This window comes from Rhodococcus sp. IEGM 1351 (assembly GCF_030056875.1).
In the GTDB taxonomy this organism is placed as follows: Bacteria; Actinomycetota; Actinomycetes; order Mycobacteriales; family Mycobacteriaceae; genus Rhodococcus_F; species Rhodococcus_F opacus.
The window spans coordinates 1-114,601 of the sequence record NZ_JASHKU010000004.1; the positions used below are offsets into that span (position 1 = coordinate 1).

Genomic DNA, 114,601 nt, shown 5'->3' on the forward strand with positions numbered 1-114,601 from the left:
TCGAGAAGGCCACGAAAACTCGAGCCGACACGCCGAGCTAACAAAGTACTACTAGGGCTCTGCGTCGGAAGATCACGTCGTCGCTCATGGCGACATCGTGCCCCACCCCGCAGAAGTGATTGGTTCGCTCACCTGGGCTTTCGCGGAGCCTGTGGATAGAGGTCGGCGTGTGGACAACAGCATCCGCGTGGATTTTGGCCAGACGCGCGGAAATTGCGGGCGCATCTGGCCAATGTCTCCGCAGACGGGCGAATCCGCTAGCCGAACCGCGATTCCAGTGCGCGCCGGTCGATCTTCCCCGGACCTCTGAGGGGGAGGGTGTCGACGAGGTGCAGTTCGCGTGGGGCGGCGGTGGGGTCGAGCGTGAATTCGACGAAGGAACGGAGTTCGGCGAGTGTCGGTTCGGTGCCGGGCTCGGCGACGACGACGGCGGTGACGCGGCGCCCCAGTCGCTCGTCGGGGAGGCCGATCACCGCGCATTCCCGGACGGCGGGGTGCGCGACGAGAGCCGCCTCGACCACCTGCGGGACGACGGTGAGACCGCCGGTGGAGATGGCTTCGTCGAGTCTGCCGGAGATGCCGAGGACGTCGTCGGTGACGGCGCCGGCGTCGTCGGTGCGGAACCAGCCGGGTTCGGCGAACGCCGGATGGTCGGGGAGTCCGCGGTAACCGGATGCGAGCATGGGCCCGCCGAGGAGGACACGGCCGTCACCGTCGATCCGTACTCGGGCACCGCCGAGGGGAACCCCGTCGTACACGCACCCGCCGCACGTCTCGCTCATTCCATACGTACGGACGACGGTGATGCCGGCGTCTACGGCGCGACGCAGGACGGGGGCGGGGGTCGCGGCTCCGCCGAGGAGCACGGCGTCGAGTGCGGCCAGCGACGCCACGGCTTCGGGGTGGTCGAGGGCCTTGACCAGCTGGGTCGGAACGAGCGAGGTGTAGCGGCGGGGACCGCTCATCGACGCGACAGCGGCAGGAAGCACACCGGGGTCGAAGCCGTCGGTCACGTCGATCACCACCGGCTCGGTGCCGGCGAGGACACTGCGCAGCAATACCTGCATACCCGCGATGTGGTGGGCGGGAAGGGCCAGCAGCCAGGAGCCCGGACCGCCGAGCCGCGCGTGCGTCGCGTCACCGCTGGCGCGGAGGGCGGCCGCGGACAGCATGGCCCCCTTCGGCACTCCCGTCGTGCCGGACGTCGCGACCACGAGGGCGACACCGTCGTCGATCGGCTCCCCGGGGTGCAACGCGTCCGTCAGTCGGCGGGTCTCCCGCTCGTCCGCGGCGGGGACGGGGAGCACGGCCGGGCCGGTTCCGTCGAGGATCGCCGACAGTTGCGGCAGGATGCCGAGAACCCCGACGCCCGACGGGACGGGCAGGACCTGCAGTTCGCTCACTGGGCAGGCCCGGCCAGCGGCCAGCCGCCTGCGGCGAGGTTGCTGCGCACCCGGTCTACGTCCGACTCCAGCGGCAACTCGTCGGTGACCTTGGTGATGAGCACCTGGATGTCGGTCTTCTCGATGGGCAGGTCGCCCTCCTCGACGAGGGCGTCGGCGACGGCGTCCACCTCGTCTTCCGACAGACGGCGGGTGAGCAGCGCGAACAACGGAATGTAGTCCTGCTCGGGCACGCCGTTCGGGTAGCCGGCTCGCAGCCAGCCGATGATGGAGGAGAGGAACGGTGGAAGGCTCATGGCTAGCCGGCGTCGCGGGTTTCTTCCGTGTCGCCGGAGCCGTCGCCGCATTCGGCGTCGGGTCCGACCGGCCACCCTCCGGCCTCGAGGTTCGCCGTCACCCGGGCAACGTCCTCCTCGGACGGTTCCTCGTGGGTGATCTCGCTGATGAGACGGCGGATGTTGTCGTAGTCGACGTGGCGTTCGGGTGTCTCGTGGGCCGTCTCGATGGACAGCGCAACGACCTGTTCGATCTCCTCGTCGGTGAGACGGCGACGCAGCACGGCCAGCAACGCGAAATGGTCCTTCGCCGGGATTCCCTCGGGGTACCCGGCGCGTAGCCAGTCGAGCACGGAGCGAAGTGAATTCTTGGGCACGCGTTCGGCCTCTTTCGTCGATGGAACGGGACTCGCGGTCGCCGCTCAGAAGATGTGGATACCGAAGCTGCTGGCCAAAAAGCCCTGCATCAAGAGAAGTATCCCAGTGATGATCGCGATCAGCACCACGGCGAAGCAGGCCCAGGCGCCGATCCGGCCTGCGAAGGTCGGCTGCGAGACTCCCTCACCGGTGTCCGTGCCGCCGAGCGACCGGAGTCCGAGCGCGAAGATCGCGGGGAGGCCCGCGCCGAACAGCAGTCCGACGAGGATGACCTGCCAGAGCGAGTGGATGGTGGTGGTCAGCAGTGTCATGGCGAGCCCCTCAGCGGTTCGTGGCGGGACCGGCGGAGTCCGCGGTCTCGGCCACGCCCGGTTCGATGGGTTCGGCGGGAACGTCGGTCTCGCCCGACTCCCATTCGGCGTTGACGTTGCCGGACGTCACCGGCTGCAGCCGGGAGCGCAAATACATGAACCCGGCGAGCACGATCAGGGCGGCGAACACGACGAGAACACCGGGCAGACCGCCGATCATGTGGGCGATGACCCAGCACACGGCTCCCACGATCGCCGCGGACGGCAGGGTGACCAGCCACGCGACGGCCATGCGTCCGGCGATGCCCCAGCGGACCTCGGCGCCCGTGCGGCCGAGGCCGGTGCCGAGGATGGAGCCGGTCGCGACGTGCGTGGTGGACAGCGGCAGTCCGAGGTGGCTGGACGTCAGGATGATGGCGGCGGACGAAGACTCCGCGGCCATGCCCTGGGGAGCGGCGATCTCGACGAGTCCCTTACCGAGCGTGCGGATGATGCGCCAGCCGCCGAGGTAGGTGCCGAGCGCGATGGCGATCGCACAGCTGAGCTTCACCCAGAACGGCATCTCGTCCTCGGCGGACAGGGACCCGTGCGCGACGAGTGCGAGGAAGATCACGCCCATCGTCTTCTGGGCGTCGTTGGTTCCGTGGGCCAGCGACACCAGGGACGCGGAACCGATCTGACCGATGCGGAACCCGTGTTCCTTGGTGTCCTCCGGCACGCCGGAGGTGATCCGGTAGACCAGCTTGGTGCCCGCGGTGGCGACCAGTGCTGCGACCACGGGGGCGAGGACGGCGGGCACGACGACCTTGCTGAGCACGCCGCCCCACTCGACACCGCTCATGCCGATGGATGCCATGGCCGCACCGATCAGTCCGCCGAACAGCGCGTGGGACGAGCTCGACGGCAGGCCCAGCAGCCACGTCGCCAGATTCCAGATGATGCCGCCGACCAGGCCGGCGAACACGATGAGCAGCAGATCCTCGCCGCCCACTTCTCCCAGATTCACCACGCCCTTGGCAACTGTCGCCGCAACCTCCACGGACAGGAACGCGCCGACCAGATTCAACGATGCGGAGAGCGCGACAGCGGCCTTGGGTCGCAGAGCTCCCGTCGCGATCGAGGTGGCCATTGCATTGCCGGTGTCGTGAAAGCCGTTCGTGAAATCGAAAGCGAGGGCGGTGACGACCACCACCAGGAGAACTACGAGCTCTGCGGTCACACCCAGATTGTGCGGATTTCAACCGAAAATGTACAGCTGACGTCCGGTGTCCAGGATCACTCCTGCGTATGGCTTCCCGTCAGTTCTCACCCTTCGGACGGGAGTCGCGGCGGATGGGGTGATCCTCCGGAATCTGCACCAGAACGATCGGGATTCCGTCGGGGTCCGCGATCCACATCTCGAACAGCCCCCACGGTTCCTGCCGGGCCTCGCGGTCGATCTTCACCCCGGCGAGAACAAGCTCGGTCTGGACCGCGGTGAGGTCGCGAACCTGCAGCCACAGGGCGCCGTCGAAGGAGGACGACTCACCGGTTCCGCCGTGCGCGGCAACCTCGATCAGACCCTGACCGGCGAAGAACACCGTGCCCCCGGGGTATTCGCGGGCGGTGGCGAGCCCGAGGATGTCACGGTAGAAGCCCAGTGTCGTCGTGTAGTCGCGCGGCCGCAGAATCGTCCTGCTGCTGAGGATCTCCACCCGTCACCCTCCTTCGCCGGGCCGGGCTTCGTGTCCCGTCCGGCCGTGTGTGCGTCGATCTTCCTTCATCTCCGCCTCGAACAGGTGCCGTCGTCCGTCGGCGAGTTCGTGACGTGCGCCCCGCTCGTGCTCGCGCAGCGGCGACCAGTAGTGATCGTCGAACTCTTCGACGAGCTGGAACGTCCACCGGCCCTCGACGACGTTGCGTCCCACGAGTTCGGTCTCCACCCGGTCCGCGACGGCCGCGTGTCCCGCGGCGCGGAGCGCGTCTACGGCTTCGCCGAGCTGAAGATCGGCGTGGCCGATCAGTTGATGGAACGAGTAGAGGTGCCCGCGGGCACGCTCGACCGTTTCGAGGGCCTCCGACAACTTCCCGAGCGCGGCGACGGTGTCGTCGCTCACTCCGGGCGGACGGCGGTGTTCCGGTGCGGGGACCTCGCGGTCGATGCTCATGTGGGTCAGTGTGCCCGAATCGGAGACGTCGCGTGCCCTCTCCTGCCGAGGCGACGAATCCGCCCGCGTATTTCACCCTCGGAGGGTCTACTCGTGCGTGACCGCCCGGTGCTGGACTGGATCGACAGCATCGGACGACGAGGGGACCGGGCCATGAAATCGAGCGTGACAGGCGAGCCGATAGCGGGCGGCGAATCGTTACCGTTCCCGCCGACGCCGTCGGGAAGCGTCGCCGGCCGGACCATGCAGGAGTCCGTGTACAGCCCACTTCCGAAGAAGCGGCGGCTTTCCGACGACGCCCCGAACATTCTGGTCGTCCTCATCGACGACGCCGGGCCCGGTCTGCCGAGTGGCCTCGGCGGTGAGGTGAACACCCCGACGCTCGACGCAATGTTGCAGGACGGTGTCGGGTACAACCGATTCCATACGACCGCGATGTGTTCGCCGACCCGCGCGTCGCTGCTGACCGGACGCAACCACCATCGCGTCGGCAACGGGCAGATCGCCGAGCTGGCCAACGACTGGGACGGCTACTCCGGCCACATCCCGAGGTCGAGTGCGACGGGGCCCGAGGTGCTGCGCCACTACGGGTATAGCACTGCCGCTTTCGGGAAATGGCACAACACGCCGGCCGAGGAGACCACCGCAGCCGGTCCGTTCGACAACTGGCCGACGGGTCTCGGGTTCGAGTACTTCTACGGCTTCCTCGCCGGCGAGGCGTCGCAGTACGAGCCGAACCTGGTGCGGAACACGACGGTGGTGCTGCCTCCGAAGACCCCGGAGCAGGGCTACCACCTCAGTGAGGATCTCGCGGACGACGCCATCGGCTGGCTGCGCAGGCACAAGGCGTTCGACGCCGACAAACCGTTCTTCATGTACTGGGCCAGCGGCTGTCTGCACGGACCGCACCACATCATGAAGCCGTGGGCCGACAAGTACGCCGGGAAGTTCGACCACGGCTGGGATGCCTACCGGGAGCGGGTTTTCACGAGGGCGAAGGAGAAGGGCTGGATTCCCCCCGAAGCGGAGCTGACCGACCGGGACCCGACGATGGCCGCATGGGACGACATTCCCGACGACGAGAAACCGTTCCAGCGCCGGCTGATGGAGGTCGCGGCCGGGTATGCCGAGCACTGCGACGTCCAGGTGGGCAGGCTGTTCGACGAGCTCGACCGTCTGGGGTACCGGGACGACACGCTGGTCCTGTACATCTGGGGCGACAACGGCTCGTCCGGTGAGGGGCAGAACGGCACGATCAGTGAACTGTTGGCGCAGAACGGTATTCCTACCACACCTGCCCAGCACATCGCGGCCCTCGAGGAACTCGGTGGCCTCGACGTCCTGGGGTCGCCGAAGACCGACAACATGTATCACGCGGGCTGGGCGTGGGCGGGCAGCGCACCGTACAAGGGGATGAAGCTGCTGGCCTCCCATCTCGGCGGCACCCGCAACCCGATGGTCGTCCGGTGGCCGGCGAAGGTGGCACCGGACCCGACGCCCCGTACGCATTTCCTGCACTGCAACGACGTGGTGCCGACGCTCTATGACATCGTCGGGATCACTCCGCCACGGACGGTGAACGGTGTTCCGCAGGATCCGGTGGACGGCGCCAGCTTCGCGCAGACGCTCGTCGAACGCGGCGCCACCGGGGGAAAGCTCACTCAGTACTTCGAGATCATGGGCAGCCGGGCGATCTACCACGACGGCTGGATGGCGTCCGCGTTCGGGCCACGCGCACCCTGGGCGGCGGGTGTGCCCGGTGGCATCCGCGACTGGAGCCCGGACGACGATGTGTGGGAGCTCTACAACCTGGACGAGGACTGGACCCAGAACCGGGACCTCTCCGAGCAGCATCCGCGGAAGCTGGCGCAATTGCGGGAACTGTTCGCGATCGAGGCCGCGAAGAACAACGTGCTCCCCGTCGGCGGCGGGCTGTGGGTCATCGCGCTGCATCCCGAGCAGCGGATCACGACGCCGTACACGAGCTGGGAGTTCTCCGGCGACACGATCCGTATGCCCGAGTTCTGCGCTCCCGCGCTGGGGAACAAGAACAACCGGGTCACCCTCGACCTCTCCGCTCCGGACAATCCGAGCGGAGTGCTCTACGCGCTGGGGAGTAACGCCGGCGGACTCACGTGTTTCGTCGACGACGGCTACCTCTGTTACGAGTACAACCTGTTCATCCTGATGCGCACCAAGATTCGTTCGACCGTGCCGATCCCGCCGGGCACCCGCACGGTGCAGGTGGTCACGGAGTTCGTCGAGACGCGGCCCGGTGGCCCGCTGAACGTGAAGCTCTGCGTCGACGGCAGTGTCGTCGGGGAGGGGCAGGTGCCGGTGAGCGTGCCGTTGCTGTTCACAGCCAACGACTGTCTCGACGTCGGCACCTGCCTCGGGTCCCCGGTGTCGCTGGACTACTACGACCGGGCGCCGTTCCCGTTCAACGGCACCATCGACCGCATGGCGGTCGAGTACACGTAGGGGATCTCAGAAATACCAGGGGTACGGCTTCCAGTCCGGTTCACGCTTTTCGAGGAACGAATCGCGGCCCTCGACGGCCTCGTCCGTCATGTACGCCATGCGGGTTGCCTCGCCGGCGAACAGTTGCTGACCGACGAGGCCGTCGTCCTGCAGGTTGAACGCGTACTTGAGCATGCGTTGGGCCTGCGGGGACTTGCCGTTGATCTTGGTGGCCCAGTCGATCGCGACGTCCTCGAGTTCGGCGTGGTCGACGACCCTGTTGACGGCGCCCATCTGGTGCATCTCCTCCGCGGTGTACGTCTCACCGAGGAAGAAGATCTCGCGGGCGAACTTCTGGCCGACCATCTTGGCGAGGTAGGCGCTGCCGTACCCGCCGTCGAAGCTGCCGACGTCGGCGTCGGTCTGCTTGAAACGGGCGTGTTCGCGGCTGGCGAGGGTCAGGTCGCAGACCACGTGCAGGCTGTGACCGCCGCCCGCGGCCCAGCCGTTGACGAGGCAGATGACGACCTTCGGCATGAACCGGATCAGCCGCTGGACCTCGAGGATGTGGAGACGTCCGGCGCGGGCCTTGTCGACGGTGTCCGCGGTTTCGCCTTCCGCATACTGGTATCCGCTGCGTCCGCGGATGCGCTGGTCGCCGCCGGAGCAGAACGCCCACCCCTCGTCCTTGGGGCTCGGACCGTTGCCGGTGAGCAGCACGGCGCCCACGTCGGACGTCATCCGGGCGTGGTCGAGCGCCTGGTACAACTCGTCGACGGTGTGCGGGCGGAAGGCGTTGCGCACTTCGGGACGGTCGAACGCCACCCGGACGATTCCCTGGGTGACATGCCGGTGGTAGGTGATGTCGGTCAGGTTCTCGAAACCGGGAACCGGTCGCCAGTGCTGCGGGTTGAAAGTCACGGCTCCGAGGTTATCGGGTGCGGTTGGCGGGTGTCCGCGCGCGCACGAGTTTGCCCGGGTTTACCGTGCAGGTATGAGCGAACAGGCTGCCGACGTCACCCGTCTCGACGGCAAGGGCGACGACGAGTACGAGCACCACGGCGGGTTCCCCAAGTACGAGCCGGTGACGCCCGGTCCGGACTGGCCGCGGTTCGTCGAGGGAATGCGCACGTTGCAGGACCTCGCGGTGTCGGTCGACGCCCCGGACGACGTGCTCGCGCAGGCCGCGGACCAGGTGGAGAAGCTGGCCGAACTGCTCGGACCGCACGTCGTTCCCGAGGGGCGGTCGCCGGCGGGCCGCACGATCGAGCTGCCGGGCCGGGGGAGTCTCCTCATGCCGCCGTGGAACATCGAGAAGTTCGGGCCCGAGGGCGTGCGCAGTGCGGGCATGTTCCGGCGCTACCACCTCGGGGGCAACGGTGCCGCGCACGGCGGCACGCTGCCGCTGCTGTTCGACGACCTGATGGGCATGATCGTCCACGCGTACGGGCGGCCCATCAGCCGCACCGCCTACCTGCATGTGAACTACCGCGCGATCACACCGCTCGACACGCGGCTGACCGTCGAGGGCAGCGTCGACCGCGTGGAGGGTCGCAAGACGTTCATCACCGCACGGTTGATGCAGGACGACACGTTGCTCGCCGACTGCGAGGCCCTCATGCTCCAGTTGCTGCCCGGGCAGCCCTGACGTCGTGACGTCCCTGCCCTCCCTGGAGGAGGTCCTGGCCGATGCCGTCGTGGTGAGTCTGCCCATGCGCGTGCGGTTCCGCGGCATCACGACGCGAGAAGCGTTACTGCTGCGCGGTCCCGCGGGGTGGGGCGAGTTCGCGCCGTTCCCCGAGTACGCGGACGACGAGGCGGCGCACTGGTTGCAGTCGGCGATCGAGGACGCCTGGCTCGGGCCGCCGCCCGCGGTACGAACGCGAGTGCCGATCAACGCCACCGTCCCCGCCGTCGACGCCGCCCGGGTGCCCGCCGTGCTCGAGCGTTACCCCGGTGCCCGAACCGCGAAAGTGAAAGTGGCCGAACGTGGTCAGACGCTCGACGACGACGTCGCGCGGGTGCGGGCGGTCCGCGCACTCGTTCCGAACGTGCGCGTCGACGCGAACGGGGGGTGGTCGGTCGACGAGGCCGAGACCGCGCTGCGGGCCCTGACCGTCGACGGTCCGCTCGAATACGCCGAGCAGCCGTGCGCGAGCGTGCCCGAGCTGGTGGAGGTCCGCAGGCGGATGCCCGACGTGCGGGTGGCCGCCGACGAGAGCATCCGGCGCGCCGAGGATCCGCTGAAGGTCGTGCGGGCCGGCGGTGCCGACGTGGCCGTCGTGAAGGTCGCCCCGCTCGGGGGAATGCGGCGGCTGCTGTCGCTCGCGGACGAGTTGTCTTCGTACGGTGTGCCGGTGGTCGTGTCGAGCGCCCTGGACACCGCTGTCGGTATCGCCGCCGGTGTCGCCGCTGCCGCCGCCCTCCCCGAATTGCAGTTCGCCTGCGGTCTGGGTACCGGGGGACTCTTCGAGGCGGACGTGGCCCGCCCCCGCGAACCGGTCGACGGCGAACTCACCGTCGACGCGGTGGCACCCGACGTCGAACGCGTCACGGCTCTCGCCGCGTCCGCGGAGCGTTCACGCTGGTGGATCGAGCGGGCCCGCCGGTGCCATGGCCTGCTCGAACAACGCGGAGTCCGGTTTTTCGTATAGTGTCTGCCGGACCTGATCGCTCAGTCAATACGGAGGCATTGAAAGTGGTTGCAGCTCTGAACGAAACCCTGCTCGACGAGTCGCGCGTTCCTGCGGTCATCGCAGACGTCCAGGCTCTCATCGACGCGGAGGTTTCGGACAAGTCGGGGGCCTCGGGACTGGCACTCAAGGGTGGATACGGCGCGGTCAAGAAGGTGGGACCGTCGATCGTGCCGGACGCCATCGAGGGCCTGCTGCCGGCATTCGTCACCAAGCTCGAGCCGTACTGGCAGGCCTTCACCGCCAGCGGTGAGGCGGGATTCTCCGAGTACCTGGTCGCGCGTGGCGAGGAGGTCGCGGACTCGCTCCTCGGTGTGACCGACGAGCGCATCGAGGGCAGCGACCGCGGTGCTGTCAAGAAGGTGTACTCGTCGCTGCGTCCGTCGGCGAAGAAGAATGTGATCGAGGCACTTCCGCGTCTGGGCGCCCTCGTTCAGAAGCACGCCAACTGAGAACCCAGGTGAGTGGCCCGGCGCGCCCCGGCGTGCTGTGCCACTCACCTGTGGTCAGTTGGCAGCGTGGCCGTGGCGCCAGTACCCGGTGAACGAGATGTCGGACTTCGGGATGCGGCGCTCGTTCACGAGGTGGCGTCGCAGCGCCGTCGTCAGCTCGCTCTCGCCGGCCACGAACGTGTAGGACGGCCCGGTCGGCAGCTCCGCCTGTTTCACGGTGTCGAGTGCGAGCACTCCCGGACGGGCATCGGCGTCCTCGCGCACCAGCCAGTGCACGTTCACGCCGTCACCCACCGAAACTTCTCGAGCGTCTTCGGCATCGGGAATCTCGACGAACACTTCGGCCCGCAGGTCCCGCGGTGCCGAACGCAGGATCCCGACGATGGCGGGAAGCGCGCTCTCGTCACCGACGAGCAGCTGCCACTCGGCGTCCGGCGTCGGGTTGTAGATCAGCCCCTCGTCGAGGATCGCCACCTCGTCACCGGCCGCGGCCGAGTTGGCCCACGCCGACGCGGGACCGAGGTCGCCGTGCGAGGCGAAGTCGATGTCGATCTCGGTGCTGTCGCCGAACGTTCCCGATCCCGCCAACCGGATCTCGCGGATCGTGTAGTTGCGCACGACCGGCCGGGTGTCCTTGGACATCAGCTTGTACTGCGCGTACCAGAGGTTGCTCGCGCTGGTCGGTAACCGCAGCGTGCTCTGTCCCCGCTGGGGGATGAACATCCGGAACCACTGGTCGAACCCCATCGGGCTGACGGAGTCGAGTTCCTCGCCCGCGATGGTGACGCGGACGAAGTTCGGGCTGATCTGCTTGCCCGCCACGACGCGTGCGGACGCGATCCGGCGACTCTGAGGTTTGACGAACTTGCTGCGTTGAGCCATGGCGTCGGTTACTCCCCCGGTAGCGGTGCGATTTGTCAGGTAAGCCTAACCAATCGATCCGTTAGGCGGGGCGATGCGGTCGGTCGAGCCTCACGACCTTCGGCGGCAGACCCCACTCGTTGCGGCCGAGCCGGCTGAGCGGGGCGAGTTCCGCGAAGTCCGGAAGTCCGTCGTCGGCGAGCGCCTCGGGCCGCACCGCGACCGTCACGACGTCGCCCATCACCACGAACGAATCACCGACAGGAATCACCTGGTGCAGGGTGCACTCGATGGCGACCGGCGAACCCGCGACCCGCACGGGACGGACCCGCTCACTGGGTTCGGTGTCGATGCCCAGCGCAGCGAACTCGTCGACCTCGCTGTCGAACGTGGCGGAACTGGCGTTGACCGTCGAGATCAGCGGCTCGGTCGCCACGTTGATCACGAACTCTCCCGTCGCCTCGATGTTGCGGAGGCTGTCCTTGCGGGTCACCGACGTGAACTGCACCACCGGCGGGTGGGTGCTGGACACAGAGAAGAAGCTGTACGGGGCCAGGTTGGCCACCCCGTCCGCCGAGACGGTGGACACCCACGCGATCGGCCGGGGCACGATCGAGGCGGTCAGCACCTGATACATGCGGTGTGGGGGAAGTTCGGCGGGATCGAAGACTGTGCGCATGCGTTCATGGTGTCAGCGCCTGCGATGTGGCCGTGAACTCACCCGGCGAGGTCGCCGGGCGGGGGTGCCGGAGGATCTGACACTCTTGATGTCGTGAACCCGTCCACTGCACAAGCCACCGCGGTCGTCGACGAACTGGTCCGCGGGGGAGTACGCGAGGTCGTGCTCTGCCCGGGTTCGCGCAACGCGCCGCTGGCGTTCGCCCTGCAGGCCGCCGACCTCGAGGGCAGGCTCCGTCTGCACATGCGCATCGACGAACGCACCGCGGGATTCCTCGCGCTCGGCCTGGCCGTGGCCGGCAAGCGTCCCGTCCCGATCGTCATGACGTCCGGCACCGCCGTCGCCAATCTCGGACCCGCGGTCCTCGAGGCGAACTACGCCCGGGTGCCGCTCGTGGTGCTCAGCGCCAACCGCCCGTACGAGATGCTCGGCACGGGCGCCAACCAGACCATCGAACAACTCGGTCTGTTCGGCAGCCAGGTGCGCGCGACCATCAGCCTGGGCCTGGCCGAGGACGATGCCCGGCAGAACAGCCAGTGGCGTTCGGCCGTGTGCCGGGTCCTCGCCGCAGCGCGCGGCACGAGGTCGGGCAACGCCGGTCCCGTGCACTTCGACATCCCGCTCCGGGAACCGCTCGTCCCCGACGTCCACGCGCAGGGTCCGGTCCCGCAGGGACGACCGGGCGGGGCGGCGTGGACCACCACCCAGCACGCGACGCTCGACGTGCCGATGGACCTCGACCTCACCCTCGACACCATCGTGATCTCCGGGCACGGGTCCGCCCTGCGGCCCGAACTCGCCGGACTGCCGACGGTCGCCGAGCCGACCGCGCCGCTGCACGGCATCCCGGTGCATCCGATGGCGTTGCCGCAGCTCAAACCGCGGCAGGCCGTCATCACCGGACGCCCCACCCTCCACCGGTCCGTGTCGAAGGTCCTCGCCGATCCGGCGGTGGCCGTCTACGCGCTCACCACCGGCCCCCGCTGGCCCGACGTGTCCGGCAACGTGCTGGCCACCGGAACCCGGGCGGTCGTGTCCGGTGAACCCGACCGGGCCTGGATCAATCGCTGCCGCACGCTGTCCGAACACACCGACAAGGCGGTGCGCGCACAGCTCGCCGCCCACCCGAAGGCGACGGGACTGCACGTGGCGGCCGCCGTCATGGACGCCCTGACAGACGGTGACCAGTTGCTGCTCGGGGCGTCCAACCCCGTGCGGGACGCCGCGCTCGTCAGCTATCCGGCGCCGAAGATCCGGGTGCTGTCCAACCGGGGTGTCGCCGGCATCGACGGCACCGTGTCCGCGGCCGTCGGGGCGGCGCTGGCCTACGAGGAGGGGCGGACGGTGGCCCTGCTCGGCGACCTGACGTTCCTGCACGACGCGTCCGGGCTGCTCATCGGCTCGGGCGAACCGCGGCCCCGGGACCTGACCATCGTGGTCGCCAACGACGACGGTGGCGGCATCTTCGAACTGCTCGAGCAGGGCGATCCGCAGTACGCCGGGGTGTTCGAGCGGGTCTTCGGTACTCCGCACGGGATGGATCTCGCCGCACTCTGTGCCGCCTACCGGGTGGAGCATCACCTGGTGGGTCTGGGTGAGCTGTCGACGCGGCTGAGCGCGCCCGACGCGCCCGGCGACCGCGGAATCCGGGTGCTCGAGGTGACCACCGAACGTTCCGGGCTGCGCGAACTGCACGCCGCGGTGCGGGCACAACTGTGAATGCGCGGGTGTCGCGGCGCGTCCGGCGGGGGGTGCTGGTGGCGGTGATCGGCATCTCGGTCCTGGCCGTGCTCCTCGTACTGGCCGCCTGGCGCAACGACCACACCATCCAATCCGACCGGGGCGTGGCCACGGCGGAGGTGCTGTCGGCGGGCTCGCTGCGGTCGGCTATCAGCTTCGTCACCCCTGACGGGGTGACGCACAACCCCGAACTGGGCGTGCTGTACCCGACGAAGCTCACGGTGGGGCAGCGCATCGACGTCGAGTACGCGCGCAGCGACCCCGACCTGGTGCGGGTGTCCGGGCGCGACGCCAGCGTCGCCGTCGTCCCCGCCGGTTCGCTGATCGTCGTGACCTGGCTGATCGCGGGACCGGTGATCTGGTACCTGCGGCGGCGGGAGAGTTCGGCGGAGGCCCAGCCGGCAGTGTCATCCTGAGTTTCCCGGAACTTCGCGCGACGGTCACGTCGATCTCGCTGCTGTGACCACGAGCACTGCCACGCTGAGCGCGTGAGAGTAGCCATCGTCGCGGAATCGTTTCTTCCCAACATGAACGGTGTGACCAACTCGGTGCTGCGGGTTCTCGACCATTTGCAGCGCACCGGACACCAGGCGATGGTCGTCGCCCCGGACACGGTCGGATCGCAGACGTCCGCGCCGACCGAACACGGCGGCGTACCCGTCTACCGGGTGCCTGCGGTGATGGTGCCGAAGGTCAGTTCGCTCCCGGTGGGTCTGCCGCAGCCCGGACTCACCGCCGCGCTGCGGGCGTTCGACCCCGACGTCGTGCATCTGGCGTCACCGTTCCTCCTCGGTGCGGGCGGGCTGGGTGCGGCGCACCGGCTCGACGTCCCCACGGTCGCGGTGTACCAGACGGACGTGGCGGGTTTCGCCGAGAGCTACGGCCTCGGCATCACCAGTCGCGCGGCGTGGGCCTGGACGCGTCGCATCCACCGGGGCTGCACGCGCACTCTCGCGCCGTCCACGTCGGCGGTCGAGGCGCTCGCCGAGCAGCGGATTCCGAGGGTCTATCGCTGGGCGCGCGGCGTGGAGACCACTCGATTCGCACCGTCGCGTCGCAGCACCGGTCTGCGGGACTCCTGGCTGGGCGGCTCGGATCGGCTGGTCGTCGGATTCGTGGGCAGGCTCGCGCCCGAGAAACACGTCGAGCGGCTCGCCGCACTCGCCGGCGACCAGCGGGTGCGGCTGGTGATCGTCGGCGACGGTCCGGAGCGGGCCCGCCTGCACCGGTTGATGCCCGACGCGGTGTTCACCGGGCAGCTCGGCGGTGTGGAGCTCGCGGAGGCCTACGCGAGCCTGGACGTCTTCGTCCACCCCGGCGAGCACGAGACGTTCTGCCAGGCGGTGCAGGAGGCGCTGTCCAGCGGGGTGCCGGTGATCGGACCGGATGCCGGGGGTCCGCGGGATCTGGTCGCGCACTGCCGCAACGGCTACCTGCTTCCGGTCGACCGGTTCGGCGAACTGCTGCCGAGCGCCGTCGACGCACTGCGCGACCGCCGCATGCGCGCCCGCTTCGGTGAGGCCGCCCGGCAGTCGGTGCTGCACCGCACGTGGCCTGCGATCTGCGACGAGTTGCTGGGTCACTACGCGGCGGTTGTGGGCGGGCAGGACTTTCGCGAGTCCCGGGCGGCCTGACCAGCGGATCGAAACCGGTGGGGAATTCGAGAGGCCGTCTCGTGGTTGCCCGGAGTATGGCGAAGTACAAGACTGTCAATCCCGCGACCGGTGAAACCGTCCGGGAATTCACGACCTTGGACGATGCAGGAGTGGAGTCGGCGCTCTCCCGCGCCCACAACGGATATCTCGACTGGCGGACGACCGCCGCCGAGGAACGCGCCCGGATTCTGGGCCGAACCGCCGATCTCTACGCGGAGCGCGAAGACGAACTGGCGCGGATGATCGCCCTCGAGATGGGCAAACCCGTCCGGGAGGCCAAGGGCGAAGTCAAGCTCTCGTCGGCGATCTACCGCTACTACGCGGACAACGGCCCCGCGCTGCTCGAGGCGGAACGGCTCGACGTGCCGGGTGCGGACGAATCGGTGGTCTACCGCAGGCCGATCGGTGCGCTCGTCGGCGTGATGCCGTGGAACTACCCGTACTACCAGGTCGCCCGCTTCGCGGCGCCGAACCTCATGCTCGGCAACACCGTGCTACTCAAGCACGCCCCGAACTGTCCGCAGTCGGCACTGCTGATGGAGGAGATCTTCCGGCAGGCCGGTCTCCCGGAGGACGCCTACATCAACGTGTTCGCCACCAACGAGCAGATCGCCGACATGATCGCGGATCCGCGTGTCCAGGGCGTCTCGCTCACCGGCAGCGAGCGGGCCGGGACCAGCGTCGCCGAGACGGCGGGCCGCAACCTCAAGAAAGTGGTGCTCGAACTCGGCGGGTCCGACGTGTTCGTCGTCCTCGACACCGACGATATGGACGCCACGGTCAAGACCGCGACCCGTGCCCGCCTGTCCAACGCGGGCCAGGCCTGCAACTCTCCCAAACGTTTCATCGTGACCGAGCCGAACTACGACGAGTTCGTCTCCAAGCTCGCCGAGTCCTTCAAGGCCACCCCGACCGGCGATCCGCTCGACGCGAAGACCGTCCTCGGGCCGCTGTCCTCGCAGAGTGCCGCGGATTCGCTGATCGAGCAGATCGAGGACGCCGTCGCCAAGGGCGCGACGCTCCTCGCCGGCGGGAAGAAGATCGACGGCCCCGGCTCGTACGTCGAACCGACCCTGCTCGTCGACGTGACCCCCGAGATGCGGGCGTACAGCGAGGAACTGTTCGGGCCCGTCGGCGTCGTCTACAAGGTCGCCACCGCCGACGAAGCCGTGGAACTCGCCAACTCCTCCTCCTACGGTCTCAGCGGTTCGGTGTGGAGCACCGACCTCGACGGGGCACGTGAGGTCGCCGACCGGCTCGACGTCGGCATGGCCTTCGTCAACGAGCACGGCACCACGCTTCCCGGGTTGCCGTTCGGCGGCGTCAAGCGCTCCGGCGTCGGGCGCGAACTCGGTCCGTGGGGAATGGACGAATTCGTCAACAAGAAGCTGGTGCGGGTCTCCAAGAAGTGACCGCCTCGCCGCCGCGCCCGGCGCCGACATCGGCGCCGGGCGCGGTTGGTAGCGTTTCGGGCGTGGCAACTACACACGGTTCGCGGGCGTCGCTCGAAAAGGATCCGCACGAGGTCGCGTCGATGTTCGACGGCGTCGCGAAGCGCTACGACCTCACCAACACGATCCTGTCGTTCGGTCAGGACCGCAGTTGGCGCAAGGCGACGCGCTCGGCCCTGGCACTGAAGCCGGGGGAGCGCGTTCTCGACCTCGCGGCGGGGACCGGGGTCTCTACCGTCGAGCTCGGACGGTCGGGTGCCTGGTGTGTGGCCACCGACTTCTCCAAGGGGATGCTGCAGGCCGGCAGTGGACGCCACGTCCCGATGGTCGCGGGCGACGCGATGCACCTGCCCTACGCCGACGCCGTGTTCGACGCCGCGACCATCTCCTTCGGGCTGCGCAACGTCTCCGACTTCGACGCCGGTCTCCGCGAGATCGCCCGCGTCACCAAACCCGGCGGGCGCCTCGTCGTGAGCGAGTTCTCGACCCCGGTGTTCGGGCCGTTCCGCACGGTCTACATGGAGTACCTGATGAGGGCGCTGCCGCGGGTCGCGCGCGCCGTCAGCAGCAACCCCGACGCCTACGTGTACCTCGCGGAGTCCATCCGCGCCTGGCCGACCCAGCAGGAACTCGCGCAGCGCATCGAGGCCGCCGGGTGGCGGAACGTGCAGTGGCGCAACCTCACCGGCGGTGTGGTTGCCCTGCACCGCGCCACCCGCTGAACGTCAGCCGAACAGCGGTCGTGAGTCGACCTTCGTCGACAGCAGACCGGACGCCCGCCACGCGCGGGCGGTGAGGTCGCTGTCCTCCTCGGTGACGAGGTTGCCCATGACCCGGACCGCGATGGTCATCAGCGCACGGGACCGCATGGCCACCGGACCGGACGCGGGCAGAACCCGGGGGACGGTCAGCAGCCCGGCGAGTCGCCGCGCCACGGAGAACGCCCGGCCGTACCGCTCCCGGAGGATCGCGGGCCACAGCTCCGTCAGGTCGTCGGCGTCGAGGATTTCCGCGACCAGGCGACCGCCTTCGAGCCCGTAATCGATGCCCTCGCCGTTCAGCGGATTCACGCACGCCGCCGCGTCGCCGATGATCGCCCAGTTCCGGCCCGCGATGTGGGACACCGCACCGCCCATCGGCAGCAACGCAGACGCCACCGCGCGCAGCTCGCCGTCCCAGTTCCATTCGTCGCGCCGCTGCGCCGTGTACAGGTCGAGCAGCGGTCGCAGCGCACCCGGGGCCGGACGTTTGGCTGTGGCCAGTGTGCCGACGCCGATGTTCACCTCACCGGTGCCGAGGGGGAATACCCAGCCGTAGCCCGACTGCAGCGTCCCCGCTCCGTCCCGCAGCTCGAGGTGCGAGGTGATCCACGGGTCGGCGCTGCGGTCGGTGGCGATGTAGGCGCGGGCGGCAACACCGTAGGCCGTGTCCCGGTGCCATTCACGGCCGAGCTGCTTGCCCAGTGTGGATCGGACGCCGTCCGCGACGATCAGCGTCCGGCAGCCGATCGTGTGGGTTCCGTCGGACGTCTTCAGCGTCACCGCCGTTACCCGGTCGCCGTCCCGTTCGACGCCGATTGCCTTGGCGCCCTGCACCATGACGGCCCCGGCGTCGACGGCGGTCGCACGGATCCTGTCGTCCAGCTCGGTGCGGGCGACGGCGCTGCCGACCGCCGGGAACGACCTGCCCGGCCACTCCAGTTCGAGCTCCTGACCGAACCCGCTGAGCCTCAGCCCGCGGTTGGTTCCTTTCGACCGCACCCAGTCGCCGAGACCGAGATGGTCGAGCTCGGCGACGGCACGCGGAGTGAGTCCGTCGCCACACGTCTTGTCGCGGGGAAACACCGCCGCGTCGGCGAGAACCACGTCACGACCCGCGCGGGCCGCCCACGCGGCAGCCGAGGAACCGGCCGGACCAGCACCGATGACCAGGACATCGGTGGCGGTGGGAAGCGGGGATCCCGCGGGCGACTGTTCTGCTGCGACCACACCTACATCCTGTCAGGCTTCGCTATGCGACCGCGGCGAGGCCGACGGGCAGCGGAACCGCTAGGTTCACTACCGTGGTAGCCGAGCCGCCACCGACGGCGCGGGAACCGAGCCGTCACTGACGACAGGATGGGTACTGAGAACGTGAGCACCGAGGGCGCAGCACACACCGCTGCCGACGCTGTAGTGGGCACCACGGTCGCCGGGATCGATCTCGGCGACCCGCAGCTCGCTGCCACGGTCCGTGAAGGACTGAAGCAGGTCGAGGAACTGCTGGTCAGTGAGCTCTCCGACGGGGAGGACTTCCTCACGGAGGCGGCGTTGCATCTCGCGAAGGCGGGAGGCAAGCGTTTCCGTCCGCTGTTCACGGTGCTCACCGCCCAGCTCGGGCCGAAGGCCTCCGACCCGTCGGTGGTCACGGCGGCCACCGTCGTCGAGCTGGTCCACCTCGCCACGCTGTACCACGACGACGTGATGGACGAGGCGTCGATGCGCCGCGGTGCACCCAGCGCGAACTCGCGGTGGGGCAACAGCGTTGCGATCCTCGCCGGCGACTATCTGTTCGCGCACGCGTCCCGTCTCGTCTCGACGCTGGGACCGGAGGCGGTGCGCATCATCGCCGAGACGTTCGCCGAACTCGTCACCGGCCAGATGCGCGAGACGATCGGGCTTCGCGGCGAGCAGGATCCGGTCGAGCACTACCTCAAGGTCGTGTGGGAGAAGACGGGCTCGCTCATCGCGGCGTGCGGACGCTTCGGCGGCACCTTCTCCGGCGCGGACGCCGACCACGTGAAGCGGCTCGAACGCCTCGGCGACGCCGTGGGCACCGCCTTCCAGATCTCCGACGACATCATCGACATCTCCTCGGTGTCCGCGCAGTCCGGCAAGACACCCGGAACCGACCTGCGTGAGGGCGTCCACACGCTGCCCGTCCTGTACGCGCTGCGCGACGAGGGCCCCGACGCCGATCGCCTCCGGGTGCTCCTCGACGGCCCCGTCACCAACGACGACGACGTCGCGGAGGCGCTCGCGCTCCTCGAACGGTCGCCCGGCATGGCCGCCGCCAAGGCGAAGCTGGAGGAGTTCGCGGTCCAGGCGCGCGCGCAGCTCGCCGAGCTGCCGCAGGGCCCCGCCAACGACGCCCTCGTGAAGCTCGTCGATTACACGATCGAGCGCGTCGGCTGAGCCGTATCGTCAGTATCTGAACTCGTCTTCACCCGATTTCTCGTCGTCCGTGCGGGAACCGTCCCACCACCGTGTTTCGTTGAATGATCAAGATCCCGAAACTCGTGCGACGTGATCGGGTGTCAACGACAAGGAAGGCGTGACGTGCGCTACGCAAACGGGGCGAAGACTCTGGTTCTGTTGGTCGGCATGTCGGCGCTGATCGTGTTCATCGGCGCGCTGTTCCGCAACCCCACCATCCTGCTGCTGGCGATCGTGTTCGCGGTCGGAATGAACGCGTACGTGTACTTCAACAGCGACAAGATGGCGCTCAAGGCCATGCACGCCCAGCCGATCACCGAAGTGCAGGCACCGGTCATCTACCGCATCGTCCGGGAACTGGCCACCACCGCGCACCAGCCGATGCCGCGGCTCTACATCAGCCCCACGTCCGCGCCCAACGCTTTCGCCACCGGGCGCAGTCCGCGCCACGCCGCGGTGTGCGTGACGAGCGGCATTCTGCAGATCCTCAACGAACGAGAGTTGCGGGCCGTGCTCGGACACGAGCTGTCGCACGTCTACAACCGCGACATCCTGATTTCCTCCGTCGCCGGCGCCATGGCCGCCGTCGTGTCGGGGCTCGCGAACTTCGCCATGTTCGCCAACATGTTCGGCGGGCGCGGCGGGGGACAGGGCGCCAACCCGATCGCGCTGCTCCTCGTATCACTGCTCGGGCCCATCGCCGCGACCGTCGTCAAACTCGCGGTGTCCCGGTCCCGGGAGTACCAGGCCGACCAGTCGGGCGCAGAGCTCACGGGCGACCCCCTGGCGCTGGCGTCCGCGCTGCGGAAGCTGGAGCAGGGCACTCAGGCAGCACCGCTGCCGCCGGAGCCTCAGCTCGCCGCGCAGTCGCACCTGATGATCGCCAACCCATTCCGCACCGGCGAGAAGATGAGCCGGATGTTCTCCACCCACCCGCCGATGGCCGACCGGATCGAGCGGCTCGAGCGCATGGCAGGCATGTAGGCGGCTTCGCCGCCCGTGCGCCTTTCTGGTCGTTCCTACAACCAGAAAGGCGCACGGGTGCGGAGCGCCTACCGGTAGTTCACGAACTGCAGCGCGATCCCGAAGTCCTCACCCTTCAGCAGGGAGATCACGGCCTGCAGGTCGTCGCGCTTCTTGCTGCTCACCCGCAGTTCCTCACCCTGGATCTGCGCCTTGACGCCCTTGGGGCCCTCGTCGCGGATCTTCTTGGTGATCTTCTTGGCGTTCTCCGTGGTGATGCCCTGGACGAGGCTGCCGGACAGCTTGTAGATCTTTCCGGACTGCGCCGGCTCGCCCGCGTCGAACGCCTTCAGGGAGATGTCACGCCGGATCAGTTTCTCCTTGAAGACGTCCAGGGCGGCGAGCAGTCGCTCCTCGGTGTCGGCCGTCAAGGTGATGGTTTCCTCGCCGGACCATTCGATCGATGCTCCCGTGTTCCGGAAGTCGAACCGGGTCGACAGCTCCTTGCCGGCCTGATGCAGGGCGTTGTCCACCTCCTGACGCTCCACCTTGCTCACCACATCGAAGGACGAATCAGCCACTTCACACTCCCGGTTTCGTCTAGTTCTCCCCGCCGCGACCCGGCAGGGGGCTCGCCGAATGCCGACGAGCAGATTCGACGCTATCGGTTCGCAACCGCCCGTATCCACCCGGTTTGCAAAACGGGGGGCCGTTCGTTGTATTCTTCTTTCCGCAGCGGAGAGCGATTTCGCATTGATTTCGCGCTCCTCGTGCAACCCGGCAGATTGCCCGAGCGGCCAATGGGAGCGGACTGTAAATCCGTCGGCTTATGCCTACGTAGGTTCGAATCCTACATCTGCCACACACAGAACCCCGGTGAGCGACAGCTCACCGGGGTTCTGTCGTTCGTGGACGAAACTGGGCGCCCACGCATGCGGCGATGCCGACCGGATCGTCGGCGACATGGCCCGACACGTCGCATGCACCTCTTCGGACGCGAACGCTGGGACCGGCCGAAGGTACGGCCGCCCGGCTGGACGGACTTCGGCGTGCTCCCCGAGCTCGATCGCAGGTCTCGAGCACGGCCACCAGCGGAACTGTCGGGTGCACCGACTTGTGAAAGCCGCTGACCAGGCAATTTGGTTCTGGACGCGAACTCTGTGTAATCTCGTCAAGGCTTCAGCGCGCAGCGATGTGCGAGCGAAGCACGCCCCCTTAGCTCAGTCGGCAGAGCGTTTCCATGGTAAGGAAAAGGTCAACGGTTCGATTCCGTTAGGGGGCTCGCTGGATTGAAGTGGAGCGCCTAGTGCGCGACACTCGACACCGAGGCGGTGTAGCTCAGTTGGTAGAGCAAACGACTCATAATCGTTGCGTCGCCGGTTCAAGTCCGGTCACCGCTACACAATATGCATGATCCACCCTGATTGTTCGTAATCAGATTCACCCGAAAGAAGGCATCCCGTGGCCTCCTCGACTGACGTTCGGCCCAAGATCACTTTGGCCTGCGAGGTATGCAAGCACCGCAACTACATCACCAAGAAGAATCGGCGCAACGACCCCGATCGCCTGGAGATCAAGAAGTTCTGCCCGAACTGCGGAACTCACCAGTCGCACCGCGAGTCCAAGTAACACGGTCCGGAACTAGGACTGCGTTCGCGAAGGGAGTCCTCTAGGCTGCCCTCACGCGCTGACGTCAAGGGTAGAAGAGGTTCTTTCGCGTGACTGACACTGTGACAGAGACAGAGGCCTACGTGCCCGCGGCTGTTCCTGCCGATCCTGCCGCGCACGCACTGGCGATGGTCGGGCACCACTACCGCGTCGACGACTTCTACGAGGTCGGACGCGAGAAGGTGCGCGAGTACGCGCGTGCCGTGCAGGACTGGCACCCCGCTCACCACGACGAAGAAGCCGCGAAGGGCCTCGGTTACGACGGTCTCCTCGCTCCTCTGACGTTCATCTCGCTTGTCGGCATCATCGCTCAGGGGCGCCTCTTCAAGGAGATCGTCACCGGTTACGATCCGAGCCAGATTCTCCAGACCGACCAGCGGCTCGAGTTTCACAAGCCGATCAAGGTCGGCGACCGTCTGGTCTGTGACGTGTACCTGGAGTCGTTCCGCCAGATGGGCGGCAGCGACATCATCGTCACCAAGAACATCGTCACCGATCAGCACGACGAACTGGTCCAGACCACTTGGACGACGCTCGTCGCGCGTACCGGCGGCGAGGTCGACGAGAACATCGCTCACGCAGTCAAGGACGTGATCATGCATGGCGCTTCGTAAGTTCGAGGACGTCTCGGTGGGTGAAGAACTCCCCGAGCGCATCGTGAAGCTCACGCGTGGCGACCTGGTCAACTACGCGGGCGTGTCCGGCGATCCCAACCCGATCCACTGGAGCGACGAGGTCGTCAAGCTCGCCGGTCTGGACAACGTGATCGCGCACGGAATGCTCACCATGGGTCTCGGCGGCGGATTCGTCACGTCGTGGCTCGGCGATCCGGGTGCGGTCAAGGAGTACAACGTTCGTTTCACGAGCTCGGTCTACGTCCGTGAGGACGAGGCCGCGCAGGTCGAGTACACCGGTAAGGTGAAGTCACTCGACGAGGAAAGCAAGACAGCAGTGGTCGCGATCGTGGCGCGTTCCGAGGGAAAGAAGATCTTCGGTCGCGCCACCGCAACGGTCCGTCTGGCCTGACAGCCGGGTGGATTGGGTTTGTTCCGGGGCTTTGAAGTACACTGAGATTTCTGGGATTACTCAGCGCTGCGCGCTGCCCTACGGTGCTGTACGGCCGGCAAGGGTGGCGCGCGTGTCATGTAATCACAGAGAGGTCGGTCAAGAATTGGTTCGAGGCTAGTTTCGGACCAGGTCTCCCGACCAAAGGGGCGTAGCTCAACTGGCAGAGCAGCGGTCTCCAAAACCGCAGGTTGCAGGTTCAAGTCCTGTCGCCCCTGCCCCCGGATGCCAGCGACTGAGAGGAACGACGTGAGCGAGGAGCGCGCCAAGCGCGACGGCGACACTTCAGGGTCGACGCGCCCGGACGGTGCCGACGACACCGCGGCCGACGCCACCACCACGCGTTCCGCCACGCCCTCGGGAAAGCCCAGCGGTAAGCGCCAGGGCCGTCGTTCACCGGCAGGTACCGAGGTCGCCGCGAGTTCTGTGAAGTCACCGGAACTCTCGAAGTCGGACACGACCACCAAGGTCAAGCCGGCGAAGAAGGATCGCGCCGACACGCCGCGCAAGGAAAACATCTTCAAGCGCCTGCGCCGGTTCCTCCGCGAGGTCATCGCCGAGCTGCGCAAGGTCATCTGGCCCAATCGCAAGCAGATGATCACCTACACCAGTGTCGTCCTGGTCTTCGTGGTGTTCATGGTGACGTTCATCGGCGTGTTGGATCTGGTGGTCATCAAGGGCGTCACCTGGTTGTTCGGTTGACGGAATCCGCCCCGGTGGATCCGAAGTATGTGAGTGACGAGAGGAAGCGAGTGCCCCAGTGAGCACCCCCGAGAACGACACGAATGAGGCTTTGGCCGAAGAGCGTGTTTCTGCCGAGGCGGCAGCCGAAGTGGATGTCGAGGCTGCCGAGGAGGGCACCGAAGCCGCGGAAATCGACGGTGACGACGTTGCCGAGGACGCCCCGGCTGACGAGATCGTCGCGGACGAGGCGCCCGTCGACGAGGCTGCGACCACCGACGAGGCTGCGACCACCGACGAGGCTGCGACCACCGACGAGGCAGCGATCACCGACGAGGCTGTGGCCGCCGAAGAGCCCGAGGATCCCGTTGCGGAACTCAAGGCCGCTCTGCGCCGCGCACCCGGTGACTGGTACGTCATTCACTCCTACGCGGGCTACGAGAACAAGGTCAAGGCCAACCTCGAGACCCGTGTCCAGAACCTCGACGTCGGCGACTACATCTTCCAGGTGGAAGTTCCCACCGAAGAGGTCACCGAGATCAAGAACGGCCAGCGTAAGCAGGTCAACCGCAAGGTTCTGCCCGGCTACATCCTGGTCCGCATGGATCTCAACGACGAGTCCTGGGGAGCCGTGCGCAACACGCCCGGCGTCACCGGATTCGTCGGTGCGACGTCGCGTCCGTCCCCGCTGACCCTCAACGAGGTGATCAAGTTCCTGCTCCCGCAGCAGGAGCAGAAGAAGCAGGCCGCCGCGGCAACCGTCTCGGCGGGGGAGACCGGCGGAGAGAGCTTCGCGAAGCCGCTCATCGAGGTCGACTTCGAGGTCGGCGAGTCGGTCACCGTCATGGACGGCCCGTTCGCCACGCTGCCCGCCAGCATCAGCGAGGTCAACGCCGAGCAGCAGAAGCTCAAGGTCCTGGTCTCGATCTTCGGTCGCGAGACCCCGGTCGAGTTGTCCTTCACGCAGGTCGCGAAGATCTAGCGCCACATACTTGCACTGCAGTAGCAAGAAACACACCCAGCAAGAAATAGGAAATCGAGATGCCCCCCAAGAAGAAGAAGCTCGCAGGGCTCATCAAGCTTCAGATCCAGGCCGGTCAGGCTAACCCTGCACCGCCCGTGGGTCCCGCGCTTGGTCAGCACGGCGTGAACATCATGGAGTTCTGCAAGGCCTACAACGCGGCGACTGAATCCCAGCGCGGCAACGTGGTGCCGGTCGAGATCTCGGTCTACGAAGACCGGACCTTCGATTTCAAGCTGAAGACCCCTCCGGCTGCCAAGCTGCTGCTCAAGGCTGCAGGCGTGCAGAAGGGCTCCGGCGAGCCGCACAAGACCAAGGTCGCTTCCGTGACCATGGATCAGGTGCGCGAAATCGCGAAGACCAAGCAGGAAGACCTCAACGCGAACGACATCGAGCAGGCCGCGAAGATCATCGCCGGCACCGCACGCTCGATGGGTATCACGGTCGACGGCTGAGTCAGCCCTGATCGATCGGCGGCGTCACCGTCGGCGATCGACTGACGGCACCGCCGTCGAAGAAAGCGTGGGAGGGCCGGCCAGGCCCAGACCACTACTGAACCATTCACCATCGCAGACGAGACACACACTGCGGTGAGAAGTTAGGACAGAAGAAATGGCAAAGCGCAGCAAGGCGTATCTCGCCGCCGCTGAGAAGATCGACTTCGACAAGCTGTACAGCCCGCTGCAGGCTGCGAAGCTGGCGAAGGAGACGTCGTCGAGCAAGATGGACGCGACCGTCGAGGTTGCAGTCCGTCTGGGCGTCGACCCCCGCAAGGCGGACCAGATGGTCCGCGGCACGGTCAACCTGCCGCACGGCACCGGTAAGACCGCCCGCGTCATCGTGTTCGCAGTCGGAGAGAAGGCCGCCGAGGCCGAGGCAGCTGGAGCCGACGCCGTCGGTGCCGAGGACCTCATCGAGCGGATCCAGGGTGGATGGCTCGATTTCGACGCCGCCATCGCGACTCCCGATCAGATGGCCAAGGTCGGCCGCATCGCCCGCGTCCTCGGACCGCGTGGCCTGATGCCGAACCCGAAGACCGGCACCGTGACGGCTGACGTCACGAAGGCTGTCGCGGACATCAAGGGCGGAAAGATCAACTTCCGCGTCGACAAGCAGGCCAACCTGCACTTCGTGATCGGCAAGGCATCGTTCGACGACGCCAAGCTGGTGGAGAACTACGGCGCCGCGCTGGACGAGATCCTGCGTGCGAAGCCGTCCTCCGCGAAGGGCCGCTACGTCAAGAAGGTCACCGTTTCGACCACCACCGGCCCGGGCATCCCGGTGGACCCGAACCGCACCCGCAACCTTCTCGAGGATGCCGACGCGTAAGTCACGCTTCACACAGTTCGGCCGGTACGGAAATCTTCCGTACCGGCCGAACTGCGTTTCCCGGGTTCAGTCTTCGTCGGCGGTTCCCGATTCGGACTTCTTTCGCCACGCCAGCATCACGGAGTCCGTGCGAGCCGGCGCCCAGGGCATGAAGATCGCGACGACGAGCGCGCAGACCACCACGGCGCCCGCGGCGACGAGCGACGCAGTGTGCGAGCCCTGCAGGACCGTCGTCTTCATGGTGAGGATGAGATTCTCACGTTGCTGTTCGAGGAACGGCGGGATCTCCCGTTTCCGGATCTCGAGCACACTCAGGACCGTCGCGCGTGCGAACCCCTTCTCGTCGTCGTTCATCAACGCGGCCGGAATACGGTCGAGCAGAGGACTCATCGTCGTCGCGTAATACGACGCGACGATCGATCCGAGCACGGCGACACCGAGCGTTCCGCCGATTTCCCTGGTCGTGTCGTTCACGGCCGAGCCTGCTCCCGCCTCGTCGAGGGGCAGCGACGCCATGATCGATTCGGTCGCGGGCCCCTGCACGATGGCCAAACCGAGCGCCATCGACACCATCGACGGGAGGACGTCCGTCAGGTAGCTGCTGTCGACGGCCACCTGACCGCCGAGGTACAGGCCGACACCGGTGAGGAGGAGGCCGAACACGATGACCGGGGTCGTCCCGATTCGCTGCGCCAGAAGTGTGGCGACGGGAGCGCCGACCGCCACCGACACCGCGAACGGCAGCGACGCGACACCGAACTCGAACGGCGTGTACTCCCGGACGCCCTGGAAGTACTGCGTGATGAGGAACAGGAAGCCGAACATCGAGAAGTAACCGATGGCGATCGCGAGGGCGGGCAGGGAGAACCTGCGGTTGCGGAACAGCCGCAGGTCGAGGATCGGGTATTCGGTGCGCAGCTCCCAGAGGACGAATCCGATCAGGACCGCGATCGAGAGGGCGACGGCGCCCAACGTGACGGACGACGTCCACCCGTGGTGAGGGGCTTCGATGATGGCCCACACGAGGACGGTGATTCCGGTGATCGAGGCGCCGATTCCGACGAGGTCCATCCGTCCGATGACGGAGGCGCGCGATTCCGGCACCAGGAGCAGCGTCGCCGCTGCCGCGCCCACGGCGATCGGCACGTTGATCCAGAAGACGGAGTGCCAGCTGAAATGCTCGAGCAGCCACCCGCCCGCCATCGGCCCGATGGCGATCGCGAATCCGGCCATCGCGGTCCAGGCGGCGATGGCCAGCGCCCGTTCCCGCACGTCGGTGAAGATGTTGATGACGAGGGCGAGGGTCGCGGGGAAGACGGCGGCCGCGAAGACACCCATCGCCGCGCGGGCCGCGATGACCTGCCCCAGACTCTCGGCGTTGGCGCCGGCGACCGACATGACGGCGACGCCGATCAGGCCGATGACCATGACGCGGCGACGACCGTAGCGGTCGCCGAGGTTGCCGAACGCCAGGAGCAGGCCTGCGAACGTCAGCGTGTAGGCGTCGACGACCCACTGCAGGCCGCTGACACTGGTGCGGAGTTCGACACCGATCGACGGGAGGGCGACGTTGACGATGGTGTTGTCGAGCACGACCAGCAGTTCGGCCAGGCAGATCACGGCAAGCGCGAGGAAGCGGCGCGTCCGGGACCCGGCCACGACGGTCCGGGCTTCGAGGATTGTCATGACCAAAAGTTAGCCCATACATGTAACGGTGCGTAACAGGTAATTGGACGCAGCTTCAGTCTGTTGAACCACACCGCAGCGATGAAGTGGCGCCGATCACTTCCGCGAGGCAGGTCGCGGCCACGATTTGGCGGTTGTGCAGGCCATGCCGTAATCTGTCCTGCGGAGTTCAATGCAGTATCTGAACTTCACCCCAAATCATGTTCTACCCAAGACCGTTGGTGATCGCGCCCGCAAGGGTGTGATTGAAAGTCCGGGAATGTCCGGCGGCCCACGCAGGAGGACGAGGTAGGGGGATGCGTATCGGTTGTGGGCTCGCGCCCTGACCGTATCGTTTCCTTTCACGCCCCGTGTGCCCTGCACCGGGGCGTTTTGCATGTCGTGGATTGTGTGCTCCGGGATTCCGGCGGTACGCAGCGGTTCCGAAGTGGGATAACGACTGTCATGAGAGGAGGCGAAGTATGGCAAAGCCTGAGAAGGTTTCCGCGGTTGCGGAGATCACCGAGCAGTTCAAGGGTTCGACCGCTGCTGTGATCACGGAATACCGTGGTCTGACGGTGGGCAACATCACGACACTGCGACGCGCTCTCGGAGAAGGTGCCACCTACTCCGTCGCCAAGAACACCCTGGTCAAGCGTGCCGCTGCTGAGGCGGGCGTCGAGGGCCTTGATGACCTTTTCGTCGGTCCGACCGCCATTGCATTCATCAAGGGCGAGCCCGTCGATGCTGCGAAGGCGCTGAAGAACTTCGCTAAGGACAACAAGGCGCTCATCATCAAGGGCGGCTACATGGACGGCGCTGCGCTGTCCGTGGACGAGGTCAACAAGATCGCGGACCTCGAGTCCCGCGAGATCCTGTTGGCCAAGCTTGCCGGCGCGATGAAGGGCAACTTGGCAAAGGCCGCAGGCCTGTTCAACGCTCCTGCTTCGCAGGTGGCCCGACTGGCTGCTGCTCTGCAGGAAAAGAAGGCCGCAGAAGGCGGAGCTGCCGAAGCTCCCGCCGAGGCTGCAGCCGAAAGCTGATCCGCACCCGCGCATCACTGCTATAACCCCGCCCGGTCGCGGATCAGCGACATGGGACTTACAGGAAGGACCGCCACAATGGCGAAGCTCAGCACCGAAGAGTTGTTGGACCAGTTCAAGGAGCTCACCCTCCTCGAGCTCTCGGAGTTCGTGAAGGCATTCGAGGAGACCTTCGAGGTCACCGCCGCTGCCCCGGTCGCCGTTGCCGCTGCAGGCGGAGCACCGGCTGCCGCCGAGGCTGCTGAGGAGCAGGACGAGTTCGACGTCGTCCTCGAGTCGGCCGGCGACAAGAAGATCCAGGTCATCAAGGTCGTCCGTGAGGTCGTTTCCGGCCTCGGCCTGAAGGAAGCCAAGGACCTCGTCGAGGGTGCTCCGAAGGCCATCCTGGAGAAGGTTGCCAAGGACGCGGCCGACGCCGCCAAGGAGAAGCTCGAGGCTGCCGGCGCGAAGATCACCGTCAAGTAAGACGGTCTCTCCCGCGCTGCTCGCCGAGCAGACGAAGAGGGCCACTCCCCATCCGTGGGGAGTGGCCCTCTTTTTGCGTCCGCAGACGGCTTCGGAGTGACGAGATTCCCGGCCGAAAGCTGGACGCGCGACCAGAAATTTCGCTACCGTTATCCCAGTTCAGACGCGTTGTTTTGCATAGTGGGACCCGCTGTTGGCATGCTTCCTTACTCATGAGTAGCATCCCTTGTCACAGGTAACACGTCGATGCGATAGAGTGACCCAACCCACACGGGGTGAGTGCATCGAACGGTCGCGGAGGTAATGGTGGGAGTCGAGGTATCCGTCGAGGGACTGACCAAGTCGTTCGGCTCGCAGAGGATCTGGCAGGACGTCACATTGACCCTCCCTGCTGGTGAGGTCAGTGCGTTGCTCGGACCGTCGGGTACGGGTAAGTCGGTGTTCCTGAAGTCGCTGATCGGTCTGCTCCGCCCGGAGCAGGGTTCGATCGTGATCGACGGCACCAACATTCTCGAGTGCTCGTCCAAGGAGCTGTACGAGATCCGGAAGCTGTTCGGGGTGCTGTTCCAGGACGGCGCGCTGTTCGGGTCGATGAACCTGTTCGACAACGTGGCGTTCCCGCTGCGCGAGCACACCAAGAAGTCCGAGTCCGAGATCCGCAAGATCGTGATGGAGAAGATGGAGCTCGTCGGCCTGCTCGGGGCCGAGGACAAGCTGCCCGGCGAGATCTCCGGCGGCATGCGCAAGCGCGCGGGTCTGGCCCGGGCCCTGGTGCTGGACCCGCAGATCATCCTCGTCGACGAGCCGGACTCCGGTCTGGATCCGGTGCGCACCACCTACATCTCGCAGACGTTGATCGACATCAACGCCGAGATCGACGCGACGATCCTGATCGTCTCGCACAACATCAATCTCGCCCGGACGGTGCCGGACAACATCGGCATGCTGTTCCGCCGGCATCTGGTGATGTTCGGTCCGCGGGAGGTGCTGCTCACCAGTGAGGAGCCGGTGGTCAAGCAGTTCCTCAACGGCACGATGATCGGTCCGATCGGGATGTCGGAGGAGAAGGACGAGGCCACCATGGCGCAGGAGCAGGCGATGGTCGATGCCGGCCACCATGCCGGTGGTGTCGACGACGTCGAGGGCATCGTCCCGCAGATGAAGGCGACGCCGGGGATGCCGTTCCGGCAGGCCGTGGCCCGCCGTCAGGAACGCGTCCGGCACATCATGCACACCCTGCCGGAGAATGCCCAGATCGCCATCCAGGAAAGCCTCGACGAGACTTCCGGCGGAAACGGCGGCGGGGGCTACGACTACGCATACAGCCAGGAAGACACACAGGTCATCCCCGCATACCGGGGCGAAGGATACGAAAACACCACTCACGGGCAAGGGTAGGCATATCGGATGGGGGTTACCCGCAGCTCGGTCTTGCGGCCGGTCAACGGTGCGCTGACGCAGGCCGGAAATATCGTCGAGCTCTTCGTCGACGTCGCACGAAACACGTTCAAGCGGCCGTTCCAGTTCCGCGAGTTCATCGAACAGGCCTGGTTCATTGCCAGCGTCACGATCCTGCCGACGGCCATGGTCGCGATTCCGTTCGGCGCAGTGGTGTCTCTGCAGACCGGATCGCTCATCAAGCAGCTCGGTGCGGAGTCGTTCACGGGAGCGGCCAGCGTGCTCGCCGTCATCCAGCAGGGTTCCCCGCTGGTGACGGCACTTCTGGTGGCCGGGGCTGCGGGCTCGGCCGTCACGGCGGATCTCGGTGCGCGGACGATCCGCGAAGAGATCGACGCCATGGAGGTTCTCGGTATCAACCCGATTCAGCGACTCGTCGTGCCTCGGGTGCTTGCCATGGTTCTCGTCGCGATCCTGCTCAACGGCCTCGTGTCCGTGGTCGGTATCGCGGGCGGGTACTTCTTCAACGTCATTCTCCAAGGGGGTAATCCCGGTGCGTACCTGGCATCGTTCTCGGCCTTCGCGCAGCTTCCCGACATCTGGGTCGGCGAGCTCAAGGCGGCCGTCTTCGGTGTCATCGCCGGTGTCATCGCCGCGTACAAAGGCCTCCACCCGAAGGGCGGACCCAAGGGCGTCGGTGACGCGGTGAACCAGTCTGTGGTGATCACGTTCCTGCTGCTGTTCTTCGCGAACCTGATCCTGACCATGGTGTACCTCCAAATCGTTCCGGCGAAGGGATCGTGACCCGATGACAATCGCCAAGGGACGCGGTGACCGGACGCTGATGGCGGCACGCCGAGTCGGTCGTGCGCCGCTCAACGTGCTCGACCGGGCCGGCGAGCAGATGTCGTTCTACGCCAGGGCAATCGCCTGGTCGCCCCACACTCTCGTGCACTACCGCAAGGAAGTGCTCCGGCTGCTCGCCGAGGTCACATTCGGCAGCGGCGCGCTCGCCGTCATCGGCGGCACCATCGGCGTCATCGCGATGATGTCCGGCTTCACCGGCGTCGTCGTCGGACTGCAGGGTTTCGCCGCGCTCGAACAGCTGGGCAGCTCGGTCCTCACCGGCTTCCTGTCCGCGTACGTCAACACCCGTGAGATCGCGCCGATCGTTGCGGCACTCGCGCTCTCGGCCACCGTCGGTTGTGGTTTCACCGCGCAGCTCGGCGCCATGCGCATCTCGGAGGAGATCGACGCGCTGGAGGTCATGGCGGTACCGAGTGTGCCGTTCCTTGTCACCACCCGCATGATCGCGGGATTCGTCGCCGTCATCCCGCTGTACATCGTCGGTCTGCTCGCGGCCTATCTGGCCTCCCGCGTCATCAGTACCGTGTTCAACGGCCAGTCGACCGGGTCCTACGACCACTACTTCAACTTGTTCCTGCCACCGCAGGACGTCCTGTATTCGTTCGCGAAAGTGCTGATCTTCGCGTTCGTGCTGATCCTGATCCATTGCTACTACGGCTATCACGCGTCGGGTGGTCCCGCCGGTGTGGGTGTGGCCGTGGGTCGGGCGGTCCGCACCGCGATCGTCACCATCGCCGTTCTCGACTTCTTCCTGAGCCTCGCCATCTGGGGCACGACGACCACAGTGAGGGTGGCCGGATGAGCAACACGACATCTGTTGTGGGCCGACGGGTGCTGGGGCTGGTGTTCTTCCTCGTCCTCGCGTTGTTCCTGGTCTTCACGATCGGCATGTTCAACAAGACGTTCACCAAGGTCGTCAAGATCGACCTGCTCACGGACACCGCCGGAAATGCCCTGCCGCCCAATGCGGACGTGAAGGTCCGTGGCCTCATCGTCGGCGAGGTGCGCTCGGCGTCCTCCCATGAGGGCGAGGTCACCCTGGATCTTGCGATCCAGCCCGACAAGGCGCAGCTGATTCCGTCCAACGCGACGGCGCGGTTGCTGCCCAAGACGCTGTTCGGTGAGCGCTATGTGTCGCTGATCGTTCCCGAGGGCGACACCGCTCCGCCGATCCAGGCCGGCGACACGCTGCGTCAGGACAAGAGTGGCAACGCCGTCGAGGTCGGCGAGGTTCTGGACGGTCTGCTGCCGCTGCTGCAGGCGATTCCGCCGCAGGACCTGGCGAACACGCTCGGCGCGCTGTCCCAGGGACTGAGCGGGCGCGGTGCCGAACTCGGACTGACGCTCGACCGTCTCGAGGAGATCTTCGGCGGGCTGAACACGGAACTTCCTGCCATCCAGGAGGATCTGCGCGGTCTGGCAGATTTCTCGCAGACGTACTCCGAGGCGGCGCCCGACCTGGTCAACGCCCTCGACAATCTCCGTACCACCGGAAATACCGTGGTGGAGAAGCAGGGCGAGATCTCCACGTTGCTCGCGTCGCTGACCGGAACCGCGTCCAGCACCGCGGATCTCCTGCAGACCAACGCCGAATCGATCGTCAGTATCGCCGCCGATTCGCGTGAGGCACTGCAGATCCTCGGCCGTTACTCGCCGAGTTTCGGCTGCACGTTCGCGGGCTTCGCCAAGTCCGCTCCCGTCGCCCGTGAACTGCTGGCACCGGACGATCCGTACCCGGGTGTGCGTGCCAGCGTGCAGTTCGTCAATCCGAAGGGTCGCTACGTGCCCAACCAGGACGAGCCGCGGCTGCTCGACAACCGCGGACCGGCTTGCTACGACAACGTCACCGCTCCGGGTGGGAAGTTCCCGCAGTACCCGGGCGGGTCGTCCTACAACGACGGTGCCTACCAGGTGCCTTCGCGGAATCCCGGCCCGTCGACCATCGACTTCCTCCCGGCGCCCGCCGGAGTCCCCGATCAGGTCCCGGGGTACGGAGCCGAGGTCACGCCCGCAAGTTACGCGGGTTCGAAGATGGAGCAGGACACGTTGGACGTCGTCTACGGCGAGGCCGGGGGCATGGCGCCGGAGGACGTGCCGAGCTGGACGACACTCGTCGGCGCGCCGACCATGAGGGGGACTGAGGTGAGCTTCAAGTGAGGGGCCTGGCCGCACCATTGGTCAAGCTGATCGTGTTCGCCGTGGTCACCATCCTCGCGACCGGTTTGCTGGCCGCCACCATCGCCAACCTCGGTGGCGGCGGTGGCACCAAGTTCAACGCGATCTTCTCGGACGTCACCTCGCTCAACGAGGGCGACGAGGTCCGCATCGCCGGTGTGCGTGTGGGTCAGGTCGAGAAGATCGCGATCCACGACGACCGCGAAGCCGAGGTTCAGTTCACGGTGTCGGAACGGGACTGGCTGCCCGCCAGCACCACCGCGACCATCCGCTTCCGGAACCTCGTGGGGCAGCGCTACATCGCGCTCGAACAGGGCGAGGGGCAGCAGGGAATGAAGATGAGCGGCGGCGACACCATTCCGATGGAGCGGACGAAGCCTGCCGTCAACCTCACCACGCTGTTCGACGGGTTCCGTCCGCTGTTCCAGACCCTCAGTGCCGACGACGTGAACAAGTTGTCCTACCAGATCATCCAGGTGTTCCAGGGCGAGTCGGGAACCATCACGGAACTGGTCGAGAACACGGCAAGCCTCACCAACACCGTCGCCGACAAGGATCGGGTGATCGGTGCGGTGATCAACAACCTCAACGACGTGCTGGCCACGGTGAATCAGCGTGACGATCAACTCGATTCGCTGATCGTCAACACCCAGCAACTCGTCACGGGCCTGGCGAACGAGCGGGGAACGGTCGGTTCGGCGGTGACGTCCCTCGCGGGACTGACCGACGCGACGGCCGACCTGCTCGAACCCACCCGACCGTCCATCCAGGAATCCATCACGTCACTGAACACGCTGGCGACGACGTTGAACCGTAACTCCGACACGGTCAACAGCGTTCTCCAGACGCTTCCGGTAAAGCTCGAGAAGCTCGGCCGGGCAGCCAGTTACGGATCCTGGTTCCAGTTCTACCTCTGTGGAGTCGACATCGTCGCAGGACCAGGTACCGCGCCCCAACTGAACCTGCCCACGGGCTTGCCCACCGTCAACCAGCCGCTCTATACCAACTCGGCGAAACGGTGCACGCAGGACGGCCTACAGGAGTTGCAGACACGATGAGCAGACGTCGCAGCCCGGCAGTGGCTGGTGCCCTCGGCATTCTCGTGGTGCTGTTGGCCACCCTGTCGGCTTTCTTCCTCGATTCGCTGCCGTTCATCGGCGCCGGATCGACCTATCACGCCGAATTCACCGAGGCGGCAGGGCTCAAGCCCTCCAACGAGGTCCGGATCGCCGGCGTCAAGGTCGGCAAGGTCACGTCCGTCGAGCTCGACGGGGACCATGTGGACGTCGCCTTCAAGGTGTCGGACGCGTGGGTCGGCAACGAGACGTCGGCGTCCATCCAGATCAAGACGATCCTGGGTCAGAAGTACCTGGCCCTCGACCCCCGTGGTTCGGACACCCTGAATCCGAGCGACGTGATCCCGTTGGACCGCACCACGTCTCCGTACGACGTGATCGAAGCGTTCTCGGCCGCCGCACAGACGGTGGGTGACATCGACTCCGATCAGCTCGCACAGAGCATGGTGACGCTGTCGCAGGCTTTCGAGGGAACTCCCACGGAGATCCGAGCCTCCCTGGACGGTGTGAGCAGGCTGTCGCAGACCATCGCCAGCCGCGATCAGGAACTGCAGAAGTTGTTCGACGCGACCGGCAAGACCACCAAGGTCCTCGCCGACCGCAACGCCGAATTCAACCGGTTGATCAGCGACGCCGGTCTGCTGCTCGGTGAGCTCAACAGCCGTCAGCAGTCGATCTCTCAGCTGCTCACCGGAACTCAGCGGCTGTCGCAGCAGTTGACCGGACTCGTGCGCGACAACGAGGCCGCCATCGGTCCCGCGCTCGAACAGCTCGACGGTGTCGTCGAGATCCTCAAGGCCAACAACGAGAACCTGGACAAGGCGATGAAACTGTACGAGCCGTTCGTCCGCCTGTACACGAACGTGGTCGGTAACGGTCGCTGGTTCGACCAGGTCGTGGTGAACCTCCTGCCGCCGGGTCTGCCCGACATTCCCGGTCCGCGCGATCCCGTCCGCACGTTGGGGGGTAACTGATGGCAGACGTCGAGAACGGCGCCGAGCGCGGCGGACGCGGCGGGGTCGCCCTCATCGCGGGAATCGTCATCGTCGCGCTCGTGATCGCCGGGGCCCTGTGGTGGTTGTTCACCCGCGCAGGAACCACGCAGATCACCGCGTACTTCGACAAGTCGGTGGGCATCTACGAGGGTTCCGACGTGCGGATCCTCGGTGTGAAGGTCGGATCAGTCGACGGTGTCGAACCGCAGGGCGACCAGGTGAAGGTCGACATGCGCGTCGATCGTGGCGTCGACATCCCCGCCGACGCGAAGGCAGCCCAGGTCACGCCGTCCGTGGTGTCCGACCGCTACATCCAGCTCGCGCCTGCCTACACGGGCGGCGACAAGATGCAGAGCGGTGCCGTCATCTCGCGTGACCGCACGGCCACTCCTGTCGAGGTGGATGAGCTGTACGCGAGCATCGAGAAGCTCTCCACCGCTCTGGGCCCGGACGGGGCGAACAAGGAAGGCGCGCTGTCCCAGTTCGTCGAGACCGGCGCGGCCAACCTCGACGGCAACGGAGAGGCGCTGGGGCAGAGCATCAATCAGCTGTCCGACGCCGCCCGCACGCTCAACGAGAGACGCGGCGACCTGTTCGACACCGTCAAGAACCTCCAGGTGTTCGTGGGTGCGCTGGCGGCCAACGATCAGCAGGTCCGCGACTTCAATTCGCAGCTCTCCGACTTGTCCGGATTCCTTGCGGGGGAGCGGGAGAACCTCGGTGCCGCCCTCAACCAGCTGGCGATCGCCCTCGGCGACGTCTCGAAGTTCGTGGCCGACAACCGGGAGATCCTCGCCGAGAACGTGGACGATCTGGTTCCGGTGACGCAGACCCTCGCGGACAACCGCGAGTCGCTCGTCAACTCGCTGACCCTGCTTCCGCTGGCGATCAGCAACCTGGCCAACTCCTACGACGCGGAGTCCGGCAACCTGGCATCGCGTCTGGCGTTCCCGGATCTGCAGGATCCGGCCGGCGTCGCGTGCAAGTTGATCGACCTCGGCAAGCTGGTTCCCGGCGATCCGCGGTTCGAGCAACTCGGGCGTCAGATGCAGCCGCTGATCGACAACTGCGCCAACATCACGTCGCAGATCACGCAATCGGCGAAGACGCCGTCGCTCGTGCTTCCCTTCGGGATCATGAGTGCCGACAACATTCAGCGGACGGTCACGCCCGGCACGGTGCCGGGTGTCGTGTCGCCGCGATTCGAAGGTGCAACGGGTGGTGAGGGCGAATGAAGCGGTCGGTAATCCTCGGCGCCGGTGCGTGCGCCGTCGCCATTGCAGTGACGTCATGCTCGTCGGAGGGAATCTACGGAGTTCCGCTGCCGGGCGGTCCGGATGTCGGTGACCACCCGATGCACCTGACGATCCAGTTCGACGACGTCCTCGACCTCGTCCCGCAGTCCGCAGTCAAGGTCGACGGTGTTCCGGTGGGCCGGGTCGAAACGATCAAGGTGGCGCCGGACGGCTGGACGGCGGATGTGGAGGTCGTCCTCGACTCGTCCGTCGATCTCGCGGCCAACGCGGTCGCCGCCATCGAGCAGACGAACCTGCTCGGCGAGAAGTTCGTCCAGTTGTCCGAACCGCCGGAGGACAAGGATCCCGCGCGGCTCGAGGACGGCGACACGATCTCCCTCGATCGCACCCGGCACGCCACCGAGATCGAGCAGGTACTCGGCGCGCTGTCGCTGCTGCTCAACGGTGGCGGCGTCGGCCAGTTGCAGCCGATCGTGCACGAACTGACCACCGCACTCGACGGGCGTGAGGATCGTGTCCGCGGACTTCTCGAGCAGGCGAACACGCTCATCGACGGTCTCAACCAGCAGCGCGACGACATCACCCGCGCCCTGGACGGACTCGACACCTTGACCACACGGGTGAACGAACAGAACGAGAAGATCGGGCTGATCCTCGATCAGCTCCCGATCGCCGCCGAAGTGCTCAACGAGCAGCGTCCGCAGCTCACCCAGATGCTGACGCAGCTGGACCGGCTCGGTACCGTCGGCACGGACGTGATCAACAGGTCGAAGAACGATCTGATCGCGGATCTCCTCGCACTGCGGCCGACGCTGAAGGCGCTCGCCGAGTCCGGCGACGACCTGCCCAATTCGCTCGCGTTCATCCCGACCGTCCCGTTCCCGGACGGTGTCGAGAAGATCGCGCTCGGCGGATCGGTCAACCTGTTCCTCACGGTCGACCTGCAGATCGGCGATGCGCTCAGCGCACTCGGCGTCGGTCAGGGCGACCCGGTGTACGTGCCGCCGAAGTTCGGTGAGCCCAAGCCGATCGTCGATCCCTCGAACCCGTACTACAACGGCAACGGACCGAAGCCGGGATGGCCGACGGTGTCGCTGCTGCCGATTCCGCCGATCATCCCCGCCCCGACGGGTCTGCGGATCCCGGGTCTCCCCGGAACCGCGCCTGCGGCCGGCAACGGTGCAGAGAACGGCACGACGGACGGCGCAGCGCCGTCGCCGCAGAACCCGCTCGGGGGACTGCTGGAGCAGTTCGGAATCGGGGGTGGACAGTGAGGTCACGACTGGTCAGGATCCAGCTCGTCGCGTTCGCCATCGTGGCGATGCTCGGGCTGGTCTACGTCGGCGCCAAATACGTCCGCCTCGACAACCTGCTCGGTTTCGGTGAATTCGACGTGAACGCGCAGTTCAAGGACTCCGGCGGCATCTTCACCAACGCCGAGGTCACGTACCGCGGAGTTCCCGTCGGCCGGGTCGGCGAGCTGTCCCTGACCGCGGACGGAATCAACGTCGAGTTGAAGATCTCCTCGGGTGGGCCCGACATCCCGGCGTCGGCCAAGGCCGTCGTCGCCAACCGATCCGCGATCGGTGAGCAGTACGTGGACCTGCAGCCCGACAGCGACCAGGGGCCGTTCCTCGAACAGGGCTCGGTGATCACCGAGGCCGACACGTCGACACCCGTTCCGGTCGAGCAGGTGCTGATGGCCACCGACGGTCTGGTCCGGTCGGTTCCGGTCGACTCGTTGCGCACGGTCGTCACCCAGCTGGGAACGGCATTCAACGGCAAGGGCGAGGATCTGCAGACACTCGCGGATTCGCTGTCGACGCTGACGAAGGACGGACTCGACGTCCTCCCGCAGACCCTGGCCCTCATCAGGGACAGCCAGACGGTGCTGGCGACGCAGTCCGATCAGTCCTCCGCGATCGCCCAGTTCAGTTCGGACCTCGACGCGGTTGCGGCGCAGCTGCGGACCAGCGACCCCGATCTCCGCGCGATCATCGACAAGGGAATTCCGGCGAGCGACGAGGTCGGTCTGCTGGTGAACCAGATCGGTCCGAGTCTCACCACCGACCTGACGAACCTCGCCGCTGTCGGCGACAAACTGGCTCCGCAGGCGATCGCGCTGCGGCCGATCCTGATGTTCCTGCCTGCCATCGCGGCGTCCGCGTCGACGGTGGCCCCCGGCGACGGCACGGTGCATCAGGGCATCGTCCTGGAAACCAACAATCCGCCGTCGTGCACACTCGGTTACGAAGGGACACAGGAAATCCTGGCCGAGATGAAGCGGCAGGACCCGAACTTCGACGACACCCAGCAGGACTTCCCGTACAACACGAAGGCCAACTGCGACGCTCCCCAGGGAAGCGTGACGGGTGTGCGAAGTGCAGACCGCATCGTGTTCGCCGATCCGGACACGATCCAGCCGTGGGATTTCAAGCCGAAGGTCATGCCTGACACTCTCAACTTGAATCCCATCGCAACGCAGCTCGCGCCGCTCCTCGGGGTTACTCCCAAGTAGCATTCGGTCCCGACCGAGGGCGAGTAGAAGAAAACAATCAGTAGGGTATTGGTGTGACGCGAATTACCACGCCCCCGGAGTCGGGACAATCGACTCCGGGGAAGGACAGAACTCTGAAGGCCTCGTTTGCTGCGGTGACCGCACTGGTGGTGATCGCGGTTGTCGCAGCCGGATGGTTTGGCTTCGGGTGGGCGCGCGCTCTCTTCGTGGACAAGCCGATCGCCGACGCACGCGATTCCGCGTTGACGGGCGCCCAGCAGGCCGCGATCAACCTCAACTCGGTCGATTCGAAAGACCTCGACGGATCGTTCGAGAATATGAAGTCGTCGATCACGGGCGACAAGATGAACCAGGACCTCCAGGCGACGATGGACGGGTTCACCGACCAGATGCGTCAGTCGGGTGCGGCGAGCAAGGCCGAGCTGATCCAGGGCACACTCACGGAACTGAACACCGACGACGGCACTGCGAAGGCGCTGGTCGTCGTGGCAGTCACCACCACGTGGCCCGACCGCTTCGACAAGGCCAAGGTGACGATGCGGATGGACGTCCAGGACGTGGACGGGGTCTGGAAGGCCTCGTCGGTCGAACCGGTGGGCGGGCGTATTCCGCTCGAGAGCGGTCCGGTGCCCGCCGACGGCGCGGCTCCCGCCCCGGCCCCCACCGAACCGGCTCCCGCCGAGCAGGCGCCGGCTGAACAGGTGCCCGAAGGCGACAGCGGCGGTCAGTAGTCCTGATGTGCCGCGGCGGCGTGTCGCTGCGGTGTCCACGTCGACGACAGCTCGTCGTGTAATGAGAAAGTGGTGAACTATGCCCCCCAAGCGCCGAAACAACGTGCCGGACAGCGCTGCAAAGGGCAGGCGTCCGCGCGTGGCGGGGACCCGTCAGACAACGCCGAAGCCGCCCCGATCGGAAACCCCGGCCACGGAGCCTGTGGCGAAGACGAAGAGCGAGCCGGTGACGAAGCCGGAACCGGCGAAGAAGCAAGAGCCGGTCGAGAAGTCGGCCCCGGTGGCGAAGGCCGAGGCCGCAACGACCGCAGCAGCAGCCGCGGCCTCCTCCGCCGCGTCCGACGGGGCGTCGAAGACCTCCGACACAAACGCGACCGTGTCGCTGGCCAAGTCGGTGTCGACCGCGAAGACCGCGTCCGCGGGAAAGACGAAGGTGCCCAACCTTCAACCGCGCATCAGCAAGCAGCAGGCCCCCACCGCCGCCGAGACCGCGGCCGATGGCAACGGGTCCGGCAGGATCACCTGGAAGCTCGTCGGGATCCTCGGAGCCGTGGCGGTGGTGCTCGGGGTGTTCGCGGTCGTCGCGGCGTTCAAGCCCGGCGCAGACATCACGAACACCGCCTGGGTCGACGAAGGCGCCACTGCCGAGGTGACCAAGGCGGGAACCGAGGCGATCGAGACGCTGTACACGTACAGCTACGAAACGATCGATCAGGACTTCGAGAAGGCGCGCGGCTACCTCAACGACGCCAAGCGTGACGAATTCGACTCGACCGCCGACACCACCAAGGAGGCCGCCATCCAGACCAAGACGGCCACCCAGGCCTCGGTCACCGACATCGGCGTCACGGTGCTCGACGGCGACCGCGCCGAGCTGCTCGCGCACATGAACGTCAGCGCCACCGGTGACGCCGTGGCTCAGGGCAGTGCCGCGACCCCGTTGTCGATCAAGATGGAGAAGATCGACGGCAAGTGGGTGCTGTCCGACATCTCCGACAGCGAGGGCTGATCCTGCCGCCCGGAAAGAATTGAGCCGGAACGGGATCCGCGCACGCTGCGCAGGTGCTCGCCGGATTGTCGTCTCCGGCAACGCGAACCGATTCCCATCCGATCGTCTTCACGATTGGATGGGAATCTGTTGCTGCGGTGTCGGTTTCGGATTCTCGGGTGAACCGGGGGTAGGTGCCTTCCGTGCCAGGAATCCCGGCGCCCACCAATTGGCCTCACCCATCAGTTTCACCAGGGCGGGCACCAGCATCATGCGGATCACGGTGGCGTCGATGAGCAGCGCGACGATCATGCCGAGTCCGATGAATCGCATCATCGTCAGCTCCGAGAGCGTGAACGCGCCGGTGACGACGATCAGCAACGCGGCGGCAGCAGTCACGATGCGCCCCGTATGTGCCGTGCCGATCCGCACGGCCTCTTCGGTCGATGCCCCCTTGTCGTGGGCCTCGACCATTCGCGACATCAGGAAGATCTCGTAGTCGGTGGAGAGCCCGAACACCACCGCGATGATGAGGACGACCATCGTCGCGGGCAGCGGCCCCGGCGTCACGCCGAGGAATCCGGCACCGTGGCCGTCGTCGAAGATCCACGTGAGCACGCCGAACGAGGCGGCGAGGCTCAGGGTGGCCATCGCGATCGCCTTCAGGGGCAGCACCACGGACCGGAACGCCAGCAGCATCAGCACGAAGGTGACGGCCACCATGATCCCGATCATCCACGGCAGCCGCGCCGCCATCGCGTCCAGTCCGTCGGCGGTCAGGGCGTTCAACCCGCCCAGCATCTTCTCGGTGCCATCCGGGGGCGGGAGGTCGCGCAGTGCGGCGGCCGTCGCCATGGCCCCCGTCGTGCGGTCGGCGTCGTCGAAGATGGCCCGGATGGCGACGAACGTGTCGGTGGCGCCGACCGGGACGACCCGCTGGACGCCGTCGACCGCGGCCGTCGCCCGGAAGAGCTCTGCCGTGGCGGCCGGGGGCGGGGCCTTGCCGTCGCTGCCCTGCAGGATCAGGGTCGCCCCGTTGTTGGCGAGCGGGAAGTCCGCGGCGAGATCGTCGACGGCTAGCCGGAGCGGGTGAGTCGCGGGCAGTCCGGTGTGATCGAGATCGCCCAAGGATGCGCCTGCGAGGGGCGCGGCGAGCACGAGCAGCCCCGCAACGATGGCTGTCGCGATCGGGACGGGCCGCCGCATGACCCGGGCGGCGACGCCGCCCCAGAACCGGTGCGCCCGGTCTTCGCCGCGTTCGACCACACCCGGTCGCCAGGTGAGCGAGTTGATGCGAGGCCCGAGCAGCGCGAGTGCCGCGGGCAGCGCCGACAGCGACAACACGGCGGCGATCCCGATGGCCGCCATCCCGCCGTAGGCGAACGACCGGACGATGGCCTGGGGGAACACGAGCATGCCCACGAAGCCGCACACCAGGAGGAGGGCGGAGAACCCCACGGTCCGGCCGGCCGTGGCGAGCGTCCGGCGGACGGCGTCGTCGGTGTGGGCGCCCGACCGCAGCTCCTCGCGGAACCGGGTCACGACGAACAATCCGTAGTCGATGGACATGCCGAGCCCGACGAGGCTCGCGATGTTCACCGAGAATGCGCTGACTTCGGTGAAGTAGGAGATCACGCGCAGGGCGCCGAGGGCGCCGAGGATCGCGAGCCCGCCGACGCACAGCGGGACGGCCGCGCCGACGAGGCCGCCGAAGATGACGAGCAGAAGGAGCAGCAGAAGCGGGAACGACACCGCCTCGGCGCGCAGTAGATCACTCTCGGACACCTCGTTGAAGGCGTTGGCGGCCGCGCTGAAGCCGCTGAACTCCGCATCCGTGCCGTCGATGACCAGCAGGGGTTCGAGATCGTGATACGCGGCGATCCGAGTGTTCTCGTCGCCGCTCAGCGACAGCACCACCAATCCCTCGGTGCCGTCGGTGGACCGCAGGAACTCCTTCGCCTGCGGCGGCGCCGACCAGTACGACAGGGGAGTGCTGGCGAGCATTCTGGGGTCGATCTGAGCGAGGTGCGCGGACACCTCGGGCCCGAGGTCGTCGATCGTCGAACCCGGACGTGCGTGGTAGGTGACCGCCAGATCGGGGGTCTGCCGTCCGAACGTCCCCTCGATCAGGCGCTCGACGCCCGCGGACTCGCTGCCCGGATCGGTGTACCCGCCGAGGCTCAGCCGGTCGAACACACCCGATCCCCACGCCCCACCGAGCAGCACCAGCAGCACCGTGGCGGCGAGGACCAGCTTCGGACGGGCGACGACGAACGAACTCCAGCGCGTCACGGCTCTGCTTCCCTCGCGAAATCGACGGCGATCGCGTGCGCATATTGTTCACCGCCCGTCAGCGGCTGGGAAGGGGCGGCGGGAACAACCCGGGCCTCGCGAAACGACGCGACACGCCCCCTAACTCTTGACGCCGCGATGATCACGCGTCACTCTGATGCGTGAACATGCGCAGTGACGCGTGGCCAAGCGCCCGGCTGGGTGCTGTTTCGGGTGCCCGACTCGACATCTACTGAGTTTGGGTGTACTTTTGGACGTTGCGCTGGCTGCCTCCTGTCCACCCCTCGTCCGCACCGCTGCGAAGTGATTCACTCTTCAGCAACTGTGACGAGTTTCGTTCGGGTTGTGACCAGCGAAATTCGAAGCAGATACAGCGGCGGTCGCAACAGCAAGAGCGGCCCGCGTGAGGTGCTGGAAGGACGCATCTTGGCAGTCTCTAGCCAGACCAAGGCAGTTTCCGGAATCCCCGGAGCCCCGAAGAGGGTTTCGTTCGCAAAGATTCGCGAACCCCTCGAAGTTCCCGGGCTTCTTGATGTACAAACCGATTCGTTCGAGTGGTTGATCGGTGCGCAGAGCTGGCGCGAACGCGCCGCCGCTCGTGGCGACAGCGCAATCTCCGGAGGTCTCGAGGACATTCTCGCGGAGCTTTCCCCGATCGAGGATTTCTCGGGCTCGATGTCTCTGTCCTTCTCGGACCCGCGTTTCGACGAGGTGAAGGCCTCGACGGACGAGTGCAAAGACAAAGACATGACCTACGCGGCGCCGTTGTTCGTCACCGCGGAGTTCATCAACAACAACACCGGTGAGATCAAGAGCCAGACGGTCTTCATGGGCGACTTCCCGATGATGACCGACAAGGGCACGTTCATCATCAACGGCACCGAGCGTGTCGTGGTCTCGCAGCTGGTGCGCTCCCCCGGCGTCTACTTCGACCACTCCGTCGACAAGGGCACCGAGAAGGACCTGCACAGCGTCAAGGTCATCCCGGGCCGTGGTGCATGGCTCGAGTTCGACGTGGACAAGCGCGACACGGTCGGCGTCCGCATCGACCGCAAGCGCCGCCAGCCCGTCACCGTGCTGCTGAAGGCCCTCGGCTGGACCACCGAGCAGATCACCGAGCGCTTCGGCTTCTCGGAGATCCTCATGGCGACGCTCGAGAAGGACAACACCGCCGGCACCGACGAGGCGCTGCTCGACATCTACCGCAAGCTGCGTCCGGGCGAGCCGCCGACCAAGGAGAGCGCGCAGACGCTCCTGGAGAACCTGTTCTTCAAGGACAAGCGCTACGACCTGGCTCGCGTGGGTCGCTACAAGATCAACAAGAAGCTGGGCCTGAACCTCGGACAGCCGATCGTCGCGTCGACCCTCACCGAGGAAGACATCGTCGCCACCATCGAGTACCTGGTGCGCCTGCACGCCGGTGACACCGAGATGACAGCCCCCGGCGGCAGTGCGGTGCCCGTCGAGGTCGACGACATCGACCACTTCGGTAACCGTCGTCTGCGCACGGTCGGCGAGCTCATCCAGAACCAGATCCGCGTGGGCCTGTCCCGCATGGAGCGCGTGGTTCGTGAGCGCATGACGACCCAGGACGTCGAGGCCATCACGCCGCAGACGCTGATCAACATCCGGCCGGTCGTGGCTGCGATCAAGGAGTTCTTCGGAACCTCCCAGCTGTCGCAGTTCATGGACCAGAACAACCCGCTGTCGGGGCTGACGCACAAGCGTCGTCTGTCCGCCCTCGGCCCGGGTGGTCTGTCCCGTGAGCGCGCCGGCCTCGAGGTGCGAGACGTTCACCCGTCGCACTACGGCCGCATGTGCCCGATCGAGACCCCTGAGGGTCCGAACATCGGTCTGATCGGTTCGCTGTCGGTGTACGCACGGGTCAACCCGTTCGGCTTCATCGAGACGCCGTACCGCAAGGTGGAGAACGGCCAGGTCACCGACCAGGTCGACTACCTGACCGCGGACGAAGAGGACCGCCACGTCGTCGCCCAGGCCAACTCGGCCCTCGACGCGAACGGTCACTTCACGGACGATCGCATTCTGGTCCGTCGTAAGGGTGGCGAGGTCGAGTTCGTCTCGTCCGCCGAGATCGACTACATGGATGTCTCGCCGCGGCAGATGGTGTCCGTCGCGACCGCGATGATTCCGTTCCTCGAGCACGACGACGCCAACCGTGCCCTGATGGGTGCGAACATGCAGCGTCAGGCGGTGCCCCTCGTTCGCAGCGAGGCTCCGCTGGTCGGTACGGGCATGGAACTGCGTGCCGCCGTCGATGCGGGCGACGTCATCGTCACCGAGAAGACCGGTGTCGTGGAAGAGGTCTCCGCCGACTACGTCACGGTCATGGCCGACGACGGCAGCCGCAAGACCTACCGGATGCGCAAGTTCGCACGTTCGAACCAGGGCACCTGCGCCAACCAGCGTCCGATCGTGGACGAGGGGCAGCGTGTCGAGGTCGGACAGGTCCTCGCCGACGGCCCCTGCACCGAGAACGGTGAGATGGCGCTCGGCAAGAACCTGCTCGTCGCGATCATGCCGTGGGAAGGCCACAACTACGAGGACGCGATCATTCTGTCGCAGCGCCTCGTGGAAGAGGACGTCCTGACCTCGATCCACATCGAGGAGCACGAGATCGATGCCCGCGACACCAAGCTCGGTGCCGAGGAGATCACTCGCGACATCCCGAACGTCTCCGACGAGGTCCTCGCCGACCTCGACGAGCGCGGCATCATCCGTATCGGTGCCGAGGTTCGTGACGGCGACGTGCTGGTCGGAAAGGTCACGCCGAAGGGTGAGACCGAGCTGACCCCCGAGGAGCGCCTGCTGCGCGCCATCTTCGGTGAGAAGGCCCGCGAGGTTCGCGACACGTCGCTGAAGGTTCCTCACGGTGAGACCGGTAAGGTCATCGGCATCCGCGTGTTCTCGCGCGACGACGACGACGATCTGCCCCCCGGTGTCAACGAGCTGGTCCGCGTCTACGTGGCACAGAAGCGCAAGATCCAGGACGGCGACAAGCTCGCCGGCCGCCACGGCAACAAGGGCGTCATCGGCAAGATCCTCCCGCAGGAGGACATGCCGTTCCTGCCCGACGGCACTCCGGTCGACATCATTCTGAACACCCACGGTGTTCCGCGTCGTATGAACATCGGTCAGATCTTGGAGACCCACCTCGGGTGGATCGGCAAGACCGGCTGGAACGTTCAGATCGCCGGCGACGGCTCCCGTCCCGATTGGGCGGAGCAGCTGCCGGAGGAGATGCTGTCTGCACCTGCCGACTCCAACATCGCCACCCCGGTGTTCGACGGCGCCAAGGAAGACGAGCTCACCGGTCTCCTCGGTTCGACGCTGCCGAACCGCGACGGCGAGGTCATGGTCGCGTCCGACGGAAAGGCCACGTTGTTCGACGGCCGTTCCGGCGAGCCGTTCCCGTACCCGGTCTCGGTCGGCTACATGTACATCATCAAGCTGCACCACCTGGTCGACGACAAGATCCACGCTCGTTCGACCGGTCCGTACTCGATGATCACCCAGCAGCCGCTCGGCGGTAAGGCCCAGTTCGGTGGCCAGCGCTTCGGTGAGATGGAGTGCTGGGCGATGCAGGCCTACGGCGCCGCATACACGCTGCAGGAGCTGCTCACCATCAAGTCGGACGACGTGGTGGGTCGAGTCAAGGTGTACGAGGCCATCGTCAAGGGCGAGAACATCCCCGAGCCGGGTATCCCCGAGTCGTTCAAGGTGCTCCTGAAGGAGCTCCAGTCGCTCTGCCTCAACGTGGAGGTGCTGTCCTCGGACGGCGCGGCCATCGCGATGGCCGACGGTGACGACGAGGACCTGGAGCGGGCCGCAGCGAACCTGGGCATCAACTTGTCCCGGAACGAAGCGGCGACGGTCGACGACCTCGCGAACTAGGTTTCGGTCCCCGGGTCCTGAGAAATCAGGGTCCGGGGGCGTAGTTCACATTTGAATTGGCAGTCAGGTATCGGCGGCCACCGCTGATCCACAATCCCTCTGGGGAAAGGAAGTTACGTGCTCGACGTCAACTTCTTCGATGAACTCCGCATTGGCCTCGCCAGTGCAGAGGACATCCGCAATTGGTCCTACGGCGAGGTCAAGAAGCCGGAGACCATCAACTACCGCACGCTCAAGCCCGAGAAGGACGGCCTCTTCTGCGAGAAGATCTTCGGCCCCACCCGGGACTGGGAGTGCTACTGCGGTAAGTACAAGCGTGTCCGCTTCAAGGGCATCATCTGTGAGCGCTGCGGTGTCGAGGTGACCCGCGCCAAGGTTCGGCGTGAGCGCATGGGCCACATCGAACTGGCTGCCCCGGTCACGCACATCTGGTACTTCAAGGGCGTGCCCAGCCGTCTCGGCTACCTGCTCGACCTGGCGCCGAAGGATCTCGAAAAGATCATCTACTTCGCCGCGTACGTCATCGTCGGTGTCGACGAGGAACTGCGTCACAACGAGCTGTCCACTCTCGAAGCCGAGATGCAGGTCGAGAAGAAGTCCGTCGCGGATCAGCGTGACGCCGACCTCGAGGCCCGCGCTCAGAAGCTCGAAGCCGACATCGCCGAGCTGGAGGCGGAGGGCGCGAAGTCCGACGTCCGCCGCAAGGTCAAGGACGGCGGCGAGCGCGAGATGCGTCAGCTCCGTGACCGCGCGCAGCGTGAGCTGGATCGTCTCGACGAGATCTGGACCACGTTCACCAAGCTGAGTGTCAAGCAGCTCATCGTCGACGAACTGCTGTACCGCGAGCTCGTCGACCGCTACGGCGAGTACTTCACGGGCGCGATGGGTGCCGAGTCGATCCAGAAGCTCATGGAGAGCTTCGACATCGACGCCGAGGCCGAGAACCTCCGCGAGACCATCCGCAGCGGCAAGGGGCAGAAGAAGCTCCGTGCGCTGAAGCGTCTCAAGGTCGTCGCAGCCTTCCAGGTCAACCAGAACTCGCCCATGGGCATGGTTCTGAACGCCGTCCCGGTGATCCCGCCGGAGCTGCGTCCGATGGTTCAGCTCGACGGTGGCCGCTTCGCCACCTCCGACCTGAACGACCTGTACCGCCGCGTGATCAACCGCAACAACCGCCTCAAGCGACTGATCGACCTCGGTGCCCCCGAGATCATCGTCAACAACGAGAAGCGGATGCTGCAGGAGTCCGTGGACGCGCTGTTCGACAACGGCCGTCGTGGCCGTCCGGTCACGGGTCCCGGTAACCGTCCGCTGAAGTCCCTGAGCGACCTGCTCAAGGGCAAGCAGGGTCGCTTCCGTCAGAACCTGCTCGGTAAGCGCGTCGACTACTCGGGTCGTTCCGTCATCGTCGTCGGCCCGCAGCTCAAGCTGCACCAGTGCGGTCTGCCGAAGCTGATGGCTCTCGAGCTGTTCAAGCCGTTCGTGATGAAGCGCCTGGTCGACCTGAACCACGCGCAGAACATCAAGTCCGCCAAGCGCATGGTGGAACGTCAGCGCGCACAGGTGTGGGACGTCCTCGAAGAGGTCATCGCCGAGCACCCCGTGCTGCTGAACCGTGCACCGACGCTGCACCGCCTGGGCATCCAGGCCTTCGAGCCGCAGCTGGTCGAGGGTAAGGCCATTCAGCTCCACCCGCTGGTGTGTGAGGCCTTCAACGCCGACTTCGACGGTGACCAGATGGCCGTGCACCTTCCGCTGTCCGCGGAGGCGCAGGCCGAGGCTCGCATCCTGATGCTGTCGTCGAACAACATCCTGTCGCCCGCGTCGGGTCGACCGCTCGCCATGCCCCGTCTGGACATGGTCACCGGTCTGTACCACCTGACCCGGTTGGACGAGGGTGCGATCGGTGAGCTCGCGGCGTCGACCAGCGACGAGGCGGAGCAGGGCGTGTACTCCTCGCCTGCCGAGGCTCAGATGGCCGTCGATCGTGGCGCGCTCGTCGTGCAGGCGAAGATCAAGGTGCGGCTCACGCAGCAGCGCCCGCCCCGCGACATCGAGTCGGAGCTGTTCCCCGAGGGCTGGAACTACGGTGACGGCTGGACCGCGGAGACGACGCTGGGTCGCGTGCTCTTCAACGAGCTGCTGCCCGCGGACTACCCGTTCGTCAACGAGCAGATGCCGAAGAAGCGTCAGGCGACGATCATCAACGATCTCGCCGAGCGCTACCCCATGATCGTGGTCGCGCAGACCGTCGACAAGCTGAAGGACGCCGGTTTCTACTGGGCCACGCGTTCGGGTGTCACGGTCTCGATCTCCGACGTCCTCGTGCCGCCGGAGAAGGCTCAGATCATGGAGTCCTTCGAGGCTCAGGCCGACCAGATCGAGAAGAAGTACCAGCGTGGTGCTCTGAACAAGACCGAGCGCAACAGCGCCCTGGTCAAGATCTGGTCCGAGGCCACCGACGAGGTCGGTAAGGCCATGGAGGCCCACTTCCCCGACGACAACCCGATCCCGATGATCGTGAAGTCCGGCGCCGCCGGCAACATGACCCAGGTTCGTTCGCTCGCCGGTATGAAGGGTCTGGTGACCAACCCGAAGGGTGAGTTCATCCCGCGTCCGATCAAGTCTTCCTTCAAGGAAGGCCTGACCGTTCTCGAGTACTTCATCAACACGCATGGTGCCCGTAAGGGTCTGGCCGACACCGCGCTCCGCACCGCCGACTCGGGTTACCTGACCCGTCGTCTGGTGGACGTCTCGCAGGACGTCATCGTCCGCGAGGTCGACTGTGGAACCGAGCGCGGCATCGTCACCACGATCGCCGAGAAGCAGGCCGACGGCACGCTGATCCGCGACGCTCACGTGGAGACGAGCACGTACGCCCGAACCCTGGCCGCCGACGCGGTCGACGAGAACGGCAACGTCATCGTCGAGCGTGGACACGACCTGGGCGACCCGGCTATCGACGCGCTGCTCGAGGCAGGCATCACGCAGGTCAAGGTCCGCTCGGTGCTCACCTGCACCACCGGCACCGGCGTCTGCGCCACCTGCTACGGCCGCTCCATGGCCACCGGCAAGCTCGTCGACATCGGTGAGGCCGTCGGTATCGTCGCCGCACAGTCCATCGGTGAGCCCGGTACCCAGCTGACCATGCGTACGTTCCACCAGGGTGGTGTCGCCGGAGACGACATCACCGGTGGTCTGCCGCGTGTTCAGGAGCTGTTCGAGGCCCGCGTCCCCAAGGGCAAGGCCCCGATCGCCGACGTCAGTGGCCGCGTGCAGCTCGAGGACGGCGACCGCTTCTACAAGATCACCATCGTCCCGGACGACGGTGGCGAAGAGGTTGTCTACGACAAGCTCTCGAAGCGTCAGCGTCTGCGTGTTTTCAAGCACGACGACGGCACCGAACGCCTTCTGGCCGACGGTGACCACGTCGAGGTCGGTCAGCAGCTGATGGAAGGTGCTGCCGATCCGCACGAGGTGCTGCGTGTCATGGGCCCCCGTCAGGTGCAGATCCACCTCGTCAACGAGGTCCAGGAGGTGTACCGGAGCCAGGGTGTGTCGATCCACGACAAGCACATCGAGGTCATCGTGCGCCAGATGCTGCGTCGCGTGACGATCATCGACTCGGGCGCCACGGAGTTCCTGCCCGGTTCGCTGACCGAGCGTGCGGACTTCGAAGCGGCCAACCGCCGTGTCGTCGCCGAGGGTGGCGAGCCGGCAGCCGGACGTCCGGTGCTGATGGGTATCACCAAGGCATCGCTGGCGACCGACTCGTGGCTGTCCGCGGCGTCGTTCCAGGAGACCACTCGCGTGCTGACCGATGCGGCGATCAACTGCCGCTCGGACAAGCTGATCGGTCTGAAGGAAAACGTGATCATCGGAAAGCTGATCCCCGCCGGTACCGGTATCAACCGTTACCGCAACATCCAGGTTCAGCCGACCGAAGAAGCCCGCGCTGCTGCGTACGCGGTTCCGTCCTACGACGACCAGTACTACAGCCCGGACGGCTTCGGCCAGAACACCGGTGCCGCGGTGCCGCTGGACGATTACGGTTTCAGCAACGATTACCGGTAGGCGCTCCGCGCCCGTGAGCGGTTGACGAGTCCCAGGACTCGCCGGGCACTCACCAAGGACGAAGGCCCCACCCCTCTCTCTTCGGGGGTGGGGCCTTCATCTGTTTCCTTGCCTTGTCGCCGGGTGTTCGCCGTTGCTAGCGTCGGATGATGGCCCGGTCGAGGTTCGCCATCGCGCTTCTTCTCGCCGTCGTCATGGGGGCAGCGACCTCCTGCACGGCCTCGGACACCCAGCAGAGCGAGGCGACGTCGTCGGCGGCGCCGGCCACGTCCGCCGGTCCCGCCGTGCTCACTCCGGTGGTCGCGGATGTGGTGGCCGCGCCTATCCCGGTGACGGGCAGCGACGGTCGCGTGCATCTCGCCTACGAACTGCGGCTGACGAATACCGGTTCGCAGCCGGCGACGATCACGTCGCTGCAGGTGAAGGGCGACGGCCGCACGCTGGTGGACCTGAGCGGCGAGGCGCTGACACCGTGGTTCCAGGCCCTCGGCGGTGGACCGAGGACCGGCACCGTTCTCACCCCCGGACAGCAGGGGCTGGTGTGGATCGACGCGACATTGAACAGTCCCGACGACGTGCCCCGTAGCCTCGGCCACGTCGTGAACGTCGACTTCCCGCAGGCGACGTCGCTCGTGCCGTCCCAGCTGGCCGAGAACGTGGCTGACACCGAAGTCGACACCCGCGACGCCGTCCGGATCCGCGCTCCCCTCGACGGGCCGCGGTGGCTCGACGGCACCGGCTGCTGCACGGTCACGTCCCACCGCGCGGCCGTGCTGCCGATCAACGGACGGATGCTCGCGGCCGAGCGCTTCGCGATCGACTTCGTCCAACTCGACGAGCAGGGACGCATCTACGTCGGCGACAAGACTCAATTGTCGAGCTACGAGTACTACGGCGCACCGGTCCGTGCGGTGTCGGACGGCAAGGTGATCGCCGTCGTGGGTGATCTGTCCGAACAGGTTCCGGGTGCCAGTCCGCAGGGACTGCCCCTCGACCAGTACGGCGGAAATCACGTCGTCCAGGACATCGGGAACGGGCGGTACGCGTTCTACGCGCATCTGCAGCCCGGCAGCGTGGACGACATCAGCGTCGGCCAGGACCTGCGGGCGGGCGACCAACTCGGGCTGCTGGGCAACAGCGGAAACACCGACGCACCGCATCTGCACTTCCATCTGATGGACGGGCCGGACTATCTGGCGTCGAACGGCATTCCGTTCGAGTTCGAGAACTTCGACCTCGACGGGCGGGTGACGGGGGAGAGCTTCGAGGCCGCTGCGACCGCCGGCGCCCCGGTGGTCGACGCGACGGGAACGCAGACCGGGTCGCGCACCGACGAAATGCCGCTGTACCTCGACGTCGTGACGTTCCCGGGCAGTTAGCCGAGGAGGCCGCGCTCGACGAACCGGGTGAGTGCGGCGATGCCCTCGTCGTCGCCGCCGTCCCGCAGGCCGACGAAGGCGGTCGCCACCGCGGCGATCAGCTGGGCACTGACGTCGGGGCTCGCGGGGAGGTGCGCGCCGTCCGCGGCGAGTGCCGTGAGGAGTTCGGCCTACGGCTTCATCTGTTCGATCCCGAAGTCGTGCATCCGCTGCGCGAACGCGGGATCGACGAGGGCTGCGTCACGGAGCGCGGCCATCACCGTGCGATGCCGCGACTGGAGTTGCCAGAACACGGCGAGATGCGGGCCGAGGTCCCGCAGATCGTCCGGGGACCTGGCGATGAGTGCATCCGCGTCGTCGCCGATGTCGCCCGCGAGCGCGAGGAGCAGCGCCTCCTTGCCGTCGAAATGGTTGTAGAACGAGCCCGCGGCCTTGCCGGCCTCGGTGGTGATGTCGGTGATGGTCGCGTTCAGATACCCCTTGCGTTCGAAGACCACTTGGGCGGCGTCGAGCAAGTCCCTGCGTGCCTGGGCGGCCTTCTCCTGTCGGGTGGTCACTGCGCTTTCCTCATCTCCTCGCCGCTCGTCTGCCCTCGCTCGGAGGCTGGTTCTCGTCCGGGAAGACTATCCTCGAGCACACCTGTCCGATATGCGTGGTTTAGCTGAACGGGGACGAGATGTCCGAGAAGAAGATCGATCGCGTCAAGACCGAGTCGGCACTCGAAGTGCTGCGGGAAAGCCCCACGATCGCACTCATCACCGTGGCCCCGGCACTGGTCGTCTTCGGGGTGGTGTGGTGGCTGTTCGGATTCTGGTCAGCCCTCGTGCTGGTCCTCATTCTGGGTGTCGTCGCCGTCGTCGGCCGGAAGCTGTTCTGAGACCGCTACCGCGGAACGTGGAACGCGGCGAGTGACGCCGCGCTCGACGTGAGTTCGTCCCAGTCGCACGGCACCGTGAGGACGGCGAGCGCGGACGTCGGGAACTTCTCCCGCATCAGGTTGGCCTCCCCGGTATCGGGGTTGCCCGCCAGATCCAGTGCCGTCGACGGCATGCCGGGAACGTGCCCGACCACGAGCAGGGTACGCACCGACGGTTCGACCCGAACGATCTCCATGAGCACCTCGGACGGGTACGCGCCGTACAGCTCCTCGGCGAACCGGGCGGGAGCGCCGACCCGGGTCGCCTCCAGCGTTTCCCGGGTGCGGCGCGCGGTCGAACACAGCACAGCGTCGATCGGCGGCTGAGTCGACCGCAGCCACTCACCGGCCAGACCCGCCTGCTTCCGGCCGCGCGGCGCCAACGGCCGCTCGTGATCCGCGACCCCCTCCGGGTACGCAGACTTGCCGTGGCGCATCAGGATCAGGGTGCGATTCCGCGACGAGCTGTGCGAGGCCATGGCTAGACGCTAGCGCCCCACGCCGACGCGTTCACTGTCGAGCTGGGCCATCTGCGCGGGCGCGTAGCGTTCCCCGGCGACAGCGGTGTCGGGAACCGCTGCCGCGATGGCCGCGAGGTCACCGGCGCCGAGGTGGACGTCGAGTGCGCCGAGCGTCTCCTCGAGCCGGGCGACGGTGCGCGCTCCGACGACGGGCACGATGTCGTCGCCCTGGGCGAGTACCCACGCGATCGCCAGCTGCGCGACGCTCACCCCGTGCTGCGCGGCCACGGCGGCGAGCGAGTCGACGAGGGTGAGGTTCTGCCGGAGGTTCTCGCCTTGGAATCGGGGGCTGTGTGCGCGGAAGTCGTCGGCCGCGAGGGTCTGATCGGTGCGTAGCGAGTCGCTGAGCAGGCCTCGGGAGAGTACGCCGTAGGCCGTCACGCCGATCCCGAGTTCCCGGCAGAGCGGGAGGATCTCGGCCTCGATACCCCGGGAGACGAGCGAGTACTCGATCTGCAGGTCCACGATCGGGTGCACCGCCGCCGCTCGGCGAAGGGTCTCGGGACCCATCTCGGACAGGCCGATGTGGCGCACGTAGCCGGCCTCGACGAGTTCACCGATCGTGCCGACGGTGTCCTCGATCGGCACGTCGGGGTCGAGACGGGCGGGGCGGTAGATGTCGATGTAGTCGACGCCGAGACGCTGCAGCGAGTACGCGAGGAAGTTCCGGATCGACTCGGGTCGCGTGTCGACTCCCGCCCATGTGCCGCCGGGGCCGCGCAGGCCGCCGAACTTGACGCTGAGGGTCACGTCCTCGCGTCGGCGGCCGGCGAGGGCCTTGCCGATCAGGGACTCGTTGTGGCCCGATCCGTAGAAGTCCCCGGTGTCGACGAGGTCGATCCCGGCGTCGAGCGCCGCGTGGATCGTGGCGACGGACTCCGCGTCGTCCGTCTTGCCGTACATCCCGGACATGCCCATGGCGCCGAGGCCGAGTCGGCTGACGTTGGGACCGGTGGTTCCGAGTGCGGTGGTGCTGATCATGTTCTGCTCCGATGGTCGGTGGCTGTTCCGGACTGTTACCAGCGTCGCCGTTGCCGGGAGCGGCAACCAGAGACCGCTCATCGGGGGACCGGCGATCCCTGTCAGCGGGCAGGCGGGTCCGGCACAGTTGATTCATGAACCGCTCCGAGTTGGCCGACTTCCTCCGCCGTCGCAGGGAACAGCTGGTTCCGGCCGACGTCGGACTGCCACCGGGAGTGCGGCGGCGGACGCCGGGGCTCCGGCGCGACGAGGTGGCGATGCTCGCGGGAATGTCGACGGACTACTACACGCGACTCGAGCAGGCACGCGGCCCGCATCCGTCGACGCAGGTCCTGGCGTCGATCGCGCGGGCGCTGCGGCTGACCGACGATCAGCGCGACCATCTCTACCTGTTGTCGGGTCAGGTTCCGCCGATGCGGGCCGCGGGCAACAAGCACGTCGGACCGGGACTGCTGCATCTGCTCGACAAGCTCGACGACACCCCGGGCTGCGTCATCTCGGACCTCGGGGAAGTGCTGGTCCAGAACCGCATGCACGTGATCCTGTTCGGCGACGCGTCCCGGTATTCGGGTCTCGATCGGTACGTGCCGTGGCGGTGGTTCGCGCACCCCGGCGAGCGCGGGATGTTCCCTGAAGACGATCACGAGCGGCTCGCCGGACGTCACGTCGCGGATCTGCGGGCGACAGCCGCCCGGCGGGCGGGTGACGCCGACGTGACGGAACTGGTGGACCGCCTCTACGAGAGCAGCACCGAGTTCGCGGCGCTCTGGGACAGGCACGATGTGGCCGTCCGCCGGTCCGACACGAAGACCGTCCTCCGCGCCGAGGTCGGACGTATCGACCTCGTCTGCGAGACGCTGCTGACCCCGAGCGCCTATCAGCACCTGCTCGTGTACATGCCGCAGCCGGGCTCCGATGCGCGGGCCAGACTCGACCTGTTGCGGGTGATCGGCACCCAGCAGATGGTCTGATCAGGTGGTGAGTGGCCCGACCCGGGCCACGGCGCGCAGGGCGTCGTCGACCAGGAACCACACGGTCAGCGACGTGTCGTCCCGCCGCGAACGCAGGACGATCCGGTCGGTCGACACGATGGGCGAGAGGTATTCGAGCACGGCGCGATGGGGGTTGTCGACGAGGCGGCCACCGCCCGGATGCTCGTGGTCGGCGAGCAGTTCTTCGACGGCCTGCCAGTAGACGGCGTTGTTGACGTGGTCGAACGGGTCGATGTCGGTGCGGCGCAGGACGAACTCGGTGTCCACGATGCCGTCCTCGTCGGCGGCCGGAGCATTCTCGACGAGCCACCGCTTCCACTTGAGCCGGTGTTCGTCCGCCGATTCCCCGAGGCGTTCGATGAACCCGTCGTCGATGCGGGTGGGCATTCCCGTTTCGCCGCTGATGTGGATCCAGAAACCTTCGGTCTCGATGAGCGCGCCCGCCTCACCCTCGATCTGGACCCGCATGTTCGTCCAACGGGTCGACAGTGCCGAGCACCAGCGCCGCAGGTGCACCCGCTCGGGCCACACCGCGGGCCGCACGACGTCGATGACGGTGCGCCGGACGATCCACAGCGGGTGGCTGTCGGCGGCGTCGACCGCGTCGAGGTTGTCCAGACCGGCGTCCTGCAGATAGCGCGCGATCCCGTCGAGACGGAGGCGCTTGGCGGCATCGATGTCGCCGGTGCGGACCGGCCAGGACGTCTCGAAGAAGCGGCCGCGTGCGGGGGGAGCGGCGAGGGGTAGGTCGAGTGCCAAGATGCGGTTCCTTCGCTCGTGGACGGAGCTTTGATTCTTCCATCCGGCGCCGGTGCTTGTTTGCGGACGCGATTCTCAGTACAGTTCATATAACTGTTACTACGTGTAACATAAACGAGTTCGATGGTCCGGACAGGTGTGAGGAAACCGCAATGGCATATGTCATCACCCAGGCGTGCTGCAACGACGCGAGCTGCGTCTCCGCATGCCCCGTGAACTGCATCCATCCGACACCGGAGGAGCGGGAATTCGCGCATACCGAGATGCTGCACATCGACCCGGAAACCTGCATCGACTGCGGGGCCTGCGTCGATGCCTGTCCGGTCGACGCGATCTTCCCGGAAGACAAGCTCATCGGTTCGCTCACCCGCTACAAGGAGATCAACGCCGAGTACTACACGACCAACCCGATGCCGACCGGGTGGATCCCCCTCACGCCGGCGACTCCGCCGCGCCGTGACCTCGGCACACTCCGGGTCGCCGTCGTCGGCGCCGGCCCCGCGGCCTGCTACGCGGCGGGTGAACTGCTCGAACGTTCGGACGTCGAGGTCGAGATGTTCGAGAAGCTCCCGACCCCGTGGGGACTCGTCCGCGCCGGTGTCGCACCCGACCATCCCGGCACCAAGGAGGTGACCCGGATGTTCGAATGGAGCCTCGACCGGCCGAACTTCGCGTTCCACCTCAACGTCGAGGTCGGCAAGCACGTCACCCACGACGAGCTGCTGGAGCATCACCACGCCGTCATCTACGCCGTCGGGGCGTCGAGCGACCGGCGTCTGGGAATCCCGGGTGAGGACCTTCCCGGCGTGCACGCTGCCACCGAGTTCGTGGCCTGGTACAACGGCCACCCGGACTACGCGGAGCGCACGTTCGACCTGTCCGCGAAGCGCGCGGTGATCGTCGGCAACGGCAACGTCGCGCTCGACGTGGCCCGCATCCTCACGATGAACGTCGAGGAGCTGGAGCGGACGGACATCGCCGATCACGCCCTCGCCGCGCTGCGGCGCAGCAACATCGAGGAGGTCGTGCTCCTCGGCCGCCGCGGGCCCGCGCAGGCCGCCTACAGCAACCCCGAGTTCCTGGCGCTCGGCGACCTCGAGAACGTGGACGTCGTCATCGACGACGCCGACCTCGACCTGGACCCGGCCAGTGAGGCACTGCTGGACGACCCGGCCACCGCGATGAAGGTCCGGCTGGCACGGGAGTTCGCGCAGCGTGCCCCGCGGCCCGGTCACAAGCGCATCGTGTTCCGCTACCTGGCGTCGCCGCTCGAGGTCACCGGATCCGGCAAGGCCGAGGCCCTGCGCTACGGACGCAACGAACTGGTGGTCGACGAGTCCGGCGCGTTGTCCGCCCGGGCTCGGGGCGAGGAGGGCTCGCTGGACACCTCGCTCGTGCTGCGTTCCATCGGGTACCGCGGCAATCCCGTCGGCGGTGTCGCGTTCGACGAGAAGCGCGGCGTGATCCCCAACGAGCACGGCCGGGTCACCGACCGGGTGTACGTGACCGGATGGATCAAGCGTGGTCCCAGCGGCGTCATCGGCACCAACAAGGCGTGCGCGAAGGAGACGGTGTCGTCGCTGCTCGCGGATTTCGAGGCCGGAAAGCTCCTCGGCACGGTCGGCACCCGCAAGGACGTGAAGAAGCTGATCGAGCGACGCCAGCCGGAGCAGATCGGCTTCCCCGGCTGGCGTGCGATCGACAAGGCGGAGACCGGCCGCGCGGCGGGGTCCGGCCGGCCCCGCGTCAAGATGACCGACACGGTCGAGCTGGTCTCCGTCGCCCGCAGGCGGAAGCGGCTGTTCGCTCGTTGACGCCTCTCGCCACCCCTGCGCGTCTAATGTTTCGAGCATGCGCGCAGTGGTGGTGACGGAGCTGTCGGGGCCGAGCGGCATGACGCTGCAGGACATCCCCGAACCAGCGGCCGACGGACTCGTCCTGATCGACGTCAAGGCCAGCGGTGTGTGCTTCCCCGACCTGCTGATCAGCTACGGCAAATATCAGCTGGGCCCCGAGTTGCCGTTCGTTCCCGGTGCCGAAGTCGCGGGTGTCGTGGTGTCCGCACCGGCAGGCAGTGGGTTCGAGCCCGGTCGCCGGGTGCTCGCGGCGTCGCAGGTCGGCGGTTACGCCGAACGGGTCGCGGTGCCGCCGGCGCAGGTGCTGCCCATCCCGTCGATCCTGGATTTCGACGAAGCGGCGTCGCTGATCATCAACTATCAGACGATGGAATTCGCGCTGGAGCGCCGGGCTCGGCTGCGGGCAGACGAAACCGTCGTCGTCCTCGGCGCGGCGGGTGGGGTGGGAACGTCCACCATCCAGTTGGCCAAGGCGCACGGCGCCCGCGTGATCGCGGTGGTGCGCCGGGACGGGGCCGACGACTTCCTGCGCGAACTGGGGGCCGACGAGGTCGTCCGCCTCGGCGACGGCTGGGGCGCCCGGGTCCGTGAGCTGACCGGCGGCCGGGGCGCGCAGATCGTGGTCGATCCGGTCGGCGGCGACGCGTTCGACGAGGCCGTCCGGGTGCTGGCCCCGGAAGGCCGGCTGGTCGTGATCGGTTTCGCGGGAGGGACGATCCCCGAGGTGAAGGTGAACCGGGTGCTGTTCCGCAACATCAGCATCGTGGGTGCGGCGTGGGGTGAGTTCATCCGGACCGAACCGACTGCGCTGGAAGAGGTGCATGCCGCGTTGATCCGGCATGTCGAACGCGGACTGCGTCCCGTGGTCACCTCGCGGTATCCCCTCGAGCGGGCCGCGGACGCACTGCGTGACCTCGAGGCAGGCCTCGTGCTGGGTAAAGCGGTGCTCGTCCAGGACTGAACCCGCAGGTCCAGGCTGCCGCCGGGGGATGTGATACCTGACACCATTTATTCGGTTGCGTCATAGTTGCCCTTGGGCAATAGTTGCATGAGCGCTAGCATTCGAGGGTGCCCGACAAATCTCCTGATCTTCTCTTCGAACTACTCAACGACTTCTTCACCCAACTGTTGAGTGCGGGGGAGTCGGAGTCGATGGACAACCTCATCGAACTGGACCTCACGTTTTCGCAGGTGCGCATGCTCTTTGCGCTGGTTCAGCACGGTGAGCCACTTCCGATCAACGAGGTGGCCGAGCGGTTGCGGCTCTCGGTGGCCGCAGCGGGTCGGAACGTCGATCAACTCGTGAAACTGGGTCTGGTCGTTCGCCGGGAGGACGAACGCGACCGGCGGGTCAAGCGGGTCTCCTTGTCGGAGGCCGGACATAAGGTCGCTACCCAGCACATCGAATGCAAGCGTGATCAGTTGCGACGGTTCGCATGGCGGGTTCCGGAGATCGAGCGGACTCGGCTGATCGAGGCACTACAACCGATCCTCGCGGGGGAGTCCCTGCGAGAACTCAACCAGGAGATACTCGGATGACATCGCCGACCGCCGCGAACGCGGCGCCCGACAAGCTCGACGGCACGGTCCTCAAGATCGCGTCCGTGGTGGTGCTCGGTGCCATCATGTCGATCCTCGACGTCACCGTCGTCAGCGTCGCGTTGCCGACGTTCGCCACGGAGTTCGACACCACGTACGCCACCGTCGCGTGGACGATGACCGCGTACACGCTCGCCCTGGCCACCGTCATCCCCGTCACCGGGTGGGCGGCCGACCGATTCGGCACCAAGCGCCTCTACATGACGGCGCTCGTGCTGTTCGTGCTCGGCTCGGTGCTGTGTAGCTTCGCGTGGGACATCACGTCGCTCATCGGCTTCCGCGTCCTGCAGGGCCTCGGCGGCGGCATGTTGATGCCGCTCGGCATGACGATCATGACGAAGGCGGCCGGCCCCGACCGTGTCGGCCGGGTCATGGCGGTTCTCGGAATCCCCATGCTGCTCGGCCCCATCGGTGGTCCGATCCTCGGTGGCTGGCTGATCGAGGCGGCGAGCTGGCACTGGATCTTCCTGATCAACCTGCCCATCGGCATCATCGCCCTGGCCGCCGCGTTCATCATCCTGCCGTCCGACAACGCGTCGCCGTCCGAGTCCTTCGACTTCCTCGGCATGCTGCTGCTGTCGCCGGGTCTGGCTCTGTTCCTGTTCGGTGTGTCGTCCATCCCGGAGGTGGGGACCGTTGCTTCGGCTCGCGTGCTCGTGCCCGGTGCGGTCGGCCTGGCGCTGATCGTCGCGTTCGTGTTCCACGCGCTCCGCAAGGATCACCCGCTGATCGACCTGCATCTGTTCAAGAACCGGCAGCTGTCGGTCGCGGTCATCACGACGTCGCTGTTCATCGTCGCGTTCATGGGCGCCGGTCTGCTGTTTCCCAGCTACTTCATCCAGGTCGGCGGGCACACCACGCTTGCCGCTGGTCTGCTGATGGCGCCGCAGGGTATCGGCGCGATGCTGACCATGCCGGTGGCCGGACGTCTCGTCGACAAGATCGGGCCCGGCAAGATCGTGCTGACGGGTCTGCCGCTGATCCTGATCGGTCTGGGCGTCTTCACGCAGGTGGCGTCGGACTCACCGACCTGGCTGCTGATGGGTGCGCTGTTCGTGATGGGCATGGGCATGGGCTGCACGATGATGCCGCTGATGACCGCAGCGATCGTCACGCTGTCCAACGAGCAGGTCGCGCGCGGTTCCACGCTGATGAACATCGTCCAGCAGACCGCGGGTTCGATCGGTACCGCCGTCATGTCGGTGGTCCTCACCAACCAATTGCTCGATCGCGGTCTCGACAGCCAGACGGTCGCGATGCAGCACGTGCCCGAGGTCGCCGCGCAGGAGCCTCCCGGGATGGTGGACCAGGTCCTGAGTCAGGCCGCCGATGCGTTCGGCAACACGTTCTTGGTCGCCACCGTGCTGATCGCGTTGACGCTCATCCCGGCGTTCCTGCTGCCGCGCAAGAAGTCGGTCAACCCGCAGCTCGAGGCGGAAGGTGCCCCCACGGTCATGATGCACTGATCGGGCTCGTTCGATCCGAGTGTCGCCGAGGGCGGCAAGCGTACTGCGCTTGCCGCCCTCGGTCGTTTCCGGAATAGGACAAAGTGGTTGAATGTTGCAATAGGTTCATGCAAACGCATGGAGTTCTGGCGCGAGAGGAACAGCTATGCAGTTCGGAATCTTCACCGTCGGCGACGTGACCCCCGATCCCACCACCGGCCGCACCCCCACCGAGCACGAACGCATCAAGGCGATGACGACCATCGCCAAGCATGCCGAGGACGTCGGGCTCGACGTGTTCGCCACCGGCGAGCATCACAACCCGCCGTTCGTGCCGTCCTCCCCGACCACGATGCTCGGCTACCTCGCAGCGCAGACCGAGAAGATCATCCTGTCGACGTCCACGACGCTGATCACCACCAACGACCCGGTGAAGATCGCCGAGGACTACGCGATGCTGCAGCACCTCGCGGACGGCCGGGTGGATCTCATGATGGGTCGCGGAAACACGGCCCCCGTCTACCCGTGGTTCGGACAGGACATCCGCCAGGGGATTCCGCTGGCGCTCGAGCACTACCGGCTGCTGCGCCGACTGTGGGACGAGGACGTCGTGGACTGGCAGGGACAGTTCCGCACCCCGCTGCAGGGCTTCACGTCGACCCCGCGTCCGCTCGACGGCATCCCGCCCTTCGTGTGGCACGGCTCGATCCGCAGCCCGGAGATCGCCGAGATCGCGGCGTTCCACGGTGACGGCTTCTTCGCCAACAACATCTTCTGGCCCAAGGAGCACTACATCGCCCTGATCAACCTCTACCGCGAACGGTACGAGCACTACGGTCACGGCCGCGCGGATCAGGCGATCGTCGGACTGGGCGGGCAGGTGTTCATGCGCAGGAACGCCAAGGACGCCGTCGACGAGTTCCGGCCCTACTTCGACAACGCACCCGTCTACGGCCACGGGCCGAGCCTCGAGGACTTCACCGATCAGACCCCGCTCACCGTCGGCACACCGGAACAGGTGATCGAGAAGACCCTGACGTTCGCCGACTTCTTCGGCGACTACCAGCGGCAGTTGTTCCTCGTCGACCATGCGGGGCTTCCCCTGAAGACGGTGCTGGAGCAGCTGGATCTGCTCGGCGGCGAGGTCGTGCCCATGTTGCGCAAGGAGTTCGCCGCCCGGCGACCTGCGGGCGTGCCGGACAACCCGCCGACGCACGCGTCGATGAAGGCCGATCGCGAGCCGGTCGATGCCGCCCGTCAGTAGGACCGAACGAGCGGCCGAGGCGTGGGAGGCTCTCTTCCGCGCCCAGGTCGCGGTGATGCGCAACCTCGCCGCCGACGACGTGTGGGACGAACTGAGCATGCGCGAATACGACGTGCTGTTCACCCTCGCCCGGGCACCCGGACACAGACTGCGCCTGCACGATCTCAACCGGGAGATCCTGCTCAGCCAACCGTCGCTGAGCCGGCTCGTCGAGCGGCTGTCCGGCTCTGGATTCGTCACGCGGGAGTGCGATCCCGGCGACCGCCGGGGAACCGTCGTCGCCCTGACGGACGAGGGTGCGCGCGTGCAGAAGTCCGTCGGACGCAGGCACGCGGCGAGCATCCGGCGGCACGTCGGCGCGGCACTGTCCGACGACGAACTCGACACACTCACCGAACTCTGCGCGAAACTGCGCGGCGCACAGGACTGACGGAAGGCACGATGGAGCAGTGAGCAATCTGGAGACGAATTCGGTGGAAGAGCGGTGCGAGTCGCACCCCGACGGCGGGGGCATCCAGGTGCTCGGCTCGCGCGAGGTCCCGCTCGGTGGTCCCCGCGCGATGCCGGTCCGGCGCACTCTCCCACAGCGCGAACGATCGCTGATCGGAGCCTGGTGCTTCGCCGACCACTACGGTCCGGACGACGTCGGGAACACGGGCGGGATGAACGTGCCACCACACCCGCACACGGGACTGCAGACGGTGAGCTGGCTGTTCACCGGCGAGATCGAACACCGCGACAGCATCGGTTCGCACGCGATGGTGCGTCCCGGCGAGCTCAACCTGATGACCGCGGGTCGGGGGATCGCGCACTCCGAGGTCTCGACACCGCAGACGCGCATCCTGCACGGTGCGCAGCTGTGGGTGGCGTTGCCGGCGTCGGCGCAGGACGCGGATCCGGCGTTCGAGACGTACGCACCCGACCCGGTCGAACTGGACGGCGCGACGGTGCGGGTGTTCCTCGGGAGCACGGCGGGCTCCACGTCACCGGTCCGCACGTTCACGCCGCTGCTCGGCGCCGAGATCCTCCTGGAGCCGGGTGCGGACGTCACCCTCGACATCCAGCGCGGCTTCGAGGTCGGGGTGCTCGTCGACGAGGGTGAGGTGCAGCTGCGCGGGACCACGCTGCGGTGGGCGGAACTCGGCTATCAGCCGCCCGGGGAATCGCTGGTGGCGTTGCGCAACACGGGCGGGACCCGGGCCCGGCTGCTGCTGCTCGGTGGTGAGCCGCTGGGCGAGCAGGTGATCATGTGGTGGAACTTCCTCGGCCGTAGCCACGAGGACATCGTCGGCTACCGCCGCGAGTGGCAGTCCGAGCTCCGGGGCGCGGCGCCCGCCAACCCCCGGTTCGGCACGGTCGAGGGTTACGACGGCGATCCGCTGCCCGCACCCGAACTGCCGAACAGCCGGCTGAAACCGCGCGGCTGACACGTCTGAGGATCAGTAGCTGGTCATCGACGTGTTGGCGCCGCAGAGCACCACACAGAGCGGCTTGTCGTCGGCGGGGGCGAGCTGTCCGGTGACGATCGCGGCGAGCGCCGCGGCAGTGCCGTGCTCGACGACGATCCGGAACTCCTCCCACAGCAGCGTTCGCGCGTCGATGAGGGCGTCGTCGTCGACGATCAGGCTGGACACGGGCCGCGACCGGACGGTGTCCCAGGCGATGGAACCGATCTTGGTGGCGCCGAGGGAATCGCCGGCGATGCTGTCGATGTCGATGTCCACGGGCTGCCGGGCGGCGACCGCGGAGTGCAGCGTCGCCGCTCCGCTCGGTTCCACGCCGTAGATGCTGTCGTCCTCGCCGCTGCCTGCGACGACACCGGAGAGCAGTCCGCCGCCGCCGACGGCAATCACGTAGGACAGCGGCTCGGCGACGTCGTCCTGGATCTCGAGTGCGATGGTGCCCGCCCCGGCGACGATGTCGGGGAGATCGTAGGCGTGCAGGGCGAGGGCGTTCGAGGACGTCGCGAGTTCGTCCGCGTACTCGGCCGCCTCGGCGTATCGAGCACCGACCTTGCGCACGTCTGCGCCGAGCGCGATCAGCTTGTCGATCTTGACGTCGGGTGCCGTGACGGGGACGACCACCGTGCACTTCACGCCCCGCAGCCGCGACGCCCAGGCCGCTCCGATGGCGGCGTTCCCGCCGGACGCGATGACGACGCCCGCATCGTCGAGCCGCCCGTCCTCCTCGGCGTGGAGCAGCGCGTTGAGGCTGCCCCGCACCTTGAACGAGCCACCGTACTGCAGGAACTCGAGTTTGAAGATCACCGGTACCGGGCCGTGCAGGGTGGGGACGGTGGCACGGAACGTGGGTGTCCTGCGGATCAGGCCGGTGATGCGCTCACGCGCCCTGTCCACGGATGCGCGATCGACGGAGTGAGCCATGGTCCCATCGTTCCATCCCGTGCGGCCGCGACTACCGCGGCTGCTTGACCGTCGCCGTGCCCTGGGCGGCGGCGCACAGTACCTCCGAGCCGTCGTCCTGCACCGCGTAGATGTCGCACCGGCACAACGCCTGGCGCCGGGTCGAGGCGTCGGCTCGGGCGTCCGCCCGCAGCAGCACGCCCTGTGCGGGGCGGAGGTAGGTGATCGTGAAGCCCGCGGTCATGATGTTCGCGCCGAGCACGGTGCCTGCGGCGAACGTCAGAGCGTTGTCGGCGGCGTACGACAGGACGCCGCCGTGCACGAAGCCGTTCTGTTGCCGGAGTTCGTCCCGGACGGGGATCTCGAGGGTGGCGCCGCCCTCCCCGAACTGCGTCATGCGGGCGCCGACGAGCATGCTGAACGGCTGGGCCGCCAGCACGGCCTGCGCGGTGTCGGCGGTGAGGGCGACGTCCACTGTCATGCCTCTACTCCTGGTTCCGTAGCGAGTTCCACGCGGCGCGCGCCAGTTCGGGCGCCACCGCGGTGGGGTCGGTGGTCATGGCGCCCGCGAGCCACTGGCGGGAGTACTCCTGAGCCGGGCCCAGCCACAACGCGTAGAGCACGTCGAAGTCGAACCGGCGGACCGTTCCGTAGTGTTCGTGGACCCGCCACCAGTGGGTGACGTCGCGGAAGAACGCCGCGTTGGTGGAATCGGCCCGCTCGTCGACGCCCGGGGGCCGGGGCGCGGCGAGGATGGTGGCCCGCTGCGGGTTGCCGGACACCCACTGCAGGTGGCGGACCACGGCGCCTTCCACCCCGGACCGGGCGTCGGCGCATTCCGAGAGCGCGGCCCGGAATCCGTCCTGATAGTCGGCGAGCGCGCGTAACCAGACCTGGAGATACAGCACTTCCTTGTTCGGGAAGTGGTGGTAGACGGCTCCCACACTGACACCGGCCTCGTGCCGGATGTCGGCGAGCCGAGTCGCGAGGACGCCGCGGCGGGCGAAATGTCCCTCCGCCGCGTCCAGCAACAGACTTTGAATCGGCACATACCGAATATAGTTCGGTCATGGCAACGGGGGAAGGCGAGTTCGCAGGATTACGGCGATGGGCGACGTCGTTCCTGGGACGATGAGGACGTGCGCATCCCGCGACAGCCCCGACGGATCACGCCCCGAACGGGTCGCCTGGTGTCCCCGCCGCCTCGCCCGCTCCGCCGCCCGGGTCCGGCACCCACGCAACTCCACGAGTTCGAGGCCGCCGGCCTCCTCGACGGACTCAGCGGATCGGATCGCTCTGCGCGCATGGGGGTGCTGAACACCCTGATCGAGGACGGGGTGTCGATCGACGAACTCCGCGTCGCGTCGCGGGACAATCGCCTCGCGCACCTGCTGCTCGAGCACGCGCTGGCGCCGAAGGGCCGGTACGGCATCGACGAGATCTCCCGGAAGACCGGCGTCACCGTGGAGGACACCCGGCGGTGGTTCCGGGCGATCGGCCGGGGTGCGTCGGAGGACGGGACGTTCTACGACGACGGCGACCTCGACCTCGCGCGCGGACTCAAGCAGTACCGGGACCTGGGGCTCGACGAGAGCGGAATCTTCGCGGCCGCGCGGGTCCTCGGCCGCAACCTCTGGACGGTCGCCGACGCCGCGGACGCGCTCCTGCAGGAGCGACTCGAGGCGACGCGCGATCACCCCGAGGTGGCCCTGCGGTACGCGGTGGAGGTGCGTCGCATCGCGGATTTCGAGGCGCAGATCCTGGCTCACCTCATCGCCACCACTCTGCGCCACCAGTTGCGGTCCGATGCGGTGGGCATCGCCAGGGACTCGAACATGCAGGTTCGCGGTGCGCAGGAGATCGGCGTCTGTTTCGCCGACCTCGTCGGATTCACGCTGCTCGGTGAGCAGGTGGCGCCCGCCGATCTGGGGCGGGTGGCCGAGCGGCTCGACGGGCTGGCCACCGATCTGGCGCTCGCGCCGGTGCGTCTGGTGAAGACGATCGGGGACGCCGTCATGTTGGTCTCGCCCGATCCCAACGCGCTGGCGTACTCCGCGCTCGACCTCGTGCAGGCCGCGCGCACCGAGGGGCTTCCGCCGTTGCGGGCCGGGATCGCCTGGGGCACGGCGGTGCCCAGTGCGGGCGACTGGTTCGGCAGGCCCGTCAACATGGCCAGTCGCGTCGTCGCGGTCGCACCGTCCCACGAGGTGGTCGTAACCGGTGAGTTCTACGACGAACTCGACACCGACGAGTTCTGGGGCGAACCGGCGGGCAGTCACCGGCTCAAGGGAATCGATGCGCCCCAGGAGCTCTTCGGGATCGGCCGCCGGTACGTCGCCTGAGCGGCGCGGCTTCGAAAACGTGTCGTACCCTCGCGATACCGTGATGGCACAGCTCACAGAAGTAGATCGAGTGAGGCGCATCATGACCGGCGATTCGGGTGCAGACTGGCATTTCTACGCGGTGGTCGAAACCGCGGTGGACGGTGGTCACACGCTCGCCGCGTTCGGGCCGCGACCGACGGCGCTCGACGCCCTCCGGCTGGCCGTGCATTCGGTCAACCACACCGCGTATTCGGTTCTGGAACAGGGGATCGCGGGCGATCCGCGTGCCGAGGCGAGTGTCGTCGAGCGGTTGCCGATCACGTCGTTCACCATCAGGCGGCACCGCCGCAGCACGAGCGAGCTCGATGCCCGCTGGATGCTGAACGGCGGCAGGCATCACCGGTAGGGCTACCGCGGTTCTGTCGTGAGGTAGTACTCGAGCACGGGCCCGACCCAGCGCATCAGCTGTTCGTGTGTCATGTCCGCCACGGGCGGGACCCGGAGTATGTAGCGGGAGAAGGCGAGTCCGAGGACCTGCGACCCGACGAGGGCCGCACGTTCGTCCGCGCGATCCGCCGCGACCACGGCGAGCGCGGGCGCCACCTGGCGGGCGAAGACCTGCAACATCGCCTCGGCGGCCCGCGGGCTGGTCGCCGCCGCGCGGAGGAGGGGGAGGAACGCACCGTCGTTCTCCCACACCGCGAAGAAGCGCGGCATCAGCACGCTCGCGAGGTCCTCGACGGGAATGTTGTGGAGGTCGGGCAGGTGCAGATCGAATTCGGCGGCCTCGGCGAACAGCGATTCCTTGGTGCTGAAGTACCGGACCACCAGTGCGGGGTCGACGCCCACATCCGACGCGACGGCGCGCATCGTCGTGCGTTCGTAGCCGTCGGTGCCGAACCGGGCGCGGGCGGCGTCGAGTATCGCGGCGCGGGTGGCGACGGCGGAGCGGGCGCGACGTTCGGGCATTCCACAAGTGTAAGTCAACAGCTGTTGACCTGGCGTGGGGATGCGCCTACCGTGGAAGTCAACAGATGTTGACTTGATGGACCATCTTTCGATCGGAGGCAGCGTCATGAAGCACATCGACGTGGTGGTGATCGGCGCGGGACCCACGGGATGCATGCTCGCGGGCGAGTTGGCGACGGCGGGCCGATCGGTGACGGTGCTGGACAAGCGCGCCGCGCCGTCCACCCTCAGTCGCGCATTCGGCGTCCACGCCCGCACCCTCGAACTGCTCGACGCCCGCGGCCTCGCCGACCGCCTCGTGGCCACCGGCGCCGCCTCACCCGGTCTGAAGTTGTGGCGCGGTGCGGCGCTGAATCTCGGGCGTCTGCGGTCCCGGTTCCCGTTCGTCCTCGTCACCCCGCAACGGAACGTCGACGCCCTTCTGGAGGAGCACGCTCGGGACTGCGGCGCCGACATCATCCGTGGGTTCACCGTGACCGGGGTGGAGCAGGACGGAAACGGCGTCCGCGTTCACGGCCGCGACGTTTCAGGACGCGAGAGTACGTTCCACGCGACATATGCGGTCGGTGCGGACGGCGCGCACAGCGCGGTCCGGACGATGATCGGGCAACCGTTCCCCGGCAAGGCCGTGCTGCGGTCGATCATGCTCGCCGACGTCGAACTCGAGAACCCACCGGACAATCTCGTGACCGTCAATGCCGTCCGAGACGGATTCGCGTTCATCGCGCCGTACGGCGACAACCTGTTTCGGGTGATCGCCTGGAACCGGCGCCATCAGGTGGACGACACCGCGCCCGTGGACCGGGAGGAACTGCGCAGCACCATCGAAGTCGCGATGGGCACGGACTACGGTCTCGGCGACGTGCGCTGGCAGTCGCGATTCCACAGCGACGAACGGCAGGTCCCGCAGTATCGGACGGGCCGGGTGTTTCTCGCCGGTGATGCAGCCCACGTGCATTCGCCCGCAGGTGGGCAGGGCATGAACACCGGCATCCAGGACGCCGTCAATCTCGGCTGGAAACTCGCGGCCGTCCTGGACGGCGCGGACGACGCGGTGCTCGCCACCTACCACGCCGAGCGGCACCCGGTCGGCCGGCTGGTTCTGCGGTCGAGCGGTGCCACGATGCGCATGATGATCATCCGGCCGTGGATCCTGCGGAAGCTCCGGAACGGGGCAGTGGCGGCGCTTCTCTCCTTCCCGCCGATCGGCGACGCGGTCGCCCGGATGTTCTCGGGCATCGGAATCGGGTACGGCCACGACGCCGGCGAGAGCACCCTGGTCGGCCGACGCGCCGAAGACCTGCCCACCGACGCCGGGCGGCTGTACGAGGTGATGCGCTCGGGCGGTTTCGTCCTGGTCACCGAGCCCGGGGCTCCTGTCCCCGGCGATGTCCACGCGGTGCCCCGGACCGACGGCGGACCCGCACTGCTCGTACGCCCCGACGGCTACATCGCCTGGGCGGGCGACAGTAGGTCCGGCCTGTGGCGGGGCGTCCTGGAACGGTGGACGGCCCGCACGTCGACCGGTGCCCGGCCGGTCAGCCGGTGACGTCCGAACGGCTGTTGAACGCCTGCGCTCGCAGATCCCGGGCGAGATGATCCCGTTGCTCGAGCACCAGCCGTCGTAGCGCGGCGGGCGCGTCGGCGTTGGTGGCGAGCCATCCGTCCGCCGCGTCGAGTGTCGTCTCGGACGGGAACAGCCCGACCACGATCCGCCGCGCGATTTCGATACTGCGCTCCTCCCACACCGGGCGGATCGAGGCGAAGTAGCCGGCGGCGTACCCCTCGACGAGGTCGTGCCGGGCGCCTGCGCGGAACCCGGCGATGACCGCGCCGAGATGTTCGTTGGACAGGGTGCGGTCGTGGAAGATCGATTCCCAGGCCTTCGCCTTCACGTCCGGGTCCGGTCGCGAGAACTTCGCTCGCAGGTACGCGGTGCGGCCGGAACCGGTGTCGTCGCGGCGCAGCTCACCGTCGAGGTCGGCGTCGTCGGCGTGTCCGGTGGCGGCGAGCGCGCCCCAGAACCCCCAGCGCAGATCCGGGTCGAGCGCCAGCCCGGTCGGCACCGGCCCGCCGGCCTCGAGGATCGACCGGATGTCGGCCGCGCGACTGCCGTCCATCGCAGCGGCGCCGGCAACCGCACGTGCCCAGGCGAGTTGGCTTCCCGAAGCCGGCGGGGCGTTCCACAACGCACGCCAGGTGTGCTCGAGCCAGTCGAGGCGAGCGGTGTCGCGCGAGGGCTCGGGGAGGAAGTGCTCGATCGCGTACGGGGCGTTGGCCAGCACGGAGGTGAGGAGGGTCAGGTGTGACTCCGCCGGTGAGAACCTCCGGGCCATCGACAGATAGCGCATGGCGCCCAGATCGCTGTCGCGGGTCGCATTCCACAGCGACGACCAGATCAGGCCCCGCGCCAGCGGGTCCCGCAGCCGGTCGAGCGAGGTCTCGACGGTGGTCAGCGATCGGTCGTCCAGCCGCACCTTCGCGTACGTCAGGTCGGCGTCGTTGAGCAACACGAGCGGCGCGTCGGCGAGATCGATCGGGGTGCGGGCGTCGGCGAGGTCGACCTCGACCCGCTGCACGCACACGAGGTCGCCGGTCCCGTCGAAGTCGTAGCGCCCGACGCCGAGCCGGTGCGGACGCGGATCGGTCTGCACGATCGCGGCACGCCCGTCGGCGTCCCGCTGCAGGCTCAGTGCGGACACGCCGGTGGTCTGCAACCAGGCGCGCGCCCAGCTCGTCAGGTCCCGGCCCGACGTGGCCGACAGTTCCGTCAGCAGATCCTTCAGGGTGGTGTTTCCGAAGGCGTGGGCGCGGAAGTAGCGGCGCGCCCCCTCGAAGAACGCGTCACGCCCGGCGTACGCGACGAGTTGCTTGAGGACGCTGGCGCCCTTCGCGTACGTGATGCCGTCGAAGTTCAGTTTCGCGGCCTCGAGGTCGACGATGTCCGCGACGATCGGATGCGTCGTCGGCAACTGGTCCTGCAGGTACGCCCACGCCTTGCGGCGGTTGGCGAACGCCACCCAGGCGTCGGTCCACCGGGTGGCCTCCGCGTTGGCCAGTGCGCCCATGTAGTCGGCGAACGATTCCTTGAGCCACAGGTCGTCCCACCACACCATCGTGACGAGGTCGCCGAACCACATGTGGGCCATCTCGTGCAGGATCGTGTTCGCCCGGCCCTCGTACTGGGAGTCGGTGGCGGCGCCGCGGAACACGTACGCCTCGGTGAACGTCACGCAGCCGGGGTTCTCCATGGCGCCGAGGTTGTACTCGGGGACGAACACCTGGTCGTACTTGCCGAACGGGTAGGGGTAGTCGAAACCGTCCGTGAAGAATCCCAGCCCCTGCCGGGTGATCTCGAAGATCGTGTCGGCGTCGAGGTATTGCGCGAGCGAGGCCCGGCAGAGGACGCCCAGCGGGATCGTGAGGTCGCCGCCGCACCACTCCGAGTCGGCCCGGTGGTAGGGCCCGGCCACGACCGCGGTGATGTAGGTGGAGATCGGCAGTGTCGGCGCGAACGTGACCACCTGGCCGCCGGTGGTGTCTTCCCGTTCGGCGATCTGCTGGTTGGAGACCACCTCCCACTGCCGCGGCGCGGTGACGACGAACGTGAACGGCGCCTTCAGGTCCGGCTGTTCGAAGCACGCGAACACCCGCCGCGCGTCCGCCGGTTCGTACTGCGTGTAGAGGTACGTCTGCCCGTCCGCCGGGTCGAGGAACCGGTGCAGACCCTCGCCGGAACGGCTGTACTCGCCCCGGGCGGCGACGATCACGACGTTGGATTCACGCAGCCCGGTCAACGCGATGCGGGCGCCGTCGTAGTCGACGGGGACGTCGTCGCCGTTGACCGTCACCGACTCCACATCGGCGCCGAGGAAGTCGAGCCAGGTCGTGGACGTGCGGGCGGTGAACTCGACGGTCGTGGTGGTCGCGAACGTCGCGACCTCCGGGTCGACGGCGCCGAGTACGTCCAGTTCCACCCGATAGCCGAGAACGTCGATCACACGGGAACGTTCGGCGGTTTCGGCTCGGGTCAGGTTGGCGGTGCTCACGCGTCGATCCTGCCAGCCCGGCCCACCGGCCGTGCCGCTACCGGTTGCTCAGGACGGAGCCGACTCCGGCCGCGACGACGAGCGCGATCGCGGCCAGCGACTGCAGTCCGAGGACCTGCCCGAGCACGATCACCCCGGCAAGGGTCGCGGCCGCCGGTTCCAGCGCGATGAGCACGGCGAACACCTTCTTGCTCATCACCTGCAGCGCCCGTAGCTCGAGCGAGTACGGAATCACCGAGGACAGCAGGGCCACCGCCGCACCGACGGCAAGGATTCGGGGGTCGAACAGTGCGGTGCCGCCGGACACCGCGCCGAGCGGAAGCGTCAGGGCCGCCGCGACGATGCTCGCCCCGGCGAGGCCGTCCGCGCTGGGAACCGTGGCCGCGAGGTTCGAGCCGGCGACGATGTAACCGGCCCATGCCGCACCTGCGGTGAGCGCGAAACACACCCCCACGAGGTCGAGGGACGCGGTGCCCGAGTTCTCGCGCAGGCCGAGCATGACCACGCCGGTCAGCGCCGCCAGTACCCACACACCGTCCCGCAGTCTTCGCGACAGCACGGCGGCGAGGGTGAGCGGACCCAGGAATTCGATGGTGACGGCGGTGCCGAGGGGCAGCCGCGCGAGGGCCTCGTAGAACGCCGAATTCATCACGGCGAGCGCCACTCCGAGTGCGAGGATGCCCTCGCGCTGCGTTCGTGTCCACCGTCGCCACCGCGGCCGCACGATCACCCCGAGGATGATCGCCGCGATCGTCAGTCGCAGCGACACCGCGCCACTGGCGCCCACCTCCTCGAACAGGGTGCTCGCGAAGGCGGCGCCGAACTGGACGGACAGCACCGATCCGAGGACCGAGACGACGGGAAGAAGCTGACTGCGCGGCTCCGCTGTCACCGGTGTGCGATGCCCGGGTTCACTGGCCGGTGAAGTTCGGGCTGCGGCGATCGAGCATCGCACCGACCGCCTCGTGATGGTCCGCGGTGTGATGGGCGAGCGACTGCATGGCGGCCGACAGTTCGAGGAGGCTCTCGAGGCTCTGGTGACGGCCTTCGCGGAGCAGCTTCTTGGTCATCCGCAGCACCTGCGGCGGGTTGACCGCCACCCGGTCGGCGAGGGCCCGTGCCGCGCCGAGGAGTTCCTCGGGTTCGGTGATCTGCGAGACGAGTCCCCACTCCAGGGCTTTCGCGGCGTCGATCGCGTCGCCGGTGAACGCCATCTCGCTGGCCCGCGCCATCCCGACGGCCTGCGGCAGGAACCAGGCGCCGCCGTCGCCGGGGACGAGTCCGACCTTGACGAAGCTCTCCGCGAACACGGCGGCCGTGGACGCGATCCGCATGTCGCACATCAGCGACAGGTCGCATCCGGCGCCGATCGCGGGTCCGTTGACGGCGGCGATGGTCGGCACCTCGCAGTGGTAGAGGGCGAGCGGGATGCGCTGGATGCCGTGCCGGTAACCCTGCCGCAGGTCGGCGGGGGAGCCGCCGAACATTCCGGCGCGGTCGCGCATGTGCTTGACGTTGCCGCCGGAGGAGAACGCCGAACCCGCACCCGTGACGATCGCGACGCGCACACTGGGATCACCGTTGACCTGGGCCACCGCATTCTCGAGCGCCTCGATCACGTCCGGCTCGGAGATCGGGTTGCGCGCCTCCGGACGGTTGAGCGTCCAGGTGACGATGTCGCCTTCGCGGGTGGTGAGCACGGCGTCGGTCATGGACGACTCCCTTGGGTGTGAGCGCGGATTCGAGACCGTCCCAGTCTGTCATTGCGCTCAGATGCCGGTGCGCCGTACCAGTGCGTCGGTGGCGGACGGCGCGAACGTGCCGAGCACCCGGAACAGTTCGGCGTAACTGGGGAGCAGTTCGATCGGGCGGGTACGCACGGCGGTCACGAACCATTCCGCCGCCTGCTCGGGCGTCAGGGCCGCCATCGCGTCGTAGTCCGTGGTGGGCGCGATCATCGGCGTCCGGACCAAGGGAAAGTCCAGGGTGGTCACGGAGATTCCGCGGTCGCGCACTTCGGCGCCGAGGCTTCGGCCGAACGCGCCGACGGCCGCCTTGGACGCGTGGTAGGCGGAGAACTTGGGCATGACGCCGGCGGGCACGCCCCACGTCGCGACGTTGATGATGTGGCCCTTGCGACGCTCGATCATCGACGGGAGCAACGCGAGGGTCAGTCGCGTCGAGCCGAAGTAGTTGACGGCCATGGTGCGTTCGAAGTCGTGGAAGCGGTCCAGCGAGTCCTCGACCGTCCGCCGGATCGACCGTCCGGCGTTGTTGACGAGAACGTCGACGGGGCCGATCTCCCCGAGCACCTGCGCGACGAGGGCGTCGACGGACTCCGGGTCCGTGAGGTCGCAGGGTACGGCGTGCGCGTCGCAACCGGACCGCAGGATGTCGTCGCGCACGGACTCGAGGGCGTCGGAGCCGCGGGCCACGAGGACGACCTCCGCGCCGAGGTCGGCGAGCCGGCGTGCGGCCGCTTCACCGACCCCCGAGGAACCGCCGGTGACGAGGATCCGCTTCCCGGCGATGCGGTGGCCGGTTCCCGGTACGACTCGGGCGGCCACTGCGCGCGGGGAGGGCAGTGGGTTGAGCGCGGCACGGGTGAGCAACTGTCGTATCACCTGACCAGCGTGGCAGCTCGCCGGACGATCCGCAGGCAAATAACAATCAATCGTGCTTGCTTTTTTATTGGGTCGGTGTGATGCTGGTCGCATGGCTGAACTGCAGAGGTTCATCGATGACTTGTGCGCCGAGAGCGATTCGCTGGATGCCCTGGTCGCCGACCTCCCCGACTCCCGCTGGGCCGATCCGACACCGGCCGAGGGCTGGACCATCGCCCACCAGATCGGACATCTGCTGTGGACCGACGAGGCCGCCCTCCTGGCGATCACCGACCCCGACGGCTTCACCGAGCAACTGACGGTGGCCGCCTCGAACCCCGCCGGCTTCGTCGACGCCGGCGCCGAGGAGCACGCCCGCAGGGAACCGACGGAACTGCTCGCCGCCTGGCGCTCGGCCCGGGCTCGACTCGCGGAGGCCCTCCTGGCGGTGCCGCCGGGACAGAAGATCCTCTGGTACGGCCCGCCGATGAAGGCGGCCTCGATGGCCACCGCCCGATTGATGGAGACGTGGGCGCACGGCCAGGACGTCGCCGACGCGCTCTCGGTGCCGCGCACACCCACCGAGCGGTTGAAGAGCATCGCCCACCTCGGTGTCCGCACCCGCGACTTCGCCTACGCCGTCAACGAACTCGCCCCACCCGCGGAGGAGTTCCGCGTCGAACTGAGCGCCCCCGACGGAGTGTCCCTCTGGACGTGGGGCCCCGAGGACGCCGCGCAGAAGGTCGCCGGACCCGCCGAGGACTTCTGCCTCCTCGTCACCCAGCGCGCGAACCGAGCCGATCTCGCCCTCGAGGCTACCGGCGCGGATGCGGACGCGTGGCTGAACATCGCTCAGGCCTTCGCCGGCCCCGCGGGCGGCGGCCGTGAGGCGGGAACCCGATGACCGTGCGGATCGGCAACTGCTCCGGCTTCTACGGCGACCGGCTGTCGGCGATGCGCGAGATGCTCGAGGGCGGCGAACTCGACTATCTGACCGGCGACTACCTCGCCGAACTCACCATGCTGATCCTCGGCCGCGACCGCATGAAGGACCCGAACCGCGGCTACGCGAAGACGTTCCTCCGTCAGGCGGAGGACTGCCTCGGGCTGGCCCTGGACAAGGGTGTCCGCATCGTCGCCAACGCCGGCGGGCTCAACCCGGCCGGTCTCGCGGACGCGTTGCGGGAGGTGAACGACAAGCTGGGGCTGCAGGCGACGGTCGCCCACGTCGAAGGCGACGACCTGATCGGCCGGGCCGCAGAACTGGGGCTGGGCAGCCCGCTGACCGCCAACGCCTACCTCGGCGCGTGGGGCATCGTCGACTGCCTGAACGCCGGCGCCGACGTCGTCGTCACCGGGCGTGTCACCGACGCGTCCGTGATCGTGGGCCCGGCGGCCGCACACTTCGGCTGGCGGCGAGACGCTTTCGACCAGCTCGCCGGCGCCGTGGTGGCCGGGCACGTCATCGAGTGCGGCACCCAGGCGACGGGCGGCAACTACGCGTTCTTCACCGAGATCGGCGACCTCGACCGTCCCGGATTCCCGATCGCCGAGATCGACTCGGACGGATCGTCCGTCATCACCAAGCACCCCGGGACCGGTGGCGCCGTGAACGTCGGCACCGTCACCGCGCAGTTGCTGTACGAGATCACCGGTGGCCGCTACGCCGGTCCCGACGTGACCGCGCGAATCGATTCCGCCGCACTGTCGCAGGACGGCCCCGACCGGGTGCGCATCAGTGGCGTCGTCGGCGAGGCGCCGCCGCCGCAGCTCAAGGTGTCGCTGAACACGCTCGCGGGTTTCCGCAACGAGGCCGTGTTCGTCCTCACCGGCCTCGACATCGAGGCCAAGGCGGCCCTGGTGAAGCGGCAGCTCGAGGGGTGGCTTCCCACCCGGCCGGCCGAACTCGACTGGTCACTCGCCCGCACCGATCACCCGGACGCCGACACCGAGGAGGCCGCGAGCGCGCTGCTGCGCTGCGTGGTCCGGGATTCGGACGCCAACGCAGTCGGGCGCGCATTCTCCTCCGTCGCAGTCGAAATGGCACTGGCGAGCTACCCCGGCTTCACGCTGACGGCGCCACCCGGGCAGGGTCAGCCCTACGGCGTGTTCACCCCGGGATACGTGTACGCCAAGGAGGTGCCGCACGTCGCGGTGCTGCCGGACGGAACGCGCGTCGACATCGAACCCGCCACCGACGTCCGGGAACTCGAGGACGTCGCCGAGCCCGCGCTCCCGGAGCCGCGGGGCACCGAACCCACAGTGCGGGTGGCGCTCGGGACCATCGCCGGAGCGCGCAGCGGTGACAAGGGCGGCAACGCGAACGTCGGTGTGTGGGTGCGCACCGACGAGCAGTGGCGGTGGCTGGCCCACGCGCTGACCGTCGACGAAGTGAAGCGCCTTCTCCCGGAGGCCGCCGACCTCACCGTCACGAGATATGTGCTGCCGAAACTGCGCGCCGTCAACTTCGTGATCGAGGGAATCCTCGGGCAGGGCGTCGCGTCCCAGGCCCGGTTCGACCCGCAGGCCAAGGGTCTCGGCGAATGGCTGAGATCCCGGCACGTCGACATACCGGAAGCACTCCTTCCCGAAGGGACAACGTTGTGAGCGTGTGGGATTCACCCGAGCGGCAGGAACTGCGCAAGACGGTGCGCAGCTTCGTCGAACGACAGATACTGCCGCACCTGGACGAGTGGGAACGCGACGGCGAACTGCCCCGCGCGCTGCACCGGGAGGCCGCCGAGCTGGGTCTGCTCGGCGCCGGCTTCCCCGAATCCGTCGGGGGCGAGGGCGGAGACCTCGTCGACGCGGTGCTGATCTGCGAGGAATTCCACCAGGCAGGTGCATCGGGTGGCGCGTTCGCTTCCCTGTTCACGTCGGGAATCGCGCTGCCGCACCTCGCGGCGGCCGGTGACCCGGAGCAGATCGAGAAGTGGGTCCGCCCCACCCTGCGCGGCGAGCTCATCGGCTCGCTCGCCATCACCGAACCCGGCGGCGGTTCCGACGTCGGGCATCTGCGGACCACGGCGGTCCGCGACGGCGACCACTTCGTCGTCAACGGGTCCAAGACGTTCATCACGTCCGCTGTCCGGGCCGACTTCGTGGTCACCGCAGTCCGCACCGGCGGTCCCGGCGCGTCCGGGGTCTCCCTGCTCGTGATCGAGAAGGGCACATCGGGATTCGAGGTGGCCCGCAAACTCGACAAGATGGGCTGGCGTGCGTCGGACACGGCCGAGTTGTCGTTCGTCGACGCCCGGGTGCCCGCCGCCAATCTTGTCGGCGAGGAGAACAGCGGGTTCGCGCAGATCGCCCAGGCGTTTCTCACCGAGCGCATCGCCCTCGCCGCGCAGGCCTATTCGAGCGCGCAACGGTGCCTCGACCTCACGCTGCAGTGGGTGCGCGACCGCGAGACGTTCGGCCGTCCGCTGATCAGCAGGCAGTCGGTGCAGAACACGGTCACGGAGATGGCGCGCAAGACCGACGTGGCCCGCGTCTACACCAGAGCGCTGGTGGAGCGTTCGCTCGTGTCGAACGAGGACTTCATCGCGGAGGTCTGCTTCGCGAAGAACACCGCCGTCGAGTCGGGCGAATGGGTGGCCAACCAGGCCGTCCAGCTGTTCGGCGGCCTCGGCTACATGCGGGAGAGCGAAGTGGAACGGCAGTACCGCGACATGCGCATCCTCGGGATCGGTGGCGGTACCACCGAGATCCTGACGGGGCTCGCGGCCAAGCGATTGGGGTATCAGTCATGACCACGTTGAAGTCCACGCTGGACACGAGTTCCGAAGAGTATGCCGCGGCGGCGAAGGCCATGACGGACAAGCTCGCCGAGATCGACACCGAGCACGCCAAGGCGCTCGCGGGCGGCGGCGAGAAGTACACCGAGCGGCACAAGAAGCGCGGCAAGCTGCTCGCCCGGGAGCGAATCGAACTGCTCCTCGACCCCGACTCGCCGTTCCTCGAACTGTGCCCGCTCGCGGCGTGGGGCAGCGACTTCCCGGTCGGCGCCAGCACCGTCGTCGGCATCGGTGTGGTGGAAGGCGTCGAGTGCCTGATCGTCGCCAACGACCCGACTGTCCGCGGCGGCACCAGCAATCCGTGGACGTTGCGGAAGGGATTCCGCGCCAACGACATCGCCCGGCAGAACCGGCTCCCCGTCATCTCCCTCGTGGAATCCGGCGGCGCGGACCTTCCCACTCAGAAGGAAGTGTTCATACCCGGTGGCCGCATGTTCCGCGACCTCACCCAGCTCTCCGCCGCGGGTATCCCGACCATCGCCCTCGTCTTCGGCAATTCGACGGCGGGCGGCGCGTACATCCCCGGCATGTCCGATCACGTCGTCATGATCAAGGAACGATCCAAGGTGTTCCTCGCCGGACCGCCCCTCGTGAAGATGGCCACCGGTGAGGAATCCGACGACGAAACCCTCGGCGGCGCCGAGATGCATGCCCGCAAGTCCGGCCTCGCCGACTACTTCGCGGTCGACGAGCAGGACGCCATCCGGATCGGCCGCAGCATCGTCAAGCGCCTGAACTGGAAGAAGCAGGGTCCCGCGCCCCGGGCCGAGGTCATCGAACCGCTCGCGGACCCCGAGGAACTGCTCGGCATCGTCCCCGCCGACCTCAAGATCCCGTTCGATCCCCGCGAGGTGATCGCCCGCATCGTCGACGGCTCCGATTTCGACGAGTTCAAGCCGATGTACGGATCGTCACTCGTCACGGGCTGGGCCGAGCTGCACGGATACCCGGTGGGCATCCTCGCCAACGCGCGCGGCGTGCTCTTCAGCGAGGAATCGCAGAAGGCGACCCAGTTCATCCAGCTGGCCAACCGCTCGCACACCCCACTGTTGTTCCTGCACAACACGACCGGATACATGGTGGGCAGGGAGTACGAGGAGGGCGGGATGATCAAGCACGGTTCGATGATGATCAACGCCGTCTCCAACTCCACCGTCCCGCACATCTCGATCCTGCTCGGCGCGTCCTACGGCGCCGGTCACTACGGCATGTGCGGACGCGCGTTCGACCCGCGATTCCTGTTCGCCTGGCCCAGTTCCAAATCCGCGGTCATGGGCGGGGCGCAGCTGGCCGGTGTCATCTCCATCGTCAGCCGCGCCTCCGCCGAGGCCCGCGGGCGGGCGTTCGACGAAGAGGCCGACGCAGGCATGCGCGCCATGATCGAGAACCAGATCGAGGCGGAATCCGTGCCGATGTTCCTGTCCGGTCGCCTCTACGACGACGGCGTGATCGACCCGCGCGACACCCGAACCGTGGTGGGAATGTGCCTGTCGGCCATTGCCAACGCCCCGATCGAAGGCGCCGAGAACTTCGGCGTCTTCCGGATGTGAGGCCCGACATGATCCAGTCCGTACTGGTTGCCAATCGTGGTGAGATCGCCCGCCGCATCTTCGCCACCTGCCGCCGCGCAGGCATCGGGACCGTCGCCGTGTTCTCGGATGCCGACGCCCTCAGCCCGCACGTCGCCGAGGCCGACACCGCGGTCCGGTTGCCGGGCAACAGTCCTGCCGACACGTACCTGCGCGGTGACCTCGTCATCGAGGCGGCACTGCTCGCCGGCGCCGATGCCATCCACCCCGGCTACGGGTTCCTCTCCGAGAATGCGGACTTCGCGCGCGCCGTCCACGACGCGGGGCTGACGTGGATCGGGCCGCCCGCGCCCGCCATCGAGATGATGGGTTCGAAGGTGGAGTCCAAGAAGATGATGGCCGCCGCCGGAGTCCCGGTGCTGGCCGAACTCGATCCGGGTGCCGTCACCGAAGCGGACCTGCCGGTACTCGTCAAGGCGTCCGCAGGCGGCGGCGGACGCGGCATGCGCGTCGTGCGTGAGCTCGCGGACCTTCCGGAACAGTTGGAAGGCGCCCGCCGCGAAGCGCAGTCGGCGTTCGGCGACCCGACCGTGTTCTGCGAGCGCTACTTGGAAACGGGCAGGCACATCGAGGTCCAGGTGATGGCCGACCGGCAGGGAACCGTCTGGGCGGTGGGGGAGCGTGAATGCTCCATCCAGCGGCGGCACCAGAAGGTGGTGGAAGAGGCGCCGTCACCGTTGGTCGATGCGGTCCCCGGGATGCGCGAGCGACTGTTCGAGGCCGCCCGGCTCGCGGCGAAGGCCATCGACTACGAGGGTGCGGGAACGGTCGAGTTCCTGGCTTCCGGTCGAGCGGAGCGAGGGGGAGACGACCCGGACCAGGGTGACTTCTATTTCCTCGAAATGAACACCCGGCTGCAGGTGGAACACCCGGTCACCGAATGCACCACTGGCCTCGACCTCGTGGAACTGCAGCTGCAGGTGGCGTCCGGGCAGGCGCTCGGCGCCGAATCGCCCGCCGTGTCCGGCCATTCCATCGAGGTCCGGCTGTACGCCGAGGATCCGGCGCAGAACTGGCAGCCACAGAGTGGACCGGTCCACCGCCTGGACCTGCCCGGGGACGCGGTCGAATTCGACGTTCTCCGCACCCCGGGCATCCGCCTCGACTCCGGTGTGGTCGACGGATCCACCGTCGGCGTGCACTACGACCCGATGCTCGCGAAAGTCATCTCGTTCGCGCCCACCCGCACGCAGGCGGCCACGCGGCTGGCAGCGGCCCTGAGCCGCGCGCAGATCCACGGACTGCGCACCAACCGCGACCTCCTCGTCAACGTGCTCCGCCACCCGGCATTCCTTGCCGGCGACACGGACACCGCCTTCTTCGACACACACGGGCTGGACGTGCTGGCGCGCCCGCTGGCCTCGGCCGACACCGAGCGACTGTCGGCGCTGGCCGCCGCACTCGCGGACGCCGCGCACAACCGCGACGTCGCGACCGTGAACACCTCGCTGCCCAGCGGATGGCGGAACCTGGCGTCCGCGCCGCAGAGCAAGACGTTCACGGGAACCGACGGTGACATCGAGATCCGGTACCTGCTCACACGGTACGGGCTGAAGGCCGAGGGCTTCGACGACGTCGCGCTCGTGTCGGCCACGGCGCGGCACGTCGCACTGGACGTCGCGGGGCTGCGCCGCTCGTTCGAGGTGTCCCGGTACGGGGACGACGTGTTCGTCGACTCCGCCCTGGGCCCGGTGAGCCTGCACGCCGCACCTCGATTCACCGATCCGAGCGCCGTCGTCGCCGAGGGGTCGCTACTCGCGCCGATGCCGGGTTCCGTCATCCGCCTCGGCGCCGCGGCCGGCGACTCCGTGACCGCCGGTCAGCCGATCGTGTGGCTCGAGGCGATGAAGATGGAACACACGATCAAGGCGCCGGCTTCCGGTGTCCTCACCGAACTTTCCGTGACCGCCGGTCAGCAGGTCGACGTGGGAACGGTCCTGGCAGTAGTCGAAGCAGCGCAGCCTGAAGGAGTGTCATGAGCTTCATCGAGACCGAAGAACAGAAGGAACTCCGCGCCTCCGTGTCGAGGCTCGGGGAGCGATTCAACTACGTCGACTACGTGCTGCCCCGGGCGCGGCGCAGTGAACCGCTGACCGAATTGTGGAACGAGGCGGGCAAACTCGGCTTCCTCGGCGTCAATCTCCCCGAGGAATACGGGGGCGGCGGCGCAGGCATCTACGAACTCGCCCTCGTCCAGGAAGAACTCGCGGCCCACGGCGCTGGCCTCCTGCTGGTGGTCGTGTCGCCCGCCATCTGCGGCACGATCATCGACAAGTACGGCACCGAGGAGCAGAAACAGACCTGGCTCCCCGGCCTCGCCGACGGTTCGAAGATCATGGCGTTCGGCATCACCGAGGCCGACGCGGGTTCGAACTCGCACCAGATCACGACCACCGCGCGTCGGGTCCGGTCGAGCGAAGCGAGGGGTGATGGTCAAGCCGAGGACTGGCTGCTGTCGGGGAACAAGATCTACATCTCCGGGGTCGACCAGGCCGACGCCGTGCTGATCGTCGCGCGGACCGAGGACTCGAAGACCGGCAAGCTGAAACCTGCCCTGTTCATCGTCCCCACCGACGCCGCGAACTTCGTGAAGACGCCGATGGAGATGGATATCGTCGAGCCCGACCACCAGTTCATGCTGTTCCTCGACGACGTCCGGCTACCCGCCGACGCCCTCGTCGGCGAGGCCGATGCGGCGTTGATGCAGCTGTTCGCGGGTCTCAACCCCGAACGCATCCTCGGCGCCGCCATGGCGATCGGCATGGGCCGCTACGCGCTGGGCGCCGCGGTGCGGTTCGCGAAGGAACGCACGGTGTGGAAGGAGCCGATCGGCGCGCACCAGGGCATCGCGCATCCGCTGGCGCAGATCAAGATCGAACTCGAACTCGCCAAGCTGATGATGCAGAAGGCGGCCGTCCTCTACGACAGCGGCGACGACTTCGGCGCCGCCGAGGCCGCCAACATGGCCAAGTACGCCGCCGCCGAGGCCAGCATCAAGGCACTCGACCAGGCCGTCCAGACACACGGCGGCGCAGGCCTGACCAAGGAATACGGTCTCGCGGCGATGCTCGGCGCGGCACGCATCGCACGAGTGGCCCCGGTGAGCCGGGAAATGATCCTCAACTTCGTCTCCCAGCACTCGCTCGGGTTGCCGAAGTCGTACTGATGTCGAACGGACAGCACATGACCGACGTGGAAGCCGACCGGTACGTCCGGTACGAGGTGAACCGGGGGTTCGCCACCCTCACCCTCGATTCGCCCCACAACAGGAACGCGATCTCCGGCAGGCTCGTGGACGAACTGCTGCAGGGATTGCGGGACGCCGCCGCGGACAACGACGTCCGAGGCGTCGTCCTCACCCACACCGGCGGCACGTTCTGCGCCGGCGCGGATCTGAGTGAGACGTCCGGCGACGTCGGCTCGCGCACCCGGCAGATGGCCGACCTGCTGCGGGCCATCGTCGAGTTGCCCAAGCCGGTGATCGCCCGGATCGACGGTCACGTCAGGGCCGGAGGCATGGGCTTGGTCGGGGCCTGCGACATCGCCGTCGCCGGCCCGCGCAGCACGTTCGCGCTCACCGAGGTCCGGCTCGGACTCGCCGCGTCGATCATCTCGTTGACCGTGCTGCCCCGGATCGATTCGCGCGCCGCGAGCCGCTACCTCCTCACGGGCGAGAAGTTCGGTGCCCACGAGGCGGAGGCCATCGGGCTGATCAGCGAGTCCGCCGAGGATCCCGAGGACACCGTCGAGGAAGTGCTCGACCAGTTGAGGCAGGCGTCGCCGCAGGGCCTGGCCGAGTCGAAGACCCTGACGACGCGCAGTGTGCTCGCCGATTTCGACCGCTACACCGACGAGCTGACCGCCCAGTCGGCGAGGCTGTTCGAATCCGAGGAGGCGCGGGAAGGCATGATGGCGTTCCTGCAGAAGCGGCCGCCGAGATGGGCCTCCGGCCCCGTGCGTGGTTGACGAGTCTCAGGACTCGTCGAGCACTCACGGGCGCGCAGCGCGACGAGAGGAAGTGACACATGACCCGCGAACCGAAGCAGGACCGTAGCCGGGTCACGCGCGGGCATCTCCTCGAGGTCACCATCGACTGCCTCGCCGAGCTGGGCTGGGGTGCCACCACGGTGAGCCTCGTCGCCCAGCGCGCCGGGGTGTCCCGCGGCGCGACCCAGCACCACTTCCCGACCCGCGAGGACCTCATCACCGCAGCGCTCGAGGTCATGTTCGATGCCCGGATGGAGCAGGCCCGGCGCGAGGCCACCGACCTGCCGACCGGGGAGGGGCGCACCGAGGCCGTGGTGTCGCGGCTCGTCGACTACTACACGGGCACCCTGTTCAAGGCGGCGCTGCAGGTCTGGACGGCCGCGGCCGCCGCCCCCGAACTCCGGGCCCGGATCGTGCCGCTCGAGGAACGGTTCGGGCGGATCGCGCACCGCACCGCCGTCGAACACTTCGGATTCGACGACGCCGATCCGGTGGCGCACCGGCTCGTCCAGGCCACCCTGGATCTCGCCCGCGGACTAGGCCTCGCCGACGTGCTCACGGACGACTCCAAACGACGAGCGGAGATCGTGCGGCAGTGGGCGGCGCAGCTGGATGCGGCGTTACCGTCCGGACAGCCGCGGAGCGGCCAGTCGGCACACCCGCGGAGCGGTCAGTCGGTACAGCCGCCGATGCTGGACGCGGCCGTTCTCGACTGACCGGGCAAAGAGCGCGGGGATCGGTAGAGTCACCGACCATGGGCCGGAAATGGGGAGCGCTCGTCCTGATCACCGTCGCCGCCGGTCTGGCCGGCTGTGGGGGAGACGGAGACGATTCCGGTACCGAGCCTGCCGCGCAGCAACTCCCGCAGGTGACCGATCCGGGCCCGTTCTTCGGTCAGTGCGGTTCGGTCACCGACGACGAGGTCGCGAAGGCGTTCGGGATGCCGCCCTTCACCGGCGTGACGCGAAATTCCGTCGGCTGCGAGTGGGAAACCGCAGGAATAGGCGGTCCCAGCGTGACGTTCTCCTGGTACCGCGGCAGTCCCATCGGCCGCGAGCGGGCAGGTTCCGAGCTGATCGGCAGGCCGGCCACCGACATCGACATCCAGGGGCACCCCGGATTCATCGCATCGTCCGAAGGAATTCTGTGTGAACTCGGCGTGGAGTTCGGGGGCGACTTCGTCCACTGGTCGGTGATGTACGCGGACGCGCAACCCGCGGCGGACCCGTGCACGGTGGCGCGCGATCTCGCCGAACTCAGCGTGTCGAGGGCCAAATGAGCGGGGGAGTGATGAACGGCGGGACGTGGCGTGCGGTTCGGGTGCTGGCCGCGGCCACCGCGGTCGGGCTGATCGCGGGGTGCGGGTCGACGATCGAGGGCTCACCCAGGGCTGAAGGGGCGTCCTCGTCCGGTGACACCGAACAGTTCACGGCCCTGCTGGAGGAGTGCAACGCCGTCGCCGACGAACAGATCGCCCAGACCGTCGGCGCCGACGCCATCGAACGGGGCTTCTTCGGCGCGATCTGCCGCTGGGACGCGGTCGGCGCCAACGGTCCCGTGAAGGTGACGTTCAACTGGTTCGAGACGGGTTCTCTCGACACGGAGAAGTCGACCGGCGAGAAGCTCGGCTACACGGTGGAGTCCTCCACCATCCAGGGGCGCAAGGCCGTCGTGATGCGTCCCCCCGGCGATCCGGGGGCGTGCGGAGTGACGGTCGGATCACCCTCCGCGGGCGTCGTCGGCTGGTGGGTACAGTTCCAGACGGGGGCGGCAGACCCGTGTGAAGCGGCATCGACGCTTGCGGATCTGACGCTCAATCTGAGTAGTTGATGTGCCCGTGTCCGTACCGACAGCTCCGAGCAGCACCCCACATCGCAGGTCAGCCCTTACCACTGCCAGCCCACTTTGACCTTCCGGCGCGCCGCCGGGTATCGTTGTGGGTCGTGTCCGGCATGCCCGGGCCGATCTGTGTGCCTAGCGAGGTATTGCCGTGCGCGCGTTCGTGCAGATTCCTGCATGGAACGAGCATCCGGCTGCCTGTGTGGGGGTATGCGACACACCCGACCTCGGGTGCAGCTCGAGGTGCGGGTGAGGGGCAGCAGCTCTCTTGCCCCAACTGCTAGATCCCTAATTTCAGAACAGCCAAGGTTGCTTGTCCAGAGCAGTCTGTTCAACACGAAGAAAGCCGGTAAATGCCAACCATCAACCAGCTGGTCCGCAAGGGCCGCCGCGACAAGACCGCGAAGGTCAAGACGGCAGCCCTCAAGGGCAGCCCGCAGCGTCGTGGCGTGTGCACCCGCGTGTACACCACCACCCCGAAGAAGCCGAACTCGGCGCTCCGTAAGGTCGCGCGTGTGCGCTTGACCAGCTCCGTCGAGGTCACCGCTTACATCCCGGGCGAGGGTCACAACCTGCAGGAGCACTCGATGGTGCTCGTCCGCGGTGGTCGTGTGAAGGACCTCCCCGGTGTGCGCTACAAGATCATCCGTGGCTCGCTCGACACCCAGGGTGTCAAGGGCCGCAAGCAGGCCCGCAGCCGCTACGGCGCCAAGAAGGAGAAGAGCTAATGCCACGTAAGGGCCCCGCTCCGAAGCGTCCGCTCATCAACGACCCGGTCTACGGTTCGCCCCTGGTGACGCAGCTCGTCAACAAGATTCTCCTGGACGGCAAGAAGTCCACCGCCGAGCGCATCGTCTACGAAGCACTCGAGCAGGCGCGCGAGAAGACCGGCACCGATCCGGTCGTCACTCTCAAGCGCGCACTGGACAACGTCAAGCCTGCCCTCGAGGTCCGCAGCCGCCGTGTCGGTGGCGCCACCTACCAGGTGCCGGTCGAGGTCCGTCCGGGCCGCTCCACCACCCTCGCGCTCCGCTGGCTCGTGACCTTCTCCCGGCAGCGCCGCGAGAAGACCATGGTCGAGCGTCTCGCCAACGAGCTCCTCGATGCCAGCAACGGCTTGGGTGCCGCTGTGAAGCGCCGTGAGGACACTCACAAGATGGCCGAAGCCAACAAGGCATTCGCCCACTACCGCTGGTGACGTCACGTCGGAGCAGTCACCTACCGTGACTGCTCCGGCGTCGTCGCACGTCGGGCCCCTACCGGGGACCGGCTGATCTACAACTCGAGACAATGGCCCCGCTGGTGGAACACCGGGGAGGCCGACACCCGATACACGAGCTACGAGCGGGGAAGAATCCTGTGGCACAGGAAGTGCTGACCGACCTGAACAAGGTCCGCAACATCGGCATCATGGCGCACATCGATGCCGGCAAGACCACGACCACCGAGCGCATCCTGTTCTACACCGGTGTCAACTACAAGATCGGTGAGACGCACGACGGTGCCTCGACCACGGACTGGATGGAACAGGAGAAGGAACGCGGCATCACGATCACCTCTGCCGCGGTGACCTGCTTCTGGAACAACAACCAGATCAACATCATCGACACGCCGGGCCACGTCGACTTCACCGTCGAGGTGGAGCGTTCGCTCCGCGTGCTCGACGGCGCCGTCGCAGTGTTCGACGGCAAAGAGGGCGTCGAGCCCCAGTCGGAGCAGGTGTGGCGTCAGGCCGCCAAGTACGACGTTCCGCGCATCTGTTTCGTCAACAAGATGGACAAGATGGGCGCGGACTTCTACTTCACGGTCCAGACCATCATCGACCGCCTCGGCGCGAAGCCGCTCGTTCTCCAGCTGCCGATCGGCGCCGAGGACGACTTCGACGGTGTCGTCGACCTGGTCGAGATGAAGGCTGTCACCTGGCGTGGCACGGTCGCCATCGGCGCCGAGCCCACCATCGAGGAGATCCCGGCCGATCTCGCCGACAAGGCTGCCGAGTACCGCGAGAAGCTGCTCGAGACGGTCGCCGAGTCCGACGAGAAGCTCATGGAGAAGTACTTCGCCGGCGAGGAGCTCTCCGTCGAGGAGATCAAGGGCGCCATCCGCAAGATGACGGTCAACTCCGAGCTGTACCCGGTGCTGTGTGGTTCCGCGTTCAAGAACAAGGGCGTTCAGCCCATGCTCGACGCGGTCATCGACTACCTGCCGAACCCGCTGGACATCGGCGAGGTTCAGGGTCACGCCCTGGGCAACGAAGAAGAGATCCTCACGCGTAAGCCGAGCAAGGAAGAGCCGTTCTCGGCTCTGGCCTTCAAGATCGCTTCGCACCCGTTCTTCGGCAAGCTGACGTTCGTCCGCGTGTACTCCGGCCGGATCGATCCGGGCGCCCAGGTCATGAACGCGACCAAGGGCAAGAAGGAGCGCATCGGAAAGCTCTTCCAGATGCACGCCAACAAGGAGAACCCGGTCGACGAGGCCGTGGCCGGCCACATCTACGCGATGATCGGTCTGAAGGACACGACGACCGGTGACACCCTGTGTGCACAGGACGCGCCGATCGTGCTCGAGTCCATGAGCTTCCCGGACCCGGTCATCCAGGTCTCGATCGAGCCCAAGACCAAGTCCGACCAGGAGAAGCTGGGCACCGCGATCCAGAAGCTCGCCGAAGAGGACCCGACGTTCTCCGTCGAGCTCGACGAGGAGACCGGCCAGACCGTCATCGGCGGCATGGGCGAGCTCCACCTCGACATCCTCGTCGACCGTATGCGTCGCGAGTTCAAGGTCGAGGCCAACGTCGGCAAGCCGCAGGTCGCCTACCGCGAGACCATCACCAAGAAGGTCGAGAAGCACGACTACACCCACAAGAAGCAGACGGGTGGATCGGGCCAGTTCGCCAAGGTGATCATCGCGCTGGAGCCGTTCGTCGGCGAAGACGGTGCCACCTACGAGTTCGAGAACAAGGTCTCCGGCGGCCGCATCCCTCGCGAGTACATCCCTTCCGTGGATGCAGGCGCGCAGGACGCGATGCAGTACGGCGTTCTTGCCGGCTACCCGCTGGTGAACCTGAAGCTGTCGCTGCTCGACGGTGCATACCACGACGTCGACTCGTCGGAAATGGCCTTCAAGGTTGCCGGTTCGCAGGCGCTGAAGGAAGCCGCCCGCAAGGCCGGCCCGGTCATTCTCGAGCCGCTCATGGCTGTCGAGGTCACCACACCCGAGGAGTACATGGGTGATGTGATCGGCGACCTGAACTCCCGCCGTGGCCAGATCCAGGCCATGGAGGAACGCAGTGGTGCCCGTGTCGTGAAGGCGCTGGTTCCGCTCTCGGAGATGTTTGGTTACATCGGTGATCTGCGGTCGAAGACCCAGGGCCGGGCGAACTTCTCCATGGTGTTCGATTCCTACGCAGAGGTTCCCGCGAACGTCTCGAAGGAAATCATCGCCAAGGCGACCGGCGAGTAACCTCGGTTCCAGCCGGCCGAAGCACGACCCAGTAATAACAACCGCACTGCTGCATACCGCAAGCATCAATCAGTCCAGGAGGACACACAGTGGCGAAGGCGAAGTTCGAGCGGACGAAGCCGCACGTGAACATCGGCACCATCGGTCACGTCGACCACGGCAAGACCACGCTGACCGCGGCCATCACCAAGGTTCTGCACGACGCGTACCCGGATCTCAACGAGGCTTCGGCCTTCGACGAGATCGACAAGGCTCCTGAGGAGAAGGCTCGCGGTATCACGATCAACATCTCGCATGTTGAGTACCAGACCGAGAAGCGCCACTACGCGCACGTCGATGCTCCCGGTCACGCCGACTACATCAAGAACATGATCACCGGTGCGGCGCAGATGGACGGCGCCATCCTCGTGGTCGCGGCCACCGACGGCCCGATGCCCCAGACGCGTGAGCACGTGCTGCTCGCCCGCCAGGTCGGCGTGCCGTACATCCTCGTCGCCCTGAACAAGGCCGACATGGTGGACGACGACGAGATCATCGAGCTCGTCGAGATGGAGGTCCGTGAGCTCCTCGCTGCGCAGGAGTTTGACGAGGACGCTCCGGTTGTCAAGGTCTCCGCACTCAAGGCGCTCGAGGGCGACCCCGAGTGGACCAAGAACATCCTCGAGCTCATGGCTGCGGTCGACGAGTCCATCCCGGACCCGGTCCGCGAGACCGAGAAGCCCTTCCTCATGCCCGTCGAGGACGTCTTCACGATCACCGGTCGTGGCACCGTCGTCACCGGTCGTATCGAGCGTGGCGTGATCAACGTCAACGAGGACGTCGAGATCGTCGGCATCAAGGAAACCAAGACCAAGACCACGGTCACGGGTATCGAGATGTTCCGCAAGCTCCTCGACTCGGGCCAGGCCGGTGACAACGTCGGTCTGCTGGTTCGTGGTATCAAGCGCGAAGATGTCGAGCGTGGACAGGTTGTCGTCAAGCCCGGCACCACCACCCCGCACACCGAGTTCGAGGGCCAGGCGTACATCCTGTCCAAGGACGAGGGCGGCCGCCACACGCCGTTCTTCAACAACTACCGTCCGCAGTTCTACTTCCGTACCACGGACGTGACGGGCGTTGTGACGCTGCCCGAGGGCACCGAGATGGTCATGCCCGGTGACAACACCGAGATGTCCGTCAAGCTGATCCAGCCCGTCGCCATGGACGAGGGCCTGCGCTTCGCGATCCGCGAAGGCGGCCGTACCGTCGGCGCCGGCAAGGTCACGAAGATCAACAAGTGATCTAGCTCCACCAACGCCAATGGCGCTCACCCTCCGGGGTGGGCGCCATTGGCGTTTTCGGGGTACGGACTTCAGCGGTAGTTCAACGCATCCCATTCTCGGATGTCGCCGGGATGCGCGATGCCTTCGAGGACGAACGGGTCGCGCGCGATAAATTGTTCTGCGCGCTCGCGGCTGCTGAAGATCGCCATGGACCGGTTGCTCGCCGGGTCGTCGAACGGTCCGAGACCGAGCAGCCCACCTTCCGCGGCGAACGCGTCGAGGTACTCCCACGCCCCGCGTCAGCTTTCGACGTGCACCGGGTGGTCGGCGCGGTCGAGGTGGAGCAGGACCTGGGTGGCGACCTCTTCACCACCGAGGGTCGATGCGACCCACGACGCGACGTCCTCGGATTTGCGCGTGAAGTCGTAGATGTCGAGGGTGGGGTCGGCGGTCACGACGATCGACAGGGTGGGGAGGCCGCGTTCGATGACGGCGCGAGCGCGTGTCTGCCGGACTCCGGGATACTGGGAGAGTTCACTGGCGACCCCGTTGGCGAGGGAGCCGAGGTCGACAGTCACGTAGGTGCCCGATTCGCGATCAGGTACGGCGACGGGGGACGTGCGTCGGCGGGTGAGGTCCAGGGCGAGGAGCACGATCCCGAAGACCAGTCCCACGACGACCGTGGCGGCGAGCGCCCAGCCCCACCAGTCCTGGTCGGGGAGTGCGGTGACGCGCGCGCGGTCGTACCGCGACACCCATTCGCGGACGATCGGAACCTGGAGGTCCCAGGCCATGGCGTAGGCGCCGAACCCGAGAAGCGCGAGCCCGACGATCAGGACGATGAGCCGGTTGACGGCGGCGGTCCGATGTCTCACGGCTTCACCTGCACTCGGAGTTCGGGGGACGTGCCGAGCAGCGACAGCGTCGGTTCCACCGCCTCGCGGACGGAGATGGCCACGTCGCCGGCGGGTGTCGATTCGGTGCGCACCACGCGGACGGTGACGTGCTTGCGGTCGACCGTCGTGTGCGCCGACAGCACCCCGGGGACGGTCTTGGCGTGGCTACTGGAATTGCGAGCGAGGTCCGTGGGGCGCAGCCAGACGATCGGGGTGTCACCTACGGCGAGCGGCAGGTGGGTGCGCGGCCGCGGTTTGAGGGCCGCGACGATGAACACGACCCCCAGGACGATCGCGCCTGCCGCAGCGGGGACGATCCACTCGGACCAGTGCAGCCGGCCCAGCCATTGCACGGTGTTGCGGATCCAGGGCGCGTTGGCGAAGGTGCCGCGCATGATGAGCAGCTCACGCGCCGCAACGACCGCGAGACCGAGGGCCCCGACGGCGACGATGATTGCGGCGGGCACGGCGGCCGGAGTCGCACGCGGCGTGCGTGGCCGGATGGGTGCCACCGGGGCGGGCGGCACGGCCGGGTCGCCTTGTTCGGAGTAGCGGCTTTCGGTCGAACTGTCTTCGGGGGCTGCGGATTCCGTTCCGACGACCACGATGTTGAGTTCGATGACCGGCATGCCCGTCATCTGCTCGACCTGATGGTGTACCTGCGCGCGGAGCCGGCGGTTGACGAGGTCGAGGTGACACGGCCACTGCACCGCGATGTACAGGTTGATCGCGACGGCGCCCGCTCCCGTCGAGACGTCGGCTCGGGGCAGTTCCCGGCCCGTCAGGCGAGACAGCCCACCGGACTGCTTGACGACGCCGGGTACCTGGAGCGCCGCGGCGACGGCGATCTTCACGACGGCGCGCTCCTTGATGACCAGTTCGCCGCGCAGGGCGGTGTCGTCGAGCGCCGCGTCGTCGTGGGGACCGGCGGGGGGTGCGGTGAAGGGTTCAGCCACGGCCGCGGCTTCGGAGGATGGCGCCGAGATCGAGGTGGCCGTCGCGGTGCGCGCCGACGGCCATGCCCAGCGCGCCGAGGAGGACGGCGAAGACGAATCCGCTGAAACCACCGAGGATGCCGGCGATGGCGAGAAGTAACCCGACGATCAGGCCTGTGATTGTGCTGTTCATTGAGCTTGTCCTGTCTCTGTCAGGAGATCTTCGATGGTCACGTCGACGGGGACGTCCACCAGCGATTCCACTGCGGCCCGCACTCTTTCGGCGGTGTCGACGACGTTGGCGGGGTAGCGCGCCGCGAGGTGGACGGCACAGGACGTGGGGCCGACGGTCACCCCGGTCACCCGGCGTCCGGGCAGGTAGGTCGCGACTTCACCGAACGCGCCGCCGTGCATCGCTGCCACCCCGGGGGTTGCGAGGACGGCAGCGACGATGCGTTCGGAGATGTCCTCGGCGTGGGTGTCCGGTGGAAGTGGTCCGGTCACTGCACCCTCGGTTTGCCGTCGAGCTCGGACGCGGCCTCGGATTCGTCGAACAGCATGACGTCGAAGACGGTGATGTTCACTTCGGTCACTTCGAGCCCGGTCATGCGCTCGACGGCCGCGATGACGTTTCGCCGGATGCCGACCGCGAGTTCGTGCAGTGCGACGCCGTATTCCGCGACGATGCCGATGTCGATGGCGGCCTGCTTCTCGCCGACTTCGACGGCGACGCCCTGGGCGTGGTTGACGCGGGCGCCGGGGATCCGATCGCGGAGAGCGCCGACAGCGCGTGCGGTGCCGCCGCCGACGTCGTAGACGCCGTTGATCTCACGGGTGGCGATACCGGCGATCTTGGCAACCACTGCGTCCGCGATGATGGTCCGTCCCTCGGAACTGACGAGTTCCGGCGTCGCCCCGGCACCGAACTGCACGCGGCTGCGTGCGCCTGAATCGCTGGTCATCGTGGATCCCCTTCGAGTCGCCTGCCTTCTCCTCAACAGTAATGATCACCGACCGTACGCGGGGTCTCCCACGCGCCTTTGCACCCGCGGATCTGCCGACGAATGACACCGAAAAATATTTGATATGACCACCCGGTAGCATCTGACGTGATGCAGGTAACAGAGGCGGGGCACGACGAAAGGAACTCCATGGCGGAAGAGCCCACCGGTGAGGACGCCGCTCCCCAGGCCCGGACGCCGGCCGTCACCGCGAGTGTCGTGGTTCTGGCCGTCCTCACGCTCGCGTTCGTCGCGGTCAGCGGCTACTTCGGCTACACGCACCGGCAGGCGGAGCAGGAGGCGCAGCAGAGATCCGAGATCCTCGATGCAGCGCGCCAGGGCGTCGTCGATCTGACGACGATGGACTTCGAGCGGGCCGACGAGGACGTGCAGAAGGTGCTCGACGGCTCGGCCGGAGAATTCCGCGACGAATTCGAAGCCCGGTCCGCAGACCTGATCGCGGTCATGCAGGAGGCCAAGGTCAAGTCCCAGGGGGAGGTGCGCCAGGCTGCGATCGAGACGCAGAACGGCGACTCCGCGGACGTGCTCGTGGCGGTCGCGCAGAAGGTGTCCAACGCGGGCGGCGCTGCCGAGGAGCCACGCGGTCAGAGAATGCGCGTGACGATGCAACTCGAGGACGGCACATACAAGATCGTGAAGGCAGGGTTCGTGCAGTGAGTACCGACGCATCGCCGAAGTCGCGCAGACTCCTCCTGATCCTGGGCGCGCTCACCGCGGTCCCGGCCGTGCTGGCGGGGGTTCTGTACTTCACGCTCTACCGGCCCGACAAGCGTGTCGACGACACCGTCCGCGCCGCCGTCACCGACACCGCTTCGCAGGGCGCGATCGCCCTGCTGTCGTACGAGCCGGACACGGTGGAGAACGACGTCGGCGCCGCAAAGGAACGCCTGACGGGGGAGTTCCTCGACTACTACACCCAGTTCACGACGGACGTCGTCGTCCCGGCGGCCAAGGAGAGTCAGGTGGCCACCCGGGCGACGGTGGCCGCGTCCGGTCCGGTCGAGGTGGCGGCCGACACCGCGACCGTGCTGTTGTTCGTCAACCAGACCACCACCAGTGCGGCGAAACCGGAACCGGCGGTGACGGCGACGAGCATCAACGTCGAGCTGACCAAGTCCGGCGAGAACTGGCTGATTTCCGGCTTCGATCCGGTCTAGCCGCACGGGTAGCGTTGGCGCCCATGAGTACTCTTCGAGAGGTCGGCGACCGCGAGTCGTGGCGCTGCTGGCTGTGTGACGAACCGGTGGATCCCGACATGTCGGTCAACGATCCGCGCGGCCCCAGTATCGACAGCGTCGCCACCGCGAAGAAGGCCAAGGCGAAGGGCGGCGTCGAACGCCTCGCTCACCGTGCGTGCAACACCAAGAAGGGTGCCGTCAAACCGGTCGTGCCGTGGCCCGACCGGTTGTTCGTCGTCGATCCCGCTCCGATCATCGGTGTGGTCGAACAGCTCGGCCGCAAGGGTGGCCGGGTGGCGGTGGCGCGGTGCCCGGGCAAATCGGACGCCGAGGACGCGGCGGCGTGGTTGCTCGACAGGTTGTCCCGTCTCGCACCGGAACTGAACGTCGAGACGCAGATCGATGCCGCCGGTGGTGCGTACCTGATCGTCCTCCGCACCGCCTGACCTGTGAGCCGCACGAGGGAGTAACGTCGGGACCAGAACATGAATCCGACCTCGAGTGCGAAGGAATTCCGATGAATCTGGCCTTGACCGACGAGGAGCTGGCGTTCCGCGACGAGATGCGAACGTTCTTCACCACGCAGATTCCGGCGGAGATCCGCGAGCGGTATGCGCGTGGAGAAGAAGTGGGGAAGGAAGGGTTCATCGAGTCCCAGCGGATTCTGAACGCCAACGGTCTCGCGACGCCGCACTGGCCGGTCGAGTGGGGCGGCCGCGACTGGACGCCGGTGCAGAAGCACATCTGGCTCGACGAACTGCAGCTCGCGTCGGTGCCCGAGCCGCTCGCGTTCAACACCAGCATGGTCGGCCCGGTCATCGCGGCCTTCGGTTCGCAGGAGCAGAAGGAGAAGTTCCTTCCCCCGACCGCCAACCTCGACATCTGGTGGTGCCAGGGATTCTCCGAACCCGAGGCCGGCTCCGACCTCGCGTCGCTGAAGACCCGCGCCGTCCGCGACGGCGACGACTACGTGCTCAACGGCCAGAAGACGTGGACCACGCTGGCGCAGCACGCCGACTGGATCTTCGTCCTCGCTCGCACCAACCCGGACGCCCCCAAGAAGCAGGCCGGTATCTCGTTCATCCTCGTCGACATGAAGACGCCCGGCGTCACGGTGCGCCCGATCAAGCTGATCGACGGCGGCTACGAGGTCAACGAGATCTTCTTCGAGGACGTGCGCGTGCCTGCCGAGAACCTCGTGGGCGAGGAGAACCAGGGCTGGAGCTACGCCAAGTTCCTGCTCGGCAACGAGCGCACCGGTGTGACCCGGCTGGGATTCTCCAAAGTCCGTCTCGCGCAGGCGAAGGAACGCGCAGCCGAGATCTCGGTCGGCGAGGGGACGCTGCTCGACGATCCGCTGTTCGCCGCCCGGATCGCCGAGTTGGAGAACGAGATCATCGCGCTCGAACTCACCCAGCTGCGGGTGGTGGCCAGTTCGGCGGACGGCAAGCCGAACCCGGCGTCGTCGCTGCTGAAGCTGCGCGGGTCCGAACTGCAGCAGGCCACCCTCGAACTGCTCACCGACGTCGCGGGACCCGACTCCCTGCCCTTCGCCGCAGGTGACGGCATCTCCTCGCCGCTCTGGGCGCAGCGGACGACTCCGACGTATCTGAACTACCGCAAGGTTTCCATCTACAGCGGATCGAGCGAAGTGCAGCGCAGCATCATCGCCTCCTCGATCCTCGGATTGTGAGGGCGTGACATGGACTTCGAACTGACCGACGAACAGAAACTGCTGCGCGACACCACCCGTGAACTGCTGGGCCGCAGCTACGACGCGGAGAAGCGCAACGCCGTCACCGACACCGAGCAGGGGTGGAGCCCGCAGGTGTGGAAGCAACTCGCCGAGGTGGGACTGCTGGGCCTGAGCTTCGACGAGGAAGACGGCGGAATGGGCGCCGGACCGGTCGAGGTCGCATCGGTGATGACCGAGATCGGCCGCCGCCTCGCGCCCGAACCCGTCCTCGACGCGGTGCTCGTCCCCGGCGGCCTGATCGCCGCGGCAGGCAGCACGGAGCAGCGCCGCCGGATTCTGCCCGACGTGTCCGAGGGCAACCTCCTGCTGGCATTCGCGGATCGGGAACCGGGTGTGCGCTGGCCGTCGACCCAGGTGTCCACGACCGCGAAGAAGGACGGCGACGCGTGGACCCTCACCGGTACCAAGAACCCCGTTCCGCACGGCGGTAGCGCGAACACACTGGTCGTCACGGCGGCACTCCCGGACGGTGGGGTCGGACTGTTCCTCGTCGACGCCGGCGCCAGCGGCCTGACCCGCACCGCCTACGCGACCCACGACGGACTGCGGGCCGCGCAGGTGGAACTGTCGGACACCCCGGCGGAGCCCCTCGGTGAGGGCGGCGACGCGTCGTCGGCGATCGAGAGCGCGCAGATCCGGGCACAGGCGGCACTGGGCGCGGAGGCCGTCGGCGCGATGGAGGAGGCGCTGCGGCTGACCACCGAGTACCTGAAGACCCGCAAGCAGTTCGGTGTCCCGATCGCGAAGTTCCAGACGCTCACGCACCGTGCGGCCGACATGTACGTGCTGCTGGAACTGGCTCGCAGCATGAGTCTCTACGCGACGATGTCGCTGGCCGACGGAACCGTCGATCCGGTGGTCGCCTCGCGCGCCAAACTGCAGATCGGCCGCTCCGCCCGCACGATCGGGCAGGAAGCGATCCAGATGCACGGCGGCATCGGCATGACGGCCGAGTATCCGGTCGGACACTACGTGAGCCGGCTGACCGCCATCGAGCACACCCTCGGCGGGTCCGACGACCACCTGCGGGTGCTCGCGTCGGCGACCACCCAGGGGGCCATCAGCATCATCTAGCCGCCCCCGTGAGTACTTATTAACCGCCCGCGGTTAATAAGTACTCACGGGTCCAGGTCTCGGATTGGTATCGGAAAGAGCGTTTTCGACGTGTCGCACAGGGACCCCAGTGTGACGCGGCTAACGTTCTGCGCGCACACCAGAACTCACGGGGGATGTACGTAATCTCGGTGAAGGAGCATTGCCATGGGGTCCGGTCCAGTCAAAGCGATCATGTGGAGCCTGCTTTTCGTGGGACTCGTCGGTGCGGGAGTCGGGATCTCCGAACTGCACGTTCCCTGGACGGTCGCATCGCTGATCGTCGCCTCGGTCTCCGGACTGGTCCTGCTCAGGATCCGCGCCGACGCGCACCCCGAACTGCACAGCGACCGCCGGATGGCTGCCGGCTGACCCCCGGTCATTCCGTCCGGAGACTGTCGGCCCACCTGCCGATATCGCCGCGTTCCAGTGCGAGCGCCAGCAGTTCCGGGAACTTGTCCGGTGTGCAGGCGAACGCGGGAATGCCGAGCCGACCCAGGGCCGCCGCATTGTCGTGATCGAACGACGGGGCGCCGTCGTCGGACAGTGCCAGCAGAACAACCACCTGGACGCCTGCGTTCTTCATCGCCGCCATCCGCCGCAGCATCTCCGCGCGGATCCCGCCCTCGTACAGGTCCGAGATCAGCACGAACAGCGATTCCGTCGGCCTGTCGATCAGTGACTGGCTGTAGGCGATGGCCCGGTTGATGTCGGTGCCGCCGCCGAGTTGCGTGCCGAACAGCACGTCGACCGGATCGGACAGCTTGTCGGTGAGGTCGACGACCGCCGTGTCGAACACGACCAGCGACGTCTTCAGCGCCCGCATCGAGGCGAGCACCGCGCCGAACACGGACGCATACACGACGCTCGACGCCATCGACCCGGACTGGTCGATGGCGAGGACGACGTCGCGGTGCACGGCCTGCGATCGGCGGCCGTATCCGAGCAGTCGCTCCGGCACCACCGTCTTGTATTCGGGCAGGTAGTGCGCGAGGTTGGCGCGGATGGTGCGATTCCAGTCGATGTCGCGGTACTTGGGGTTGGTGATGCGGGCCGACCGGTTCAGGGCACCGGTGACGGCGGTCCTGGTCTTCTGCGCGATCCGTTCCTCCACCTCCCGGACCACTTTCTCGACGACCATCCGGGCGGTGGCCTTGCTGGTCTCGGGCATCACCCGGTTCAGGCTCAGTAGCGTGCCGACGAGGTGGACGTCCGGTTCGACGGCGTCGAGCAGCTCGGGTTCGAGGAGCAGCTGGGTGAGGCCGAGTCGGTCGATGGCGTCCTTCTGCATCACCTGCACGACGCTGCTCGGGAAGTAGGTGCGGATGTCGCCGAGCCAGCGGGCGACCTTCGGCGCCGATCCGCCGAGACCCGCGCCGCGACGGCGGCTCTTCGACCCTTCGCTGCTGGTGTCGTACAGGGCGGCCAGAGCGCCGTCCATCGCGGTGTCCGTCTTGGACGCGAGACCGCCGGTGGACTCCTCGGCGGCGTTGCCGAGCAGCAGCCGCCACCGTCGGAGCCGCTCCGCGTCTTCGGTCACGATGTCACCCCCAGAATGTCCGCGACGGTCCGGACCGCGATCGTGCCCCGACGAGCGTCGATCTCGGCGCGGGCATCTTCCGTGGACCCGCCCTCCACGGACTGCCCGATCGCCCGGCGTTCCCCGGTTTCGAAGCCGCCGAACGTGCGCCGCAGCAATGGCAGCACGTCGACGAAGTCCTGCTCGCGCAGTCCCGACACCCAGCCGTCGAGCAGTCGCAGCAGCTGCCGGTCGTGGACCAGCAGCAGACCTCCGCCGCCGAGGAAGCCGTCCACCCACCCCGCCTTGGCGGAGGGATCGGCGCCGACGGACAGCGCCCGCGACAGTCGGGTGGCGGACTCGGTTTCGCTGACGGTGCCTGCGTCGCGGAGCAATCGGACCATGCGTCCGATCACGAGGCCGTTCACGTCGCTGCGGTCGACGAGGCCGGCGAGCGTGCCGAGCCACCGCGCCGACGCACGATCGTCGTCGCGCAGCATCACCGCCGCATGGACGTCGTCGACGGCGCGGCGCAGGTCGAGTGCGCTGTCGTCGTCCAGACCCGACAGCGCCGAGGGCAGTCCCGCGCAGATGCGGACGAGCAGGCTGTCGGTGACGCGGGTGAGGGACGAGACGTCGGTGCCGCGGACGTCGCCGTATCGCAGCGTGCGGGTGAGCGCGGGCAGGGCATCCATCAGGTGCATCACGTCGTGGTCGAGCGTGGCCGCGGTCTCCAGCGCGCGCAGCAACTCGACCAGCGCATCTCCGAGATCCGACAGCAGGGCCTGCTCGAGCAGCCCGGTGAGCCGGGCGAGGGAGACGTCACCGGACGAGGCCTCCTCGCGCACCTTCGCTGTCGCCGCGGCCTCGACGGTGGTGCCCCACAGCGACGCCTCGATGATCGACACCGCCAGTTCGGGTTTCCAGGTGAGGGACCACGTCTCGCGGAACGTGCCGGTACCGCGGACGTCGCTGTCGGCCGGGGTGCCCCAGCCGACACCGAGGATCTGCAGGCGGTGCAGGAGCCGGGACCGCGCGACGTCGTTGTCTCGGCGCAGGTCGAGGTCGATGGTCTTCTCGGTGGCCTGCTGCTTGAGCCGCAGGGTCTTCGCCCGCGCCCGCAGGTCGGCGTCGAGGGGCACCGTCGGGGTGTCGTCCGGGACGGTGCCGAGAGCCTCGCCGACGACGAGTCGCCGCGTGATGAGGTCGAGCAGGACGTCGTCGCCGTCGCACATCACGGCGCGGGTGGCCTCGGTGACCTCGGAGAGACCGGCCAGCGGCCGCGCGCGCATCGCTGCCAACGTGTCTGCGAGACGGACGGATTCGATGACATGCGCACTCGATACCGGAAGGTCCTCGTCCCGCAGCACCCGCGCGACCTTGGTGAGCCATCGGGTGATCGTGCGGTCCGGTGCGGTGAACAGGTGGTGATACCAGCCGGGGGACGTGATCCCGGCGCCGTACCCCGACGCCGCGGACAGTCGTGAGTGCGTCCACGGCACCCACGTCAGCGAGGTCTTGATCTTGGGGATTCCCTTGAGGATTCGCGCGTCCGCGGTGGCCGGTCCGAGAGGTCCGGCGAGTGCCGGGGCGTGCCAGGCGCCGCACACCACCGCGATCCGCTGGGCGCCGCCCTTGATCACCTTCCGCAGCGTCTGGCGCATGTACGCCTCGCGCCTGCTGGTGGGTTCGTCGAGTTCGACGGTGTCCCGCAGCGCGGTCATGGCCTCGGTGATCGCGTCGAACGAGTCGGGGCCCGAACCTGATTCGATGACGGCGTCCCACCAGCGTTCGGTGTCGTCGTAGCCCGCCGCGGCGGCCAACTGGGTCAGCGGATCCTCGGAGCGGGGGTCGGAGTCGTCGGCGGCGAGGGTGTTGGCGGCCGGAAGGTCGCAGAAGCGGACGTCGACACCGCGCCCGGCCGCCCACGACAGCGCCTGCCACTCCGGGGAGAACACGGCGAACGGCCAGAACGCCGCCGTCCTGGGCTCCCCGGTGGCATACGCGAGCAGGGCCACCGGAGGTTCCATGGTGTCGGAGGCAGTCAACGCGACCAGCGGATCGGCGTCCGCGGGCCCTTCGATGAGGACGGCGTCGGGGACGAATTCGTCGAGCGCGCGACGCACCGATCGTGCCGAACCGGGCCCGTGGTGGCGGATGCCGAAGACACGGACGTCGGAGTTCACCCGGTGACCTCGCGGCACGCCCGGTAGAAGTCGGCCCAGTCCTCCCGTTCGCGGACCACGGCCTCGAGGTATTCGGTCCACACGACCTTGTCGGCCACCGGGTCCTTCAGCACCGACCCGAGGATGCCGGCGGCGACGTCGGACGGACGGAGCACCCCGTCGCCGAAGTGCGCCGCGAGGGCGAGTCCGTTGGTGACGACCGAGATCGCCTCCGCCGTCGACAGCGTTCCGGACGGCGACTTCAGTGTGGTGCGGCCGTCGCCGGTGACGCCCGACCGGAGTTCGCGGAACACGGTGACCACACGCCGGATCTCGTCGACGGTCGCCGGGATTTCCGGCAGTTCCAGCGAGGACCCGAGTTGCTCGACGCGCCGCGCGACGATGGCGACCTCGTCCTCCTCGTTGGCGGGCAGGGGCAGGACCACCGTGTTGAACCGCCTGCGCAACGCGGAGGACAGTTCGTTGACCCCGCGGTCGCGGTCGTTCGCGGTGGCGATCAGGTTGAAACCCTTGGCGGCCTGCACCTCGGTGCCCAGTTCGGGGATGGGCAGCGTCTTCTCCGACAGCACGGTGATGAGTGCATCCTGCACATCGGCGGGAATGCGGGTGAGCTCTTCGACCCGTGCGATCCGCCCGCCCTGCATGGCCGTCATGACGGGGGACGGAACGAGTGCGCCCTCTGTCGGGCCCTCGGCGAGAAGCCTCGCGTAGTTCCAGCCGTACCGGATGGCCTCCTCCGGTGTCCCCGACGTTCCCTGGACGAGCAGGGTCGACTCGCCGGAGACCGCCGCCGACAGGTGTTCGGACACCCACGTCTTGGCGGTTCCGGGGACACCGAGCAGGAGCAACGCGCGATCGGTCGCGAGCGTCGCGACGGCCACTTCGATGAGCCGGCGGGGACCGACGTACTTGGGGGTGATGACGGTGCCGTCGTCGAGTTCGCCGCCGAGCAGGTACGTCACGACCGCCCACGGAGACAATTTCCACGACGGTGGCCGGGGCCGGGTGTCGTGCGCGGCGAGGGCGGCGAGTTCGTCGGCGTAGGCCTGCTCGGCGTGGGGTCGTAGCAGGTCGGCCTGGGCGGCCGCGATCTCGGTCACTCGAGCTCCTTCAGGACTGTTCTGCGGTGGTCGATGTTGGTGGCGACAGTGGCGAATGCCTGGTGCCAGCCGGGATCGCGGGTGCGTTCGGCGGCTGCTCGGAGAATCGGCGCCGCAGCGAACGGGAAGTGCGTCTCGGCGCTGCGGAGGGTCGAGTAGTGGCTGTGCCGGGAGAACTGCCCGAGGTCCTTGCCGGTCTCGGCGTGCCGCCCGGCGACGTCCTCGAGGCGAGCGATCACCCGCTCGGCCAGGTCGAGCGGCCAGGGATGGGGCAGACCGTCGAACAGTGCGGCGCCGTCGACGCCCAGCAGGTAGGAGTCGGCGCGACCCGACAGGATGTATGCGAGGCGTTCGCGGGCGGGGACGATCGGTACGACGCGACGTTCGGTCTTCCGCCCTTCGCGGTGCAGCAGAGCCGACGCCCAGCGCGGATTGCGTTGCAGCACAGTGGCGGTGGTCCACGCCTCCATCATCACCTCCCGCCACTGGTCTTCGATCCGGATCTCCAACGCGGTGGAGGCGGAGCCGATCATGCCTTCCCACACCGACAAGGGGGCTGCGGTGACCACCATCCGCAACCACCAGCTGCGGATTCCCTTGTTCTTGAAGTGGACGTCCTCGATGCCGTCGCGACGGGCCGAATCGTCCAGGGAACCGGGCATGTTCACCACGAGACGGGTACGCAGCGGCTTCTTCTCCACCCGCACCCATGCCCGGGCGCGAGCGGCCATTCGCCCGGCGTATGCGGAGTTCGGCAGCTGCCGCAGCAACTGGACCGCCTGCTGGCGCACCTCTTTCCGCCGGTCGTCGAGTGCGTGCTCGAGCAAGGCGGAGTCGGCGTCACTCAGCCCCGTTCCCAGAACGGCGATGAACGCCGCCCGGTGCTCGCCCCGTTCGGAATCCCAGGTGCGGCTCAATTCGGCCATCGCGATCGCCGGGTTCACCGCCCGCATGGTCGTGAGCCATTGCAGTCGTTCCTGGTGTGCGCCGTGTGTCCACACGTCGGTGCGATCGGACCGGCGGACCAGCATCGACCAGTCCGGGTTCTGCGCGGCGAGCCACTGGCCGCGGGAACCCACCAGTCGGAGAATGCTCTCGCGGTGGGTGTCGTTGGTGCGGGCCGAGGTCATCAGGTCGGCGACGAGATGATCCGGCGCGCGGTAATCCCGCTCGGCCACGACCGCGAACCACTCGGTGAGCGTCCACGACTTGGCCGCGAGCAACTGCATGAGATGCGACGCGGACCCGGGTGGCAACTGCAGTCTCGGATCGTCCTCGGCGGGTGCGGGCAGCACGCGCGCGGAGGCGGCGACCCCGCCGTCGCGGTACGCGTTCTCGAGGGCGGCGGCGCCCAGCAGAGTCTCCGCCGGATCGCCGCTGACCGAGTGTGCCAGTTCACCGGTGGCCAGATCCTCGAACGACGGGACGGTCCGTGCCGTGCCGAGCAGGGCTGCGGACAGGAGTTCGCTCATCGCCTACTCCCCACGGCCGAGGGTGTACCGGCCCCGAGTGGGTACACGTCGCCGCGATCGAACACGGACACGGGAACCAGCGATTCGCTGTTCCACTCACCGAACACGGTGACGGGACGGCCGCCGGACATTCCGAGGAGCCGCCACAGGACCGGGTCTTCGCCGGACAGCGGCAACGCGCGCCCCTGCGCGTCGACGACGAACCAGTGTCCGTCGTCGAATGCCGGGGTGACGCCGGTGAGCAGAGCCGGCCACGAGCGGACCCACGGGTCGGCTCCGACCGCGGCGGCGAAGTGGTCGAGAGCGGTGTCGATGTCGCTCGGTGCGACGGTGGTGAACGGTTCGGGGGTCTCGTGGACGTCGCCGAACTGGGCGCGCAGCGGTGCGGCGCCGGGGTAGAAGTGCAGGGTGGCGTCGACGAGCGATCCGAGCGGCGGGACCACTGTGGAGAAGTTCGCGGAGCCGTGCGCGAAGTCCAGGAGGATCGCGCGGCGACCGTGGTCGCGGCCGATCAACCACACCTTGCGGGTGAAGAGGCGCTTCTCCTCGGTAGTCTGCATTCCCAGGACCATCCACCGGTCGCGGACTCCCGGCTCGCTGCGCACGCTGTCGGTGGCCACCGGGTATCCCACGTGCGCGCGCACCGACGCCTGCAGGGGTTCCGGTAGTTCGCTCAGGCGGCGATGGGCGACGACGAGAAGGTGCAGCCTGGCGTACTCGCGGAGCAACCGGTCCGGCCAGTCTGCTCGAGTGGCCACGACGATCGGCAGGCGACGCAGGGCGGACGCGACGCCGGGCGCCTGGGCGTCGACCATCCGGGCCGCGATGGCGTCGAACGCGGATGCCGAGATGTCGGCTGCGCCGAGCCCGCCGCGGATCTGGTCGGTGAGCCACAGGTCGAGTTCGTCGAGGCCCGCCGTCACCCGCTCGGCCCGGCGTTCGGTGGCCTTCACACCGGCCGTCTTGGTGGCCGGAGCCGCCGGAGCGGCTGCCCGCCCGGCCCTGCGGCTGAGCCATTCCGCCGCGAACGGGGGCGGTTCGGACTGCTCCGGGACCCGGCCCCGCGACCAGATCAGCAGCAGGCCGAGCGTGTGTTTGCAGGGAAATTTCCGGCTCGGGCACGAGCAGTTGTACGCCGGCCCGGACAGGTCGACGACCGATCGATAGGGGCTCTTGCCGCTGCCCTGGCACAGTCCCCAGAGCGCGCCGCCGTTGCTGCCCGTCTCCGACCACGCGGCCGACAGCTTTCCTGCGGCAGCGAGCGAGCCGGCATCGGGCGCGACCGATGCGACCTGTCCCTCCGACCAAGGCGACGTCACTCCGTCACCGTAGGGGAGTTGTCCGACAGGAAGGGAGGAGGGTGGCCGGAATTGTGGCCCAACTTCGGTGTGGACGTCGGTCTCCCGTGTCAAGCTGTCGTCAGGTACGACAGCGAGGGAGTGGGCCGGTGATCCACGGAAGGTATTTCGAGTTCAAGGGTCGTCCCGCCGTGCGGTTCCGGTGCACGTACCCGTTTCCCGTCCAGAGGCTGTGGGAGGCGGTGTCCGAGCCGGACGAGCTTGCACAGTGGTTTCCGTCACGGGTCCGCCTCGACACCTACGCCGGTGGCGACATCGAGTTCTTTCCGGAACCGCACAGCGACCCGGAGACGGGGACGGTCCTCGTCTACGGCGCCCCGTGCACGCTCGCGTTCACGTGGGGCGGGGACGAGATCCACTTCGAGGTCGAGCCGACCGCGGACGGGTGCGCCCTGACGCTCGTCAACGTTCTCGAGGTCCGCAACACTGCGGCCAGGAATGCCGCCGGGTGGAGTGTCTGCCTCGCCGACCTCGACCGGCACCTCGACGGGTCCGACGCGCCCGGTCACCGTGGAGATGCGTCCGCGGACTGGCGGCCGTTCTACCAGACCTATTTGGGAGAGGGGATGCCGTCCGGTGCGCAGATCCCGGGCGAGTCCGCCTGATCGCGGCCGTCGGCAGTCCGGCGGCGAGGGCGTTCGAACAGGCTCTCCACGTCCGACGCCGGCTCGTCCGGTTCCTCGACCGCGATGTTCCCGCCGGTCCTCAGCCACCCGTTCCGCAGTGAAGACGTCAACCAGTTGTCCAGCGCGGCTTGGGTTTCGAACTTCAGCACGATCACGCAGACATCCGAGGTGCTGCTCTCCTTGAGCCATCCTCCGCCGAGGAATCCGGGAAACAGCCGGGCGAGCCCGAGTCCGGTCTGGATCCAATCGGCGAATTCCTCGTCGCAGCCGGGAAGGACCCGGCGGACGATGGTCGTCGTGACGGACGCATCCACAGGCCCGGCTGTTCCGGCGCCCTCGGCCGCGTGCTCCATCGTTTCCTACCTCGGTTCCCGCTCACCCCCATGACACGTGCCACCTCAAACTACCAGCGGATACGAGCTCACAGGTCGTAGAAGGGCGCGGCGTACCTGAACGTGCCGGACATGCTCGGATCCCAGCGAGCGAGCAGGCGAACCTGGAAGTGGGACGACCACGAGGGCTGGTCCGGCTCGATCCCGACCGACGTTCCGGAGACGAAGCCGAACCGCGGGTAGTAGTCGAGGTGACCGAGCAGTGCCACCAGGGGTTCGTCCCTGGCGTCGGCTCCGCCGAGCGCGGCGTGCATCAGTGCCGAACCCACGCCATCGCGCTGGAGGCCGGGGAGCACGCCGATCGGGCCGAGCGCGAGTACGTCCGTGGAGTCGACTGTCGCGCGGGTCAGGCACACATGACCGGCGACGGACCCCGCCACTTCGGCGACGAGGGACAGCTGCGGAACCCACGCGTGGCTCGAGCGCAACCGGGTCACGAGGCCGACCTCGAGGGGAGCGTCACCGTCGAACGCCTGCCGGTGCACCGCCGCAACCGCGTCGATGTCGCCCGGATTCTCGCGTCTGATCAGCATGCGGACAGAGTGCATCGACGGGCCCGCGCCCGCAACGGATTTCTGACGGCGCCCGTTGTCCGGCCGGTAGCGGTGGACGGAAAGCGTTCTCCAATTGTGACCGTGTGACGTCTCCGGCCGAATGAATTTCCGGAGCATCGATAGCAGTATGGGCAGAACGTGAGTCGAGCAAACGACAACGGGAATCGAGGTGCGGGTGGTCGAGGCCAGAGTGGTCGGATACAGTTGCGGTGTGCAACACAACGAGGTCGAGCCGGAGGAAACGCCCGCATCGGGCGTGGTGGCCGTCCATGACGAACTCGTCCGCCTCGTCCGTCAACTGGTTGCCGGTGACCGCCCTCCCGTCGGATCCCCGACGTTCGCTCAACATTCGCTGCTCTCCTTCGTCGCCCGCAATCCGGGATGCCGGGCCACCCAGATCTCGGACGCATTCGGCGTGCACCGCTCCACCGTGTCGCGTCAACTCCGGGGCTGCATCGACGAGGGATGGGTGCACGCCGAGCCGGGACCGCTCCGCAGCGGTCACCCGCTGAGCCTCACCGACGGCGGGGTCGCGGTGCTGGCCGGCGCCGACGCACGCCGTGTGGAGGAAGTACGCGACCGGGTCGCCTCGTGGTCGGACGGCGAAATCGCCGCGTTCGCCCGGCACCTCCGGAAATTCCGCCAGGGCGGCGACACAGACCGTGACAGCATCGGAGACGACACCCGTGCGTGAGTACACCAGCGCCCCGACGTTCACCGTCTCCGACCACGAGAACGCCGTGCTGAGGGTGTTCGCGCACGCCGAGAGCCATCCGGATCGGGTGATGTACACCCGCCCGGAGTCCGGCGGATGGGTCGACGTGACGGCCAAGGACTTCGGCGCGCTCGTCGTCGGGGTCGCGAAGGGTTTGATCGCCAACGGTGTCCAGCCCGGCGACCGCGTGGCACTGCTGTCGTCGACGAGATTCGAATGGTCGCTGCTCGACTACGCGATCTGGGCGGCGGGCGCCGCGTCCGTTCCGATCTACGACTCGTCCTCGCACGACCAGATCCGGTGGATCATCGAGGATTCGGGGGCCGTCGCCGCGCTCGTGGAGACGCCGGCCCACGCGTCGAGTTTCGCGGGCGACGGAATCCCCTACACGCTGAAGCGGATCCTCACCATCGACGAGGACGCGGTGGGCACGCTCATCAAGGACGGATTGTCGATCGACGATTCCGAGGTGTTCAAACGCGTGGTGGCGCTGACCGCCAACGATCTCGCCTCGCTCGTGTACACGTCCGGGACCACGGGCCGTCCCAAGGGCTGCATCCTCACCCACCGGAACTTCCTGTCGGAGGTGCGGGCGTTGCTCGCGGCACCGATCGGTGACGTCGCCCGGCCGGGCAACCGGGTCCTGACGTTTCTTCCACTGGCACACGTGCTGGCGCGCGCGGTGTCGCTGGCGATGTTCGAGGCCGGCGCGATTCAGGCGCACTGGTCCGACTTCGGCACGGTCACGGGCGAATTCGAACGGTTCCGGCCCAACACCATTCTCGGTGTTCCCCGCGTGTTCGAGAAGGTGCGGGACGGTGCGGCGCGCAAGGCGTCGTCGGCGGGCGGCCTGCAGAAACGGATCTTCGACTTCGCCGAGGCCACGGCGGTGGCGTACAGCGAAGCCCAGGACGCGGGTGGTCCGTCGCTGCGGCTCCGGCTCGAGCGTGCGCTCGCCGACAAGCTCGTCTACGCGAAACTCCGTGCCGCCCTGGGCGGCGACTGCTGGTGGGCGATCTCGGGTGGCGGGGCGCTCATGCCGAGGCTCGGTCATTTCTTCCGCGGCATGGGAGTTCCGGTCTACGAGGGCTACGGTCTCACCGAATCGACTGCCGCGCACTGCGTGAACGTCCCCGGTGTCCAGAAGATCGGGACGGTCGGCCAGCCCCTGAGCGGCAACAGTGTGCGCATCGCCGAGGACGGTGAGATCGAACTGCGCGGCGGCGTCGTGTTCGGCGGCTACTGGCGCAACGAACACGCCACCCGGGAAGTGCTGGACGACGGCTGGTTCCGCACCGGCGACCTCGGCGACCTGGACGACGAGGGCTACCTCACCATCACCGGCCGCAAGAAGGATCTGCTGATCACCGCAGGCGGCAAGAATGTGTCGCCGGGACCCCTCGAAGACCGGCTGCGCTCGCACACCCTCGTCTCGCAGGCCGTGGTGGTGGGGGACGGCCGCCCGTTCGTCGGTGCCCTGCTGACCGTCGATCCGCAGGAATTCGACAAGTGGAAGTCCGCGCACGGCAAGCCGTCCGACGCCACGGTCGCGGACCTCCGCGACGACGAGGAGCTGCGCGGGGATCTGCAGGACGCGGTGGACGACGCAAACACCACCGTGTCGCACACGGAGTCGATCAAGCGGTTCGTCGTCCTCGGCCGCGACCTCACGGAGGCCGACGGGGAATTGACCGCCACCCTGAAGATCAAGCGTCGCGTGGTGACCGAGCGCTTCGCCGACGACATCGCGAGCCTGTACCGGCGGGGCTGACCCGCTACGGTGGCGGCATGACAACAGCTTTCGTTCTGTCGGGCGGGGCGAGCCTCGGGGCCATCGAGGTCGGCATGTTGCAGACCCTCGTCGGGAGAGGAATTCGGCCGGACCTCATCGTCGGCACGTCCGTCGGCGCGCTCAACGGCGCCTGGCTCGCCGGCGGCTCCTCCGACGCAGACCTGCGTGAACTCGCCGACCTGTGGCGCGGTCTCACCCGCAGTGCGGTGTTCCCCACCGGATTGCTCACCGGATTCACCGGTTTCGTCGGCCTCCGTAACCACCTGGTGTCCAACCGCTCCATCCGGAGGCTGCTGGAGCAGAATCTCCGGTTCGAGCGGATGGAGGACGCACCCACCCCGCTGCACGTCATCGCCGCCGACGTGCTGACCGGCAAGGACGTCCGGTTGTCGACGGGACCGGCCGTCGACGCCGTCACCGCCAGCGCGGCGCTGCCCGGCATCCTCCCACCCGTGGTGATCGACGGCCGCGCGCTGATGGACGGTGGGGTCGTCAACAACACGCCCATCTCCCACGCGATCGAACTGGGGGCCACGACCGTGTGGGTGCTCCCCACCGGATATGCGTGCACACTGTCGAAGGTCCCCGGAAGTGCCCTGGGTATGGGACTGGTCGGTGTGACCCTCGCGATCAATCAGCGGCTCGCCCTCGACATCGAGCGGTACGAGAGCGCCGCCGACATCCGGGTGGTGCCCCCGCTGTGCCCGCTGGACACGAGTCCCGCCGACTTCGGCGACGCCGACGAGCTGATCACACGGGCACGGGAGCAGACCGCGAAGTGGCTCGACGAGGCGCGGGTCGTCGAGGTCGGTCAGGCCGATCTGCTGCTGCCGCACGTGCACGGATGACCGTCAACGGCACCCCGCAGGTGCCGGCGCCCCGGCCAGTCGCTCGTCGATCCAGCGCACCACCTCGGGCAACGCGAACACGGCCGCGGTGAGGTGCTCGCCGAACTGCGGGGCGTAGGCGACGTCGCCGCCACCGCCGCACCATTCCTGCTGCAGAGCGATCACCCCTTCCTCCGGAATCCACTCGTCGCCGAGGAACACCCGCGACGACCCGTGATAGAGCAGCACCGGCGTGGCCGGGGTGAGCGCGCCCATCCTGTTCTCGGCGACCAATTTTCGGGCGGTGGGATTGCCGAACGGGTCGGGTACGGCGAACAGTTCGGCGGGAAGCAATGCGATCCCGGCCGGCGCGAGCGCCAGGATGCACTGGTCCTTCAGCGGGGACGTCGCCAGCAGCACACCGAGTGGATTCGCCAATGTCAGCATTTCCGGATACTCGCGGGCGAGCCCGAGGACGGCGGACAGGTACAGACCCGAACCGAGCTGGCCGTTCATGGTCCTGTGCAGCAAACCGAAATCGGCGGGTATCCCGCCCGCGGCGGCGCCGGCGAGTTCGATGTCCGGCGCGTATGACGGTTGCAGTTGCGCTGCCCAGCCGGTGGCGATCGCACCGCCGCTGTAACCCGTCGCGACGACCGGACTGTCCGAGAGCCCGAGGCCGGGCAGCCGCTTCATGCCGCGAATGCTGTCGAGCACGGCATGACCCGCCATTCGTCCCGCGCTGTACGCCATCCGCGGTCCCTGGTGGTCGGGCACGAGCACCGCGTAGTTCTTCGCGAGGAACAGCGACAGCACCGGTGGGATGTCCAGGTCCAGGGTCTGCCAGTCGTGCACCATCTTGTAGGACGGGGTGCACCGGGCGCCCAGGGAGTCGATGGGCATGTTGTAGTCGACCACCGGTCTCTGTCCCGTCTCCGTCCACGCCGCGGTCGGCACCAGGACCGTCGCGGTCACCGGCACGGGGCGGTCCTTGGAATCGTTGGAACGCACCATGATCTGGTGGGCGCGGTGCGGCACCAGCGTGTTCGGGAACGCCCGGAGCGTCACTTCCCGTGAGCGAATGATCTCGCCGGCACCGAACTCCGCGACGTTCGGCGGCCACGCGAAGAAGTCGTCGTCCAGAATGGGGGACGGGAGAATGGATTCGGTCCCCAGGGGCTGGGCGGACACCCGTGGGGGATGGGCGCAGACATACGCGGCTGCGCAGGTGGACAGTGTCATCAGGACCACTGCACGAAACAGCTTCATCGCTACCACCGCCTGAGGTAACTGTCCCAGAATGTAACTGTAACTCCAGTCACATCATGGCAGATCGACACGGGTACAGCGGTGGTTTGTTTTTGCCGCTGGGTGGTTACTGTGTGTGCATGGCGGTCACCGTGGAGCGGGCAGTACTCGAGCAGGCTGAAGACATCGTTCAGATGCACTGGGACGCCGAGGATTGGATCCTGGCCAGGGAACTCGACGCACCCGCCCGGGGCGAGGTGTCGCTCGCCGACGTTCGTGAACAGATCGAGTCCGGGGAATGGCGCGTCGCACTGTTCGCGGGCATCGTGGTGGGGGCGCTGCGGGTGCTCCGGTCCGACCCGGACGTGTGGATCGAGGACGACATTCCGGCCGCCTACGTGGCCCGCGTCATGACCGACCGCCGGCACGCCAGCGCCGGACTCGGCGCCCAGTTGCTCCGTTGGGTCGACGAGCACGCCCGCTCCGAAGAGGCGTCCGTCGTCCGGCTCGAATGCGTCGAAACCAACGCCCGGCTCCGGGACTACTACGAGGAGCAGGGTTTTTTCCTGGTGGGTCGCAGGGACTTCGAGGTGGAGTGGCCGAGCGTGGTGCTGATGGAGAAATCCCTGCGCTGACCGTTCACAGCGGGTCGAGGATGCGGTGCAGGAACTGACGCAGTCTCGGCCCGGTCGGATTGGCGAGTACGTCTTTCGGTGTGCCGCGTTCGAGTACGACCCCGTTGTCGACGAACAACACCTGGTCGGCCACCTGCTGCGCGAACCGGATCTCGTGGGTGACGATCACCATCGTCCAGCCCTCGGTCGCGAGATCCCGGATCACGCGCAACACCTCGCCGACCAGTTCGGGGTCGAGTGCGGAGGTGGGCTCGTCGAACAACATCAGTTTCGGCTTCAGAGCGAGCGCCCGGGCGATACCGACCCTTTGCTGCTGACCCCCCGACAGCTGGTACGGGTACTGGTCCGCCTTCTCCGCCAAGCCGACCTGGGTGAGCAACCGCATCGCGTCCGCGCGCGCCTCGTCCTTGGGGCGCTTCTGCACCACGATCGGGCCCTCGGTCACGTTCTGGATCACCGTCTTGTGCGGAAACAGGTTGTGGGACTGGAACACCATGCCGCTCTGCCCGCGGAACCTGGTCAAAGTCGACCGGTCCACATCGGCGCCGAAGTCCACGGACACGTCGCCGATGGAGATCGTCCCGCGGTCCGCGAGGTCGAGGGCGTTGAGGGTGCGCAACACCGTCGTCTTGCCGGAGCCCGACGGCCCGATGATGACGGTCACCGTTCCTGCCCCGACGTCGAAGCTGATGTCGCGCAGGACGTGATGGTCGCCGAACGACTTCTCGACGCCGGATACCTGAAGCAGGGGAGAGGTGTCGGTCATGTGGCTACATACCTGTCGAGTCGGGCTTCGAGCCGGCCCTGGATGGCCGACAGGAAGATGCAGATCACCCAGTAGTACAGGGCAGCGACGCTGTACAGGGCGAAGAAGTCGAAGGTGGGCGCGGCCGCGAGCTGGGCGACGCGCAGCAGTTCGGTCACCAGGATCGTCGACGCCAGCGAGGTGTCCTTCACCAGTGAGATCAGCGTGTTCGACAGCGGCGGCACCGCGACCCGTGCGGCCTGCGGCAGGACGATCCGCTGCAATGTGGTGGTATACCCCATCCCGATGGTCTGCGCGGCTTCCCACTGCCCCTTGGGGATCGACAGGATCGCCGACCGGATCACCTCGGCGGCGTACCCGCCGACGTTGAGGCTGAACGCGATCACGGCCGCCGGGAAGGGGTCGAGAACCACGCCGAACTGGGGCAGCGCGTAGAACACGATGAACAACTGCACCAGAAGCGGCGTGCCGCGGATGATGGAGACGTAGAACCGGGCGATCACCGACAACGGTCTGATCGACGAGATCCGGGCGAGCGCCACCAGCAAAGCGATGACGAGTCCGATGCTGAAGCTGATGATCGTCAACGGAATCGTCATGGTGACGGTGGCCTTCAGCATCGGCCACAGGTTGTCCAGAATCAGCTGGACTGTTGCGTCGTCCACAGGCAGGCTCTCAGTTGGTCGGTACCG

Annotated in this window: 113 protein-coding genes, 4 tRNA genes and 1 pseudogene (1 of these 118 cut by a window edge); 75 read left to right on the top strand and 43 right to left on the bottom strand. The window is 67.4% G+C overall.

The features are described from left to right. Window positions 1-257: 257 nt before the first annotated feature. From menE to QM806_RS08005, 7 genes are all read right to left on the bottom strand, one after another. Entirely contained in the window at window positions 258-1,403 is a 1,146-nt protein-coding gene (menE, locus tag QM806_RS07975) for an o-succinylbenzoate--CoA ligase (protein WP_283290993.1), read from the bottom strand. Continuing rightward, complete coding sequence (locus tag QM806_RS07980) at window positions 1,400-1,699, bottom strand: DUF3349 domain-containing protein (protein WP_005252058.1); 300 nt, start codon at window positions 1,697-1,699, stop codon at window positions 1,400-1,402. The genes menE and QM806_RS07980 overlap by 4 nt, the downstream gene beginning before the upstream one ends. Window positions 1,700-1,701: 2 nt before the next feature. Beyond that, on the bottom strand, window positions 1,702-2,055 hold the full coding sequence (locus QM806_RS07985; protein ID WP_005258309.1) for a DUF3349 domain-containing protein: 354 nt from the start codon (window positions 2,053-2,055) through the stop codon (window positions 1,702-1,704). Window positions 2,056-2,100: 45 nt separating this feature from the next. Then, on the bottom strand, window positions 2,101-2,367 hold the full coding sequence (locus QM806_RS07990) for a hypothetical protein (RefSeq protein WP_005258308.1): 267 nt from the start codon (window positions 2,365-2,367) through the stop codon (window positions 2,101-2,103). A 10-nt stretch (window positions 2,368-2,377) separates the two neighbouring features. Then, entirely contained in the window at window positions 2,378-3,586 is a 1,209-nt protein-coding gene (locus tag QM806_RS07995) for an inorganic phosphate transporter (protein ID WP_283290996.1), read from the bottom strand. 79 nt (window positions 3,587-3,665) lie between these two features. Further along, entirely contained in the window at window positions 3,666-4,061 is a 396-nt protein-coding gene (locus QM806_RS08000) for a VOC family protein (RefSeq protein WP_005258305.1), read from the bottom strand. A 3-nt stretch (window positions 4,062-4,064) separates the two neighbouring features. After that, a complete protein-coding gene (locus QM806_RS08005; RefSeq protein ID WP_005564458.1) occupies window positions 4,065-4,514 on the bottom strand; it encodes a hypothetical protein in 450 nt (149 codons plus the stop codon). Between the two features lie 93 nt (window positions 4,515-4,607). On the opposite strand from QM806_RS08005, the gene QM806_RS08010 reads away from it, so the two are divergent. Continuing rightward, window positions 4,608-6,995, top strand: a complete 2,388-nt coding sequence (locus QM806_RS08010; protein ID WP_283290998.1) for an arylsulfatase — start codon at window positions 4,608-4,610, stop codon at window positions 6,993-6,995. Window positions 6,996-7,001: 6 nt separating this feature from the next. On the opposite strand, the gene QM806_RS08015 is transcribed toward QM806_RS08010, so the two are convergent. Continuing rightward, window positions 7,002-7,895 carry a 1,4-dihydroxy-2-naphthoyl-CoA synthase gene (locus tag QM806_RS08015; RefSeq protein WP_283291000.1) on the bottom strand — a complete coding sequence of 298 codons (894 nt, stop codon included), beginning with the start codon at window positions 7,893-7,895 and terminating at the stop codon, window positions 7,002-7,004. A 73-nt stretch (window positions 7,896-7,968) separates the two neighbouring features. Here QM806_RS08015 and QM806_RS08020 point away from each other — a divergent pair, with 73 nt between their 5' ends. The 3 genes from QM806_RS08020 to QM806_RS08030 are packed head-to-tail and all read left to right on the top strand — an operon-like array spanning window position 7,969 to window position 10,119. After that, complete coding sequence (locus QM806_RS08020) at window positions 7,969-8,622, top strand: PaaI family thioesterase (protein WP_005258299.1); 654 nt, start codon at window positions 7,969-7,971, stop codon at window positions 8,620-8,622. A gap of 4 nt (window positions 8,623-8,626) precedes the next feature. Beyond that, a complete protein-coding gene (locus tag QM806_RS08025; RefSeq protein WP_120660513.1) occupies window positions 8,627-9,628 on the top strand; it encodes an o-succinylbenzoate synthase in 1,002 nt (333 codons plus the stop codon). A gap of 44 nt (window positions 9,629-9,672) precedes the next feature. Continuing rightward, window positions 9,673-10,119 carry a DUF6918 family protein gene (locus tag QM806_RS08030; RefSeq protein WP_005574507.1) on the top strand — a complete coding sequence of 149 codons (447 nt, stop codon included), beginning with the start codon at window positions 9,673-9,675 and terminating at the stop codon, window positions 10,117-10,119. Between the two features lie 54 nt (window positions 10,120-10,173). Here QM806_RS08030 and QM806_RS08035 read toward each other — a convergent pair whose 3' ends face one another. Beyond that, complete coding sequence (locus QM806_RS08035) at window positions 10,174-11,001, bottom strand: siderophore-interacting protein (RefSeq protein WP_283291004.1); 828 nt, start codon at window positions 10,999-11,001, stop codon at window positions 10,174-10,176. A gap of 61 nt (window positions 11,002-11,062) precedes the next feature. Continuing rightward, window positions 11,063-11,659, bottom strand: a complete 597-nt coding sequence (locus tag QM806_RS08040; protein ID WP_005574505.1) for a flavin reductase family protein — start codon at window positions 11,657-11,659, stop codon at window positions 11,063-11,065. 93 nt (window positions 11,660-11,752) lie between these two features. Between QM806_RS08040 and menD the strand changes: the two genes are divergently transcribed. From menD to QM806_RS08065, 5 genes are all read left to right on the top strand, one after another. Then, window positions 11,753-13,378, top strand: a complete 1,626-nt coding sequence (menD, locus tag QM806_RS08045) for a 2-succinyl-5-enolpyruvyl-6-hydroxy-3-cyclohexene-1-carboxylic-acid synthase (protein ID WP_265146315.1) — start codon at window positions 11,753-11,755, stop codon at window positions 13,376-13,378. After that, on the top strand, window positions 13,375-13,815 hold the full coding sequence (locus QM806_RS08050; protein ID WP_043793881.1) for a DUF3592 domain-containing protein: 441 nt from the start codon (window positions 13,375-13,377) through the stop codon (window positions 13,813-13,815). The genes menD and QM806_RS08050 overlap by 4 nt, the downstream gene beginning before the upstream one ends. A gap of 72 nt (window positions 13,816-13,887) precedes the next feature. Beyond that, a complete protein-coding gene (locus QM806_RS08055; RefSeq protein WP_081276596.1) occupies window positions 13,888-15,033 on the top strand; it encodes a glycosyltransferase family 4 protein in 1,146 nt (381 codons plus the stop codon). Window positions 15,034-15,089: 56 nt separating this feature from the next. Then, complete coding sequence (locus tag QM806_RS08060) at window positions 15,090-16,466, top strand: NAD-dependent succinate-semialdehyde dehydrogenase (protein ID WP_005574501.1); 1,377 nt, start codon at window positions 15,090-15,092, stop codon at window positions 16,464-16,466. Between the two features lie 62 nt (window positions 16,467-16,528). Continuing rightward, window positions 16,529-17,227, top strand: a complete 699-nt coding sequence (locus QM806_RS08065) for a demethylmenaquinone methyltransferase (protein ID WP_037204242.1) — start codon at window positions 16,529-16,531, stop codon at window positions 17,225-17,227. A gap of 3 nt (window positions 17,228-17,230) precedes the next feature. Here QM806_RS08065 and QM806_RS08070 read toward each other — a convergent pair whose 3' ends face one another. Then, window positions 17,231-18,493 (bottom strand): geranylgeranyl reductase family protein, encoded by a 1,263-nt coding sequence (locus QM806_RS08070; RefSeq protein ID WP_005258280.1) that lies wholly within the window; start codon window positions 18,491-18,493, stop codon window positions 17,231-17,233. A gap of 129 nt (window positions 18,494-18,622) precedes the next feature. Here QM806_RS08070 and QM806_RS08075 point away from each other — a divergent pair, with 129 nt between their 5' ends. Further along, window positions 18,623-19,678 (top strand): polyprenyl synthetase family protein, encoded by a 1,056-nt coding sequence (locus tag QM806_RS08075; protein WP_016882791.1) that lies wholly within the window; start codon window positions 18,623-18,625, stop codon window positions 19,676-19,678. 144 nt (window positions 19,679-19,822) lie between these two features. Next, a complete protein-coding gene (htpX, locus tag QM806_RS08080) occupies window positions 19,823-20,683 on the top strand; it encodes a zinc metalloprotease HtpX (RefSeq protein WP_005252087.1) in 861 nt (286 codons plus the stop codon). A 68-nt stretch (window positions 20,684-20,751) separates the two neighbouring features. On the opposite strand, the gene QM806_RS08085 is transcribed toward htpX, so the two are convergent. Further along, window positions 20,752-21,243, bottom strand: coding sequence for a YajQ family cyclic di-GMP-binding protein (locus QM806_RS08085; RefSeq protein WP_005252088.1), 492 nt, complete (start codon window positions 21,241-21,243; stop codon window positions 20,752-20,754). A gap of 198 nt (window positions 21,244-21,441) precedes the next feature. On the opposite strand from QM806_RS08085, the gene QM806_RS08090 reads away from it, so the two are divergent. From QM806_RS08090 to rplA, 11 genes are all read left to right on the top strand, one after another. Beyond that, window positions 21,442-21,524 (top strand) — tRNA-Tyr (locus QM806_RS08090). A gap of 347 nt (window positions 21,525-21,871) precedes the next feature. Then, window positions 21,872-21,944 (top strand) — tRNA-Thr (locus QM806_RS08095). A gap of 45 nt (window positions 21,945-21,989) precedes the next feature. Next, a tRNA-Met gene (locus QM806_RS08100) sits at window positions 21,990-22,062 on the top strand. 61 nt (window positions 22,063-22,123) lie between these two features. Further along, entirely contained in the window at window positions 22,124-22,291 is a 168-nt protein-coding gene (rpmG, locus tag QM806_RS08105) for a 50S ribosomal protein L33 (RefSeq protein WP_005252089.1), read from the top strand. An 89-nt stretch (window positions 22,292-22,380) separates the two neighbouring features. Further along, entirely contained in the window at window positions 22,381-22,944 is a 564-nt protein-coding gene (hadA, locus tag QM806_RS08110; RefSeq protein ID WP_005252090.1) for a (3R)-hydroxyacyl-ACP dehydratase subunit HadA, read from the top strand. Further along, window positions 22,931-23,356 carry a (3R)-hydroxyacyl-ACP dehydratase subunit HadB gene (hadB, locus tag QM806_RS08115; RefSeq protein WP_005252091.1) on the top strand — a complete coding sequence of 142 codons (426 nt, stop codon included), beginning with the start codon at window positions 22,931-22,933 and terminating at the stop codon, window positions 23,354-23,356. The genes hadA and hadB overlap by 14 nt, the downstream gene beginning before the upstream one ends. A gap of 184 nt (window positions 23,357-23,540) precedes the next feature. Further along, window positions 23,541-23,613, top strand: a tRNA-Trp gene (locus tag QM806_RS08120). Between the two features lie 31 nt (window positions 23,614-23,644). Next, on the top strand, window positions 23,645-24,097 hold the full coding sequence (gene secE, locus QM806_RS08125; protein WP_005258268.1) for a preprotein translocase subunit SecE: 453 nt from the start codon (window positions 23,645-23,647) through the stop codon (window positions 24,095-24,097). Between the two features lie 58 nt (window positions 24,098-24,155). After that, the gene (gene nusG / locus QM806_RS08130; RefSeq protein ID WP_005571707.1) at window positions 24,156-25,058 is read left to right on the top strand and encodes a transcription termination/antitermination protein NusG; all 903 of its coding nucleotides are present in this window, start codon (window positions 24,156-24,158) and stop codon (window positions 25,056-25,058) included. 59 nt (window positions 25,059-25,117) lie between these two features. Beyond that, on the top strand, window positions 25,118-25,552 hold the full coding sequence (gene rplK / locus QM806_RS08135; protein WP_005252095.1) for a 50S ribosomal protein L11: 435 nt from the start codon (window positions 25,118-25,120) through the stop codon (window positions 25,550-25,552). Between the two features lie 157 nt (window positions 25,553-25,709). Continuing rightward, window positions 25,710-26,426 (top strand): 50S ribosomal protein L1, encoded by a 717-nt coding sequence (gene rplA, locus QM806_RS08140; protein ID WP_005252097.1) that lies wholly within the window; start codon window positions 25,710-25,712, stop codon window positions 26,424-26,426. Window positions 26,427-26,492: 66 nt separating this feature from the next. Here rplA and QM806_RS08145 read toward each other — a convergent pair whose 3' ends face one another. Then, the gene (locus tag QM806_RS08145; protein WP_043792661.1) at window positions 26,493-28,112 is read right to left on the bottom strand and encodes an MFS transporter; all 1,620 of its coding nucleotides are present in this window, start codon (window positions 28,110-28,112) and stop codon (window positions 26,493-26,495) included. 461 nt (window positions 28,113-28,573) lie between these two features. Between QM806_RS08145 and rplJ the strand changes: the two genes are divergently transcribed. From rplJ to QM806_RS08210, 13 genes are all read left to right on the top strand, one after another. Then, window positions 28,574-29,134: a 50S ribosomal protein L10 gene (rplJ, locus tag QM806_RS08150; RefSeq protein ID WP_005252102.1), complete on the top strand. Its 561-nt coding sequence runs from the start codon at window positions 28,574-28,576 to the stop codon at window positions 29,132-29,134. A gap of 78 nt (window positions 29,135-29,212) precedes the next feature. Further along, a complete protein-coding gene (gene rplL / locus QM806_RS08155; protein WP_005252104.1) occupies window positions 29,213-29,599 on the top strand; it encodes a 50S ribosomal protein L7/L12 in 387 nt (128 codons plus the stop codon). Between the two features lie 303 nt (window positions 29,600-29,902). Further along, window positions 29,903-30,997: an ABC transporter ATP-binding protein gene (locus tag QM806_RS08160; RefSeq protein WP_005258257.1), complete on the top strand. Its 1,095-nt coding sequence runs from the start codon at window positions 29,903-29,905 to the stop codon at window positions 30,995-30,997. Between the two features lie 9 nt (window positions 30,998-31,006). Then, a complete protein-coding gene (locus tag QM806_RS08165; protein WP_005252107.1) occupies window positions 31,007-31,801 on the top strand; it encodes an MlaE family ABC transporter permease in 795 nt (264 codons plus the stop codon). 4 nt (window positions 31,802-31,805) lie between these two features. Beyond that, on the top strand, window positions 31,806-32,666 hold the full coding sequence (locus QM806_RS08170) for an MlaE family ABC transporter permease (RefSeq protein WP_005258256.1): 861 nt from the start codon (window positions 31,806-31,808) through the stop codon (window positions 32,664-32,666). Further along, window positions 32,663-34,021, top strand: a complete 1,359-nt coding sequence (locus tag QM806_RS08175) for an MCE family protein (RefSeq protein ID WP_037204233.1) — start codon at window positions 32,663-32,665, stop codon at window positions 34,019-34,021. Before QM806_RS08170 ends, QM806_RS08175 begins: the two co-directional genes overlap by 4 nt. After that, window positions 34,018-35,097: an MCE family protein gene (locus QM806_RS08180; protein WP_005258253.1), complete on the top strand. Its 1,080-nt coding sequence runs from the start codon at window positions 34,018-34,020 to the stop codon at window positions 35,095-35,097. Before QM806_RS08175 ends, QM806_RS08180 begins: the two co-directional genes overlap by 4 nt. Continuing rightward, complete coding sequence (locus tag QM806_RS08185) at window positions 35,094-36,089, top strand: MCE family protein (protein ID WP_005564073.1); 996 nt, start codon at window positions 35,094-35,096, stop codon at window positions 36,087-36,089. The genes QM806_RS08180 and QM806_RS08185 overlap by 4 nt, the downstream gene beginning before the upstream one ends. Next, window positions 36,089-37,345, top strand: coding sequence for an MCE family protein (locus QM806_RS08190; RefSeq protein ID WP_283291017.1), 1,257 nt, complete (start codon window positions 36,089-36,091; stop codon window positions 37,343-37,345). The genes QM806_RS08185 and QM806_RS08190 overlap by 1 nt, the downstream gene beginning before the upstream one ends. After that, on the top strand, window positions 37,342-38,640 hold the full coding sequence (locus tag QM806_RS08195; protein ID WP_005564075.1) for an MCE family protein: 1,299 nt from the start codon (window positions 37,342-37,344) through the stop codon (window positions 38,638-38,640). Before QM806_RS08190 ends, QM806_RS08195 begins: the two co-directional genes overlap by 4 nt. Continuing rightward, the gene (locus tag QM806_RS08200; RefSeq protein WP_005258243.1) at window positions 38,637-39,884 is read left to right on the top strand and encodes an MCE family protein; all 1,248 of its coding nucleotides are present in this window, start codon (window positions 38,637-38,639) and stop codon (window positions 39,882-39,884) included. The genes QM806_RS08195 and QM806_RS08200 overlap by 4 nt, the downstream gene beginning before the upstream one ends. Window positions 39,885-40,018: 134 nt before the next feature. Beyond that, a complete protein-coding gene (locus QM806_RS08205; RefSeq protein WP_005574377.1) occupies window positions 40,019-40,615 on the top strand; it encodes a hypothetical protein in 597 nt (198 codons plus the stop codon). A 79-nt stretch (window positions 40,616-40,694) separates the two neighbouring features. Next, a complete protein-coding gene (locus QM806_RS08210; protein WP_043793821.1) occupies window positions 40,695-41,624 on the top strand; it encodes a hypothetical protein in 930 nt (309 codons plus the stop codon). A gap of 108 nt (window positions 41,625-41,732) precedes the next feature. Here the strand turns inward: QM806_RS08210 and QM806_RS08215 are convergent, their stop codons facing one another. Then, window positions 41,733-43,895, bottom strand: coding sequence for an MMPL family transporter (locus QM806_RS08215; protein ID WP_182624632.1), 2,163 nt, complete (start codon window positions 43,893-43,895; stop codon window positions 41,733-41,735). Window positions 43,896-44,303: 408 nt separating this feature from the next. On the opposite strand from QM806_RS08215, the gene rpoB reads away from it, so the two are divergent. From rpoB to QM806_RS08230, 3 genes are all read left to right on the top strand, one after another. Beyond that, window positions 44,304-47,810 (top strand): DNA-directed RNA polymerase subunit beta, encoded by a 3,507-nt coding sequence (gene rpoB, locus QM806_RS08220; RefSeq protein ID WP_005258235.1) that lies wholly within the window; start codon window positions 44,304-44,306, stop codon window positions 47,808-47,810. Window positions 47,811-47,927: 117 nt separating this feature from the next. Further along, window positions 47,928-51,884, top strand: a complete 3,957-nt coding sequence (locus QM806_RS08225) for a DNA-directed RNA polymerase subunit beta' (RefSeq protein ID WP_005252128.1) — start codon at window positions 47,928-47,930, stop codon at window positions 51,882-51,884. A 146-nt stretch (window positions 51,885-52,030) separates the two neighbouring features. Beyond that, entirely contained in the window at window positions 52,031-53,263 is a 1,233-nt protein-coding gene (locus tag QM806_RS08230; protein ID WP_005574380.1) for a M23 family metallopeptidase, read from the top strand. 170 nt (window positions 53,264-53,433) lie between these two features. On the opposite strand, the gene QM806_RS08235 is transcribed toward QM806_RS08230, so the two are convergent. Next, complete coding sequence (locus QM806_RS08235; RefSeq protein WP_283291021.1) at window positions 53,434-53,820, bottom strand: TetR/AcrR family transcriptional regulator; 387 nt, start codon at window positions 53,818-53,820, stop codon at window positions 53,434-53,436. Between the two features lie 119 nt (window positions 53,821-53,939). On the opposite strand from QM806_RS08235, the gene QM806_RS08240 reads away from it, so the two are divergent. Further along, on the top strand, window positions 53,940-54,140 hold the full coding sequence (locus tag QM806_RS08240) for a hypothetical protein (protein ID WP_005258232.1): 201 nt from the start codon (window positions 53,940-53,942) through the stop codon (window positions 54,138-54,140). A 5-nt stretch (window positions 54,141-54,145) separates the two neighbouring features. Here QM806_RS08240 and QM806_RS08245 read toward each other — a convergent pair whose 3' ends face one another. Further along, window positions 54,146-54,658 carry a SixA phosphatase family protein gene (locus QM806_RS08245; protein WP_005258230.1) on the bottom strand — a complete coding sequence of 171 codons (513 nt, stop codon included), beginning with the start codon at window positions 54,656-54,658 and terminating at the stop codon, window positions 54,146-54,148. A gap of 9 nt (window positions 54,659-54,667) precedes the next feature. Next, entirely contained in the window at window positions 54,668-55,681 is a 1,014-nt protein-coding gene (locus QM806_RS08250; RefSeq protein ID WP_005574383.1) for an aldo/keto reductase, read from the bottom strand. Between the two features lie 134 nt (window positions 55,682-55,815). Here QM806_RS08250 and QM806_RS08255 point away from each other — a divergent pair, with 134 nt between their 5' ends. After that, entirely contained in the window at window positions 55,816-56,652 is an 837-nt protein-coding gene (locus QM806_RS08255; RefSeq protein WP_005574384.1) for a helix-turn-helix transcriptional regulator, read from the top strand. Here the strand turns inward: QM806_RS08255 and QM806_RS08260 are convergent, their stop codons facing one another. After that, window positions 56,653-57,432, bottom strand: coding sequence for an acyl-[acyl-carrier-protein] thioesterase (locus tag QM806_RS08260; protein ID WP_005258224.1), 780 nt, complete (start codon window positions 57,430-57,432; stop codon window positions 56,653-56,655). It lies immediately after the preceding gene. Between the two features lie 152 nt (window positions 57,433-57,584). Between QM806_RS08260 and QM806_RS08265 the strand changes: the two genes are divergently transcribed. The 7 genes from QM806_RS08265 (at window position 57,585) to QM806_RS08295 (ending at window position 65,023) form a co-directional block, all read left to right on the top strand. Then, a complete protein-coding gene (locus QM806_RS08265) occupies window positions 57,585-59,246 on the top strand; it encodes an FAD-dependent oxidoreductase (protein ID WP_169692684.1) in 1,662 nt (553 codons plus the stop codon). A 37-nt stretch (window positions 59,247-59,283) separates the two neighbouring features. Further along, complete coding sequence (locus tag QM806_RS08270; RefSeq protein WP_169692685.1) at window positions 59,284-60,249, top strand: NADPH:quinone oxidoreductase family protein; 966 nt, start codon at window positions 59,284-59,286, stop codon at window positions 60,247-60,249. Window positions 60,250-60,356: 107 nt separating this feature from the next. Continuing rightward, the gene (locus tag QM806_RS08275; protein WP_005574387.1) at window positions 60,357-60,827 is read left to right on the top strand and encodes a MarR family winged helix-turn-helix transcriptional regulator; all 471 of its coding nucleotides are present in this window, start codon (window positions 60,357-60,359) and stop codon (window positions 60,825-60,827) included. Further along, window positions 60,824-62,353, top strand: coding sequence for a DHA2 family efflux MFS transporter permease subunit (locus QM806_RS08280; RefSeq protein ID WP_005258217.1), 1,530 nt, complete (start codon window positions 60,824-60,826; stop codon window positions 62,351-62,353). The genes QM806_RS08275 and QM806_RS08280 overlap by 4 nt, the downstream gene beginning before the upstream one ends. Before the next feature lie 145 nt (window positions 62,354-62,498). Next, a complete protein-coding gene (locus QM806_RS08285; RefSeq protein ID WP_169692686.1) occupies window positions 62,499-63,596 on the top strand; it encodes an LLM class flavin-dependent oxidoreductase in 1,098 nt (365 codons plus the stop codon). Further along, window positions 63,580-64,026, top strand: a complete 447-nt coding sequence (locus tag QM806_RS08290; protein WP_005574390.1) for a MarR family winged helix-turn-helix transcriptional regulator — start codon at window positions 63,580-63,582, stop codon at window positions 64,024-64,026. Before QM806_RS08285 ends, QM806_RS08290 begins: the two co-directional genes overlap by 17 nt. Window positions 64,027-64,045: 19 nt before the next feature. Further along, complete coding sequence (locus QM806_RS08295) at window positions 64,046-65,023, top strand: pirin family protein (RefSeq protein ID WP_169692687.1); 978 nt, start codon at window positions 64,046-64,048, stop codon at window positions 65,021-65,023. A 12-nt stretch (window positions 65,024-65,035) separates the two neighbouring features. On the opposite strand, the gene QM806_RS08300 is transcribed toward QM806_RS08295, so the two are convergent. From QM806_RS08300 to QM806_RS08310, 3 genes are read right to left on the bottom strand one after another with little or no spacing between them, the layout of a single operon-like run. Continuing rightward, window positions 65,036-65,980, bottom strand: coding sequence for a serine/threonine dehydratase (locus QM806_RS08300; protein ID WP_169692688.1), 945 nt, complete (start codon window positions 65,978-65,980; stop codon window positions 65,036-65,038). 31 nt (window positions 65,981-66,011) lie between these two features. Further along, window positions 66,012-66,440, bottom strand: a complete 429-nt coding sequence (locus tag QM806_RS08305) for a PaaI family thioesterase (protein ID WP_005258207.1) — start codon at window positions 66,438-66,440, stop codon at window positions 66,012-66,014. Window positions 66,441-66,444: 4 nt separating this feature from the next. Further along, window positions 66,445-67,008, bottom strand: coding sequence for a TetR/AcrR family transcriptional regulator (locus QM806_RS08310; protein WP_005258206.1), 564 nt, complete (start codon window positions 67,006-67,008; stop codon window positions 66,445-66,447). A gap of 90 nt (window positions 67,009-67,098) precedes the next feature. Here QM806_RS08310 and QM806_RS08315 point away from each other — a divergent pair, with 90 nt between their 5' ends. Continuing rightward, window positions 67,099-68,301, top strand: coding sequence for an adenylate/guanylate cyclase domain-containing protein (locus QM806_RS08315; protein ID WP_043793831.1), 1,203 nt, complete (start codon window positions 67,099-67,101; stop codon window positions 68,299-68,301). A gap of 82 nt (window positions 68,302-68,383) precedes the next feature. Further along, entirely contained in the window at window positions 68,384-68,689 is a 306-nt protein-coding gene (locus QM806_RS08320; RefSeq protein ID WP_005258203.1) for a hypothetical protein, read from the top strand. Between the two features lie 2 nt (window positions 68,690-68,691). Here QM806_RS08320 and QM806_RS08325 read toward each other — a convergent pair whose 3' ends face one another. After that, window positions 68,692-69,252 (bottom strand): TetR/AcrR family transcriptional regulator, encoded by a 561-nt coding sequence (locus tag QM806_RS08325; protein WP_005258188.1) that lies wholly within the window; start codon window positions 69,250-69,252, stop codon window positions 68,692-68,694. A gap of 76 nt (window positions 69,253-69,328) precedes the next feature. On the opposite strand from QM806_RS08325, the gene QM806_RS08330 reads away from it, so the two are divergent. Continuing rightward, a complete protein-coding gene (locus QM806_RS08330) occupies window positions 69,329-70,801 on the top strand; it encodes an FAD-dependent oxidoreductase (protein ID WP_005574404.1) in 1,473 nt (490 codons plus the stop codon). Here QM806_RS08330 and pepN read toward each other — a convergent pair. Genes pepN through QM806_RS08350 form a run of 4 tightly spaced genes read right to left on the bottom strand, consistent with a single transcriptional unit; the run spans window position 70,791 to window position 76,039 of the window. Beyond that, entirely contained in the window at window positions 70,791-73,301 is a 2,511-nt protein-coding gene (gene pepN / locus QM806_RS08335) for an aminopeptidase N (protein ID WP_005574406.1), read from the bottom strand. The genes QM806_RS08330 and pepN overlap by 11 nt on opposite strands. Window positions 73,302-73,338: 37 nt before the next feature. Next, entirely contained in the window at window positions 73,339-74,193 is an 855-nt protein-coding gene (locus QM806_RS08340) for an EamA family transporter (protein WP_005574408.1), read from the bottom strand. Between the two features lie 19 nt (window positions 74,194-74,212). Next, window positions 74,213-75,013: a crotonase/enoyl-CoA hydratase family protein gene (locus QM806_RS08345; RefSeq protein WP_005258164.1), complete on the bottom strand. Its 801-nt coding sequence runs from the start codon at window positions 75,011-75,013 to the stop codon at window positions 74,213-74,215. A 57-nt stretch (window positions 75,014-75,070) separates the two neighbouring features. Next, window positions 75,071-76,039: an SDR family oxidoreductase gene (locus QM806_RS08350; RefSeq protein WP_257237437.1), complete on the bottom strand. Its 969-nt coding sequence runs from the start codon at window positions 76,037-76,039 to the stop codon at window positions 75,071-75,073. On the opposite strand from QM806_RS08350, the gene QM806_RS08355 reads away from it, so the two are divergent. The 14 genes from QM806_RS08355 (at window position 76,017) to tuf (ending at window position 91,858) form a co-directional block, all read left to right on the top strand. Then, on the top strand, window positions 76,017-76,808 hold the full coding sequence (locus QM806_RS08355; RefSeq protein WP_169692689.1) for a TIGR03084 family metal-binding protein: 792 nt from the start codon (window positions 76,017-76,019) through the stop codon (window positions 76,806-76,808). The genes QM806_RS08350 and QM806_RS08355 overlap by 23 nt on opposite strands. Next, window positions 76,805-78,511 (top strand): acyclic terpene utilization AtuA family protein, encoded by a 1,707-nt coding sequence (locus tag QM806_RS08360; protein WP_054245448.1) that lies wholly within the window; start codon window positions 76,805-76,807, stop codon window positions 78,509-78,511. Before QM806_RS08355 ends, QM806_RS08360 begins: the two co-directional genes overlap by 4 nt. Then, window positions 78,508-79,656 (top strand): acyl-CoA dehydrogenase family protein, encoded by a 1,149-nt coding sequence (locus QM806_RS08365; RefSeq protein ID WP_005572741.1) that lies wholly within the window; start codon window positions 78,508-78,510, stop codon window positions 79,654-79,656. Before QM806_RS08360 ends, QM806_RS08365 begins: the two co-directional genes overlap by 4 nt. Further along, entirely contained in the window at window positions 79,653-81,251 is a 1,599-nt protein-coding gene (locus tag QM806_RS08370) for an acyl-CoA carboxylase subunit beta (RefSeq protein WP_169692690.1), read from the top strand. Before QM806_RS08365 ends, QM806_RS08370 begins: the two co-directional genes overlap by 4 nt. 8 nt (window positions 81,252-81,259) lie before the next feature. Continuing rightward, window positions 81,260-83,269, top strand: coding sequence for an acetyl/propionyl/methylcrotonyl-CoA carboxylase subunit alpha (locus tag QM806_RS08375; protein ID WP_169692691.1), 2,010 nt, complete (start codon window positions 81,260-81,262; stop codon window positions 83,267-83,269). Next, a complete protein-coding gene (locus QM806_RS08380; RefSeq protein WP_169692692.1) occupies window positions 83,266-84,456 on the top strand; it encodes an acyl-CoA dehydrogenase family protein in 1,191 nt (396 codons plus the stop codon). The genes QM806_RS08375 and QM806_RS08380 overlap by 4 nt, the downstream gene beginning before the upstream one ends. Then, window positions 84,456-85,256: an enoyl-CoA hydratase family protein gene (locus tag QM806_RS08385; protein WP_005258141.1), complete on the top strand. Its 801-nt coding sequence runs from the start codon at window positions 84,456-84,458 to the stop codon at window positions 85,254-85,256. Before QM806_RS08380 ends, QM806_RS08385 begins: the two co-directional genes overlap by 1 nt. A 59-nt stretch (window positions 85,257-85,315) precedes the next feature. Then, window positions 85,316-85,993, top strand: a complete 678-nt coding sequence (locus QM806_RS08390; RefSeq protein WP_283291030.1) for a TetR/AcrR family transcriptional regulator — start codon at window positions 85,316-85,318, stop codon at window positions 85,991-85,993. 38 nt (window positions 85,994-86,031) lie between these two features. Next, window positions 86,032-86,556, top strand: a complete 525-nt coding sequence (locus QM806_RS08395; RefSeq protein WP_054245451.1) for a DUF3558 domain-containing protein — start codon at window positions 86,032-86,034, stop codon at window positions 86,554-86,556. An 11-nt stretch (window positions 86,557-86,567) separates the two neighbouring features. Further along, window positions 86,568-87,107: a DUF3558 domain-containing protein gene (locus QM806_RS08400; RefSeq protein WP_005258138.1), complete on the top strand. Its 540-nt coding sequence runs from the start codon at window positions 86,568-86,570 to the stop codon at window positions 87,105-87,107. 362 nt (window positions 87,108-87,469) lie between these two features. After that, window positions 87,470-87,844: a 30S ribosomal protein S12 gene (rpsL, locus tag QM806_RS08405; protein WP_005252198.1), complete on the top strand. Its 375-nt coding sequence runs from the start codon at window positions 87,470-87,472 to the stop codon at window positions 87,842-87,844. Beyond that, window positions 87,844-88,314 carry a 30S ribosomal protein S7 gene (gene rpsG / locus QM806_RS08410; RefSeq protein ID WP_005252199.1) on the top strand — a complete coding sequence of 157 codons (471 nt, stop codon included), beginning with the start codon at window positions 87,844-87,846 and terminating at the stop codon, window positions 88,312-88,314. The genes rpsL and rpsG overlap by 1 nt, the downstream gene beginning before the upstream one ends. Window positions 88,315-88,475: 161 nt before the next feature. Then, window positions 88,476-90,578 (top strand): elongation factor G, encoded by a 2,103-nt coding sequence (gene fusA, locus QM806_RS08415; RefSeq protein WP_005258137.1) that lies wholly within the window; start codon window positions 88,476-88,478, stop codon window positions 90,576-90,578. A gap of 89 nt (window positions 90,579-90,667) precedes the next feature. Then, window positions 90,668-91,858: an elongation factor Tu gene (tuf, locus tag QM806_RS08420; protein ID WP_005252203.1), complete on the top strand. Its 1,191-nt coding sequence runs from the start codon at window positions 90,668-90,670 to the stop codon at window positions 91,856-91,858. Between the two features lie 71 nt (window positions 91,859-91,929). On the opposite strand, the pseudogene QM806_RS41350 reads toward tuf, so the two are convergent. The 6 genes and pseudogenes from QM806_RS41350 to QM806_RS08445 form a co-directional block, all read right to left on the bottom strand. Then, window positions 91,930-92,118: pseudogene (locus QM806_RS41350) on the bottom strand (YciI family protein); the annotation flags it as partial. A 21-nt stretch (window positions 92,119-92,139) separates the two neighbouring features. After that, window positions 92,140-92,715: an Asp23/Gls24 family envelope stress response protein gene (locus QM806_RS08425; RefSeq protein WP_133984946.1), complete on the bottom strand. Its 576-nt coding sequence runs from the start codon at window positions 92,713-92,715 to the stop codon at window positions 92,140-92,142. Further along, window positions 92,712-93,692 carry a DUF6286 domain-containing Asp23/Gls24 family envelope stress response protein gene (locus tag QM806_RS08430; RefSeq protein ID WP_169692694.1) on the bottom strand — a complete coding sequence of 327 codons (981 nt, stop codon included), beginning with the start codon at window positions 93,690-93,692 and terminating at the stop codon, window positions 92,712-92,714. Before QM806_RS08430 ends, QM806_RS08425 begins: the two co-directional genes overlap by 4 nt. After that, on the bottom strand, window positions 93,685-93,864 hold the full coding sequence (locus QM806_RS08435) for a hypothetical protein (protein WP_005252219.1): 180 nt from the start codon (window positions 93,862-93,864) through the stop codon (window positions 93,685-93,687). Before QM806_RS08435 ends, QM806_RS08430 begins: the two co-directional genes overlap by 8 nt. Next, window positions 93,861-94,175 (bottom strand): Asp23/Gls24 family envelope stress response protein, encoded by a 315-nt coding sequence (locus tag QM806_RS08440; RefSeq protein WP_005252220.1) that lies wholly within the window; start codon window positions 94,173-94,175, stop codon window positions 93,861-93,863. Before QM806_RS08440 ends, QM806_RS08435 begins: the two co-directional genes overlap by 4 nt. Next, window positions 94,172-94,633 carry an Asp23/Gls24 family envelope stress response protein gene (locus QM806_RS08445; protein WP_005252221.1) on the bottom strand — a complete coding sequence of 154 codons (462 nt, stop codon included), beginning with the start codon at window positions 94,631-94,633 and terminating at the stop codon, window positions 94,172-94,174. Before QM806_RS08445 ends, QM806_RS08440 begins: the two co-directional genes overlap by 4 nt. A 189-nt stretch (window positions 94,634-94,822) precedes the next feature. Between QM806_RS08445 and QM806_RS08450 the strand changes: the two genes are divergently transcribed. The 6 genes from QM806_RS08450 (at window position 94,823) to QM806_RS08475 (ending at window position 99,091) form a co-directional block, all read left to right on the top strand. Next, entirely contained in the window at window positions 94,823-95,350 is a 528-nt protein-coding gene (locus tag QM806_RS08450) for an Rv1363c family protein (protein WP_005568317.1), read from the top strand. Further along, window positions 95,347-95,850 (top strand): Rv1363c family protein, encoded by a 504-nt coding sequence (locus QM806_RS08455; protein WP_169692695.1) that lies wholly within the window; start codon window positions 95,347-95,349, stop codon window positions 95,848-95,850. Before QM806_RS08450 ends, QM806_RS08455 begins: the two co-directional genes overlap by 4 nt. Window positions 95,851-95,873: 23 nt before the next feature. Next, complete coding sequence (locus QM806_RS08460; RefSeq protein WP_283291034.1) at window positions 95,874-96,317, top strand: hypothetical protein; 444 nt, start codon at window positions 95,874-95,876, stop codon at window positions 96,315-96,317. A 71-nt stretch (window positions 96,318-96,388) separates the two neighbouring features. Continuing rightward, window positions 96,389-97,564 carry an acyl-CoA dehydrogenase family protein gene (locus QM806_RS08465; protein ID WP_005568314.1) on the top strand — a complete coding sequence of 392 codons (1,176 nt, stop codon included), beginning with the start codon at window positions 96,389-96,391 and terminating at the stop codon, window positions 97,562-97,564. Between the two features lie 9 nt (window positions 97,565-97,573). Beyond that, window positions 97,574-98,701 (top strand): acyl-CoA dehydrogenase family protein, encoded by a 1,128-nt coding sequence (locus tag QM806_RS08470; protein WP_005568313.1) that lies wholly within the window; start codon window positions 97,574-97,576, stop codon window positions 98,699-98,701. A gap of 186 nt (window positions 98,702-98,887) precedes the next feature. After that, entirely contained in the window at window positions 98,888-99,091 is a 204-nt protein-coding gene (locus tag QM806_RS08475; protein ID WP_005252231.1) for a hypothetical protein, read from the top strand. 7 nt (window positions 99,092-99,098) lie between these two features. Here the strand turns inward: QM806_RS08475 and QM806_RS08480 are convergent, their stop codons facing one another. From QM806_RS08480 to QM806_RS08500, 5 genes are read right to left on the bottom strand one after another with little or no spacing between them, the layout of a single operon-like run. Next, window positions 99,099-100,259 (bottom strand): VWA domain-containing protein, encoded by a 1,161-nt coding sequence (locus tag QM806_RS08480; protein WP_169692697.1) that lies wholly within the window; start codon window positions 100,257-100,259, stop codon window positions 99,099-99,101. After that, window positions 100,256-102,424 carry a DUF5682 family protein gene (locus QM806_RS08485; protein WP_169692698.1) on the bottom strand — a complete coding sequence of 723 codons (2,169 nt, stop codon included), beginning with the start codon at window positions 102,422-102,424 and terminating at the stop codon, window positions 100,256-100,258. The genes QM806_RS08480 and QM806_RS08485 overlap by 4 nt, the downstream gene beginning before the upstream one ends. Then, a complete protein-coding gene (locus QM806_RS08490) occupies window positions 102,421-103,524 on the bottom strand; it encodes an ATP-binding protein (protein WP_005564872.1) in 1,104 nt (367 codons plus the stop codon). The genes QM806_RS08485 and QM806_RS08490 overlap by 4 nt, the downstream gene beginning before the upstream one ends. Then, a complete protein-coding gene (locus QM806_RS08495; RefSeq protein WP_054245455.1) occupies window positions 103,521-104,996 on the bottom strand; it encodes a DUF5691 domain-containing protein in 1,476 nt (491 codons plus the stop codon). The genes QM806_RS08490 and QM806_RS08495 overlap by 4 nt, the downstream gene beginning before the upstream one ends. Next, window positions 104,993-106,315, bottom strand: a complete 1,323-nt coding sequence (locus QM806_RS08500) for an SWIM zinc finger family protein (protein WP_065492003.1) — start codon at window positions 106,313-106,315, stop codon at window positions 104,993-104,995. Before QM806_RS08500 ends, QM806_RS08495 begins: the two co-directional genes overlap by 4 nt. Window positions 106,316-106,443: 128 nt before the next feature. On the opposite strand from QM806_RS08500, the gene QM806_RS08505 reads away from it, so the two are divergent. After that, complete coding sequence (locus QM806_RS08505) at window positions 106,444-106,959, top strand: SRPBCC family protein (RefSeq protein WP_005564877.1); 516 nt, start codon at window positions 106,444-106,446, stop codon at window positions 106,957-106,959. Here the strand turns inward: QM806_RS08505 and QM806_RS08510 are convergent. After that, a complete protein-coding gene (locus tag QM806_RS08510) occupies window positions 106,905-107,333 on the bottom strand; it encodes an antibiotic biosynthesis monooxygenase (protein ID WP_005564878.1) in 429 nt (142 codons plus the stop codon). The two genes, QM806_RS08505 and QM806_RS08510, sit on opposite strands and share 55 nt — an antisense overlap. A 68-nt stretch (window positions 107,334-107,401) precedes the next feature. Continuing rightward, window positions 107,402-107,905 (bottom strand): GNAT family N-acetyltransferase, encoded by a 504-nt coding sequence (locus tag QM806_RS08515; protein ID WP_007298027.1) that lies wholly within the window; start codon window positions 107,903-107,905, stop codon window positions 107,402-107,404. A gap of 190 nt (window positions 107,906-108,095) precedes the next feature. On the opposite strand from QM806_RS08515, the gene QM806_RS08520 reads away from it, so the two are divergent. From QM806_RS08520 to QM806_RS08530, 3 genes are read left to right on the top strand one after another with little or no spacing between them, the layout of a single operon-like run. After that, window positions 108,096-108,620, top strand: a complete 525-nt coding sequence (locus tag QM806_RS08520) for a MarR family winged helix-turn-helix transcriptional regulator (RefSeq protein WP_007298026.1) — start codon at window positions 108,096-108,098, stop codon at window positions 108,618-108,620. Next, entirely contained in the window at window positions 108,613-110,412 is a 1,800-nt protein-coding gene (locus QM806_RS08525; RefSeq protein ID WP_065492001.1) for an AMP-dependent synthetase/ligase, read from the top strand. The genes QM806_RS08520 and QM806_RS08525 overlap by 8 nt, the downstream gene beginning before the upstream one ends. A gap of 17 nt (window positions 110,413-110,429) precedes the next feature. Further along, window positions 110,430-111,281, top strand: coding sequence for a patatin-like phospholipase family protein (locus tag QM806_RS08530; RefSeq protein ID WP_265146300.1), 852 nt, complete (start codon window positions 110,430-110,432; stop codon window positions 111,279-111,281). 3 nt (window positions 111,282-111,284) lie between these two features. On the opposite strand, the gene QM806_RS08535 is transcribed toward QM806_RS08530, so the two are convergent. Next, on the bottom strand, window positions 111,285-112,529 hold the full coding sequence (locus tag QM806_RS08535) for a lipase family protein (protein WP_283291039.1): 1,245 nt from the start codon (window positions 112,527-112,529) through the stop codon (window positions 111,285-111,287). Between the two features lie 119 nt (window positions 112,530-112,648). On the opposite strand from QM806_RS08535, the gene QM806_RS08540 reads away from it, so the two are divergent. Further along, the gene (locus QM806_RS08540; protein WP_005258099.1) at window positions 112,649-113,143 is read left to right on the top strand and encodes a GNAT family N-acetyltransferase; all 495 of its coding nucleotides are present in this window, start codon (window positions 112,649-112,651) and stop codon (window positions 113,141-113,143) included. Window positions 113,144-113,147: 4 nt separating this feature from the next. Here QM806_RS08540 and QM806_RS08545 read toward each other — a convergent pair whose 3' ends face one another. The 3 genes in view from QM806_RS08545 to QM806_RS08555 are tightly spaced (at most 10 nt apart) and all read right to left on the bottom strand, a layout consistent with a single transcriptional unit that may run on beyond the window. Then, entirely contained in the window at window positions 113,148-113,909 is a 762-nt protein-coding gene (locus QM806_RS08545; protein ID WP_005258097.1) for an amino acid ABC transporter ATP-binding protein, read from the bottom strand. Further along, window positions 113,906-114,574 (bottom strand): amino acid ABC transporter permease, encoded by a 669-nt coding sequence (locus QM806_RS08550; protein WP_005258090.1) that lies wholly within the window; start codon window positions 114,572-114,574, stop codon window positions 113,906-113,908. Before QM806_RS08550 ends, QM806_RS08545 begins: the two co-directional genes overlap by 4 nt. 10 nt (window positions 114,575-114,584) lie before the next feature. Continuing rightward, on the bottom strand, window positions 114,585-114,601 hold the 3' end of the coding sequence (locus QM806_RS08555; RefSeq protein ID WP_005258089.1) for an amino acid ABC transporter substrate-binding protein. It continues 772 nt past the right edge of the window; the window shows 17 of its 789 coding nt (coding positions 773-789); its start codon lies beyond the right edge, outside the window; its stop codon occupies window positions 114,585-114,587.

Bases quoted from the DNA above. Each gene is read 5' to 3' on its own strand.
- QM806_RS07980 (WP_005252058.1), bottom strand. From the start codon at position 1,699: ATGAGCCTTCCACCGTTCCTCTCCTCCATCATCGGCTGGCTGCGAGCC.
- QM806_RS07990 (WP_005258308.1), bottom strand. From the start codon at position 2,367: ATGACACTGCTGACCACCACCATCCACTCGCTCTGGCAGGTCATCCTC.
- QM806_RS08005 (WP_005564458.1), bottom strand. From the start codon at position 4,514: ATGAGCATCGACCGCGAGGTCCCCGCACCGGAACACCGCCGTCCGCCC.
- QM806_RS08020 (WP_005258299.1), top strand. From the start codon at position 7,969: ATGAGCGAACAGGCTGCCGACGTCACCCGTCTCGACGGCAAGGGCGAC.
- QM806_RS08035 (WP_283291004.1), bottom strand. From the start codon at position 11,001: ATGGCTCAACGCAGCAAGTTCGTCAAACCTCAGAGTCGCCGGATCGCG.
- QM806_RS08040 (WP_005574505.1), bottom strand. From the start codon at position 11,659: ATGCGCACAGTCTTCGATCCCGCCGAACTTCCCCCACACCGCATGTAT.
- QM806_RS08060 (WP_005574501.1), top strand. From the start codon at position 15,090: ATGGCGAAGTACAAGACTGTCAATCCCGCGACCGGTGAAACCGTCCGG.
- QM806_RS08075 (WP_016882791.1), top strand. From the start codon at position 18,623: ATGGGTACTGAGAACGTGAGCACCGAGGGCGCAGCACACACCGCTGCC.
- hadB (WP_005252091.1), top strand. From the start codon at position 22,931: ATGGCGCTTCGTAAGTTCGAGGACGTCTCGGTGGGTGAAGAACTCCCC.
- rplK (WP_005252095.1), top strand. From the start codon at position 25,118: ATGCCCCCCAAGAAGAAGAAGCTCGCAGGGCTCATCAAGCTTCAGATC.
- rplA (WP_005252097.1), top strand. From the start codon at position 25,710: ATGGCAAAGCGCAGCAAGGCGTATCTCGCCGCCGCTGAGAAGATCGAC.
- QM806_RS08145 (WP_043792661.1), bottom strand. From the start codon at position 28,112: ATGACAATCCTCGAAGCCCGGACCGTCGTGGCCGGGTCCCGGACGCGC.
- rplJ (WP_005252102.1), top strand. From the start codon at position 28,574: ATGGCAAAGCCTGAGAAGGTTTCCGCGGTTGCGGAGATCACCGAGCAG.
- rplL (WP_005252104.1), top strand. From the start codon at position 29,213: ATGGCGAAGCTCAGCACCGAAGAGTTGTTGGACCAGTTCAAGGAGCTC.
- QM806_RS08160 (WP_005258257.1), top strand. From the start codon at position 29,903: ATGGTGGGAGTCGAGGTATCCGTCGAGGGACTGACCAAGTCGTTCGGC.
- QM806_RS08165 (WP_005252107.1), top strand. From the start codon at position 31,007: ATGGGGGTTACCCGCAGCTCGGTCTTGCGGCCGGTCAACGGTGCGCTG.
- QM806_RS08170 (WP_005258256.1), top strand. From the start codon at position 31,806: ATGACAATCGCCAAGGGACGCGGTGACCGGACGCTGATGGCGGCACGC.
- QM806_RS08175 (WP_037204233.1), top strand. From the start codon at position 32,663: ATGAGCAACACGACATCTGTTGTGGGCCGACGGGTGCTGGGGCTGGTG.
- QM806_RS08185 (WP_005564073.1), top strand. From the start codon at position 35,094: ATGAGCAGACGTCGCAGCCCGGCAGTGGCTGGTGCCCTCGGCATTCTC.
- QM806_RS08190 (WP_283291017.1), top strand. From the start codon at position 36,089: ATGGCAGACGTCGAGAACGGCGCCGAGCGCGGCGGACGCGGCGGGGTC.
- QM806_RS08195 (WP_005564075.1), top strand. From the start codon at position 37,342: ATGAAGCGGTCGGTAATCCTCGGCGCCGGTGCGTGCGCCGTCGCCATT.
- QM806_RS08210 (WP_043793821.1), top strand. From the start codon at position 40,695: ATGCCCCCCAAGCGCCGAAACAACGTGCCGGACAGCGCTGCAAAGGGC.
- QM806_RS08230 (WP_005574380.1), top strand. From the start codon at position 52,031: ATGATGGCCCGGTCGAGGTTCGCCATCGCGCTTCTTCTCGCCGTCGTC.
- QM806_RS08240 (WP_005258232.1), top strand. From the start codon at position 53,940: ATGTCCGAGAAGAAGATCGATCGCGTCAAGACCGAGTCGGCACTCGAA.
- QM806_RS08245 (WP_005258230.1), bottom strand. From the start codon at position 54,658: ATGGCCTCGCACAGCTCGTCGCGGAATCGCACCCTGATCCTGATGCGC.
- QM806_RS08250 (WP_005574383.1), bottom strand. From the start codon at position 55,681: ATGATCAGCACCACCGCACTCGGAACCACCGGTCCCAACGTCAGCCGA.
- QM806_RS08255 (WP_005574384.1), top strand. From the start codon at position 55,816: ATGAACCGCTCCGAGTTGGCCGACTTCCTCCGCCGTCGCAGGGAACAG.
- QM806_RS08265 (WP_169692684.1), top strand. From the start codon at position 57,585: ATGGCATATGTCATCACCCAGGCGTGCTGCAACGACGCGAGCTGCGTC.
- QM806_RS08270 (WP_169692685.1), top strand. From the start codon at position 59,284: ATGCGCGCAGTGGTGGTGACGGAGCTGTCGGGGCCGAGCGGCATGACG.
- QM806_RS08280 (WP_005258217.1), top strand. From the start codon at position 60,824: ATGACATCGCCGACCGCCGCGAACGCGGCGCCCGACAAGCTCGACGGC.
- QM806_RS08285 (WP_169692686.1), top strand. From the start codon at position 62,499: ATGCAGTTCGGAATCTTCACCGTCGGCGACGTGACCCCCGATCCCACC.
- QM806_RS08290 (WP_005574390.1), top strand. From the start codon at position 63,580: ATGCCGCCCGTCAGTAGGACCGAACGAGCGGCCGAGGCGTGGGAGGCT.
- QM806_RS08300 (WP_169692688.1), bottom strand. From the start codon at position 65,980: ATGGCTCACTCCGTCGATCGCGCATCCGTGGACAGGGCGCGTGAGCGC.
- QM806_RS08305 (WP_005258207.1), bottom strand. From the start codon at position 66,440: ATGACAGTGGACGTCGCCCTCACCGCCGACACCGCGCAGGCCGTGCTG.
- QM806_RS08320 (WP_005258203.1), top strand. From the start codon at position 68,384: ATGACCGGCGATTCGGGTGCAGACTGGCATTTCTACGCGGTGGTCGAA.
- QM806_RS08325 (WP_005258188.1), bottom strand. From the start codon at position 69,252: ATGCCCGAACGTCGCGCCCGCTCCGCCGTCGCCACCCGCGCCGCGATA.
- QM806_RS08330 (WP_005574404.1), top strand. From the start codon at position 69,329: ATGGACCATCTTTCGATCGGAGGCAGCGTCATGAAGCACATCGACGTG.
- QM806_RS08345 (WP_005258164.1), bottom strand. From the start codon at position 75,013: ATGACCGACGCCGTGCTCACCACCCGCGAAGGCGACATCGTCACCTGG.
- QM806_RS08355 (WP_169692689.1), top strand. From the start codon at position 76,017: ATGGCTGAACTGCAGAGGTTCATCGATGACTTGTGCGCCGAGAGCGAT.
- QM806_RS08350 (WP_257237437.1), bottom strand. From the start codon at position 76,039: ATGAACCTCTGCAGTTCAGCCATGCGACCAGCATCACACCGACCCAAT.
- QM806_RS08360 (WP_054245448.1), top strand. From the start codon at position 76,805: ATGACCGTGCGGATCGGCAACTGCTCCGGCTTCTACGGCGACCGGCTG.
- QM806_RS08370 (WP_169692690.1), top strand. From the start codon at position 79,653: ATGACCACGTTGAAGTCCACGCTGGACACGAGTTCCGAAGAGTATGCC.
- QM806_RS08375 (WP_169692691.1), top strand. From the start codon at position 81,260: ATGATCCAGTCCGTACTGGTTGCCAATCGTGGTGAGATCGCCCGCCGC.
- QM806_RS08380 (WP_169692692.1), top strand. From the start codon at position 83,266: ATGAGCTTCATCGAGACCGAAGAACAGAAGGAACTCCGCGCCTCCGTG.
- QM806_RS08385 (WP_005258141.1), top strand. From the start codon at position 84,456: ATGTCGAACGGACAGCACATGACCGACGTGGAAGCCGACCGGTACGTC.
- QM806_RS08390 (WP_283291030.1), top strand. From the start codon at position 85,316: ATGACCCGCGAACCGAAGCAGGACCGTAGCCGGGTCACGCGCGGGCAT.
- QM806_RS08395 (WP_054245451.1), top strand. From the start codon at position 86,032: ATGGGCCGGAAATGGGGAGCGCTCGTCCTGATCACCGTCGCCGCCGGT.
- QM806_RS08400 (WP_005258138.1), top strand. From the start codon at position 86,568: ATGAACGGCGGGACGTGGCGTGCGGTTCGGGTGCTGGCCGCGGCCACC.
- rpsL (WP_005252198.1), top strand. From the start codon at position 87,470: ATGCCAACCATCAACCAGCTGGTCCGCAAGGGCCGCCGCGACAAGACC.
- rpsG (WP_005252199.1), top strand. From the start codon at position 87,844: ATGCCACGTAAGGGCCCCGCTCCGAAGCGTCCGCTCATCAACGACCCG.
- QM806_RS08435 (WP_005252219.1), bottom strand. From the start codon at position 93,864: ATGAACAGCACAATCACAGGCCTGATCGTCGGGTTACTTCTCGCCATC.
- QM806_RS08445 (WP_005252221.1), bottom strand. From the start codon at position 94,633: ATGACCAGCGATTCAGGCGCACGCAGCCGCGTGCAGTTCGGTGCCGGG.
- QM806_RS08450 (WP_005568317.1), top strand. From the start codon at position 94,823: ATGGCGGAAGAGCCCACCGGTGAGGACGCCGCTCCCCAGGCCCGGACG.
- QM806_RS08460 (WP_283291034.1), top strand. From the start codon at position 95,874: ATGAGTACTCTTCGAGAGGTCGGCGACCGCGAGTCGTGGCGCTGCTGG.
- QM806_RS08465 (WP_005568314.1), top strand. From the start codon at position 96,389: ATGAATCTGGCCTTGACCGACGAGGAGCTGGCGTTCCGCGACGAGATG.
- QM806_RS08470 (WP_005568313.1), top strand. From the start codon at position 97,574: ATGGACTTCGAACTGACCGACGAACAGAAACTGCTGCGCGACACCACC.
- QM806_RS08475 (WP_005252231.1), top strand. From the start codon at position 98,888: ATGGGGTCCGGTCCAGTCAAAGCGATCATGTGGAGCCTGCTTTTCGTG.
- QM806_RS08495 (WP_054245455.1), bottom strand. From the start codon at position 104,996: ATGAGCGAACTCCTGTCCGCAGCCCTGCTCGGCACGGCACGGACCGTC.
- QM806_RS08510 (WP_005564878.1), bottom strand. From the start codon at position 107,333: ATGGAGCACGCGGCCGAGGGCGCCGGAACAGCCGGGCCTGTGGATGCG.
- QM806_RS08515 (WP_007298027.1), bottom strand. From the start codon at position 107,905: ATGCTGATCAGACGCGAGAATCCGGGCGACATCGACGCGGTTGCGGCG.
- QM806_RS08530 (WP_265146300.1), top strand. From the start codon at position 110,430: ATGACAACAGCTTTCGTTCTGTCGGGCGGGGCGAGCCTCGGGGCCATC.
- QM806_RS08535 (WP_283291039.1), bottom strand. From the start codon at position 112,529: ATGAAGCTGTTTCGTGCAGTGGTCCTGATGACACTGTCCACCTGCGCA.
- QM806_RS08540 (WP_005258099.1), top strand. From the start codon at position 112,649: ATGGCGGTCACCGTGGAGCGGGCAGTACTCGAGCAGGCTGAAGACATC.
- QM806_RS08545 (WP_005258097.1), bottom strand. From the start codon at position 113,909: ATGACCGACACCTCTCCCCTGCTTCAGGTATCCGGCGTCGAGAAGTCG.